The following is a 108874-nucleotide window of genomic DNA, read 5'->3' on the forward strand; positions in this document are numbered from 1 at the left end:
CGATCGAAGCTGTTGTCTCGCATCTGAATTCTCCCCGTACAGGATGAATTCGATCAGCGAATTAGTGAACATGCACAGCAATGACGGCGGGAAGGCTGCGCGAGCCGGACCCTACGGCCGCAGATAGAGATAGCCCTGCGACTGGAGCTCGGCCAAGCGGACGACGCCGCCTTTCTCCGCGCTGACGAAGCCCGGCAGGAGATCCGTGAGCGTGACGTTCTGCGCCTTCATCGTGTTGCCGCAGGCGGCAAGCTCGACGCCATCCTTGGAGAAATCGCCGACGCGCTTGCTGATGTCAGGGTTGGCTTGCGCCGAGTGAAACGCCTTCAGCGCCGGCCCGTGGATCACCAGCGCGATCGTCACATGCTCGGGGCCGCCGACGCCCTCGATGTGGTTCTGGATGTTGCCGAGCACGAAGTTGACCTTCTCGGCATCGCTCAAATGATAGACCACCTTCAGCTTGTTGCCTGTGCCGGCTTCGGTCGCGGCCTTGGCGCTGGAGGCGCCAAGCGCCGCGCCCAAGCCCGAGATGGCGCTCCACAACATGTTCCGGCGGTTCATGACGATCTCCCTCGATTGCGCCGGACACATATCATTTGTGGCGGAGCGCGGCGAGTTCCTTGCGGTCGGTCACGAGCGAGGCGCATTCCTTGTTGTCCGTTCGATCCAGGCGGAAAATCCCGTCGTCGGCACCGGCGACCAGTGACAGTTCGGCATCCTCATCCGGCTTGTTGTTCTGCCAGACCCTGACGCGTGCCAGCCGCACGATCGCCGATTTGTCGTCCTTTGAGAGCGCGACGCCGATGCCGCCGCCCTCGCAGTCGACGCCGCAACCGAGGCGGATTTCGGTGCCGTCCTTGGTGAACACGGCGTGATGACAGGAGCCGCTGGAGTCGAAATCGCCGGAGCGGTGACGATATCTGAAGCCGAGGCGGAAGGAGTTGTGGAGCTGCTTGTCCTCCGTGTCCAATTCGGCCGAGATCAGCAGCTTCATCGAAGCGACCTTCTGCTTCGGATGGCGCGCCAGATGCTCGGCGTCGTAGCGCCGCACGAAGCAGGCATAGGCCTTGCTGCCGGGTGCGCCGGCATACATGCGCGCGTTGAAGGTCTCGGCTTCGGACTTGTTGGCCTCACGGATATCGTCAGCCTCCTCAGCGTGAGCGGCGCCGCCGAGCGCGGCAAGGAGGACGGCAGCAAAAAGAGAAAGCTTCATGATGGCCTCGCATGCAGCAACTGAGCGGTACGCTGTAGACGCGGCCCAGGTGCGACGCGTTCATGGTCCGCACATCACTGACACGATCATCGGCGGAGCGAGGTGACTGGTTCCACGCCGGGCATTAGTCGTCGATGGGGTCATGAAGGTTCATTCGATGTGACGCCTTCGCCTTTCGGAACTCGACGCCCTGCGGTTCTTCCGACATTGCCCGACTTCATCGATGTGATAGCCTTCACAGACGATCGCCTCTGGCGGTTGTAGGCTGGGGGCCTGCCTTGTAAGTTTGTGGAGTCCCCCCGCGATGGGCGAAATTCGCAACTTCAGATCCGGGAATGACGAGCCGCCCACGCACGGCCCGATGCCTCGTCGTCTCGCGGCCATCATTGTCGGTGACATCGCTTCCTACAGCCGCCTGATGCAGGCCGACGAGGAGGGCACGCACGTCCGCGTCAAGCGGATCGAGCGGGATCTCATCCAGCCCAGCATCGTCGAACACCATGGAAATCTTGTGAAGACGACGGGCGATGGCTTCATCGCGATCTTCGACAGTCCGGTCGAGGCCGTGCGATGCAGCATCGTCATCCAGCAGAATCTCATCGGCCGCAACGCCTCGCTTCCGAAGGAGACGAGGATCGAGTACCGGATTGGTGTCAATCTCGGTGACGTCATCGTGGAGCCGGATGACGTCTACGGCGATGGTGTCAACATCGCGACGCGCATCGAGGGCATCGCCGAGCCAGGCCAGGTCTTTATCTCCGGCGCGATCTACGAGCAGATCAAGCACAAGGTCGTGTGCGGTTACGAGTCGCTCGGGGACCGCAAAGTCAAGAACATCACCGATCCCGTGCGCGTCTATAAAGTGCTGCCGGATGCAGACGCGGTCGGCAGGACGCGGGGACGGCGCGAGAATGCTCTGATCTTTCTCCTGGGAATCACGCTGTCGGTGATGGCCGCCGGCGTGCTGTGGTATCTGCTGGCTCAGGCGCCGGGCAGGGTGGGCGAGCAGGCCGCCGTCACACCCGTTTCTCCTGCCGCATCACCGAGCCCGCAGCCTCCGCCGCGCGAAGCGACGCCGCAGACGCCGCAGCCTTCTCCCTCGTCGGCTTCATCACCTCCATCGCCGGCTCCCGCGTCAAGTCAATCGGCAAGTCAGTCGCCAATCCCCATCCGCGAACCCGAGATGGTCGCCATTCGCGGCGGCAGCTTTGCGATGGGAAGCAACGACGACCCGACCGAGCGTCCTGTCCATCAGGTGACGGTCAAGCCGTTCTCGATCGGAAAATATCCGGTGACCGTGCAGGAATGGAACGAGTGCGCCGCTGCAAAGGCGTGCGGCTTCACGGCCATCGGCAAGGACGATGCACCGGTCAGCAATGTGAGCTGGACCGACGCGCAGCAATATGCGGCCTATCTCGCGCAGGCGACGAAGAAGACTTATCGGCTTCCGAGCGAAGCCGAATGGGAATATGCCGCGCGGGGCGGAACGCAGACCAAATATTGGTGGGGCGACAAGCTGCAGCCGGGCATGGCCGGCTGCAAGGATTGCGGTGATCTCGCGGCCGAGCAGCCGGCGAAGGTCGGCAGCTTCAGGCCGAATCCGTTCGGGCTCCACGACATGGGCGGCGGCGTCGATCAGTGGGTCGAGGACTGCTGGCACAAGACCTATCAGGGTGCGCCCGGCGACGGCTCGGCATGGAGCAGCGGGGACTGCAGCGCTCATGTCCTGCGCTCGGGCTCCTGGAAGAACGATTCGCGATATGTGCGGCCGTCCAACCGCGACGGCTACGACACCAATGTTCGCTATCCCACGCACGGATTCCGCGTGGCGCTCAGTCCCTAAGTGGTGGAGTTGGTTTGATGCAGATCTTTCGTTGCGTCGCGCTGGCGGCGGCGCTCGCATTGCTCCCGGGGGCAGCCTTTTCACAAGGCAAGGCAGCTCCCAAGGACGCCAAGCTCTATTTCATCACCCCGCATGACGGGCAGAAGGTCCGTGGCGGATTCTGGGTGCGGTTCGGCTTGCGCAACATGGGAGTGACCCATGCCGGCGACGAGTATCAGAACGCCGGTCACCATCACTTGCTGATCGACGTCAACGACCCCATCGATCCCAAGGAGCCGATCCTGCAGGACAAGTCGCATCTGCATTTCGGGGCAGGGCAGACCGAAACGCTGCTCGAGCTTCCGCCCGGGACGCACACGCTTCAACTCGTGCTGGGCGATGCCAGGCACTATCCGTTCGAGCCGCCCATCGTGTCGGAGAAGATCACCATACGCGTCAGGCAGCCCGCCACGGCACGGTAAGCGATCACCGCAGGCTGGCGTTGAACTTGTCCAGCGCCGCGGAGCCCGGGCAGAGCGTGTCGGCTTCCAGCGTGTTGAGCGGCGTCTCGACCGTGTTGAGATGCTCGTGCAGATCTTCCGCATCAGGGTCGACATAGAGCAGGCCGGTGACGATCTGTCCCTTGGCGGCGTGCTTTTGCAGGAAGGTCTGGGCGCCGAGCCGGTCATGCGGATCGTAGTCGGCGTCGATCTTGCGCAGCGCGATCCTGCTGCCGTCATGCTGCTCGACCATTTGCACCGTGCCCGGTGCGTAATCCACCGCGATGGGATCGCGGCCGACCAGCACGTCGAGCCGGTTTACCGCATCATTGTGCTCGCGGACATAGTCGAAGCTCTTGGTGGAGCCGGCGTGGTTGTTGAAGGCGATACACGGGCTGATGACGTCGATGAACGACGCGCCCTTGTGGCGGATCGCGGCGGCGATCAGCGGCACGAGCTGGGTCTTGTCGCCGGAGAACGAGCGCGCGACGAAAGTCGCCCCCAACTGCAGCGCGATGGCGACGAGGTCGATGGCGTTGTCGGTGTTGGTGACGCCCTTCTTGCTCTTCGAGCCACGGTCGGCGGTCGCCGAGAACTGGCCCTTGGTCAGACCGTAGACGCCGTTGTTCTCGACGATATAGGTCATGTTGACGCCGCGCCGGATCGAATGCGCGAACTGGCCGAAGCCGATCGAGGCGGAATCGCCGTCGCCGGAGACGCCGAGATAGATCAGGTCGCGATTGGCGAGATTGGCGCCGGTCAGGACGCTGGGCATGCGGCCGTGCACGGAGTTGAAGCCGTGCGAATTGCCGAGGAAATAGTCCGGCGTCTTCGACGAGCAGCCGATGCCCGAGATCTTCGCAACTCGGTGCGGTTCGATCGAAAGCTCATAGCAGGCCTCGATGATCGAGGCCGTGATCGAGTCGTGGCCGCAGCCGGCGCACAGCGTCGAGATCTTGCCTTCGTAATCGCGATGGGTGTAGCCGAGCTCGTTCTTCTTCAGCCCGGGATGGTGGAATTTCGGCTTTGCAATGTAGGTCATGACAGTCTCTCTCTGCTCCCTCTCCCCGCTCTTCGCGGGGAGAGGGTCGGGGTGAGGGGCTCTTTCGACGAGCTCGACTCGTGGTGAGTCCCCCTCACCCGGATTGCTGCGCAATCCGACCTCTCCCCGCACGCGGGGAGAGGTGATTGCATCCGATGCCTGCGCCTTACCATCATGACACGGCCTTGCGGAGCGGGGTCACCTTGAGGTGATCCTGGTGGTCGCCAATGGCTTTTGCGATGAAGCGGGCGGTGATCGGCGAGCCGTCGTAATGCACGATCGGCACCAGCCGCACCGGGTCGATGCCGTTCTCGTTGACGATGAGCTGGCGCAGCTGGCTGTCGCGGTTCTGCTCCACCACGTAGACGAAATCGTGCTCGGCGAGGAAGCTCGCTACGCTCGAATGGAACGGGAAGGCGCGGATGCGTAGGCGATCGAGCTGATGCCCGCGCGCTTCCAGCAAGCCGATCGCCTCGTCCATCGCCGGCGTGGTCGAGCCGAAATAGATCACGCCGTATTTGGTCGGCCGTTCCGCATTGGCCTGGAGCGGCCGCGGTACCAGATCCTGCGCGGTCTCGAACTTGCGCATCAGCCGCTGCATGTTGTCGGCGTAGACCGAGCCTTCCTCGGAGTAACGCGCATAGCGGTCACGCGACGTGCCGCGGGTAAAAAAGGAGCCCTTGGTCGGATGCGTGCCGGGATAGGTTCGGTACGGGATGCCGTCGCCGTCGACGTCGAGATAGCGGCCGAAATCGCGGCCTTCGTCCAGCATCTCCGCAGTCATCACCTTGCCGCGGTCATATTGCTTGGAATCGTCCCATTTCAGCGGACGGCAGAGCCGGTGGTTCATGCCGATGTCGAGGTCGAGCATCAGGAAGATGGTGGTCTGGAGCCGCTCGGCGAGATCGAAGGCCGCGGCCGCGAACTCGAACGCCTCGGCGGGATCCTCGGGGAATAGCAGCACATGCTTGGTATCGCCATGCGAAGCATAGGCGCAGGCGATGATGTCGCATTGCTGGGTGCGGGTCGGCATGCCCGTGGAGGGGCCGGCGCGCTGGATGTTCATGATCACGGCCGGGATTTCGGCGAAATACGACAGGCCGATGAACTCGGTCATCAACGAGATGCCGGGGCCGGAGGTCGCGGTGAAGGCGCGCGCGCCGTTCCAGGAGGCGCCGATCACGATGCCGATTGAAGCGAGCTCGTCCTCGCCCTGCACGATGGCGTATTTCGCCTTGCCGGTTTCCGGGTCGTGCCGGTACTTCTTGCAGTGCGCGGTGAAAGCCTCGGCCACCGACGAGGACGGCGTGATCGGATACCAGGCGCACACCGTGGCGCCGCCATAGACGGCGCCAAGTGCGGCGGCGCTGTTGCCTTCGATGAAGATGCGGTCGCCGACCTTGTCGGACTTCTTCACCCGAAGCCCGGTCGGGCATTTCAGATTCTGCAGCGCCCAGTCGCGGCCCAGATGCAGCGCGTGGACGTTGGAGGACAGGAGCTTCTCCTTGCCCTTGTATTGCTCGCCGATCAGCTGCTCGATCAGCTTCGGATCCATGTCGAGCAGCGCCGAGAGCGCGCCGAGATAGATGATGTTCTTGAAGAGCTGGCGCTGGCGCGGATCGGTGTAAGTCGAGTTGGTGATCGCGGTCAGGGGGACGCCGATCACGGTGATGTCGTCGCGGAATTTGGTCGACGGCATCGGCTTGGTGGAATCATAGAACAGATAGCCGCCGGGCTCGATCCCGGCGACGTCCTTGTCCCAGGTCTGCGGGTTCATGGCGACCATCATGTCGACGCCGCCGCGGGCGCCGAGATGGCCGTCTTCGGTCACCCGCACCTCGTACCAGGTCGGCAGGCCCTGGATGTTGGAGGGGAAGATGTTACGGGGGCTCACCGGAACGCCATGGCGCAGGATGGCGCGCGCAAACATCTCGTTGGCGCTGGCCGAGCCCGATCCGTTGACGTTGGCGAAGCGGACGACGAAGTCGTTTACGCTGCTGATCGGCTTTTTGTCGGACATGTCGAACCCGCTTGAGTCATCTCGATCAAATATTTCTGCATGTCCCAGGCGCCGGTGGGACAGCGCTCGGCGCAGAGCCCGCAATGCAGGCAGACATCCTCGTCCTTGACCATCACGCGCCCGGTCTTGAGGTCGCTGGACACATAGAGATCCTGGTCCGGATGCAACGAGGGCGCTTTCAGGCGCTGACGGAGATCGCCTTCCTCGCCATTGTCAGTGAAGGTGATGCAGTCCATCGGACAGATGTCGACGCAGGCGTCGCACTCGATGCAGAGCGAGGTCGAGAACACGGTCTGGACGTCGCAGTTCAGGCAGCGATGGGCTTCGCCCAGCGCAAGCTTGACGTCGTAACCGAGCTCGACCTCGGTGCGGATGTCCTTCAGCGCGATCACCTTGTCGCGATGCGGCACCTTGTAGCGCTTGTCATTGGAGATGTCGTTGTCATAGCTCCATTCGTGGATGCCCATCTTCTGTGACGAGATGTGCACCTCCGGCAATGGTCGCTCGGTGACATCCTCGCCCGAGAGCATCTTGTGGATCGACAGCGCGGCGTCATGGCCCTGCGCCACCGCCCAGATGATGTTCTTCGGCCCGAACGCAGCGTCGCCGCCGAAGAACACTTTTGGATTGGTGGATACGAACGTCTTCGGATCGACCTTGGGCATGTGCCATTTGTCGAACTCGATGCCGCAATCCTGCTCGATCCAGGGGAAGGCGTTCTCCTGGCCGACCGCGACCAGCACGTCATCGCATTCGATGGTCTGGTCCGGCTCGCCCGAGGGCACGAGGTTGCGGCGGCCCTTGGCATCGTATTCGGCCTTCACCTTCTGGAAGGTGATGCCGGTGAGCTTGCCGTTGTCATGGACGAAAGCTGTGGGAACGAGGAAGTTGAGGATCGGGATGTCCTCGTGGAGTGCGTCTTCCTTCTCCCAGGGCGAGGCCTTCATCTCCTCGAAGCCGGAGCGCACGACGACCTTCACCTCTTCGCCGCCGAGGCGGCGCGCGGTGCGGCAGCAATCCATCGCGGTGTTGCCGCCGCCGAGCACGATGACGCGCTTGCCGATCTTGTCGGTATGGCCGAACGAGACCGAGGACAGCCAATCGATGCCGATATGGACGTTGGCGGCGGCTTCCTTGCGTCCGGGAATGTCGAGCTCGCGGCCGCGCGGTGCGCCGGAGCCGACGAAGATAGCGTCATACTTCTCCGCGAGCAGCGCCTTCATGCTCTCGATGCGGTGGCCGCCCTTGAAATCGACGCCGAGACCCAAGATGTAGCCGGTCTCCTCGTCGATGACTGAATCCGGCAGGCGGAATTTCGGGATCTGCGAGCGCATCATGCCGCCGGCTTTGGGATCGGCGTCGAACACCGTGCAGTGATAGCCGAGCGGCGCGAGATCGCGGGCCACCGTCAGCGAAGCGGGACCGCCGCCGACGAATGCAACGCGCTTGCCGTTCTTGGCTGAGGGCCGCGGCAGGCGTTGCGTGATGTCATCCTTGAAGTCAGCGGCGACGCGCTTGAGGCGGCAGATCGCGACCGGGGTCTCCTCGACGCGTCCGCGGCGGCACGCCGGCTCGCATGGACGATCGCAGGTACGTCCCAGAATTCCGGGAAACACGTTCGATTTCCAATTGATCATATAGGCGTCGCTGTAGCGGCCTTGGGCGATCAGTCGGATGTATTCGGGAACGGGAGTGTGCGCAGGACAGGCCCATTGGCAATCGACTACTTTGTGAAAGTAGTCGGGGGCCGCAATATCGGTCGGTTTCATTCCTACCCTGTCCGCGCAGGCTCAAAGACCCGGCGGCCTTTTCTTGAGCTTGGCGAACGCTAACGCGCGGCGATCTGGTTTCTGAATGACGTCATTGGGTTAGCTTATTAGAACCGGTCCGAAGTACAACGGCAAATTTGGGGGGTCACCGGCTTTCATGGGAGCCCAGCGCGCACATCATTAATGGCCGCGCGAGATGCGTGCGATGCAACATGTATACTTTGCCCTATCCTCGTCATTGCGAGGAGCCCTTGCGACGAAGCAATCCAGACTGCGACCGCGGAAAGACTCTGGATTGCTTCGCTGCGCTCGCAATGACGGCGTTGGCGGCAGCGCAGCAATGTCCCCACGTCAGCCCCGCGCGATGTCGCTCTTCGCGAGGTCCCACATCAGGCTGTAGGTGCCGACCGACACGGGAGGCGGGAATGGCGAGGCGGCAGGGCCGGTGAAGCGCGCGGCAATCACGGCCGAGACCGCGCCGACATGCGTGCCGTCGATCAGCACGAACCAGTCGCGCGCGCCTTCGTTGCGCACCGCCGGAATGTCCGCCGTCGCGCCCGACAATTCCGGTTCGCTCTCGAGCAGATGCATCGAGATGATGCCGTCGTGCTTGTCCGGCGCCAGCCGTTCTTGCAGTGCGTCACGCCACCCGGCTGCATTGTCCGGCGTCGGCCGCAGCCGGACCACGCCGAGCGCCGCGCCGCGGCCGGTACCGTTGCTGATCGTTATGCGTGCGACCACGCGCAGCATGTCCTTGAAATGCGCCATGCTCCGCCGCGACCATTCGGTTTGATTGGCGAGCCGCGCCCGGTAGGCGGGACTGTCGAGCACGTCGAGTGTCGTGGTTGAATACAGCGAGAGATATTTGGGATTGGCCGCGTGCGCGACATAGCGCCGCGCCTCCAGAAAGCCGTCGATCGCAACGCGCTCTTCGAAATGCTCGCGATCGTACCAGCGATTGAAATCGGCTTCATCTGAAACATCGATGTTCATCGACGTCAGCGGCATGCCTTGACCTGCGAGTGGCATGTCCTTGTCCCGCTATCGCGAAATCCTCGAAGCGATATCCGCGATCGACTTCATGACCGCGTCTCGCACGCCGGTATCATAGAGCGAATGGCCGGCTTCTTCCACGACGCGAATCTCGGAACCCGGCCACGCTTTCGCGAGCGCCTGCGATGTCTCGGGAGGGCACAACAGATCGTAGCGGCCCTGGACGATGATGCCGGGAATGCCGTCGAGCTTGCCGGCATTCCGCAATAACTGGTTCTCCGTCATGAAGCTGTCCTGGACGAAATAATGCGCCTCCATGAACGGCGTCGCCGGCAATGTGCGCCACACGTTCAGCGACGCCAGGTCGATCCGCGTCTTTGCCGCCTTGTGCTCCGACAGGGCGCGCTCGGTGTCGTGCCAGGCGCGCGATGCGGGGCCATGCACGGCCGGATCGGTATCGAGGATGCGGCGATAGTAGGCTTCCACCGGCCGCGCGCGTTCCTCCACCGGCAGCACGCTGAGAAAATCCTCGTAGAGCGCGGGGTAGAATTGCGACAGGCGCGAGGTGAAGGCGGTCTCGACTTCAGCACGCGTGCCGAGAAACGTCGCGCGGAGCGCAATCCCGGAGACGCGCTCGGGATGGGCCTGCGCATAAGCCAGCGCCAGCGTCGCGCCCCAGGATCCGCCGACCACCATCCAGCGCGCGATGCCGAATTTCTCGCGGATCTTTTCCATGTCCGCGATCAGATGCTGCGTGGTGTTGTGCTGGCGCGATCCCTTCGGCCGGCTGCGGCCGCAGCCACGCTGGTCGAACAGCACGGCATGGAAACGGTCGGGATCGAACAGCCGGCGGTGGTCGGGCTGGCAGCCGCTGCCGGGGCCGCCATGCAGATAGACCGCGGGGATTCCGTCGGTGCGGCCGACGCTCTCGACATAGAGCTCGTGGCCGTCGCCGACGTCGAGCATTTCGGAGGTCAGCGGTGCAAAGGGATCGGCGCGCTTGCCTGAGCTGGCCGCGTCGGCGTCAGGCACCATTCTCGGATTCCAGGGTGCCGCCGGCGAAATTGCGGTAGAGGAAGCGGTTGGTGTCGCCCTCGGCCTCGCGCTCGGCCTGCTTGAAGATGGTCTCGTGCAGCGGCGACAGCGCACAGGCCGGATCGGTGTTGGCGGCGTCACCGGTCAGCGCAAAGGCCTGGCAGCGGCAGCCGCCGAAATCGATCTCGCGGAATTCGCAACTCTTGCACGGCTCCTTCATCCAGCCGGTGCCGCGATAGCGGTTGAAGGCGTCCGAGTTCTGCCAGATCCAGGCGATCGAATGGTTGGAGCGCACCGATTCGAAGTCGAGCCCGGTGATGCTCTCGGCGGCGTGGCAGGGCAGCACCTTGCCGGCCGGCGAGATGTTGAAGAACTGCCGGCCCCAGCCGCCCATGCACTTCTTCGGCCGCAGCGCGTAATAATCGGGCACGACATAGTCGATCGTCAGCCGGCCCTTCAGCCGCTCGCGCGCCTCCTCGACGATGCGGGTGCACTCGTCGAGCTGCGCCACCGTCGGCATCAGCGCGGCGCGGTTCTTCAGCGCCCAGCCGTAATATTGCACATTGGCAACCTCGAGCCGGTCGGCGTCGAGATCGACCGACATCTGGATGATATCGGGCAGCTGATGCAGGTTCTGCCGGTGCATCACCGCATTCACGGTGAGCGGCAAATCGAGCTCGCGCGTCCATTTTGCCACTTCGAGCTTTTTGCGGTGCCCGTTTTTGTAGCCGCCGACGCGATCGGCGAGGGCTTCTTCAACGCCCTGGAAACTGATCTGAACGTGGCAGAGCCCGGCATCGGCCAACTCGCTCAGCCGCTCGCGCGTCAGCAGCACAGCCGAGGTGATGAGGTTGGTGTAGAGGCCGACGTCGCTCGCATGCTTGACCAGTTCGACGAGGTCCTTGCGCGCCGTCGGCTCGCCGCCGGAGAAATGCACCTGGAGCACGCCGATCTCGGCGAGCTCGCTCAATACCTTCTTCCATTCCTCGGTGGTCAGTTCCTTGCCCGAGCGGTCGAGCTCGACCGGGTTGGAGCAATAGGGGCATTGCAGCGGGCAGCGATGGGTGATCTCGAGCAGCACGGCGAGCGGAATGCCGAACGTCTCCGCCGTCGAGCGGCTCTTCTCCAGCACCGCGAGGCTGTCGCTGCCGTCGGGCGGAATGGTGGGATTGCCGAGCACATCGCTCATGACGTCTTCTCCCGGGCCTCCGTGAGAAAGCCCTTGTCGGCGAGGTCCTGCAGCATGACGATGACGTCGGCCAGGATCGCCTCGCGCGGCGCGGCGTATTTTGCCGCGAGCTGGTCGGACATTTCGCCAACATTGCGCTCGCCGTCGCAGAGCTGCAAGACCTCGACCGCGATCTCGTCCGGCGCCAGTACGCGTTCGGGCGCCAGGATCACCCAGACCTTTCGCGTCTCGTCATATTTCAGCTTGGCGTGCCGCGGCAGCACAGGCCGGCTGGTCTCACTGACGCTGATGTTGCGCGGCCCGGCCATTGTTCCTCAGCTCGCCTTTTGCTGTTCTTGGGGCACGAACGCGCCCGGCGGAATGTGACCCTCGACATAGGCGTGTTGGAGCGCGTCGAGCTGCACCCAGAGCACGTTGGTCTTGAAGATCAGCGCGTTGCAGACGGACGCGCGTTGTTCGGGCGTGGTGGCATGCGCCTTGACATAGTCGAGCGCAAACCCGGCGTCGCGCGGCGCCTGCGCCAGCCGGCGCTTGAAGTAGCTCATGATGTCAGGATTGACGAAGTCATAGTGCTCCAGCATGCCGGCAATGCGCTCTTCGTGCAGGTTCGGCGCGAACAATTCGGTGAGCGAGGAGGCGATCGCCTCCAGCGGCGACTTCTCGCGGCAATAGTGCACGTAGGCTTCCACCGCAAAGCGCGTCGCCGGCAGGATGCCTTCGGTCGATTCCACGTAAGCCGTGTCCAGCCCGAGGCCGTCAGTCAGCTTCAGCCAGCGCTCGATACCGCCTTCGGAGCCGATATCGCCGTCATGATCCTCGATGCGGTGGCGCCATTCCACGCGCGTGGCGCGGTCGCGGAAGCGCGAGATCACCACCGCGTCCTTGATCGGGATGGTGCTCTGGTAATAATAGCGGTTCAGCGCCCAGGCCTGGACCTGGCCCTTGTTCAGCTTGCCGCCGTGCAGCATCTTATGGAACGGATGCAGGCTGTGATAGCGCGTCGCCCCGATATGGCGCAGCGCCGCCTCCAGCTCCTCGGCGCTAGTCAGCCTGATGTCCTTGCCGACCGAGAGCGCGGTCATTCCACTCAGTGACGCGGCATTCACAGCACGATCTCCGTTCCGTCAGCGGGTATCTGCCAGCCCGCCGCTTCAGCGGCCTTGCGCTCGGGGGAAGCGGGCAGCAGCGCCGGGTTCGAGTTATTGATATGCAGAAATATCTTCCTGTCGAGTGTGAGGTCGGCGAGCCGCGCGATGGCGCCGTGGTCGCCGGACATCGCGACATGGCCCATGCTCTTGCCGGTCTTGTGGCTAAGTCCAGCCTTGATCATCTCGTCGTCCTGCCACACCGTGCCGTCGAAGAACACCAGCGCGGCGCCATCGATCTCGGTCTTGAGTGCGTCGGTGATTTCGGCGCAGGCGGGGATGAAGTAGAAGCATTTGCCGGTCGATTTGTCGGTGATCTTCAGCCCCAGCGTGTCGCCCTCGCCGTTGTCGCCGCCCGGATGCGCCTTGCCTTCCAGGTACCAGGCCGATTTGCCCGAGACCGCGAAGGGCAGCACCTCAAGCCCTGAGCGCGCCCCGTCCGGCAGCCGCGGCTCGAACGGCTCATTGATGCCGACCGGCTGGCGCTGCACGTTCTTCTCGTTCAGCACGTTGAAGATGCTGTTGGCCTTCAGGATCGCCAGCACCTTCTCATGCGCATAGACCGTGAAGGGCGAGCCCTCGCGCATCGACAGCAGGCCTGCCACCGCGTCCACTTCGCTGTTGGTCAGGATCACGCCTGCGATCGGCGTGTGGCGCAGCGCGCCTGCCTTCGGATGCAGCTGCGGCGTGGCATTCAATTGCTGGCGGAGGTCGGGGGAGGCGTTGATCAAGAACCAATGCTCGCCGTCGCCACTGAAGGCGACCGAGGCTTGGGTCCGCTGCAGCTCTTGGCCGTTTTCACGGGCCGCCCGGCAGCCCTCGCAGCCGCAATTCCATTGCGGCACTCCGCCGCCGGCTGCGGCGCCCAGGACGACGACGCGAAGCATGATCCGTCTCCTGGAAGCAATGTCGCGAGGTGGACCTCACGCAAACACAAATCCTGTCTTCCGGACATGCATCGTGACCGAAAGATCCACCTGCGCAGAATGCAAACTCACCAACCGCTTACTTGCGGGTGGCGCTCACATACATGTTGATTTCCATGCCACAGGGCACTTCGACGATCTTCGGGGCTTTCCAGGCCATTTCGGCTCTCCATTTTCGAGATTTCGGACGTATCCGCCCGAGGCTAAGTTACTGCGAGCACAAAAGTTCGCCAGTGAAATTTTCCCGAACAAGGGCATATTGCGCCGCGAGAAAAACGCGGGGAACAGTACTTTCTGGTGATGCGGCCCTGCGCTCGGCGCATTCGGTCGCGAACCCTGTCCTGATAAAGCAGTTGTGAGTGCAGTGCAGCTTTCAATCCGGTACCGGCGACCCAACTGGAACTTCGTGATGCCCAGATATTTCTTCAACACCCGTATCGGCAACGAACTGATCGTGGATCCCGAGGGAGAGGATTTGCGCAATCCCGACCGTGCCTGGGAGGTCGCCCGCCAGATGATTCTGGAGGTGCTGAGATCGGAAGGCACCCAGCCGGCCCTGCTCGAGGCCGTCATCGAGGTCACCGACCGCGAAGGCGAGATCGTGCTCGAATTCCCCTTCACCGAGGCATTGCTGGACATCCCGGACCAATCCGCCACGCGGCATTAGCTCCCGACTCTCTCCCCGTCATTGCGAGGAGCCCTTGCGACGAAGCAATCCAGACTGCTTCCGCGGAGGCAGTCTGGATTGCTTCGCTGCGCTCGCAATGACGGAGAACGAGGCCTCACCCGGCATCCCCCGCCCTTCGCCCCTGCGAAATCCGCATGGCTTTGCCGCGTTCCCGGGGCTAAAAGACGCCGGTTAAACGGAGCAAGTCATGCAAGATCTCTGGCGCCTGTCGGCGGCCGACCTCGCCAACCTCGTCAAAAGCAAAAAGGTCTCCGCCAGGGAGGCCGCGCAGGCGGGCCTGGCCCGGCTCGACGCCGTCAATCCCAGCCTCAACGCCGTGATCGACCACCGGCCGGAGGACGTGCTCAAGCAGGCCGACGCCGTCGATGCCGCCATTGCGCGGGGCGAGGACCCCGGCGTGCTCGCCGGCGTGCCCGTCACCATCAAGGCCAATGTCGACCAGGAGGGCTTTGCCACCACCAACGGCCTCAAGCTCCAGCGCGACCTGATCGCGCGCGAGGACAATCCGGTGGTCGCCAATTTCCGCAAAGCCGGCGCCGTTCTGCTGGGGCGCACCAATTGTCCGGCCTTCTCCTATCGCTGGTTCACCACCAATCTGGTCCACGGCGACACCAAGAACCCCCGCGACGCCTCGCTGACGCCGGGCGGCTCGTCCGGCGGCGCTGGCTCGGCGGTCGCGGCCGGCATCGGCCATATCGCCCATGGCACCGACATTGCGGGCTCGATCCGCTATCCCGCCTATGCCTGCGGCGTGCATGGCCTGCGCCCGACGCTCGGCCGCATCCCGGCCTTCAATCCGGCCCTGCCGGAGCGTCCGATCGGCCCGCAGATCATGGCGGTGTCGGGGCCGCTGGCGCGCACCGTCAACGACATCAGGATTTCGCTCGCGGCGATGTCGGCCCGCGATGTCCGCGATCCCTGGTTCGTGCCGGCACCGCTGGAAGGCCCCTCGCGTCCCAAGCGCGCCGCGCTGTGTCTCAATCCGGACGGCCTTGCGACGGCGCCCGAGGTGAAGGCCGCCGTCATCGACGCCGGCAAGCGGCTCGAGCGTGCCGGCTGGACCGTCGAGACAATCGAGAACACCCCGCCGATGCGCGAAGCGGTCGAGTGGCAGATCAAGCTGTGGCTGGGCGACGGCTACGAGGCGCAACTCGAAATGGCCGAGCGTGAGGGCGATCCCGGCGCGCTGGCGTGCCTCAACGGCAACCGCGGCAGGGTCACGCCGATGGACCAGGCCAATTACGCCAAGGCATTGACCCGCCGCGCCACGCTGACCCGCGACTGGATGCTGTTCTTCGAAACCTATGCCGTGCTGCTGACGCCGGTCTCCGGCGAGCTGCCGTTCCCGGATCATCTCGACCGCAAGGACGACGAGTCCTTCAAACGCGTCTGGGAAGCACAGCTGCCGCAGATCGCCATTCCATTCATGGGCCTGCCGGGCCTCGTGGTCTCCACCGGCCTCGTCGGCAAGGCCCCGGTCGGCGTACACATCGTGTCCGGCCGCTATCGCGAGGATCTCTGCCTGCTCGCAGGCGAGGCGATCGAGGCGGGCGGCGTGCCCCCGTCGCCGATCGACCCCGTGGGTTAGCGATGTCCGTGATCTACGACTTCAAGGCCAACTCGCTTCTCGGCGAAGAAGTGCCGATGCGCAGCTTCGAGGGACAGGTGCTGCTGATCGTTAACACCGCGAGCAAATGCGGCTTCACGCCGCAATATCGCGGGCTGGAGGATCTGCATCGCGACCTGTCCCCGCGCGGCTTCTCGGTGCTCGGCTTTCCCTGCAACCAGTTCGGTGCGCAGGAGCCTGGACCGGCGAGCGAGATCCAGGCGTTCTGCTCGACCAATTACGACGTCACCTTTCCCCTGTTCGAGAAGATCGAGGTCAACGGCAGCAATGCGCATCCGTTGTATGAGTACCTGAAACGCCAGCAATCCGGCCTGCTGGGCGCCTCCATCAAATGGAATTTCACCAAATTCCTGGTGGATCGCGCCGGCAAGGTGGTTTCGCGCTATGCGCCGACCGCGCGGCCCGAAGGATTGCGGCAGCAAATCGAGACCCTGTTATGAGCGAGACAATCATGAGCGACGAATTTCCGGACCGCCTCTCGGTCGATCCGAACAGCCCCTTTTACAATGCGGACATCCTGGCGCGGGACGTCGGCATCCGCTTCAAGGGTGTCGAGAAGACCAATGTCGAGGAATACTGCATCAGCGAAGGCTGGGTTCGCGTCACCGCAGGCAACGCCAAGGACCGTCACGGCAATCCGCTGACCATCAAGGTGCACGGCCCGGTCGAGCCGTATTTCAGGGATAAGAAGTAAGTACTGGCACTGCGAGGAGCGAGCTCAACTCTTAGTCCCTCATCCTGAGGAGCGCGGAACGCGCGTCTCGAAGGATGAAGGCCCGGCCAGTGGCCTCGCCCTTCGAGACGCCTGCTTCGCAGGCTCCTCAGGGTGAGGGTCTGCCGGATCGCTACGCTCGCAATGACGAAAGTGAAAGGCCAAAACCCCATGTCCGTCCGCATCGTCGACGTCCGCGAGATCACGAAACCGATCTCTTCGCCGATCCGCAACGCCTATATCGATTTCACCAAGATGACGACGAGCCTGGTTGCGGTCGTCACCGATGTCGTGCGCGACGGCAAGCGCGTCGTCGGCTACGGCTTCAACTCCAACGGCCGCTACGGCCAGGGCGGCCTGATCCGCGAGCGCTTTGCTGCGCGCATCCTGGAGGCCGATCCGAAATCGCTGCTGAACGCGGTCGGCGACAATCTCGACCCCGACAAGGTCTGGGGCGCGATGATGATCAACGAGAAGCCGGGCGGTCACGGCGAGCGCTCCGTCGCGGTCGGCACCATCGATATGGCGGTGTGGGATGCCGTGGCGAAGATCGCAGGGAAACCGCTGTTCCGCTTGCTGGCCGAGCGTCATGGCGTCAAAGCCAATCCGCGCGTGTTCGTCTACGCCGCCGGCGGCTATTATTATCCGGGCAAGGACCTCTCGATGCTGCGCGGCGAGATGCGCGGTTATCTCGATCGCGGCTACAACGTCGTGAAGATGAAGATCGGCGGCGCCGATATCGGGGACGATCGCACCCGCATCGAGGCGGTGCTGAAGGAGATCGGCAAGGACGCGCAGCTCGCCGTCGACGCCAACGGCCGCTTCAATCTCGAAACCGGCATCGCCTATGCCAAGATGCTGCGGGATTATCCGCTGTTCTGGTACGAGGAGGTCGGCGATCCCCTCGACTACGCGCTGCAGGCCGCGCTCGCGGAATTCTATCCGGGACCGATGGCAACGGGCGAAAACCTGTTCAGCCACCAGGACGCCCGCAATCTGATCCGCTACGGCGGCATGCGCCCCGACCGCGACTGGCTGCAATTCGATTGCGCGCTGTCCTACGGCCTGTGCGAATATCAACGCACGCTCGAGGTGCTGAAAACTCATGGCTGGTCGCCGAGCCGCTGCATCCCGCACGGCGGCCACCAGATGTCGCTCAACATCGCAGCCGGCTTAGGCCTTGGCGGCAACGAGAGCTACCCCGACCTGTTCCAGCCCTATGGCGGCTTCCCCGATGGTGTCCGTGTCGAGAACGGCCACATTACCATGCCCGATCTCCCGGGCATCGGCTTCGAGGGCAAATCGGATCTCTACAAGGAGATGAAGGCGCTGGCGGAGTAGGGTTGGAGTGCGAAGGCCGCGCTAATCATTCAGTGTCGTCCCGGCGAAGGCCGGGACCCATAACCCCAAAGAGAGGTTATGGCGCGAGCTGGCAACTCCGAGTCTTCGCCAAACGACTTCCTGTGGTTATGGGTCCCGGCCTTCGCCGGGACGACAGCATAGCTACGACAACCGCATATCCAGCAGCCGTCGCCCTTCGCCCTTCAAGAGCTTCTTCACCGCGCTCGAGGCCACGACCTCGCCGTCATTGGCGTAGGCTTCGTGGTTCTTCTCGATGTCGTCGAGGCGGTAGAGGTAGTTCACCATCACGCCGGCGGACTCGCGCACGCCCTTCGGCGAGAGATCACCTAGCCAGTTGATGCGCTCGAGGCGGGCGCCGTTGCCGAGATGGAAGCGCGCGACGGAGTCGATCAGCTTGCCTTTCGGCGTACGCGCCTTGAGGAAATAGTGCGCCGCGAGCGGTTCGATCACGCCACGTAGCAGTGTCGTGGTCTCGGGGTTCTCGAACCATTTGGGATCGTCGAGGCGCTTCAGCACTTCGCGGTCCTCGTCCGACAGCGGCAAATCCTTGTCCTGCTTCACCCATTGCATGAAGCCCGGCACCGGCGACAGCGTCACGAAATTGTCGAGCTTGGGCAATTCGCGGCGCAGCTCCTCCACCACCTGCTTGATCAGGAAGCTGCCGAAGGAGATGCCGCCGAGACCGCGCTGGGTGTTGGAGATCGAGTAGAACACGGCGGTGCGGGCGCGATCGATCGGGACGGAGGGGCGATCGACGGCGAGCAGCGGCGCGATCGCGCCGGGGATCGTCTCGGTCAGCGCCACCTCGACGAAGATCAGGGGCTCGTCCACCATCGCGGGATGGAAGAAGGCGTAGCAGCGGCGGTCGACCGGATCGATGCGGCGGCGCAGATCGTCCCAGTCGCTGATCTCGTGCACGGCCTCGTAACGGATGATCTTTTCGAGGATGTTGGCCGGGGTCGACCAGTCGATCCTGCGCAGCACGAGAAACCCCCTGTTGAACCATGACGAGAGAAGATGCGAAACGTCGCGATCGAGTGCGGCGAGATCGGTGTGCCCGTTCCTCATGTCGAGCAGGTCGGCGCGCATCTTGACGAGATCCCCGGTGCCGCCGGGCGCGCGGTTGAGGCGGCGGATCAGCTCCTGCCGGCGCGGCTCGGAGGCGAAATGAAGCGCGCTGGCATCCTCGTCGGCCGGCTTGGCGCGCCATGTCTCGATCGCCTTGGACAGGCGTTCCCGATCCGGGCCGAAATCGCGGACCAGGGCTTCGAAGAAGGCGCGACGTCCCGCCGCATCCAAATCCTGGTAGATGTCGAGCACCTCACGCGCCATGGCGGTGCCCGACGCTTCGCCCCGGCCCGACAGCAGCGCGCCACAGAGCTCGATCAGCCCATCGGCGTCCGGCTTGGTGTCGGCAGAATCCCCGCGGCGAAGCAGCGTGCGGCCGCGCTCGGAGATGGTGGTGAGCAGGTCGGAGAAGAAAGCGTTGGCCATCGGGGCTTTCGTGTCAGTTTGTGCGGTGCGGGAATCTTACACGGAATTTGGGCGGAAGCCGATCACAATCAAGCGGGGGATTTTGGCAGGTTTAGTGGGGGCGTGCGTTTCGAAACCCAAAGAAAGCTGTCATGCCCCGGCTTGACCGGGGCATCCAGTACGCCGCAGCTTTTCGGTTCTAGTCGCGCCGTCCCAGAGTACTGGATCGCCCGGTCAAGCTGGGCGATGACACGGAGTGTGTGGCAAACTCCGTCGGCGTCCGCCCCGTCACCTGACGGAACGCGGCCGAAAACGCCGGCACGCTGGCATAGCCGAGCTGGGTCGCGAGCTGCTTCACCGACACATTGGCATCGGTCGACAGCCGCTGGATCGCCGCCGCAATTCTTGCGCGTTGGCACCAGCTCTTGAAGCTCAGCTGCGTCTCGGTCGAAAACAGCCGCGACAGCGTGCGCGCGGAGGTTCCGACCTCGCGCGCCAGCGCGTCGATGTCGTGCAGGCCGGTGGGATCGTCGAGCACGATCATGGCCGCGCGCCGGCAGCGCGGCTCGTGCGGCAGCGGCACGAAGGTCGCGGAATCCTCGGCCTGGACCAGTTCCAGCATCACCAGGCGAACCAGCAGATCGGTCCGCTCCTCGGTATTGCGCGCGTCGAACAGCGCGAGGATCGCCTGGTTCAGCAGCGGCGACACCCGCACCACGAATTCCCTGGTCAGTCCCTCATGGCGCTGCTCGCGCTTCAGCCAGGCCAGGTCGAAGTAGAGCGTGCGCATCTCGATGTCGGCGAGCAGATCGATGGCGTGCTGGAGCCCGGCGGGGACCCACACTGCGCGGTCCGGCGGCACCAGCCAGCGCCCTCCGGGCGTCGTCACCTGCATAGTCCCCTTCGCGGCATAGATCAGCTGCGCCTCGCGATGCAAGTGCGGATCGATCCGCATGCCCTTGGGGTAGTCGCGCGCGACCAGATGCACGCCCGCGGGCGAGCGGTGGTTGCTCCGGACCTCCCGGAGGATTGGCGTTTCCAAGACAGTCATTGGCGGCATCCCGTCATGCCCAAGACATATAACTCATTTCGGAGCAGGAGAGGATTCGGAATGAACAGCCCCAGCCGGGTAATCAGTTTCGTCAACGCGGGCCATTTCATCGATCATTACGCGATGCTGATCTTCGCCGCCGCGGTGATCATCATGGGACCGGCGCTCGGCATGGCCTATTCGGAACTCTTGCCTTATGCGACGCCGGGCTTCGTCGCCTTCGGCGCGGGCTCGCTGCTCACCGGCTGGCTCGGCGATCGCTGGAGCCGCCGCCACATGATGCTGATCTTCTTCGTCGGCATCGGCGCCTCCATGATCTCGGTCGGGTTCGTGCAGACGCAGGCTGAGCTTGGCGCGGCGCTGTTCGCGATCGGCATTTTTGCCTCGATCTATCATCCCGTCGGCACCGCCATGATCGTCTCCTACGCCGACAGGCTCGGCCGCGAGATGGGCATCAACGGCGTCTGGGGCAATCTCGGCGTCGCATCGTCAGCGCTGGTCACTGGCGTGATCGGCCAGTATCTCGGCTGGCGCTTCGCCTTCATCGTCCCTGGCATCGTCACCATCCTGATCGGCATCGCGTTTGCGATGATGGTCGTGCACGAGGACCGCAAGGGCTCGAAGCAGGCGGCAGCGCAGGCGCGGGTCGCCAAGCAGGACATGTGGCGCGTGATCCTGTCGCTGCTGATCGTGGTGATCGCGATCTCGACGACCTTCAATGCCGTCACCGTGGCGCTGCCAAAGCTGTTCGCCGAGCGGCTTGCCGATCTCACCAAAAGCCCGGCGCTGCTCGGCGTCATCGCCGCCTGCGTCTACGTGTTCGGCGCGATGACGCAGTACACGATCGGCCGGCTGCTCGACCGCTATTCGCTGAAGACGGTGGCGCTGCCGCTGTCCTTCATGCTGGCGCCGTTCCTGTATCTGGCCGCGAGCCTGTCCAATTTGCCGCTGATCCTGGTCTCGATCGGCATCGTCATGGGCGCCTTCGGGCAGGTCACGGTCAACGACGCCATGGTTGGCAAATACACCAGCGAGGAATGGCGCTCGCGCGCCTATGCCGTGCGCTACTTCATCGGCTTCACCGCCGCCGGCGCCTCGGTCGGCCTGGTCGCCTGGCTCTACGAGCAGGGCGGCTTCGTCACCATGCTGCATGCCTTCGCCGCCCTCTGCCTGCTCGCGATTGCAGCGGCGATCATTCTCCCGCGCGAGATCAGGACACCGGCGGCGGTCTAGTCTCTCTCCCCGTCATTGCGAGGAGCGCAGCGACGAAGCAATCCAGACCGCCTCCGCGGAGGGACTCTGGATTGCTTCGCTTCGCTCGCAATGACGGAGAAACTCGCAATGACGGGGAGGTGGCGGCGGCTCGCTTAGTCTGCCGATGATGCCATCATGCCAGTGTTTTGCCCGACGGAGCAAGCAGTTTCGGCAAAGACGAAATTTGATTTCGGCAAAGACAAAATTTTTCTCCAGCCTTTTCAACCTCATCCCTACTGTGCATGGGGTTGTTTTTCGCGTTTTTTGATGTTGCCTCCCGAACCCGCTGCAAGCGACAGGAACCCGCAGCGCCCACCGCGGGTTCTATCCCCGTCATCCCGGCACCTCGCCGGGGCAGATGAAGGGGGAAAATTCCTGCATGCAGTGGAGCCTGCTCCGACCGGTCGGCCTTGTCGCCGCGGCTCTCGTCCTCACCACCGTTGCGGCCAGTGCCGAGGGCGGCAAATCGGCCGGTCCCTCGGAATTCCTGCTGGTGGCCCAGATCGTGCTGTTGATCGCGGTCGGCCGTGGTCTCGGCGAGATCATGCAGCGCCTCGGCCAGCCCTCGGTGATCGGCGAATTGCTCGCCGGCATCCTGCTCGGTCCCTCGCTGTTCGGTTGGGTCTGGCCTGACGCGCAGCACGCGATCTTCCCCAGGACGCCCGAGCAGAAGGCGATGATCGACGGCATCGCGCAGTTCGGCATCCTGCTGCTGCTGCTGCTGACCGGCATGGAGACCGACCTCAAGCTGGTCAGGAAAGTCGGCAAGGCCGCGATCGCGATCTCGATTGCCGGCATCCTCGTGCCCTTCGCCTGCGGCTTTGCGCTGGGTGAGTTCCTGCCCGACTCACTCTTGCCGAATCCGCAAGCCCGCCTGGTTGCGTCGCTGTTCATGGGCACGGCGCTGTCGATCTCCTCGGTGAAGATCGTCGCGGTGGTCGTGCGCGAGATGAATTTCATGCGCCGCAATGTCGGCCAGATCATCGTCGCCACCGCCGTCATCGACGACACCATCGGCTGGATCATCATCGCCGTCATCTTCAGCCTGGCCTCGCACGGCACGCTCGATATCGCCTCGGTGGCGAAAGCCGTGCTGGGCACACTGGCCTTCCTCGCCATCAGCTTCACCATCGGCCGCCGCCTCGCGTTCCAGCTGATTCGATGGGCCAACGACACTCTCGTCAGCACCGCGCCGGTCATCACGGTGATCCTGCTGATGATGTGTGCCATGGCGCTGATCACCCATCTGATCGGGGTTCACACCGTGCTCGGCGCCTTTGTCGCCGGCATCCTGGTCGGCGAGTCCCCGATCCTGACCCGGCAGATCGACGAGCGCCTGCGCGGGTTGATCTCCAGTTTCTTCATGCCCGTGTTCTTCGGTCTGGCCGGCTTGAGCGCCGACCTCACGGTGCTCCGCGATCCCCATCTGCTGATGCTGACCGGGCTGCTGGTCGTGATCGCCAGCGTCGGAAAGTTCGGCGGCGCTTTCGTCGGCGGAACCGTGGGCGGGCTGAACACACGGGAGTCGCTGGCCCTCGCGAGCGGCATGAATGCGCGTGGCTCGACCGAGGTGATCATCGCCACCATCGGTCTTTCGATCGGCGTGCTCAGCCAGAACCTGTTCACGATGATCGTGACCATGGCGATCGTGACCACGATGGCCATGCCGCCGATGCTGCGCGCGGCGCTGGCGAAGCTGCCGATGAACGAGGAGGAGAGGGAGCGCCTGGAGCGGGAAGAGTTCGAGAAGCGCGGATTCGTCGCCAATCTCGAACGTCCCTTGCTCGCGGTGGACGAAAGCGTCAACGCCACCTTCGCCGCCCACATCGCCGGCCTGATCGTCGGCATGCGCGGCCTGCCGATCACGGTGCTGCACGTAGGCAAGCGCGCCAAGGAACAGGAGAAGGGCCGCGACGAAGAGGAAAGCCCCGAAACCGTGGTGAAGAAGGCCGCTGAGGCGGTATCTGCCCATGGCGATGGCGATGTCGGCAGCGTCGATGTCGTCACCCGGGCAAGGCGTGCGGAGCTCGGCGAGTCCATTGCCGACGAAGCGCGCAAGGGCTTCGATCTCCTGGTCATCGGCGTCGACAAGGTTGCTGCCGCCAAGGATCGCTTCGATCGGCGGATCGAAGACATCGCAGCGAAGTTCGAAGGACCGCTCGCTATCGTGGCGGCCAAGGGCAAGCACCTGAAGCAGCCGATGCCCGAGGCGCTCAACATCCTCGTTCCGGTCTCCGGCAGCGGCGTCTCCAAGCGCGGCGCCGAGGTCGCGGTCGCGCTGGCGCAGGCGGGATCAGGCTCGCTCCGGGTGATCTATGTCGCGACGACGCGCGACAAGGGCGCGCAGCGCGGCGCCTCTCGGGGTCTGAGCCACGAGGCCGGCATCCTGAAGGACGCCAGCGATCTCGCGGCCCGCTACGAGGTCGACATCACCACCACGTTGCGCGCGAACCGGGCGCCCGAAGCGGCGATCCTGCGCGAGATCGAGACCACCGACGTCGATCTTGTGGTGATGGGCGTCGATCGCATCCAGGCCGATCACCTCTCCTTCGGCGGCGTCGCCGACGCCGTGCTCAGGCAGGCAAAGGTCTCGGTGCTCCTGGTCTCGAGCGGCGAGGCGCGGCCGACGTCCACGGAGAAAGCCTAGGACTTCACCTCGGCCACCGCCACCGCCTTCGGCGTCTTCTTCGACGCCCGCCAGTTCTCGAAGCGTTGCACCACCACGAAGAACGCCGGCACGAACAGCACTGCGAGGCAGGTCGAGGCCAGCATGCCCGAGAACACCGTGATGCCGATCGACTTGCGCGCGCTGGCGCCGGCGCCGGTCGCGATCACCAGCGGCACCACGCCGAGGATGAAGGCGAACGACGTCATCAGGATCGGGCGGAAGCGGGCGCGCGCAGCTTCGATCGCGGATTCCAGCACCGGCTTGCCGTCGCGGCCGTGCAGCTCGAGTCCGACCTCGACGATGAGGATGGCGTTCTTGGCCGAGAGCGCGATCAGCAGGATCAGACCGATCTGGCAATAGAGGTTGTTGTCGATCTTCAGGCCGTTGAGGATCAGCATCGGTCCGAGCAACGACAGCGGCACCGCCAGGATCACCGAGATCGGCGCGTACCAGCTCTCGTATTGGCCGGCGAGCACGAGATAGACCAGCAGCATGGCGAGACCGAACACCCAGTAGATCTGGTTGGAGACGGCCTTCTCCTGATAGGACATCGCGGTCCATTCGAAGCCGGTGCCCGGCGGCAGCGTCTTGTCCGCGATCTCCTCCATCAGCTTCAGCGACTGGCCGGAGGAATAGCCCTGCGCCGGCAGGCCGATCACGGTCGAGGACGGATAGAGATTGTAGAGACTGATCAGCGAGGGACCGGTGGCCGGCGTGATGGTGGCAACCGTGCCGATCGGGATCATGTCGCCGTTCGAGTTGCGCACCATCATGTTGGCGATGTCGCGCTCGGTGACGCGGAAGGCGGGATCGGCTTGGGTGTAGACCTGGAACACGCGGCCGAACTTGTTGAACTGGTTGACATAGGACGAGCCGAGATAGGTCGAGAGCGCCGCGAACACCTGGTCGGTCGTGACATGCAGCGTCTGGGTCTTGATGCGGTCGATCTCGACGTTGAACTGCGGCACCGAGGAGCGGAACGAGGACTGGACGCGCTGCAGCGCGCTCTGGCTCTGGCCATTGCTGACCATCGCGCCGGTGATTGCCTGGAGCTTGGCGAAATCGCTGTTGCCATCGCGCAGCTCGACCTGCATCGAGAAGCCGGCCGCGTTGCCGATGCCCTGGATCGGCGGCGGCGGCAGCACCAGCGTACGTGCCTCCATGATCACCGCGAGCTTGTCGTTCAGCCCGTAGACCAGTGAACGCAGATCCTCGCCCGGTCCTTTGCGCGCGTCCCAGTCCTTCAGGATGATGTAGGCGACACCTGCATTGGCAAGGCTGGCGCTGTTGTCGAGCGCGGAGATGCCGGCGATGGTGATGACCTGCTGGACTCCCGGCGTGTCCTTGATCAGCTCGCTGGCTCTGTCGAGCACCTTCTGGGTCCGCTCCAATGCGGCGCCGTCGGGCAGCTGCACGGCGGCGATGAGATAGCCCTGGTCCTCGATCGGAAGGAAGCCGGTCGGCACCCGGGACAGCCCGTAGCCGCCGATCCCGATCAGTACCAGCGCGAATGCGACCGAGATCGTGGCATGCCTGCACAGGAAGCTGATCAGCCTTGTGTAGCCGCGCTCGACACGGTTATAAACCGCGTTGAAGCCGCGATAGAAGAAGTTGCGCTGCTCCGGCGGCACCGTCGGCCGCAGCCAGAGCGCGCATTGCGTCGGCTTCAGCGTCGCCGCGTTGATGGCGGACAGAAGCGCGGTCGCGGCGATCACCAGCGCGAATTGCGAATAGATCCGGCCGGTGAGCCCGGCGAGGAACGATGCCGGCAGGAATACCGAGATCAGCACCAGCGTGATGCCGACGATCGGCGCGAACAGCTGGTCCATCGCCTTGATCGCGGCGTCATGGCCGTTCATACCCTGCTCGATGTTGTGGGCCGCGCCCTCGACCACGACGATGGCATCGTCGACGACGATGCCGATCGCCAGCACGATCGCGAACAGCGTCGACATGTTGATCGTGAAACCGAGCGCCGCCATCGCGGCGAACGCGCCGATGATGGTGACGGGAACGGTCGTCGCCGGCACCAGCATCGCGCGCCAGTCCTGCAAGAACACCAGGATCACGACCAGCACCAGCAGGCCTGCCTCGATCAGCGTCATGTAGACTTCGTGCACCGAGGCCTGCACGAATTTGGTGGTGTCGAACGGCGTGTCGTACTTCATCCCCTGCGGGAAGGCCTTTGCAAGCTCCGTCATCTTCTTCTCGACGGCCTGCTCGACCTGGAGTGCATTGGCGCCGGGCGACTGGAATACGCCGATGCCGGTGGCCGGCTGCTTGTTCAGGGAGAAGATCTGGCTGTAGGTCTGCGCGCCCAATTCGACCCAGCCGACGTCGCGCACCCGCGTGACGTCGCCGCCGGTGCCCGATTTGACGATGATGTTCTCGAACTCGGCGGTGTCGTCTAGCCTGCCGTTGACGTTGAGGGTGTACTGAAACGCCTGTCCCGACGGCGTCGGCGGCGCGCCGACCTGGCCGGCGGAGACCTGTTGGCTCTGCTGCTGGATCGCCTGGATGACGTCCTGCGGCACCAGACCACGGACCTGCAGCTTGTTCGGATCGAGCCACACCCGCATCGAATACTGACCGGCGCCGAACACGGTGACGTTGCCGACGCCGGGCAGGCGCGAGAGTTCGTCGCGGAGGTTGATGGTGGCGTAGTTGCTCAAATAAAGGCTGTCGAACGTCTTGTCCGGCGAGGTCAGCGTCACGAACAGCAGGATGGACGTCGACCGCTTCTGCACGGTGACGCCCTGGTTCTGCACCGACTGGGGCAGTTGCGACAGCGCGCTGGAGACGCGGTTTTGCACCAGCACCTGCGCGAAGTTGAGGTCGGTGCCGATCTTGAAGGTCACGGTCAACGTATAGGTGCCGTCGGAGCCGCTGTAGGACTGCATGTAGAGCATGTCCTCGACGCCGTTGACCTGTTGTTCGATCGGCAAGGCAACCGTGTCGATCACGGTCTTGGCGCTGGCGCCGGGGTAGCGTGTGGTGACCTGCACCGTCGGCGGCACCACGTCGGGATATTGCGCGATCGCGAGGTTGAACAGCGCGACGCCGCCGATCAGGATCATCAGCAGCGCGATGACGTTCGAGAGGACTGGCCGCTCGATGAAGAACTTTGAGATCATGGCAGGCGCTCCTACTTACTTGGCAGACGCCTGCGGCTGCTCGATCTTCGTCACCTGCGGGTCAATCTTCTGGCCCGGGATTACTCGCAGCAGCCCTGCGGTCACCACGCGGTCATCAGGCTTCAAGCCGCTTTCGATCACGCGCAGGCCGTTGTCGACGGGACCGATCTGCACCTTGCGCTGCTCGACAACATTGTCGCCGTTGACGACGAGCAGATAGCGGCCGCCCTGGTCGCTGCCGAGCGCGGTGTCGGGCACGAGCAGGGCGTCCTTCTCCTGGGTGAAGGGCACGCGAACGCGGACGAAATAGCCGGGCAGCAGCACCCGCTTGTCGTTGGGCACGAGACCGCGCACCGCGAGCGTGCCGGTCGACTGGGTGAGAGTCGGAGCGACATAGTCGAGCTTGCCCTCATGCGGATAGCCGGCCTCGGTCTGCAGGCCGACTTGAATCGGGAATTGCTTCATGTCGGCGGCGGTGAGCCCGCGGCGGGCGGCCTCGGCACGGATGCGCAGCACGTCCTGCTCGTTGACGGTGAAGTTCACATAGATCGGATCCATCGCGACGATGGAGGCGAGTTGAGTGGGCGAGGAGACCCCGACGAGTTCGCCGATCGAGGCCATATGCGCACTGACGACGCCGTCGAATGGTGCGCTCACCTTGGTGTAGCCGTAGTTGACTTCGGCGAGGCGGGTGTTGGCCTGGGCCTGCTGGAGGTTGGCCTGTGCGTTGTCGCGGTTCGAGGTCGAGCTGTCCAAAGTCGCTTGCGAGACCGCTTGCCGCTGCACGAGATCGCTCTGCCGCTTGTAGTCGGCTTCCGCCTGCCGGAGCGAGGCCTGCGCGCCGGCCTCGGCCGCCTGCGCCTGATCGAGCTTGAGCTTGTAGGTCTCGGGCTCGATCGTGAACAGCTGGGTGCCTTGCTTGACGAAGGCGCCGTCCTGGTAATCGATCGATTGAAGGAATCCTTGCACGCGCGCTACGAGATCGACATTCTTGACCGGCGCGGTGTTGCCGGTGGCCTCGACATACCGCGTCACCGGACGCTGCACCGGCGCGGCGACGTCCACCTTGGGCGGCGGCGGGGCGACGAACGTATTCTTGTCCTCACAGCCGGCGAGCGCGGCCACGGCCATGGCGGCGGCCAGTGCCCGCCCGACACGTCTCCACGCTGCGTTGCGTCGTGCGGGAGATGCGGGATTCGCGCAGGTCATTCGGTGGCCCCCGGTTACTGTCTGTCGGGGCGGGAGGCTACCAACAAATGCCCGGACGTGGAACACCATAGCCATGGCAGTCGTCGGCCTTGCACTGCAGACTGCGCTGTGGCCTTTGGCAGTTTTGCCATCACAAACCGCTTTCCATCGTGCGCACGATCGACCAGAATTATGTCAAGGGTCCTGCGGCAGCACGCGAAGCAGTCGGGACGAACAAGAGAAGAATAAAAGAAGAAAAGGTCGGGAGATCATGACATGCCTACGTCTCTCCAGTCGGTTCTTAAGTCGGTCCTTGCCGGCCTCGTTCTCGCCGCGGCCGTTGCCATGCCCGCGCTAGCCGATGGTCTGAAGGATGAGATCGCACCGACCGGCAAGCTGCGGGTCGCGATCGCAATCAGCCCGGCTGGCGGCGCGTTCTGGTCCACCAAGACCGAAGCCGGTTATGCCGGCGTGCCGGTCGATCTCGGCAGGGAGATGGCCGCCCAGCTCGGCGTCCCCGTCGAATATGTCGTGCACCAGAATTCCGGCCAGATCACCGATGCGGCATCGAAAGGCACTCTTGAAAAAGGTGCTTGGGACGTCACCTGGCTCCCGAAGGATCCCGAGCGCGAGACCAGGATGATGTTCGGCCCGATCTACGAGGTCGCGGACGCCACCTACATCGTGAAGGCCGGTTCGAGCGTCAGTAACTTTGCCACGCTCGACCAGGTGGGCATCAAGGTCGCGGCCGTCAACGCCACGACCACGATGCGCGGCGCGGTCGCGCATCTGAAGAATGCGAAGGTCACGGGCTATCAGACCTATGACGAGATCTTCGGGCTCCTCAGCAGCGGCGAGATCGATGCCTTCGCGCTGTCGCGCGATCAGCTCAACAAGATGGCGCAGAAGATCCCGGGCACGCGCGTGCTCGACGAGACCTTCAAGAAGACCGTCACCGCCGTCGCCGTCCCGCTCGGCCATAGCCATGCATTGGCGTTCGTGAGCAAATTCATGAACGACGCGGTGACGAACGGCACCTTGCGCAAGGCCTATGACAACAATGGCCTGAAGGACACGCCGATCCGCACCGAATAGGATATGAACAGCTGGGAGGCTGCCGAACGTGCTCGGCCTGCATGCTTCGAGACGCCCGCTTTGGCGGGCTCCTCACCATGAGGGTTTGATGTCCCGCCGCAAACCGCGACCTCAGCGCCCCTTGATCTCCGCATACTTCGCCATCGCCTTCTCGAACTTCCGCTTGAACAGCCACATTGCGCCAAGGATTTCCCGGAAGCTTGCCGAGCTGCGCGCCCGGTCGGCCTGTCCGAATGCGAAGATGCTGTTGTTGCGCAGGTGCTTCATGATCGTCGGACTGGACACCCTGTAGTTCAGGAGATCGCCGGACTTGAGCGCCGACCGCGTCCGCGTCGGAACGATCTGGATCAGCTCGAACAGCTTCATCTGGTCGATCGGGTCGGGCAGCGTCTTCACGATTCCGGGGATCTCCCGGAAAACATCCGCATGCGCATTCATCAGGCCGTCGCGCACGTTGGTCCAGTGATTGAAACGATGATCGGTGCCGCGGGCTCGCGCCTCCTCCTTGTCGTCGCGCGCGCTCAACCCGGGATCGGCGGCCGCGATCTCGGCCTTGATGGTCTCCCATTTCTTGCGGCCGTTGCGGTCCTCGGACGGGCCGGTCTGGAAGCTGCCCATATAGGTGTTCGAGCGCCCGTTGCGGACGTTCTGCTTGCCGTTGGTCTCGGCGAAGAACAGCCCGAGGCTGATCCGGCCCGCGGCTTCGGCGTGGTCAGGCGCAAGCCCCTTGGCGCGCGCGATCGCAACCGCGAGATCGACCACGTCCTTGAACGGCGTCGCCGAGTTCTGCGCGCCGGCCGGCGGCGCCTCCATGATCTCGAACAGCTTTGAGTATTCGTCGACCAGCGGCTCGATGTCGGCATCGAAATAGGCCGGAGGTATCTCGAACTTGTTGGGCCTGCCGATCCGCGAGGGCATGACGTCGGTGAGATCCTTGTAAGCACTGATCACGGCGACGCGTGCCAGATACAGCGCCTGGCCCGGCAGGTTCGGCAGCGGCTGCCTGGCGTCGATCTGGCGACGCCGCTCGGCCAGAATCGCCTTGAAATCGCCGAGCGCACGCTCGTAGGTCGCAACCGCCTCCGATTGCCTGGCGGTGAGCGTTTGCGCCCGGCTCGGGACCAACGTCGTAAGGAGCAGCCCAAGCGCCGCGATGATTGCGAGGAGTTGACGTCGTGCAGGCATGGCCGGTTCCCCCAACGATTCGTCGGTCGGGGGATCGTAGCCTAGTCGTTGGCCTCGGGCGGCAGGAAGTCGACCTCGTGCAGCGCCGAGATGCGCACGACCTCGGCCGGGTCGGTCAGGTCATGGAGCTGATTGAACAGCGCCTCCAGTTTCTGCATCGGCGAGACCCAGAACAACGCACGGGCCGGTTTGTCGGATTTGTTGAAATAGCCGTGCGGGATCCCACGCGGCAGGCGCACGAGGTCGCCGGCGTGGGCCTTGACCCATTTGCCGTCGAGCTTGAGGTCGAGCGTGCCTTCCTGCACCAGGATGAATTCGTCCTGGGTCGGATGGATATGCACCGGCACGAACTGGCCGGCATCGCTGTTGGTCTCGAACGCGAAAGTGGACTCGGTGACGGCCTTGGGGAAGTAGACCTGGCCCAGGATGTTCCAGGTCTTGCCGCCATAGCCCGTACCGTTCGCGGTGATGCCCTTTTCGAGTGCAGTCATGGCTCGCCTCCAATGGGATTGTAACTGAGACGGAGTGTTGCGCAGCAGCCATGCGCTGTCCATGCGCAAGACTCGCACTAACGGCTGTCGCGTTCAGCCGCCTGCCTGCGCAGAAAGCCTTCGAGATCGGCCTGCACGGAATAGGGCGTCGGGATCGGATCGCCCGCGTCGTCGACGGCGGTGTCGAGAGAGCGGCGCAGCATGCGAGCGAGCTCGGCCTTGCGGTAGGGCTTTGTTAAAAGCGGCGCGCCCTTGGTGGCGCGTCCCTGCGCATGCGGGGCGTCGTAGGCATAGCCCGACGTGAACAGCACCCGCAGCGAGGGGCGCGCTGCCACCATCTCGTCGGCGAGCTCGCGTCCATTCAAGCTGCCGGCCATCACGATGTCGGTGAAGAGCAGGTCGAAGGGCGTGCCTTCGGCCGCGATGGCGAGCGCCTCGGCCGCATTGGCGGCCGGGATGACCTTGTAGCCGAGGCTTTCGAGCTGGACCGTGACGTACTGGCGGACGTCGCGGTCGTCCTCGACACAGAGGATGGTTTCCGTCCCGCCCACGACCTTGCGCTCGTCATAGCCGGTGGGGCGAAGCGTGCTCGCCTCCGCCTTCGGCAGGTAGATCGTGAAAATCGTGCCGCGTCCTTCTTCGGAAGCGACCTTGATGCCGCCGCCGGACTGCTTGATGAATCCGAACACCATGCTGAGCCCAAGCCCCGTGCCCTTGCCGACGTCCTTGGTCGAGAAAAAGGGATCGAAGATCCGTTCCAGAATGGCCGGCGCAATGCCGGTGCCGGTGTCGGCTATCTCGATCTCGACATAGTCGCCGGCATAGCCGGCCCCGACCGCCACGGCCTCGCGGACGCCGAACACGACCTTGCGCGTCGTCAACGTCAGTCTGCCGCCGTCCAGCATCGCGTCGCGGGCGTTGATCGCGAGGTTGAGAAGCGCCGAGCTCAATTGGCCGCGATCGACGAGGGCGAGCCAGATGTTGCCGTCGAGCCGGGTCACGATCTCGATCTTCTTGTCGAAGGTTGCCCGAAGCAGCTTTGCGAGCTCTTCGAGCAGTTCGTTGACGTCGCTCTCGGCCGGCTTGAGCGCCTGCTTGCGGGCAAAGGACAACAGGCTCGACGTCAGCGCGGCGCCGCGGTCGGCGGCGTCGCTGATCAGCTTGGTGATGGTCGCAAGCGGCGGATTGTCCTTCACGGCGTCGGCGAGGATCTCGATCGTGCCCGTGATCACGGTGAGCATGTTGTTGAATTCGTGCGCGATGCCGCCGGTGAGCTGGCCGATCGCCTCCATCTTCTGGGCCTGGATCAGCTGCTCCGCGGCGGCGCGTTTCTGGGTGACGTCCTTGACGAAATTGTTGATGAGGGTGCGCCCCCCGATGTGGAGCGCCGTGCTGGACGCCTCGATCAGGATCTCGTCGCCGTCCCGGTGCAGCAGGGTCGCTTCGAACCGGATGCCGATCGGCGTATCCGACAGTTCCGGCAGCAGCCGCATCATGCGTTGCCTGAAGCCGTCGCGCAGCGGCTCGGCGATGAGGAGGTTGACGACGTCGGTGCCGAGCGCCTCTTTGCGCGTCCATCCGGTCAGGGCCTCGGCCTGAAGGCTCCATTCCAGCACGATGCCGCTCTGGTCGGTCTGAATGAAGGCGTCGAGCGCGGTCTTGATGACGGCTTGCGTCAGCTGTGCGCTGGCCCGCGCCTGCTCGGTCAGTCGCGCGGCGGCACGTTTTTCCTGCGCGGTTTCGATCGCGCGCGTGCACAGACGAGCGAGCAGGAACGCAATGGCGCCGCTTGCGAGCAGAGCGACGATCTGGGCAATGCCGAATGCGGGTCCGGTTGCGGCATAGGAGACGAGGAGAGCCGCCGCGGTCACGATGACCTGCGCGGTCATTGCGAGTGTCAGAAGCCCCCTGAGTTTCATGGTCTCACACCAACGCGTCAGTCGCGGCCCCCCGTGTCCGCCCTGTCAATGTCCGGCTCCACGTCAGCGACAGATGTGAGCTACAGATTCCGCGCGGCGGCGTCGAGGGGCAATTTGCGGTGGTGCCGGGTTGGCGGCGCTTCAACCTGCCGGCGAATCGGTCTGGCGCAGCGTCGTCACCCAGATCACGCGGGCCGTCTGCTGGGTCGGGTTGTCGAACATATGCGGCACGATGCTCGGAAAGCGAAAGCTATCGCCGGCCTCGAGCAGATGGGCCTGGTTGTCGAGCCACAGCCGCAGGCTGCCCGAGAGGATATAGCCCGCCTTCTCGCCGGTGTGCTGCAGGAAGTCGGTGCCGGACGAGGCGCCGGGATTGAGTGTGAGCTCGTAGAGTTCGAGCTGGCCTTTGTCTGCCGGCGTCAGCGCTTCCTTGACGACGCCGCTGGCGGTGAGCCGCAGCAAGCGCCGGCTGTTCTTACGCACGATATAGCGCTGCACGTCGGCGGGATCGGTGGTCTCGAAGAAATAGGAGATGGGAACGTCGAGCGCGATGCTGAGCAGGCGCAGCGTGCGTATCGACGGCATGGCGCGCGCGCGTTCGAGCTGGCTGATCATGCCGTTGGAGAGGCCGGTCTTGTTGGCGACGTCCTGGATCGACAGGCCCGCACGTTGCCGCAGCAGCCGCACGGTCTCGCCGAGGCGCTGATCGACGGCATCGTCGGCCTCGATCGTCGGGGCATCCTTCGGATCGTTGATCTCGCCGCGACCATCCATGTCGCTCTCCCGTGCATCATCTCAGCCCCGGACAACGATGGTCCGAAGCTTCAGTCGGAGTGAAAAGGTCGCGCATCCTAGCAATACGATTGACAGCTGTATTTAGTCGTGATGAACTTTTGATAGAAAAATTTAGAAGCACTAAAGCCCACTCCTGTCCCTTTGCCGGGGATCTCGGGGCGCGGGAGACGGTGCCGCGTGCGAAAACGGAGAGTGGTCATGGCGGACGACACCGGGAAGTTCGGCGTTGGGGCACTGCATCTCGGCAATCCGAATCGCCGTCAGATCTTTCAGCTCGGCGCGGGCGCCGCGGCGGGATGGACGCTTTCAGGCAGCGCATTCGCGCAGACCGAACGGCCGACCAATCCGCCGGACAAGCCGCGCGGCCAGGTGATCGCGGCGCTGTCGCAGGAGCCGACGGTCTTTCATCCCCTGATGCCGGGCATTGAAGTCGACCAGGGCATCTGGTGGCAGGTGTTCTCGCCGCTCTGGTTCATCGATCCCGACGGCAAGTTCGTTCCCGACCTCGCCCGCGAAGTCCCGACCCTCGAGAACGGCGGCCTCTCGGCCGACGGCCTGACCTGGAAGATCAAGCTCCGCAGCGACGTGAAATGGCACGACGGCACGCCGTTCACGGCCGAGGACGTGAAGTTCTCGCTCGAGCTGATCAACAATCCCGATTTCCGCGCGCGCAGCCGGGTCGGCCACAGCCTCGTGAAGGACATCAAGGTCGTCGCGCCCGACGAGATTCACTGGCGCATGGAAGCTCCCTATTCGCCCTATATGTCGATCCTGGGATCGCTGACCTTCATCGTGCCCAAGCACATCCTGGAGAAGGTGACCGATCCGAACGCCTCGCCGTTCCACAATGCACCCGTCGGCACCGGACCGTTCCGCTGGGGCGAGCGCGTGCCGGGCGACCACATTCAGTTGAATGCCCATACCGGCTATCACGGCAAGGGGCCGTACGTCGAACGCGTGGTGTTCAAGTACATTCCGGACCTGACCGTGCTCTACACCCAGTTCCGCACCGGACAGGTCGACTACACCGGCCTGCAAGGCATTCTGCCGAACTTCGTCCAGGAGGCGAAGACGCTGAAGGGGCGCAAGATCTTCGTCTCCTCGACGTCGTCGGTGGAGCACATTGCGCCCAATCTGGAGTTCGGCGCGTTGGCGGACCGCACCGTGCGCGAGGCGCTGTATCTCGCGATCAACAAGCAGGCGATCATCGATGCCTTGAACTACGGCCTGCCGACGCAGACCGAAAGCTTCGTGCCGCAGCAGGCCTGGTCGTTCCAGCAGGGACTGCCGCAGCACAAATACGATCCGGCCAAGGCGAACACGCTGCTCGATGCGGCCGGTTGGGTCCGCGGCGCCGGCGGGGTGCGCGAGAAGGGCGGCGTCAAGCTCGAATTCGCCAATTCCACGACGTCGGGCAACGCGGTGCGCGAGCAGACCCAGCAGTTGCTGATCCAGGACTGGCGCGCGATCGGTGCTGCGATGCGCGTCAACAACATGCCGGCCGCCGTGATCTGGGGTGACTTCTGGCAGCAATCGAAATTCAACTCGGTGATCGTGGGGGTGAATTTCATGCTCGGCAGCGACCCCGACGTGACGCCCCGCTTCGGCTCCGGCGCCATTCCTGCCAAGGGTGGCCGCGGCTACAACACCTATCAGTATCGCAACCCGGAGGCGGATCGGCTTCTCGCAGAAGGTGCCAAGCAGTTCGATCTGGCGCAGCGCAAGACGACCTATGGCAATCTGCAGAAGCTCATCCGCGACGACCTCGCGATCCTGCCGCTGTTCCAGGGCTTCATCGCCGAAGGCGTGAAGGAAGGGCTGCAGGGTTTCCGCCCCAACATCAACATGTCGATCAACTGCTGGAACATCCGCGAATGGTATTGGGCCTGATGGTTCAGGTGCGCGAGATCGCCTGAGATGGCCCGTTACGTCGCCAATCGCCTGGCGCAGGCGATCATGCTGCTGGTGATCGTGTCCGCGATCGGCTTCGCCATCCTGCATCTGGCGCCGGGCGGCCCGCTCTCGCAATTCGCCGCGTCCGCGCAGATGACCCAGGAGGATCTCGATCGCGTCACCCGGCAGCTTGGCCTCGATCGTTCGCTGCCGATCCAGTATCTCGACTGGTTCGGCCGGATGCTGAGGGGCGATTGGGGCCGCTCGTATCGCGACGGCGAGCCGGTGCTGGCGGTGATCTCCTCGCATCTTGGCGCCACGCTGGAACTGATGGCGACTGCGACCATCATCGCGGTCCTGCTCGGCTGCTGGATTGGCGTGCTCGGTGCGCTGCGCCGCTATTCGCTGTTCGATTCGCTGGCGACCGTCGGCGCCATGATCGCATTGTCGATCCCGACCTTCTGGTTCGGCCTCGTCACCATCTATGTGTTCTCGGTGAAGCTCGGCTGGCTGCCGGCGGGCAACCGGCAGACCGTCGGCGACGGCTCGCCGCTCGATCTGCTCCATCATCTCATCGCGCCGGCGCTGGTGCTGGCGCTGGTCGAAACCGCGATGTGGGGCCGCTTCATGCGCTCCTCGATGCTCGAAGTCATCAACCAGGACTACATTCGCACCGCGCGCGCCAAGGGCATGCCGGAATGGCGGATCCTTACGGTTCACGCCTTGCGCAACGCGCTGCTGCCGATGATCACGGTGGGCGGCCTTCAGTTTCCGACGCTGCTCGGTGGTGCACTGGTCGCTGAGACCGTGTTCACCTGGCCCGGCATGGGCCGGCTGTTCCTCGATTCCATCGGCTATCGCGACTATCCCGTTGTGATGGGCATCCTGATGTTCTCGGCGATCATGGTGCTGATCGGCTCCCTCCTCGCCGACATCCTTTATGCCGTCGTCGATCCGCGCATCCGGGTGGGCTAGGGATGACGACTGCCGCTCTCTCCACCGATCAAGTTGCGCCGGGCCAGGCGGCGTGGCGGCGCTTCCGCCGGCATCGGCTTGCGCTCGCGGGCGCGTTGATCATTCTGGTTCTCATCCTCGGTTCGGCATTCGGCCCGTACCTCCTGCCGTTCGACGACACCTATATCGACATCATGAAGCGGTTCGCACCGCCGCTGTCGGGCGCGCATGTCCTCGGCACTGACGAGCTCGGCCGCGACGTGCTGGCGCGGCTGATGATGGGCGCGCGCGTCTCGCTGTCGATCGGCTTCATCGCGATGGTGATGGCGATGGCGGTGGGCATCGTCGTCGGGGCGTTCGCCGGCTTCTATGGCGGCGTGGTCGGCGCGGTGCTGATGCGGCTCGTCGATGCCATGCTGTGTTTTCCGACCATCTTCCTGCTGCTTGCGCTCGCGGCGCTCATCGAGCCCGGCTTCGTCACCACCACCGTTCTGATCGCGGCAACCGCCTGGATGTGGGTGGCCCGCGTCGTCGAGGCTCAGGTGCGCTCGCTGCGGGAACGCGAGTTTGCGGTTGCTGCACTCGCGTTCGGCTCTTCGAACCTGCGGATCATGTTCCGCGAGCTCGTGCCCAACGCGGTTGCGCCGATCGTGGTGGCGGCGACGTTGAACGTCGCCAAGGCAATTCTGCTGGAATCCTATCTCAGCTATCTCGGTTACGGCATCCAGCCGCCGGCCGCGAGCCTCGGCAACATGCTCAACAATGCGCAGATCTATCTCACCAGCGCGCCCTGGCTGGCGATTGCGCCCGGCCTCGCCATCACCCTGGCGGTGACGAGCTTCAACTTCCTTGGCGACGGCCTGCGCGACGCGCTCGATCCGCGAATGAACATCCCATGATCTGCAAACCAGCGACGAGCCGAGCTGTCTCGATCGAACTGAATCTCTGGAGTGTCCCATGTCCCCGCCGCTTACCCGTATAAACAGCGACGAGCACCTGCCGGCGCAGGTGGACGTCGTCGTCATCGGCGGCGGCGTCATCGGCGTCTCCGCGGCCTATCATCTCGCGAAGAAGGGCCTCTCCGTTGCCTTGGTCGAGAAGGGCCATGTCGGCGGCGAGCAGTCGAGCCGCAATTGGGGCTGGTGCCGCCAGCAGGGCCGCGCGCGCGAGGAGATCCCGCTGGCCCGCGAGGCGCTGCGGCTGTGGGAAGACATGCAGAACGATGCCGGTGTCGATGCCGGCTTCCGCCGTACCGGCGTGCTGTTCCTGACCAAGAGCAAGGACGAACTCGCCAGCTGGGAGCGATGGGCCGCAACGGCGCGCGAGATGCAGGTGCACTCCACGGTCCTGACGCCAGCGGAGGTCGCCGAGCGCCTGCCCGGCAACGCCGAAAAATGGGTCGGCGGCCTGCACACGCCGAGCGACGGGCGCGCCGAGCCCTCGATGGCGGTGCCTGCGCTTGCGACCGCCGCGCGAAAACACGGCGTCACCATTCTTCAGGGCTGCGCCGCGCGTGGGCTGGAGACTCAAGGCGGACGAGTGAGCGCCGTCGTCACCGAGAAGGGCACCATTCGCACGCAATCGGTGCTGCTGTCCGGCGGAGCGTGGTCGTCGCTGTTCTGCCGACGCCACGGCGTCGAGCTGCCGATCGGTCTCGTCAACGCCACCGCGTGCCGGACCACGCCGGGGCCGGAGATCACCTCCGGCGCGCTCGGCACCGACTTCTATTGCATCCGCCGCCGCCTCGACGGCGGCTTTACGCTGGCGCTGCGCAATCGCGGCACGGTCGAACTGTCGCCCGATCTGTTCCGCTACGCGCGGACCTTCTGGCCGACCTATCGTCATCGCAAGAACGGGTTGAAACTGTCGTTCGGCAAATCCTTCTTCGACCAGCTCATGCGCGGCACGAGCTGGAGCTTGGACAAGCCGTCGCCGTTCGAGACCGAGCGCGTGCGCGATCCCGCGCCTGACATGTCGCTGGTCAATGCCGCGCTGGCTTCGCTGATCAAGTCGAACCCCGAATTGAAGGACATCGAGATCGCGGAAGCCTGGGGCGGGACGATCGACTGCACGCCGGATACCATTCCGGTCATCTCGCCGGTCGACGCCATGCCCGGCTTCTTCCTGGCCACCGGCTTCTCCGGCCACGGCTTTGGCATCGGTCCTGCAGCCGGCAAGCTCGCCGCCGACATCGTGACGGGCGCGACGCCGCTGGTCGATCCCGCGGCCTACAGCCACAAGCGCCTGATCGACGGCCGCCGGCTCGCGCCGGTCAGCCCGTTCTGAGGGTTTGGCGGCATGACGGTTCTCTACAAGGCCAACATGGTTCGCGGCGCGGAGTGGGCGGGCTTCTTCGCCGAGCGCGCGCCCGATGTGCCATTCCGGCTCTGGCCCGACATCGGCGATCCCGCTGACGTCCGCTATCTCGTGGCGTGGGTGCCGCCGGACGACATCGCGACGACTTTCCCCAATCTCGAGCTCGTCTTCTCGGTCGGTGCGGGTGTCGACCAGTTCGACGCGTCAAAAGTTCCGCCGCACATTCCGCTGGTGCGCATGCTGGAGCCCGGCATCGCCGAGACCATGGTCGAATACGTCACCATGGCTGTGCTCGCGCTGCATCGCGATCTCCTGCACTTCATTGCCCAGCAGAAGGCGCAGGTCTGGCGCGAGATCCGGATCACACCGGCCAAACGTCGTCGCGTCGGTGTAATGGGTCTCGGCCAACTCGGCCAGGCCGTGGTCGAACGGCTCAGAGCCTTCGAGTTTCCACTTCTCGGCTGGAATCGCTCGCCGCGCGAGCTCGAGGGCGTCGCCTGTTACGCAGGCATGGAGACGTTGCCGGATTTCCTTGCGCAGACCGATATTCTCGTCTGCCTATTGCCTCTGACCGACGAGACCCGCGGCATCCTGAATGCGGATCTGTTCGCGCGCCTGCCGCGCGGCGCGTCGCTCGTGAACGTCGGGCGTGGCCCGCATCTGGTCGAAGCCGACTTCCTCGCGGCGCTCGACAGCGGCGCGTTGTCGGGTGCTGTCCTCGATGTCGCCGAGCCGGAGCCGCTGCCTGCGGGTCACCCTTTCTGGAGCCATCCGCGCATCCTGGTCACGCCGCACAATGCCAGTATGACGACGCCGGATACGGCGGTCGATTTCGTGCTCGACGTGATCGCGCGCCACCGCCGCGGCGAGGAGCTGCCGGGGCGTGTCGATCGTGACCGTGGCTATTAGGACATCGGCATGAGCATGGGCGCAAGCGGAGCTGATCAACTCGCGGACCACGCGCCGTCGCCGGTGCTGTCGGTTTCCGGCCTGACGACGTCCTTCATGCGCGAACGGCAATGGAGTCCCGTCGTCCGCGACGTGTCGTTCGATATTGCCTCGGGGGAAACCGTGGCGATCGTCGGCGAGTCCGGTTCGGGCAAGAGCGTCACCGCGCTCTCGATCATGCGGCTCATTCCGAAGGAGAACGGCCGCGTCGAAGGCAGCGTCCGGCTTGCCGGTCGCGACCTGCTGACGCTGCCCGAAGCGAGCATGAAGGATGTTCGTGGCAACGACATCGCCATGATCTTCCAGGAGCCGATGACGAGCCTCAATCCGGTGCTGACCATCGGCTTCCAGATCGCGGAAGCACTGATCCAACACCGCGGCCTGTCGCGCGCGGCGGCGGAGGTCGAGACCATCCGCCTGCTCGACCGCGTGCGGATACCTGCGGCGAAATCGCGCTTCCACGAGCATCCGCATCGTTTCTCCGGCGGCATGCGCCAGCGCGTGATGATCGCGATGGCGCTGGCCTGCAAGCCGAGGCTGCTGATCGCGGACGAGCCGACCACGGCGCTCGACGTCACGATCCAGGCCCAGATCCTGGAGCTTCTGAAGGAGCTTCAGCAGGAAGAGGAGATGTCGATCCTCTTCATCACCCACGACATGGGCGTGGTGGCCGAGATCGCGGACCGCACCGTGGTGATGTATGGCGGCCAGGCGGTGGAGACCGACCATACCTCGCGCATCTTCGCAGCCCCTTCGCATCCCTACACAAGGGCACTGCTCGCCGCCGTGCCACGCCTCGGCTCGATGGACGGGCGGACGCGGCCGATGCGTTTTCCGATCGTCGACAAGCTAACGGGAACCTCGGACGAGCCGGCGGAGACGCCCGATACGGTCTCGATTGCCGAGCGACCGCTGCTCGAAGTCTCCAACCTCACGACGCGCTTTCCAATCCGCTCGGGCCTGTTCGGCAAGGTCTCGGGCCGCGTCCATGCGGTCGAGAACGTCTCCTTCACCTTGCGCGCCGGGGAGACGCTGGCGCTGGTCGGCGAATCCGGCTGCGGCAAGTCGACGACGGGCCGCTCCATTCTCAAGCTGACGGAGCCGGACAGCGGCACCGTTCTGGTCGACGGGCAGGATGTGCTGGCCATGAGTGCCCGCACCTTGCGTGATTTTCGCAAGCAGATGCAGATCGTGTTTCAGGATCCGTTCGCGAGCCTCAACCCGCGCATGTCGGTGGGAACGGCGATTGCGGCCCCGTTACTCGCCAACGGGCTCGCCACGACGTCGCAGGCGCGGGAGAAGGTCGCCGACCTGCTCGTTCGCGTTGGTCTCACCGCCGACATGGCCGCGCGCTTTCCGCACGAATTCTCCGGTGGCCAGCGCCAGCGCATCTGTATTGCCCGCGCGCTCGCGCTCGGACCGAAGCTGATCGTCGCGGACGAAGCGGTCTCGGCGCTCGACGTTTCGGTCAAGGCGCAGGTCGTCAATCTGATGCTGGACCTTCAGGCCAGCATGGGGCTTGCCTATCTCTTCATTTCCCATGATATCGCGGTGGTCGAGCGGATGAGCCATCGCGTCGCGGTGATGTATCTCGGCGAGATCGTCGAGACTGGTCCGCGCGCGGCCCTGTTCGGCAATCCGCAGCATCCTTATACGAAGAAGCTGATGGCGGCCGTGCCGGTGCCCGATCCAGCGCGCCGCGGCACCAGGCGCGAGGTAGCGAACGACGAGATCAGAAGCCCGGTGCGCGCGCCCGATTACCAACCGCCCGTTCGGCAATATCGCGAGGTATCGCCGGGCCATGTCGTCCAGGCCTGGGGCGAGGAATGGTCCGCCTGACGCGACGAAGGCCGCAATTCATTTCCAAAATGCACGATGGAATCGCGCAGCAATCTGTCGGGCAGGTCAACAGTGGTGTCCTTCGCGATGCCCGGTCTATGACATCACGCTGAAATCACAATGAAATCATCGCGGCGCGGCCCGGTGCGACGGCCGGCCGCGCCAGCTTCGTGTTATGCGCTGCAGCTGGACCGTCGGCCGGCGATCTCCGATAATGCGCGGATCTCGGGAAGGCCGGCGAAGACGTGCCTTTACGGATGGATTTACTAAAATGACACAAGCAGGCGTCTACGGGCAGAGGCTCGGGCAGGGCCTTCGCTCGAAGCAAGCACCGGTCCTGATCACGCGTTCGCTGCACAGTGCCGAGCTCGCGGTCACCGAAGTCCGCAACGACGATCCGACACCGGATATTTCCGGCTCGCTGGCTGCGGAAGATGCCTATCTCCTCAGCCTGAAACTCCGCGACTATCCGGATTGCGAATGCTGGGAGGAGGGCCGCTGTGTCAACAAGGCGGATGTTCGCGCAGGTGCGACCTATCTGTACGACCTCAAGCGCGACCCGCGCTATGTGATCGACAAGCCGTTTCACTCGCTCTTCTTCTATTTGCCGCGCTCGGCGCTCAACGGTGTTGCCAGGCAGCCGGGCGGGCCGCGGGTTGGCGAGCTCAGCTACGAGCCCGGTGTCGGTCATGACGACGCGGTCGTTCGACATGTCGGCGCCTCGTTGCAGCACGGACTGCGTCGGCCCGACGAGACCAACCAGCTTTTCGTCGACCACATGATGCTCGCGCTCACCGCCCATGTCGCCCAGACCTATGGTGGGCTGAAGCCAGCCGCAGAACCGAGCCGCGGCGGTCTCGCGCCATGGCAGGTGAAGCGTGCGTGTGACCGGCTCGATTCCGATCTCTCGGGCAAGATCGCGCTGCAGCTGATCGCGACCGAGCTTGGCCTGTCAGTCAGCCACTTCTCACGCGCATTCCGGATCTCCACCGGCCTGCCGCCGCATCAATGGCTGCTCCAGCAGCGCGTCAAGGCGGCCAAGCAACTGATGTCGGTCCGCGACCTGCCGTTGTCCGAGATTGCCATCTCGGCCGGATTTGCCAATCAGAGCCATTTCACGCGAGTGTTCTCGTCCATCGTCGGCGTCAGTCCGGGCGCGTGGCGCCGCGAAACGGATGGCGGACGGGACAAGGCTTAGATTTACCGGCGCTTCGCCAGCGAGATCGTGTAGGCCGTGCGGCGCGCCGCAAAGATCTCGTCCGGCGGATGGCCGATGCCGTCGGCAAGATTGACCGGATTGAAGATGGAGCCGTCGCAGGCCTCATCGGCCTCGAGGCTGGTGATGACGATGGTCCCGAGCCGCACCTGTTCACGGTTGTCCTCGTCCGGCCATCGCAGGGTCACGTCCATGGTGGGATCGCCGGGACAGTCGAGCAAGGCCATCACGTTGAAGCGGACATCGCCGGCTGCGATCCTCCGCGCGAGATCGTCATGGAGGAAATCGGCCGACTTCGCCCTCGCTTCGTCCTCGCTCAAGGTGACGTCGCCGCCGACAGGCGCGACCTTGAACTTGATAAAGCGAGTCTCGCCCTTCGCGTTCGTCGCGGGAAAGGCGTGCACGCCCCAATAGGTCGTGCCGGCAAAACTGCCGGGCAGCCGGCGCGCCGCGATGTACTTCGCCTGGTTTAGCGTTTCAGGATTGGCCGCGGAAAAAACCCGGACCTTCTCGATGTCAGGCTCGCCGTCCGCGCCCGGATTGCGCGCCTCGAGGAAGGCGAGCATCTGGTCGAGCGTTCGTGCAAAATGCACCGGAGCGCTTTCCAACAGGATGTCCGAGCGATGCGCGTCGTCGCCAAGCCTGAAGCTGAAGCCGCGCAGCACGAGGTCGTTGGTGTCGGTCACCCCGGGATTGCCGCCGCCAACGGAGAAGCGCGCCAGCACGCGCGACGGTTTTGTGAAGCTCAGCGATCGCGTGATCTCTGCCGCGCGGTCGGACGGGGCATAGGTCCCGCGCACGCATCGCCCCTTGGCGAAGCTCGCGCGCACCTTTGGCGGATTGCCTGCGACCGTTTTGAGCGCGTCGACGATCGCGGCCGGGGTGGCGGCAGGGGGTGGCAATTCGGACATGGCTTGGCCTCCGGCGGGAGCGGCATGTCCGTGTTTTAGGTTTGGTGCCGCGCCGGCGTCTTTCCCAAAGCCGCGCTGCCTTGTCCGATCCTGCTGAAGAAATGTGGCGCGGCTTCAGGAGTTCACGTGCACGAAATCCCGCAGCAGCGGGTAGATCTCGTTGTTCCAACGCTTGCCCGAGAACACGCCGTAATGGCCGACGCCGGCCTGCATGTGATGGACCCGGCGGTAGGCGCGCACGCCGGTGCAAAGGTCTTGCGCGGCCAGCGTCTGGCCGATCGAGCAGATGTCGTCCTTCTCGCCCTCGACCGTCATCAGCCCCATGCGGCTGACGGCCTTGGTGTCCACCGGACGACCCCGATGCATCAGCTTGCCCTGGGGCAGAAGATGCTCCTGAAACACGTCGCGCACGGTCTCGATATAGAATTCCGCGGGCAGGTCCATCACGGCGAAATATTCGTCGTAGAAGGTCTTGATGCTGGCCGCCTTCTCCTTCTCGCCCTTGGCGATGTGATCGGCGAGATCGATGTGCTGCTTGATGTGGCGCTCGAGATTCATCGAGACGAAGGCGGTGAGCTGCACGAAGCCGGGATAGACTTTCCGCAAGGCACCGCGGCACTGCATCGGCACGTAGTTGATCAGGTTCTGCTCGAACCAGTCGATCGGCCTGCTCTTGGCGAATTCGTTCACCCTGGTCGGCAGGATGCGCGTGTCGATCGGCCCGGCCATCAGCGTCAGCGTCGCCGGCCGCGAAGGGTGGTTGCCCTCGCACATGATCGCGGCGGCCGCGAGCGCGGAGACCGAGGGCTGGCAGATCGCGACCATATGCGGGCGCGGGCCCAATTGGCCGAGGAAGTCGATGAGATGCTCGGTGTAGTCGTCGAGCCCGAAACGGCCCTCGCTGCGGGGAATGTCGCGCGGATTGTGCCAATCGGTGATGTAGACGTCGTGATCCTGCAGCAGCGTCTTCACGGTGCCGCGCAGCAGTGTCGCGAAATGGCCGGACATCGGCGCCACCAGCAGCATGCGCGGCTGCTCGCCCACGCCCTCCTTCTTGAAACGCAACAGCGAGCCGAACGGGGTCGCGTAAGCGATCTCCTCGGTCACGGCGACCTCGCGATTGCCGACCATGACGCTGTCGATGCCGTAGGCGGGGCGGTGGTAGGTGAGGGTGGAGCGGGAGATCAGCTCCAGCGCGGCCGACAGCCGGCCGACGACCTGATCCGATAAGCCCTGCGGCACCAGATTGAGGAATTTGAGCGCGGAGGAGGCCCCCGACCGCCACGGCGCCGTCAGGTCCATATGGTTCTGAAAGGCCTGATAATACATCGACATCATACTGAAACGCCCACCTGTCCCCCTGCTGTTATGCAATATCGAAGCCAAACCCGGGATGGGCCGCTCTCAAGATTGGCACGTCGCTTGCTGCTCTTTTCGCGGGAAGCACAGGCGGTGCGCACTCCCGCAGAGTCCGGGCGGGGTGCAAGTCTTAGGTGTGAGGGAAGGCCAAATGGCGAAGGCGACACTGACCATCAGCAGCAAGAACTATTCGTCCTGGTCGCTGCGTGGCTGGCTGCTCACGAAATTTTCCGGGCTCGATTTCGAGGAGATCGTCACCGCGCCCGACGACGCGTCGGCGCGCGCTGAAATCCTGCTGTTGTCGTCGTCGATCCTGGTGCCGTGCCTGCGGCACGACGGCGCGATCGTCTGGGATACGCTGGCGATCGCCGAATATCTCAACGAGGCGATGCCGGATGCCGGGCTGTTGCCCCCGGATCGCATCCAGCGCGCGCATTGCCGCTCGATCTGCGGTGAAATCCATTCCGGCTTCACCACCTTGCGCGCCTCGCTGCCCGTCAACCTGAAGGGGCACTTCCCCGGCTTCAAGATCTGGTCGCGCGCGCAGGCCGACATCGATCGCGTCTGGGCGATCTGGCGCGACTGCCTGGACAAATCGGGCGGGCCCTTCCTGTTCGGCGAGACCCGCACCATGGCTGACGCGATGTACGCCCCGGTGGTGACGCGCTTCGTGACCTATAACGTCAAGCTCGAGCCGCAGCTGCAGGCCTATGCCGATACCATCATGGCCATGCCGGAGATGAAGGAATGGATCGCGGCGGCGAGGGATGAGCCGGCCGAGATCGAGGAGCTCGAGGTCGAATATTAGGCAGGCCGGGTGCCATCTGCCTGTTTTGGGAGCGAGCATCCAACGGCCGCACTCCCGCGATCATGTCATTGAAGCCGTTAACGTTTGATGCCCGTGCTGGGCTGGGCCCGCTCACGCGCTGTGCAGATATTGTATGCGCGCGCTGGCCGGTTGCGACATCTAGCCGTGAACAGGCGCGTACGGGGCCATACGGCTGATTCGGACGTGATTCGTTCGGGCCGCGTTCCGAAGGTTAAACCGGGCCGCGGCCCCGTTGCATTTTGAGACAGAAATCAGTGCTCAGGCCACGCCCGAATGCTTCATGCGCGGGACGCGCCAGCCGATGACGGTTGCCTCGACTGCGACGCCGGCCGCGTGGTTCTGCCAGCGTCCCTCGACATAGCGGCAGGCGAACGGCAGCTGATACGTCCCGCTGTGGTCCTCGCACAGCACCTCGACTGCAAGGCCAGGCGGCGGTTCTCCGGCGCCGTCGAATTCCGCCAGTCGTCTGTCGCGCGTTGCCATTCCAAAAATCTCCCCTAAACAAAGCCGCGGAAGGAGCGCCCATTTCCTCCGCGTGCAGATCATCGCTCCCCGTCCGAGGGAACAGCCGCAAGCTCAACGCGAGAATGCGGTGCGAGTGTGGTAGCCTCGACAGGCTGCGTGCAAAAAGCGCACATTGCCGTGATTGATTTGACGAGGAACCTGCATGCTGCTTCGAAGCGCCGGTATCTGTTTCGCGATGCCACTGCTCGCCACGCTGGCGTTTGTGCCGGTCCGCGCGCAGGACGTGCCCGGCATCGAGATCTGCACCGTCGAGAAGACCATGGAGCGCCGCACCAGCTGCCTCCAGAGCAATGTCGACTTCCTCCAGAAGACGATCACCAAGCTGAACCTCGATCACCAGCAAAAGCTGGACGCCGCGGCTCGCCAGATCGATGCGTTGAAGACGACCGTGGCCGGCTTGCAGAAGATGCTCGGCGATCTCCAGGCCGCGCAGGCGAAGACCGCGGAGGATGTGAAGAAGAAACAGGATGCGCCGCCGCCGAAGGATGCGGCGAAATAGGCGCCGCGCTCAGGCGACCCGATATCGCTCCATCACGCTGCGGTCGGGCTCATAGCCGAGCCCAGGTCCGGTCGGCACCGCGACATGGCCGGTGGCATCGACATCGGCGCGGCCGCCCCAGAGGCAGGCCTCGCGCTTCAGGTAAAACATTTCGACCAACCCGTCGTCGCGCCCCGCCAGCAGATGCAAGGTCGCCAGCAGGCCAGGGCCGAAATACGGGGAGTGCGGAACGATCTTGACGCCGAGCCGATCTGCGAGCGCCGCAACCTTCAGAAATTCCGTGATGCCGCCGACCTTGGTCACCGACGGCTGGGCGTGGCTGACCGCGCCCGCATCCATCATCTGGCGGAATTGATATTCCGTGCAGGCGTTCTCGCCGGCGGCGACGCCGAGCCCGCCCTTGCTGCGGATCTCGGCGAGCGCCGCAAAATCCTCCGGCGGCCAGACCGGCTCCTCCAGGAACATCGGCTGCGCGTCCCGGCATGTCCTGGCGAACGCGATCGCCTCTTCGCCCGATAGCGGGCAGTTCATGTCCACCATCAGCGGAATGCCGGGCCCGATCGCCGCGCGCGCGGCAAATACCGCCGGCGCCGTGGTCTCGTGCAGCTTGATGGCGCCGTAGCCGAGCGCGAGCGCCTTCTTGCACTCGGCGGCGATGTTGTCGGGCGAGCCGATCCGCAACAGGCTCGCATAGGCCGGAATGGCCGGGCGCCGGGTGCCGCCGAGCAGGCGGTGCAGCGGCACGCTCTTGATCTTGGCGGCGAGGTCCCACAGCGCGATGTCCAGCCCGGAGATCGCGAACATGGTAATGCCGTAACGCCCGAACAGATGCAGGTTACGCTGGATCTGCTCCATCACCGCGGGAATGCCGGCGGCATCGGGAACCTCCAGCCCGCGGGCCTGGGGTGCGATCATTTCCTCGACGGCACTGCGCGTGGTGCGGGGGCAGACATAGGCGAAGGCATCGCCCCAGCCGGTCAGCCCGGCGTCGGTGGTGACTTCGACCATCACCATGTCGAGGGCGGTGATGGCAGAGGCGCCCTGACGGAAGCTCGCGACACCGGCGTCATAGGGGATGCGGATATGGTGCGCGCGCACATCGGTGATCTTCATGACGCGGTTCCTCCTGCTTTCTCGTGAGCGGTTTCAAGGACGTCCCGAGTGTAGCCATGAACGCCCGGACGTTGCCAGTGGCTGGTCCGGCGCTATCATCTTGCAGGACCGCAACGCCGATCAAGCGAAGCCTGCGGACTTCCGTGCAACATGGTCGCGCTTCGAACGAGAAACGCCATGAACCCAGCCCAACGCGCGCTCTGGTATGTCGAGAGCCATCTGGCCGAGCCGATGACGCTCGACGAGATCGCTGCGATATCGGGCGTGTCGCGGTTCCACATCGTGCGCGCGTTTGCCGCAGCCACCGGCCTGCCGGTGATGCGGTACGTGCGCGCGCGGAGGCTGAGCGAAGCGGCGCGCAGTCTTGCGAACGGCGCGCCGGACATCCTCTCGCTGGCGCTGGAGGCGGATTACGGCTCGCCCGAAGCATTCACTCGCGCGTTCCGCGACCAGTTCGGCACCACGCCCGAAGCGGTGCGCGCCGCGCAATGCACCGGCCATCTCAAACTTCAGGAGCCGATCCTCATGGACTCGACCATCGCAGACAAACTCGCCACCCCGCGCTTCGATACCACAAAGGCCTTCCTCGTCGCAGGCATCAACGAGCGCATCTCCTGCGACAACGGCGCGGCCATTCCTGGGCTGTGGCAGCGCTTCCACCAGGAGGTCGCCGACATTCCCGCGCGCGTTGGACCGGTCGCCTATGGCGTCTGCTGCAACGGCGACGATGCTGGGAATTTCGACTACATTGCCGGCGTCGAGGTCGGCGATTTCTCCGAGCTGCCCCGCCGCTTCGGCCGTATCCGTATCCCCGAGCAGCGCTATGCGGTGTTCACCCACGCCGACCACGTCGCCTCGATCAGACGCACCGTCAACGCGATCTGGAATCAGTGGCTGCCGGCCTCCGGCCAGAAGGCTGCCGATGCGCCGAACTTCGAACGCTACGACGAGAAATTCGATCCCGCCACCGGCAATGGCGGCCTGGAGATTTGGATACCCGTGCGCGATTAGCGCGCAACGCTGGCATACCATCCCGCTTGCTTGGCAAGCCCCGGCGACTTTGGCATAACCGCAGGCAATCTTGCGTGTGGGGCCGTGACGGACATCCCGTGCAAGTCATAACAAGCAGCCGGGAGGGTCCCCCATGTCCAACGTCCGCGTTCTCGCCACCGACCTCGAATTTCCCGAAGGGCCGGTCGTGATGCCGGACGGCTCGGTGGTGCTGGTGGAAATCCGCGGCCAGCGCCTGACCCGAATCCATCCCGACGGGCGCAAGGAGATCGTCGCGAAGATTCCGGGCGGCCCGAACGGCGCAGCCCTCGGCCCCGACGGCAAGATCTACATTTGCAACAATGGCGGCTTCTCCTGGATCCCGACCCGCAACATGATCATGCCGGGTCCGCAGCCCGACGATTATCTCGGCGGCTCGATCCAGCGCATCGATCTCCAATCGGGAAAGATCGAGTCCGTCGTGACCAAATGTGGCGAGCACGATCTGCGCGGGCCGAACGATCTGGTGTTCGACAAGCAGGGCGGCCTCTGGTTCTCCGATCTCGGCAAACGCCGCGCGCGCGAGATGGACGTCGGCGGCATGTATTATCTCAAGCCCGGCATGAAAGAGATCGTCGAGGTCGTGCACGGCATACTGCCGGCGAACGGCATCGGCCTGTCGCCGGACGAGGCCACCGTCTACATCGCGGAGACGCCCACCGGCCGGCTCTGGGCCTACGAGCTCTCCGCGCCCGGCACGCTGAAGCCGCGCGACGTGATCTATCGCGGCGAGCGGGGAAAGCCGATCTGCGGCCTCGGCGGCTACCAGATGTTCGACTCGCTGGCGGTCGAAGCCAACGGCAATGTCTGCGTCGCCACCCTCGTCTCCGGTTGCATCTCGGTGATAGCGCCCGATGGCACCTTGGTCGAGCAGGTCCCGACCGGCGACCGCGTCACCACCAACATCGCCTTCGGCGGCCCCGAGCTGAAGACCGCCTACATCACGCTCTCAGGCAAGGGCGAACTGATCGCCATGGACTGGCCGCGTGGCGGTTTGCCGCTCAATTTCCTAAACAAGTAAACGGTGCTAGTGACCGTCATTGCGAGCGAAGCGAAGCAATCCAGGAATGCGTCCGCGGTGACAGTCTGGATTGCTTCGTCGCTTCGCTCCTCGCAATGACGCGACGCAAGGAGAGATATTCGATGCCCTGGCCTGATCCCATCACCTTGCGCGGACAGCATGCCGGTCTGGAGCCGCTGTCGCATCAGCACCGCGAGGGGCTGATCGAGGCCGTGAAGGACGGCGAGCTTTCCACCATCTGGTACACCGCGATCCCGACGCCGGACAACATGGGCAAGGAAATCGACCGCCGGCTCGGTCTTCAGGCCGCGGGCTCGATGCTTCCCTTCACCGTGTTCGATGGCAACGGCAAGATCGTGGGCATGACGACCTACATGAACATCGATGCCGCCAACCGCCGCGTCGAGATCGGCTCGACCTGGTACGGCAAGAGCGCGCAGCGCGGCCCGCTCAACACGCAATGCAAGCTGCTGCTGCTCACCCACGCCTTCGAAGCCCTGGACTGCATCGCAGTGGAATTCCGCACCCACTTCTTCAATCACCAGAGCCGTCGCGCCATCGAGCGCCTGGGCGCCAAGCAGGACGGCATCCTGCGCAGCCACCAGGTCGCGCCTAACGGCACGCTCCGCGACACCGTGGTCTACAGCATCACCGCGGCCGAATGGCCGACCGTGCGAACGCATTTGAATTATCAACTCAACGACAAGCCGCGCTAGAGGCGGCCGAGGCACCATGGACAGATTTGATTATGTGATCGTCGGCGCGGGCTCCGCCGGTTGCGTGCTCACCAGCCGGCTGAGCGAAGACCCTGCGACCAGCGTCTGCGTGCTCGAGGCGGGCCCGAGCGATTGGCATCCCTACATCCATCTGCCGGCCGGCTTCATCAAGACCTTCCACATGAAGAGCATCAACTGGGCCTACCAGCAGGAGGTCGGGCCCTGGACCGGCGGGCGCAGCATCTACGCGCCGCGCGGCAAGACGCTGGGCGGCTCGTCCTCGATCAATGGCCATATCTACAATCGCGGCCAGCGCATGGATTTCGACACTTGGGCTCAGATGGGCAATCGCGGCTGGGGCTATGCCGACGTGCTGCCCTACTTCCGGCGGCTGGAGAAGCGCGTCGGCGAGGGCGAGGACGTCTACCGCGGCCGCGACGGCAATCTCACCGTTACCACCATGAACTGGCGCGATCCGCTCTGCGAAGCCTTCATGGAAGGCGCGGTCTCGCTCGGCATCCCCCGCAACACCGATTACAACGGCGCGATGCAGGAAGGCGTCTCCTACTGCCAGCGCACCATCGACAAGGGTCTGCGCGTCTCGGCTTCCACAGCCTTCCTCAAGCCCGCGATGAAGCGTCCGAACGTGCATGTCCACACCCACGCGCACGCGACCGAGATCATCTTCGAGGGCAAGCGCGCCGTCGGCGTGCGCTACATGAAGGGCGGCTCTGGCGGAACGCCGGTGGAAGTGCGCGCCAACAAGGAAGTGATCCTCTCCGGCGGCACCTATAATTCGCCGCAGCTCTTGCAGCTCTCCGGCATCGGCTCGCCAGATTTGTTGAGCGCCCACGGCATCGCCGTGCGTCACGCACTTCCGGTCGGCGAAGGCCTGCAGGACCATTACGCCCCGCGCACGGTCGCGCGCGTCAAGGACATCAGGACCATCAACGAGCTTCGCCGCGGCTGGCGTCTCTGGGTCGAAGCAATGAAATGGGCGACCGCGCGCAAAGGCCTGCTGTCGCTGTCGCCGACCATGGTCTATTGCTTCTGGCACTCCGGCGAGAGCGCCGATAGCTCCGACTTGCAGCTCACCTTCACGCCGGCGAGCTACAAGGAAGGCGTACAGGGCCAGCTCGAGGACGAACCCGGTATGACGGTGGCCTCCTGGCAGCAGCGCCCCGAGAGCCGCGGCTATGTCCGGATCCGCTCGTCTGATCCGTTCGCGCCGCCGATCATCCAGACCAACTATCTCGACGCCGAGCTCGACCGCCGCGTCATCGTCGGCGGCATGAAGCTCGCGCGCCGGCTTTTGAAGAGTGCGCCGCTGTCGCCTTACTACGCCTACGAGGATTTCCCGGGGCCGAACATCAACACCGACGACGAGTTTTTGGCCGCCGCCACCGAGCGCGGCACCACCACCTTCCATCCCGGCTGCACCTGCCGCATGGGCCCGGCGGATTCCACCTGGGCGGTGGTCGACGACCAGCTCCGCGTTCACGGGCTGCAAGGTCTCCGCGTCATCGATGCCTCCGTGATGCCGCGCATGATCTCGGCGAACCTCAACGCCTCCACCATGATGATCGCCGACCGCGCCTCGGACCTGATCCGCGGCAAGCAGCCGATGGAAGCCGCGCGCGTGCCGGATGCGGCGGTGGCGTGAGACTCCGCTTCTTTCGATGCGGAGACAAAACAGTGTCGGATCACGCCTTCGGCTAGTCCGCCTATCGGCCACCAACTCCACTCAATGGAACAAATGCCCCAAACCGGCTCCGAGCGACAATCCGTTGGCCAGATTGCCGTGTGTGGGCTCGTCTTTATCTGCACCGCCATTCCGGTTGGTCTGCTGTTTCGGGTGGGGTGGCAAGATTGGCCTCTGTTTGCCGCCGTCTGGGCGGCACTGTACGTCATGGGCGGAATGCGATGGTTTCCTTGGGGCACACCAGTTCGAAAGGCCTTCTCATCTGGCGTGTTTGTCGGCACGGTGCTGCCGGCTCTTGAGTGGGCGGCGGCGTTTAAGGGCTCGTAGCCCGTCGGGCAAAATACCAGCCACTTCGTCAACCCCTTATTGCAAAAATATTCCACTTTACCGAAATTCGGAATTGCGGCATAAGTCGAAACAGCCCGGCCCGACGAAGAGGGGCGGTTCGCGAGTCGTTCGAAGTGCGGGCCGGGTTGCGGTGGACGCGGCAGCGTCGTGCGCGAGAGGCGCGGGCAGGGCGGGTAGTCCCTGTGAGCCCGAGGCTTCGTGCGGACGAGCGGCGCCGAAGTCCGGCGAAGCCTCTTGGCGAAGCCGGATGAGCTGCGTACGGCAAAACCGTGTGGTCCTGGCCGTCGTTGCTACGGTCAAGCCTTTGCGGAGATGTGCGCGAGCCCAACCGGGTAGACGGCATCGTCAATTCGCGGGGCGAGGGAGGCCAGAAGGAAAGTTCGGCTCCCGGGAGAGCACGGCATAAGCCGTCCGACCATTGCGCAGGGAAGGCCGTGTGTTGGGCTTCACCTGTATGCCGCTGTGCAGTCCTTTTGCGCTACATGCGCACAGCGGACCGTGGGTGCCAGCCGGCACCCGGCCTTCCCTGCACCCTCTTCATCTATAGGAGGGTGACGGAGAGAGCAAAGCTCGGGCGAAATGCGCCGCGAGGACGCGAAGGTGTGTCTGCGACTTGAAGTGTGCTGTTTCCCCAACGTCGTCCTGGCGAAGGCCAGGACCCATTACCCCAAGAGTTGGTTTGGTGGGCGGTACTGGCGCCGGAGTTTTATCGATAGATCACGCGGTATGGGTCCTGGCCTTCGCCAGGACGACACCGGTTGATTTGGCCGATTGCCTCGCCCGCAATGCGGATTGCGCTCGAACCTACACTTCCCTCCGGCTCAGAAACGCCAGTCGCTCGAACAGATGCACGTCCTGCTCGTTCTTGAGCAGCGCGCCGTGCAGCGGCGGGATCAGCTTGCGCGGGTCGCGTTCGCGCAGCTGCTCGACGCTCATGTCTTCGTTGAGCAGCAGCTTGAGCCAGTCCAGGAGCTCCGAGGTGGAGGGCTTCTTCTTCAACCCGGGCACTTCGCGGACCTCGAAGAAAATGCGCAAGGCTTCCTCGACCAGCCGCTTCTTGATGCCGGGGAAATGGACGTCGACGATCCGGGTCATGGTGTCGGCGTCGGGGAACTTGATGTAGTGGAAGAAGCAACGGCGCAGGAACGCGTCCGGCAGCTCCTTCTCGTTGTTGGAGGTGATCATCATGATCGGACGCTGCTTGGCCTTGATCGTCTCGCCGGTCTCGTAGACGTGGAATTCCATGCGGTCGAGCTCGAGCAGCAAATCGTTCGGGAATTCGATGTCGGCCTTGTCGATCTCGTCGATCAGCAGCACCGGGCGCTGCTCGGCGGTGAAGGCATCCCACAGCTTGCCGCGCTTGATGTAGTTCTTGATGTCGGACACGCGGGCATCGCCGAGTTGGCTGTCGCGCAGGCGCGAGACCGCATCGTATTCGTAGAGGCCCTGCTGCGCCTTGGTGGTGGACTTGATGTGCCAGGTCAAAAGCGGGGCGTTCAGCGCCTTCGCCACTTCCTCCGCCAGCACCGTCTTGCCGGTGCCGGGCTCGCCCTTGATGAGCAGCGGGCGCTCCAGCACGATCGACGCATTGACCGCGACCTTGAGATCGTCGGTCGCAACATAGTCCTTGGTGCCGGTAAATTTCATCGCGCGTCCTTGTTGGTCGTCGTCCCGGCGGTGCCCCGGTCGCGACATGGGAACGGCCGCGCGTGGCGGCCGTTCCTGGTTCGGTCAGGCTTTCAGACCCGTTTTATCAGCGAAAGGATGACGAGCACAATCACCGCGCCGATCGTGGCATCCACGATGGCCCCAACCGTGCCCGTTGCGAGCTGGATGTGCAGCTGAGGCAGAATCCAGCTGGCCACGAGTGCACCGATGATGCCGACGACGATGTTGCCGATCAGCCCAAATCCCGCCCCATGGACAATCTTGCCGGCAAGCCAGCCTGCGATCGCGCCAATGATGAGCGCCGCGAGAATTCCCATTGCAAACGTCCCCAAAACAACCCCGTGAGACCGCCAATTCTAGAGCAAAAAGCCTCCCGGTCCAGCGCAGAGCAGTGGCCTCCGCCCCTTGACGTTCGCCCCCCGACGGGCAATCTGTCACCCATGTTCCTGCAATTCTTCACTTCTCTGCGCGATGCGCAGGTCCCCGTGACGCTGCGCGAATACCTCACGCTGATGGAGGCTCTCGACGCCGACCTCGCGGACTACTCGGTCGAGAATTTCTACTATCTCTCGCGCACCTCGCTGGTGAAGGACGAGCGCAACCTCGACAAGTTCGACCGCGTCTTCGGCACCGTCTTCAAGGGGCTGGAAAGCCTGCTCGACGCCATGGAGGGGGCCGAGATCCCCGAGGAGTGGCTGAAGAAGCTCGCTGAGAAATACCTGACCGAAGAAGAGAAGAAGCAGATCGAGGCCATGGGCTGGGACAAGCTCATGGAGACCCTGAAGAAGCGCCTCGAGGAGCAGAAGGGCCGGCACCAGGGCGGATCGAAGTGGATCGGCACCGCCGGCACCTCGCCGTTCGGCGCCCATGGCTACAATCCCGAAGGCATTCGTATTGGCCAGGACAAGAACCGCAACAACCGCGCCGTGAAGGTGTGGGACAAGCGCGAGTTCAAGGATCTCGACGGCAATGTCGAGCTCGGCATCCGCAACATCAAGGTGGCATTGCGCCGCCTGCGCAAATTCGCGCGCACCGGCGCGCCTGACGAGCTCGATCTCGACACCACCATCCGCGAGACCGCCAATCACGGCTATCTCGACGTGCACATGCGGCCCGAGCGCCGCAACGCGGTGAAGCTGCTGGTGTTCTTCGACATCGGCGGCTCGATGGACGCGCATATCGAGCAGGTCGAGGAGTTGTTCTCGGCGGCGAAGAGCGAGTTCAAGCATATGGAGTATTTCTACTTCCACAATTGCCTCTATGAAGGCGTGTGGAAGCAGAACAAGCGCCGCTTCACCGACCGCACCCCGACTTGGGACGTGCTGCACAAATACCCGCACGACTACAAGATCGTGTTCGTCGGCGACGCCTCGATGAGCCCTTACGAGATCATGGTGCCCGGCGGCTCGGTCGAGCACGTCAACGAGGAGCCCGGCTCGGTCTGGCTCGACCGCATCATCCGCACCTATCCGCATTCGGTGTGGCTCAATCCCGTGCAGCAGAAGCACTGGGACTATTCGGAATCCACCACCATCATCAAACGCATCTTCGCCAACCGCATGTACCCGATCACGATCGAGGGGCTCGAGGGTGCGATGAAGGAATTGACGCACTAGCTCGCGCTCCGCGCGCCCCGGAATGACAACAAGAGGGAGAACCACGTGCCCCAGACCATCACCCGCGGCATCAAGGCGCTGATCGACGAGGCCAATGCCGAGATCGAGACGCTCACCGCCAAGGACGCCATCGAGATCTCGAAGAACGGCGACGTCGTCATCGTCGACATCCGCGATCCCCGCGAGATCGAGCGCGACGGCCGCATCCCCGGCGCGTTCGCCTGCACCCGCGGCATGCTCGAATTCTGGATCGATCCGCTGAGCCCTTATGCGAAGCCGGTGTTTCAGGAGGACAAGAAGTTCGTGTTCCATTGCGCCGGCGGCTTGCGCTCTGCGCTCGCCGCCAAGACCGCGCAGGACATGGGCCTCAAGCCCGTCGCCCACATCGCCGGCGGCTACGCCGCCTGGCGCGACGCCGGCGGCCCCGTCGAGCAGTGGGAGCCGAAGAAGAAGGGGTGAGGTGAGTACCTCTCTCACCACACACTCCGTCATGCCCGGGCTTGCCCCGGGCATCCACGTCTTCGCCGCAAGAAGAACGTGGATGGCCGGGACAAGCCCGGCCATGACGACTGGGACAATTGCCGGAGCACCCTAATGACCACCCCCACCGATCCCCTCGTCTCCACCGAATGGCTCGCCGCCCACATCAACGATGCCAACGTCAAGGTGCTCGACGCCAGCTTTAAGCTGCCCGGCGTGCTGCCATTGCCGAAGGATGATTATCTTGCCGCGCATCTGCCGGGCGCGGTGTTCTTCGACGTCGACGCGGTCTCGGACCATTCCAACCCGCTGCCGCACATGTATCCGAGCGCCGAGCAGTTCGGCCGCGACGTCGGTCATCTCGGCATCTCCAATGCCGACACCGTCGTGATTTACGATGCCGGCGGCTGGGTCGCCGCTCCCCGCGCGTGGTGGATGTTCCTGGCTTTCGGCCACGGCAATGTGCGCATCCTCAATGGTGGCCTGAAGAAGTGGCGCGCCGAGGGGCGTCCGGTCGAGAGCGGCGAGGCGAAGCCGAAGCCCGCGACGTTCAAGGCGAGCTACGATTCCAAGCGCGTGCGCAGCATGCAGCAATTGATCGCCAACGTCGAAAGCCAGGCCGAGCAGGTGATCGACGCCCGCGCCGCCGACCGGTTCGAGGGACGGGCGCCGGAGCCGCGCGCGGGCATCCGCTCCGGCCATATCCCGGGCGCGCGCAACGTACCCTACAATCTCCTGTTCGACGCCGCGACCGGCACGATGAAGCCGCTCGATGATCTCCGCGCTGCCTTCACCAACGCCGGCGTCAGGCTCGATGCGCCGATCGTGACGAGCTGCGGCTCCGGGGTCTCTGCCGGCGTGCTGACGCTGGCGCTCTATCGCCTCGGCATCACCGACACCGCGCTTTACGACGGCTCATGGTCGGAATGGGGGCAGGAAAAGGGACCGCCGGTCGCGACGGGGCCGGCGTAAAGCCGCGAGGACGGTGCGCTCCCTCGCCCCGCTCTTGCGGGGAGAGGGTTGGGGTGAGGGGCTTCTCTCCACACCATGACATTCTCGAGGGACCTGTAACCCCCTCACCCGGAATCCGCGCTGCGCGCGAATTCCGACCTCTCCCCGCAAGCGGGGAGAGGTGAAGAGGGGTCAGCGCGCTCGGGGCGTCGTTGCGGCGAGCGTGGGTTGCGGCTGCCCGAACGGATCGAGTTGCTGAACCGGCGGCGGCGGACGCCGGACAATGCGGCGGCGCTTCTTCACGCGATGCGCCCGCGGCTTGGTCGCCTTCTCCTGCGAACTGCTGTCGGCCTTAGAGTCGGCCTTGGCCTTCGCCGGCGGATCCTTCCAGGCCGTGGTCGCCGGGTCGTTCAATGCGGCGAACTTCGCGCTCGCCATGTCGAACGTGGACGAAGCCGAGGCTCCGCTGGGGGCGGCAGGTGCTGGTTTGTTCGTGAGAGCAATCGAAACCGGCTTGGTCTCGGCGATGGATGCGCTGGCGTCGGCCGGAGTAAGCGTGTTGCTTGAGGCCGGCGCCGCGGCGTCCGTCGTCCTCTCGGCCCTGGTCTCGGCCTCGACATTGGCCGGTTCGGCCGGGACATCGGCCGGAGGTGCAGCGGCCTGCGGCTGACCGTCGGTCTCAGTCGTCAGCGCGACCACTTGTTCGGGCTCGCTCATCGGCAGCGCGATGGTCGGGACTTGATCGCGCAGCGATGGTGTCGGATCGGTGGCTGCTTCCGGCTCGGCGCGCAGGACCGCGAGCACCGGCTGGGCCGGCTCGGGAGCTTGTGCAAACACCTGCTCCTGCGGACCATTCCGCCAGGAGGGGTTGCTGACATACTGCTCGTGGCTCGCCCGCAGCAGCGCGGCGGCGCCCAGGCCGAATACCAGGATGGAGGCTGACAGCAGGATCGCGGCAAACAGAAAGCGAAAGCCGGGAAGCATCGAGGGATTGCGAATTTCCGCCCCGGCGGCGAAGTGGCCAGGGCCCATGAGCCATCTGAACGCGGTGACGGTACTGCTTGCCGCGTTCGCCACGCGGGGATCGAAGCTCAAAGCGGAGGCGAATCAGGCTGATTCGAACATACCGCAACGATTCCGTGCCGTTCCGTAAAAAACGGAGCCGACTAGTCCAGCGATCTCGGGCGTGGGCTGATTTTCGTCCCCTGATGCAAGCAGGCAACGGTAGTCTTGCGGATCACAAATCGGCAAATCAGGCACAAATCCGCCTGTCATGTCTTGAATGTGCCGCTATCTTCCGTCATCTGGCCATTAACGGTCCGGACGGGGCCCGGGGACTATACAAGAGCGATGATGATCAAACATTTTCTGACGATATGCGCTGCCGCAACAGTCGCTGCGGCGGGAACCTCGCTCGCGCAGGCCCAGAGCTATCCGGTCCAGCAGGCGCCGAGCTATGGCGCGCCGGCCGAATATAGGCCCGGCGACCGCGCGCCGAATTTCGACGCTATGGACGATGAAGACGATTCGATGCCGCAGGCAGCGCTGCCGCCGCCCGGCCCGGATCCGCGCTATGGCCGTCCGCCTGGCGCTCCGCCGGTGTATTCCGCCGCGCCGCCGCAGGGGCCGGTGATGTCGCCCGATGATCCCCGTTATGGCCGTCCCGCCGGCGCTCCCGTCTACTCGGCCGCGCCGCCGCAGGGTCCCGTGACATCACCCGACGATCCGCGCTACGGCCGCCCTGCCGGCCCGCCTGCGGTGATCTACGCCGATCGTCCGGCTCAGGCACCCGGCAGTGACGGCCTGCGTCCGCCCGAGGCGGTCGGTGGTCCCGGCGCGACGGGAACGGTCCAAGCCGGGCAGCCGCCCGTGGGTGCCGACGGCCGGCCGATGGCGATCGCCTCGCTCCCGCCCGAGGAGCAGCCCGACGCTGCTCCGGCGCAGCTGCCGCAGAACCTGCGCCGCCAGGAGGTCTCGCTGGCGACCAAGGAGCCGGCCGGAACACTCATCGTCGATACCCCGAATACCTACCTCTATTACGTGCTCGGCAACGGCCGTGCGATCCGCTACGGCGTCCGCGTCGGCCGCGATGGCTTCACCTGGACCGGCGTGCAGAAGATCACTCGCAAGGCCGAGTGGCCGGATTGGCATCCGCCGACCGAGATGATCGAGCGCCAACCCTATCTGCCGCGCTTCATGGCCGGCGGTCCCGGCAATCCGCTCGGCGCCCGTGCGATGTATCTCGGCTCGACCGTCTACCGCATCCACGGCACCAATCAGCCCTCGACCATCGGCAAGTTCGTGTCTTCCGGCTGCATCGGCATGCTGAACGAGGACGTCTCCGACCTGTTCGATCGCGTCAAGGTCGGCACCCGCGTGGTCGTGATGCCGGGTGGTCCGCCGCCGGGAACTGCGACCGCATCCGCCGCGCCCGTGCCCGGCGCTGCTGGCCCCGCTCCGATGGCCGCACAGGCCGGCCCGGTCGGAGGTACCCAGCCGACAGTGGTGCCGCCGCTGCCCGCGCCCGTCACCGTGCGCTGAACCGGCCTCGCAAGAATTGATCTAGCAAGAATTGATCTGATGACGGCGCGTGAACTTCGGTCACGCGCCGTCGTCGTTTGACGCATGCGCGCATGTCTCGCTTGCGCATGCGCATGCCTTGCTTGAACCGCTCCGCACCTCGACTACGTCCGGGAGGATTGCAACGAATTGAGGAGCACAGGATGCGCATCTTTGTTGCGGGCGCGACCGGCGCGGTCGGTCAATATCTTGTTCCGGGGCTGGTCGCCGTGGGTCATTCGGTGATCGGCACGACACGGAGTGCGGCAAAAACAGACCTTGTGCGGCGATTGGGTGCGGAGCCGGTCGTGACTAACGGCCTCGATGCCGACAGCATGCGCGCTGCGGTGATTGCGGCAAAGCCCGACGCGGTCATCCACCAGATGACAGATCTCGCGGCCGCCACGGACCTCCGCCATTTCGATCGGGCTTTCAAACGAACCAACGAGCTCCGCACCCGCGGAACCGACATTCTGCTGAATGCCGCACGCGAGGCCGGCGCCAAGCGCTTCATCGCGCAAAGCTTCTGCGGCTGGACCTTCAGTCGCGCCGGGGGAACGGTGAAGACCGAGACCGATGAGCTCGACCCGCATCCGCCGCGAGAGTTGCGACGTACGCTTGAGGCAATCCGTTATCTGGAGCGAAGCGTCGCCGCTTCAACGACACCGCAGGGCATCGTGCTGCGCTATGGATTCTTCTATGGACCCGGTACGGGCACGCTCTCGCCGGCGATGCTCGACCAGCTGCGCCACCGGCGTGTGCCGGTGATCGGCGATGGCGGCGGCACGTGGTCGTTCATTCACACCGAAGATGCCGCCTCTGCCACGCTCGCCGCGCTTGAACGCGGGCGCGCGGGCAGCATCTACAATATCGTCGATGATCATCCGGCGCCGGTGAAGGACTGGTTGCCCGCGCTGGCCGAACTCCTTGGTGCCAAGCCGCCGCGACACATCCCCGCCTGGCTCGGGCGCCTGCTTGCGGGCGAGCACATGGTTGCGATGATGACGGAGGTGCGCGGAGCATCCAACGCCAAGGCAAAGCGCGAGCTCGGCTGGCTGCCGGCGCATGCCTCCTGGCGCCAGGGCTTTGCCGACGCGGCGCGGCAGCCCGCCAGCCAGCGCACGGCGGCCTGAGGCTTCAGGTCAGCTTCCGCGGCAGCTCGCTGCCCTTGGTGAAGGCGTCGATCGCCTCGACCATCTGGCCGTAATGGATGCGCAAACCGTCCTCGGTGGCGTAGCCGAGATGCGGCGTCAGCACGAGATTGTCGAGCTTGCGGAAGGGATGGTCCGTCGGCAGTGGCTCGACCGAGAACACGTCGATGCCGGCGCCTGCAATCCTCTTCTGCTGCAACGCCTCGAGCAGCGCCTGCTCGTCCACGATCGGCCCGCGCGCGGTGTTGACGAGGAAGGCCGTCGGTTTCATCCGCGCGAGATCGGCAGCCCCGACCAGCCCGCGCGAGCGCTCGCTCAACACCACATGGATGCTGACGATATCGGCCTTGGCGAACAGCTCCTCCTTGGTGGCGTAGCCGACGCCGGCGTCCTTGCACTTCTCCGGGGTCAGGTTCGGGCTCCAGGCGATCACGTTCATGCCGAACGCCTTCGCGATACCCGACATCTTGCTGCCGAGCTTGCCGAGCCCGACGACGCCGAGCGTCAATCCCTCGATCTCGACGCCGGCAAAGGTCTGCCAGGGCTCGCCCGCATGCATACGCGCGTTCTCGCGGCCGATCCCGCGGGTCAGTTCCAGGATCAGGCCCATGGTGAGGGGCGCAGTCGGATCGCGTGAATATTGCGTGCCCCCGATCGTGACGCCCCGCGCCTTGGCGGCCTCAATGTCGATCGAGGCGTTGCGCATGCCTGAGGTCAGCAGCAGCTTCAGCTTCGGCAGGCTCTCGAACAGGCTCTTGGGGAACGCGGTGCGCTCGCGCATCGCGCAGACGATCTCGAAGTCGGCCAGCGCGCTCGCCGCGGCCTGCTCGGAGGCGAAGGGATGGCTGAACACGGTGACGTCGATCCGGTCGGACAGGCTTTGCCAATCGGCGACGTCGAGGGCGAGGTTGAAATAGTCGTCGAGAATTGCACAGCGCAGCCGCGTCATCAGCGTTCTTCCATGGCAAGAGGTGGAACCAGGCCATGGTTGCGCGCAATCAGGACCGTGCGCAAGCCGTTCGCGTCTTCAAAAATCCGACAGCTGATAAAGGCTCAGAGGTCGCGGGGCTTGAGCCGGAACGGCGCATTCATGCCGTGCTTGGCGCGCCAAGCGGGGCCGGGGCCGCGCATGTAATGCAGTTCGGGCCGGTAGGGGTTGAAAGCGGTGGCGAAGAAGCGCTTCCAGAAGCCCTTGATCTCCGAGGCAAACGCGGAGGCGCTGCCGGCTTCCGCCGGAACGGGAAGGGAATTGGTCTCGATCATGGCCATGACGCTGTCTCGCTATGCTCCCCGTTCATTCTGAGCGGGTGGCGCTGTTTCCGCGCAAAACCGAGCTTTGGCCTGATTTATTAAAAGATGGTTTCAATTGTCCGGATCGGCGGCGGGATGGTGTCCGTCCCGTATTCATCCGTGGTGAACGGAGGGAAAACATTGCCCTTTGGGGGCGGGATCGCTACATCGGCGGCAAGCAAATTTCCTCAAATCGAAGGTTTTCGGGACCGATGGCGCGCCAGTTCATCTATTTCATGCAGGGCCTGACCAAGAGCTACCCGACCCGGAAGGTGCTCGATAACATCCATCTGAGCTTCTACCCGGACGCCAAAATCGGCGTGCTCGGTGTCAACGGCTCGGGCAAGTCGACGCTGCTCAAGATCATGGCCGGCCTCGACAAGGAGTACAACGGCGAGGCCTGGGTCGCCCAGGGCGCCCGCGTCGGCTATCTCGAGCAGGAGCCGCATCTCGATCCGGCACTCAGCGTGCGCGAGAACGTCATGCTGGGTGTCGCCAAGCAGAAGGCCATCCTCGATCGCTATAACGAGCTGGCGATGAACTACTCCGAGGAGACCGCCGACGAGATGACCAAGCTGCAGGACGAGATCGAGGCCCAGGGCCTCTGGGATCTCGACAGCAAGGTTGACCAGGCCATGGACGCGCTGCGCTGTCCGCCCGACGATGCCGACGTGTCGAAACTCTCCGGCGGTGAGCGCCGCCGCGTCGCGCTGTGCAAGCTGTTGCTCGACCAGCCTGAGTTGTTGCTGCTGGACGAACCGACCAACCATCTCGACGCGGAATCGGTGTCGTGGCTGGAAGGCCATCTGCGCAACTATCCCGGCGCGATCCTGATCGTCACCCATGACCGCTACTTCCTCGACAACGTCACGAGCTGGATTCTCGAGCTCGATCGCGGCAAGGGCATTCCCTACGAGGGCAATTACTCGTCCTGGCTGCAGCAGAAGCAGAAGCGGCTCGAGCAGGAGGGCCGCGAGGACGCTGCGCATCAGAAGACGCTGGCCCGCGAGCAGGAATGGATCGCGTCCTCGCCGAAAGCCCGCCAGGCCAAATCCAAGGCGCGCTATCAGCGCTATGACGAACTGCTGAAACAGGCGAGCGAAAAGCAGACACAGACCGCGCAGATCACGATTCCAGTGGCCGAGCGACTGGGTCAGAACGTGGTCGACTTCGAAGGGCTCAGCAAAGGCTTCGGCGATCGCATGCTGATCGACGATCTCACTTTCAAGCTGCCGCCCGGCGGTATCGTCGGCGTGATCGGCGCCAACGGCGCCGGCAAGACCACGCTGTTCAGGATGATCACCAAGCAGGAACAGCCGGACAAGGGCACCATCACGGTCGGCGAGAGCGTTCATCTCGGTTACGTCGACCAGTCGCGCGACGCGCTCGATGGCAGCAAGAACGTGTGGGAGGAGATCTCCGGCGGCAACGAGCTGATCCTGCTCGGCAAGAGGGAAGTCAATTCACGCGGCTATTGTTCGTCGTTCAACTTCAAGGGCGCCGACCAGCAGAAGAAAGTCGGCGCGCTCTCCGGCGGTGAACGCAACCGCGTGCACCTTGCGAAAATGCTGAAATCCGGCGCCAACGTTCTGCTGCTCGACGAGCCGACCAACGACCTCGACGTTGACACCCTGCGCGCGCTCGAAGAGGCGCTGGAAGATTTTGCCGGTTGCGCCGTCATCATCAGCCATGATCGCTGGTTCCTCGACCGTATCGCGACCCACATCCTGGCCTTCGAAGGCGACAGCCATGTCGAATGGTTCGAGGGCAACTTCCAGGACTACGAGAAGGACAAGATGCGCCGGCTCGGCCAGGACAGCATCATCCCGCACCGCGTGAAGTACAAGAAGCTGACGCGGTGATCTCAGCATGATGTGGCGGGTGCTCATAGCTGCGGTGATCGCTATCACCTGCGGCCTGTCGCCCGCCCGCGCTGCCGACGCCGCCTTCACGCAGTTCATCGCCTCGCTGTGGCCGGAGGCGGAGGCCGCCGGCGTGTCGCGCGCGACGTTCGAGCGAGAGACGCGCGGCCTCGAGCCGGATTACAAGCTGCCGGATCTGATCCTGCCGGGTCGCCCAGCGACCGGTGCGCCGTCACAGGCCGAGTTCGTGCAGGTGCCGGCCGACTATGTCAGGGAAGCCTCGATCGCGCGGCTTGCGGGCGAGGGGCAGCGGCTGCTGCAGAAATATCGTCAGGCCCTGACCGAGATCGAGAAAAGCTCGGGCGTGCCCGCCACCGTCATGCTGGCGATCTGGGGCCGCGAGACCGACTATGGCCGCTACACACTGCCCTACGATCTCGTCCGTGTGCTGGCGACGCAGGCCTATGTCGGCCGCCGCAAGGACACCTATCGCAACGAGTTCATCCTCTCGCTGAAAATTCTCGGTGACGGCGTGGTGACACGCAAGGACATGCGCTCGTCCTGGGCCGGCGCGACCGGGCTCACGCAATTCCTGCCGTCCGAATATTACAAGCACGGCGTCGATTTCGACCGCGACGGCCGCATCGACATCTGGCATTCGGTGCCCGATGCGCTGGCTTCCGCCGCGCAGCAGCTCGTCAACAAGGGCTGGCAGAGCGGCGTGCGCTGGGCTTACGAGGTGCAGGCACCGGCCAAGGTCGATTGCACCGCTGGCGTGCCCGAGGTGACGAAGCCGATCGGACAGTGGCTGCGCGAAGGCTTTGTGCCGGTGCGCGGACAAAAGCTCACTGCCGCCGAGCAGGCGCAGCCGGCCTCGCTGCTGCAACCCGAAGGCATCTACGGCCCGTCCTTCCTGACCACGAAGAACTACTTCGTCATCAAGGAGTACAATTTCTCCGATCTCTACGTGCTGTTCGTCGGCCATCTCGCCGACCGCATGACGAGCCCGCAACCGTTCGCGACGCCGTGGTCTGCTTCGAAGCAATTGCGAACCAAGGACGTCGAGGCCATGCAGCGCGGGCTCACGCGCGTCGGGCTCTACAAGGACAAGATCGACGGCAAGGCCGGCATGCAGACGCGCGCTGCGCTCGGCGCCTACCAGAAGTCGGCAGGGCTCAAGATCGATTGCTGGCCGAGCGAAGAGGTGCTGCGTTCGATCCAGGCGGCGCGATAGGCGCGCAGGGCTGGCTAAAAGAAAAAAGCCCGGCCGAGGTGCTCGGCCGGGCTTCGATCGCGGCGCTCATGAGCGCCATGCGATCAGATCAGTAGCAAACGCGAACCGGGCGGACGGTCCAGCCGTAGCCATCCCAGTAGCGCTGGCGCTGCCAGTAGCAGGGCGGGGGCGGCGGGCCGGGCTCGGCCACATAAACCGGTCCACCATAGGCGGGACGGCTCGATGCGATGGCGCCGCCGACGATCGCGCCGCCGATCAGGCCGGCTGCGATGCCGGCACCGACGCCGTCATGGGCTTGGGCGGACGGCGTGGCGGTCACCAGCGAACCGGCGATCGTCGCAACCGTAAGGGCGGCAACTAAAGTCTTCTTCATACTCTTGGCTCTCCTGAGAGATGGATGCTCCTTGTTAGGAGCGTCCGGGGTTCAAAGGTTCACGCAGACTCTGATGGAATTGGCCTTGCAGCTAGGAAGCGCGCAAATGGTCAATCCGCGGTAAACGCACACGGAGCTGTGACGAGAAAAAGCGGTCTTTTTCAGGCCCCTGGATGAACGGCGCAGCTGGAATCAACCGGCTTGCGGCGACTTCAGCCACAGACTCGCGCGCGGCGGACGCGCCAGGCGTAACCGTCCCAGAAACGCTGCTTCTGCCAAACGCAGCCGTTGCCGTAATAGTCGTCGGCGACGTAGCCCGGGCCCGGCGCGTAGTAGCGCGGCGGATAGTAGCCGGGGCCATATCCCGGACCATATGCGTAGCCGGGGCCGGGGCCCGGTCCGTAATAGTACGGAGAGGCCAGCGCCCCACCGACGATGGCGCCCCCGATGATCCCGGCGGCCACGCCCGCGGCGACGCCGCGTTGCGCCTGGGCTGGTGTAACGGCGCTAAGGGCCACAGCGGCGACGGCAGCGATTGCCAGGAGCGACTTCTTCATGGACTGACCTTTCAAGTAAAACACGCGGGAACTCTTTGGGGGTAAAGTTCCATATTTCGATTGAATGATCAATGAACGGCACCTTTGCCGGGGACGACCAATTAACATGGACCGCAGCTCAGCCAGGGGAGGGCGATGATGGGCAACGCGATGATAAATGCACTGATCGCTGCCGGGATCGTCTCCGCGATCGGCTACGGCTGGATCACCCATCTCCAGAACCGCGGCCAGCGGCGCTCCCGCGCCGGGGGGATGGCGGCGGCGACACCTCCACGGGGACGAGCAACGGCTTCTCGTTCGGGAGCTGGTTTTCCAGCGACAGTTCCGGCAGCGCGACCGACGGCGGCAGCTGTTCCAGCAGCGATAGCGGCAGTGGTGGCGGGGATTGCGGCGGCGGCGATGGTGGCGGAGGAGGCGGGGGCGATTAGGTCCGCCGCAATCTTGATCCAGCGCAATGACCTATTTTAGAGCCGTTCTAGGCTGTTTCCGGGCTAGTTTGGAATAGCTTCAAATTCCGCTTTTTCCTTTTGCATCCGGCGGGCCCCTTAAATATCGATGATGACGCATCACCAAAGGGCCTGCCGCTTCCATGATCGTTTGTTCCTGTAACGTGCTGAGCGATGACGACATCCGCGCCGCCGTCGCCGAGTCCGACGACGCCGTGCGCCATGCCAAGCAGGTCTATGGATGTCTCGGCTGTAGCGCCGAATGCGGCCGCTGCGCCCGGACGATCAAGACCATAATCGATGAAGCGCTCGGCCCCTGTGCCTCGTCCTGCTGCTCCGGCTGCCCGCACAACCACAATGTGGCTGCCAATGACGAGACGGCCCAGCCGGCCGAGTTCGCCCTCGCGGCCTGCTGAAATCTTCCGCAACCCTGACTGAGCTTTTCCCCGGCTGCGTCCCCGTAGCCGGTTGCTCCAGTCTTCAAACTCATTTAGAAGCGTTCTAAATTCGGTTTACGGCCGATTTGGACTGCAAGAGCTGGAGTGAATCATGCAGGGCGACGCAAAAGTTATCGACTATCTCAACAAGGCACTGCGTCACGAGCTGACTGCGATCAACCAGTACTGGCTGCACTACCGCTTCCTCGACAATTGGGGCCTGCGGGATATGTCCAAGCTCTGGCGCAAGGAGTCCATCGAGGAGATGGAGCACGCCGACAAGCTCACCGAGCGGATCCTGTTCTTCGACGGCTTCCCGAACATGCAGGTGCTCGATCCCTTGCGTATCGGCCAGAACGTCAAGGAGATCATCGAGTGCGATCTCGCCGCCGAGATGAGCGCGCGGGCGCTCTACCAGGAAGCGGCGACCTACTGCCACAGCGTCAAGGACTACGTGACACGCGACCTGTTCGAGAAACTGATGAGCGACGAGGAGCACCACATCGACTTCCTCGAGACCCAGCTCGACCTGATCGGCCGCATCGGCCTCGAGCTCTATACCCAGAAGCACGTTGGCGGGCTCGAGGGCGAGGGGCACTAGTTCGGCGCGTTAGCGCCGCCACAAACTCCGTGCCGGTCTGATGCGCAATTGCGCGCCAGGCCGGGACGACAGTCCAGGACGCCAGCTACAACTGCGTCTTGTAGAGCGCTTCCACGATCTCCTGGCTCTGCGGCTCACCAAGGCCGGTCTGCTCGTGGACCACCTCGACGATGCTCGGCATCACCGAGCGCGGCACCTTCTCGGACGACCACAGCTTCGAGCGCATCAGGGCCTTGCCGCAGTGGAAATAGACTTCGCTGACGGCGATGTTCAGCACCGCGCGCGGCGACTTGCCAAACTCCACCATCGAGGCGAGCAGGTCCGGATCGGCCGACAGCGTGCCGCGGCCGCCAACGCGCAACGTCTCGTCGATGCCGGGGACGAAGAACAACAGATGCACGAAGCCCGAGCCCTCGACGACATTCCGAAAACTGTCGATCCGGTTGTTGCCGGAGCGATCAGGCATCAGCAGCTGGTTGGGGCCGGCGACGTGGACGAAGCCAACGCCGCCGCCGCGTGGTGAGGCATCGACGCTGCCATCGGCTCCCGACGTCGCGAGCACGCAAAACGACGACATTTCGATGAATTTCTTCGCGTGCGCATCGATCGCCGGGCGCGCTTTCGCAATCACGCGCGGGCTCGGCTGGGCGTAGATGGTGGCGAGGTCTTCGGCGCAAAGATCAGTCACGAAGGTCTCCCTGGTGGAATGTCTGAGAATATCATCTCCCCGCGCGATCGCTATCCCCCTTGTCGCGCCGCCACGGCCAGTCGATCACGCCGGCGCAGTACAGAGCCCACCAGATCAAGACTGGCTGAAACGCCAGCCGCGGCCCGTGATAGAGCCAGCTGTCGGGGATGGGTGGAAGGACGATGCCCTCCAGGGCGTGCTTGATGTTGGCCGGCCATACGCAAAGCGCATAGAGCGCGAGCGCAACGCCCGCCCACCAGCGCAGCGGTTTCGTCACCAGCGCAATTGCGCCTGCGATCTCGCAGACGCCAGTGATGAGGATCAGCTGTGTTGCAAACGGAACCCAGGCCGGCGTGATCGCAAGCAGCTTGTCGGGGGCCAGGAGATGCGCGATGCCGGCCGCGATGTAAAACGCTGCCAGCACAAAGCGCATCACAGCGTGCGTTCTGTCGTTCGCAGGAGCCATCGGCCCAACTAGCACGCGCGGCGCCGAGGCGCTATCGCGCGCTACACCGCATCGGCCGGCACGAAGCAACTGATGATGACGGCGCCGCGGTGACGGACGTACCACACCACGGCCTCGCCAACCGGATTGCCGCGGTCGCGGATGATGGCGCGCTCGGGCACCTCCATCCATTGTCCCTCGATCGGCACCCAATAGGCGCCGCTGCGCACGTCGTACTCCGTGCGATGGCCGTCGGAGACGTCGCAGCAGGGCACACCGTTCGGTGCGATCACGCTCTTGAACCAGGCGCGGATGTCGGGCGGGACGTGATCATATTGCCCGTTGTCGAACGCAAGCGCGGCGCCCGTCAGCGTGGCCAGCCAAACGCACAGTGCGAGCCTGTGCATGCGATCCTCCTCATCGCGTGTCGTGCCATTGGCGCGCGATTTTCCCGCGCGTCGATTCGTGCATCGATGCGATTAAGCCCGAGCCGCCAGCCTAATGCATGCTCAAATAATATGCGGGGTAGATGGCCGTTGATGCGATGCAAAATCAGCGGCGCGCAGATTCGATCGTTTGCTGCGGCGCGGCTTGCAGAAATTGCTGGACCTGCTCGCTGTAGAATTTGGCGTTTCCGGTGGTGCCGTGGCCGCGCGTCTCGGTGCTTGCCGGGATGAGATACAGTTTGCTGTTCTTCACCCGCGTCATCGCAGCGTCCGTGATGCCGGTCTCGGGCGGGTTGCGTTCGTCGTCGGCGGAATTGATCAGCAGCAGCGGCGCTTCGATGGCCTCCAGCTTCTCGCCGGCATTGTAGTCATGCGAAGACTCCCACTGGTAGACGAAGTCGTTGGCATCTGCCGTGATCGGCATGGCCAGCCGCTCGTCGACGATCTTGTCGGCCTTCGCCGCCGTCGGCGCCTGCGATTGATAGGCCAGCGTTCCGCCGATGCTCGCGATGCCGTAGGCGGTGATCGCGTATTTCATCATGCGCGGCTGGCCGGTGTAATTGCCGCCGTTGTAGTCGGGGTCGCTGCGGATGGTGTCGAGCATGATCCGCCGCAGCATCCAGTTGCGCGACGCCATCTCGGTCGGCTGCGAGGCCATCGGGATCAGCGCGTCCATCGCCTTCGGATATTTCTCGCCCCACAGCCAGGTGTGCATGCCGCCCATCGAATTGCCGATGACTAGCCGCAGATGCTTGACCCCGAGCCCTTCCGTCACCAGGCGATACTGAGCTTCGACCATGTCTTCGTAATCGTATTTCGGGAAGCTCGTCTTCATCCCGTCGGACGGTTTTGACGATTTGCCATGGCCGATATTGTCGGGGATGATGATGTAATATTTGGAGGCATCGAGTGGCTGCCCCGCGCCGAACAGCTCGCCGCCGAAGGCGGGCGACAGCATGCTCGCGCCCGAGCCGCCGGTGCCGTGCAGCACCAGGACGGGCTGGCCGCTCGGCTCACCCACGGTGGTGTAGTGCAGCTTCAGCTCCGGCATGGTCTCGCCGGTGTGGAACTTGAAATCCCTGGCGACCCAGTCGCCCTGTTTCGGGGCCGGATAATCGGCCGCCCATGCGGATGTCGAGATGGCCGCCAACGAGACGGAGAACAGGATGGCTGACAGCGCCGCGCAAGAAGCTTTCATGTCTATTTCCCCCGTGCGGCTCTGGTCGGCGGCCGCGTTGCGGCGGAACTTAGCAGAACTGTCCGGAACGATGTAGGATTTCGTTTTCGCCGGTCGTCCTTGAGGGAAAGGTCAGGAGAGGTTGCATGTGCCGCAACATCAAGACGCTGTTCAACTTCGAGCCGGAGGCGACGGAGGATGAGATCCACGCCAGCGCGCTCCAGTTCGTTCGAAAACTGTCCGGCTTCAACAAGCCGTCGCAGGCCAACGAGGCGGCCTTCGATCGTGCGGTGGCGGAGGTCTCGGAGGCTGCGCGAAAACTCCTGACGTCGCTGCACACCCATGCCCCGGCGCGCGACCGTGAGGTCGAGGCGGAAAAGGCCAAGGAACGTTCACGGCTGCGGTTCGGCTAGGCAGCTCGAAGGTCCGTTCCGTGATCTGGCTCACGGTGAAAACGGTCGTAACGCGCGATGATGTTCGCCGGGCTTTTGACACCCGGGAGCACGACCATGAGCCGCCCTCTTCTTCCGCTGAAAGCAGGTGCCATCGTTTTCACGCTGCTGTGGACCGCGTGGATGACGTGGTGGAGCGGCTCGTTCTCGAGCGCGAACGTCGTGATCCTGGCCTTGTGCGGCGCAGCGGTCGGCTATCTCTGGTACCGCGCCATGCGCTGGCAGTTCGAGCGCATGGGCATGCTGCCGCGACGCGAGAATGGGACGAAATAGATCCGTCTGTCAGTCCTTGTGGCCGTGTTTCTTCTTTTTCTTCTTCTTCCTGTGATCGCCTTCGCTGTCCTCGTCCTCGTCACCGAGGGGCGCGTCGTCGGTCTCCTGCACGGCGGCTTCCAGCGCCTCGCGCTCGGCAGCTTCATGCTCGCGCTGGCGGCGCCGCTCGTCCCAGGCGTCGAACAGCTGATCGAGCCAGGGCAGCACCTGCTCGATCGACGGCAATGGGCCGGGCGGACCGGCCTCGCCGCGCGGGCCTTGTGGCCCCGCCGGCCCTTGCGGCCCGACAGGTCCCTGTGCACCGGCCGCCCCGCGCGGGCCGGCTTCGCCCTGCTTGCCTTGCGGACCGGGCTTGCCCAGTGGTCCGGCCTTTCCAATCGGACCCGGCTTGCCCTGCGGCCCCGGCTTGCCACGCGCGCCATCGGGGCCCCGCTTGCCCGGATGACCCTGTGGTCCCGGCCGCCCCGGTTCGCCCTGCCGTCCGCGCGGTCCCTGAGGTCCTTGCCGTTTTTGTTCGTCTGCCACGCCGCTGCTCCCTTGACCGGAAGCAAGCTAATTAGCGGCGTTTGACGACAGCGGCAATTCCGCCGGGCTCGCGCCTGGGCATGATCAACACCAATCGGCCGCACGTCACGCGCTAGTCGTGATAGGCGGGGACCTCGATGCCGGAGGCGGCGTAGAGCCTGATCTTGTTGCGCAGTGTGCGCACCGAGAGGCCGAGCACGCGCGAGGCGCGCGTGCGATTGCCGTCGCAGCGGGCGAGCGTCTGCAGCACGAGCTCACGCTCGACCTCGTCGACGGTGGCGCCGATCAGCAGCGGAACGATCTGGTTCGGTGAAAGGACATATGCGCCCGGCTCGGACGCAGCGACATGAACAGTGGTCATCGACACACTCCCCGATCAACGCCCGCTTCCGTCTTTGGAAGCGGATCGAGAACAAACGACCCCCAAGCCGTAAATCTACGGTGGGCGGGTTTGGTTAACGAAAGGTTAACGGCGGGGCGATCGCACCAATTGACCTTGGGAATGCCGCCGCACCGCCGCGATTGGCACGGATTGCATGTTCCTGCGAGCATACCCCGCGTTACGGAGCGGGCATCATCCCGCTCACACCGTCCGGTATCCGCCGTCCACCATCACGATCGTCCCCGTGACGTAGGCCGACATGTCCGACGCAAGGAAGATCGCGGGACCCACGATGTCCTCGGGCTTGCCGGTGCGCGCCAGCGGCGTGTGATCGACGAAGGCCTGCACCAGCGCCGGATTGGTCGCGCGCACATTGGCATTGATGTTGGTCTCGATGAAGCCCGGCCCGATCGCATTGACGCGCACGCCCTCCTTGCCGAGCTCGACCGCGAGCGCCTTGGTGAAGCCGAGCACGCCGTGCTTCGAGGTGGTGTAGGCCGCCGAGCTCGGCGTGCGCAGATGCACGAAGGACTGGATCGAGCCGATATTGACGATGCGGCCCTCGGCTGCGCGCAAGGGGCTGAGGAACGCCTGCGTCATGTTGAAGACGCCGTTGAGGTTGAGCGAGATGATGTCGTTCCAGTCCTTCGCCACCGTCTCGGTATCCGCGGTGAAGGCATTGCGGCGAGTGATGCCGGCATTGTTGACGAGGATCGAGACCTGCCCGACCTTGTCGGCGACTTGCCTGGCGAGCGCAAAGCAGTCGTCGCGCTTGGTGACGTCGAGCGCAAAGCTCTCGGCCTTGCCGCCGGACTTGCGGATCTCCTCGGCGGCTTTCGCGACCGTGTCGGCATTGACGTCGAGCAGCACCACTTGCGCGCCCTCGCGGGCGTATCCGGTCGCGATGGCCCGGCCGATGCCGGATCCGGCGCCCGTGATGACGGCGAGATGGTTTTGGAGGAGAGGCATGGGCGTTCCCTTCTTGGTTTTCAACGTTGGCGCAAGACTAGTGGAAAACGGAGGCGGCAGAAACGCCAAGCCGCGCTGACGCCTTATGCAATCGGGGAGCGCGGTGACTTCCGATGGACGTGGCAAAGATGCCACGGCACGGCACGAACATCGCCAGTTCGTTCTTGTCTGATCCGCCGTCGCTTGGGTCCAAGAAATCTGGCGCCGTCAGCGTCACATCTGTCTCGAATATTTGGGGCAGCGGCGATTCCGCGCGGACGGGGGTATTGGGCATGAAGACACTGGGGGGCGCAAGCGCGGCTCTGATCGCGTTCGTAGCGACGGTGCCTGCCTTGGCGGCGGATATCGGGGGCGCGCCGACGTACAAGGTCCCATCGGCGGTCACGTCGCTCTGGGGTGGATTTTATGCGGGTCTTGGGCTTGGTTTCCGTGGTTCGCGCACGGACGCCACGGCGACATCGGAGACGGTCGCCGGCGCCCCGCAAAATCTGGCGGACGGCCGGCCGACAAGCGCGTCCTTCGACGGGCTGGGCTTCCGCACCACTGCCTTTAGCGGCTTCAACTGGCAATTGGCGCCGCAATGGATTGGGGGCCTCGAAGGCGATGTCGGCTTCGCCGACCAGTCCACCACGCGCCAGTCGCTGGCCTTCTCCCCCGGCTTCGTCCGCTTCGCCTTGCCGCCCGACAGCCTGACCGTAAAGACCGAGTGGGACGCCAGCCTGCGTGCCCGTCTCGGCTTCCTGCTCACACCTGCCACGCTGGCCTATGCGACCGGTGGCATCGCCTGGCAGCGTAGCTACATCAATTCGAACTGCGCCAACTGTCCCGGCCTTACGTTTTCGCCCGCCGTGATTTCCGCATCGTCTATCCAGGTTGGTTGGACCGTCGGTGGCGGCATCGAGACCGCGCTGGGCCGCAATTGGTTTGCGCGCGCCGAATATCGCTACGCCGACTTTGGCGCTGCACCGTTCACCATTGCTCGGAGCGCCGTGCCCGCTTCGGGCTTCAATTCGACCACGGACAAATTCGATCTCAAGATCCAGACTCACGCCGCCTCGTTCGGCCTGGCCTACAGGTTCGGCGACCCGATCGCGGCAGGAGCGCAGGCAGCGATGATCACCAAGGCAGCGCCGATCGCGATGTCATGGACCGGCCCCTATCTCGGTCTTGGAGTCGGCGTCCGCGCGCAGCAGGTGGATACGGCGGCAACGTCGGAACTGTTTGGCGTTGCGCTGATCCCGCTCGAGAAGAACACCGTGCCGTTCAACGACACCGCCTTCCGCGCCAGTCCCTATGCCGGCGTCAACTGGCAATTCGCGCCCAAATGGGTCGCCGGCATCGAGGGCGACGCCGGCTTTGCCGACCGGACCGTCACGCTGAGCGGATATCCGGTGTCGCCTGCGTTCGGCACCTTCCACGAAGCCGCCGATTCTCTTGTGGTGAAGTCAACATGGGACGCGAGCCTGCGCGCGCGTCTCGGCTTCCTGGTGACGCCGGCGACGCTGCTATTCGCGAGCGGCGGTGCGGCGTGGCAGCATGACGAGGTGATCTCGACCTGCGGGAGCGCGCCCTGCCGGGCCTTGTTTAATTTATCGCCGTCGGTGATAACGAACTCCACGACGAAACTGGGCTGGACCCTCGGCGGTGGCTTGGAGACGGCGCTGGGCCATCACTGGCTGGCGCGCGCCGAATACCGCTTCGCCGATTTCGGCACGTCGACTTACGCAATCGGTCGAACGTCGCACTTCGCGCCCAGCAACACCGTCGATACTTTCGATGTCACACTGCGCACCCACGTTGCGACTTTCGGTCTCGCCTATCAGTTCAACTGATCCGTGCCGGGTCTGGCGGTCCATCCGGCGGGGACGTAACGACCGCGATGCGGTCTGCGCGCAGCTGTGACAATTTCCTTCAGGATTCCTTTCGAAATTTCATGAAAGGCTAACTCGAAATTAAGGGGTCGGAAACGGCGGTCTTGGCATACTGATCTTGATTGCTAAACGTTGCGCGCATGATGGAACGGCTTGAATCCTGGAAACTCGCACTCGAACGCCTGCGGTCGGCGGACGGCGCCGATTGGGCCGAGGCCGGCCGTCTCGTGACCGAGATCGCGCGGATGAGCACCGATACCATGCTGGGTCAGGCTGCCGAGCAGGCGCTTCCTGTGCTGCGCCAGGCCGTGGACAATGACGATCACAGCGTCACGCTGGCGGCCCGGCGCCGTCTCGGCGTGGTGCTCGATGTCGTTCATGACCTGACCGCGCCGCGCTTCGGCCGCCGCAATGCTGCGCCGAAAAAATTGTCCAGCGAGGATCGCGCTCGCAAGGTGCTCGGCCTGCCGCTCGCGGTGCAGCTCACCTGCGAGGACATCAACCAGGCCTATCGCCGCGCCGCCAAGGGCATGCACCCCGACCGGGGCGGCAGCGCGGAAGCGTTCATCGATCTCGCCGCCGCGCGCGATCTCCTGATCCATCCCCGCGCCTACAAGGACGCGTGAGGGCACATGTGCTATCCTGTAGCCCGGATGAGCGAAGCGACATCCGGGACGGGTCTAGCCCATGGTTCTGTATCGCAGAAACTTTCTTCCCGGCGGTACCTATTTTTTCACTGTAGCGCTCTTCGACCGCCGATCGACCATTTTGACTGAAAACGTTGACGCCCTGCGCGATGCCTTCCGGGCCGCTCGCAGGGAGCGCCCGTTTGAGGTCGATGCGATCGTGATCCTTCCGGACCATTTGCACGTCGTCATGAGCCTCCCGCCGCATGACGCCGATTTCGCGGGCCGTTGGCGAAGGATCAAGGGGCATTTCAGCAGCACACTACTGCATGCGGGTATCGACGTAGCCCGCCACGCCAATGGAGAATTGGCTCTGTGGCAACGACGCTACTGGGAGCACACGGTTCGCGACGAAGATGATTTCGCCCGCCACGTGGATTACATTCACTTCAACCCCGTCAAGCATCGCTACGTCCAGCGCGTTTGTGATTGGCCGCATTCGTCCTTTCACCGATATGTGCGGGCGGGATTGCTGTCGGAAGACTGGGCGGGTGATGCCGGCGAAAGTGGGATTGCTTTCGGTGAGCGGGCCGAGGGAGGCTGACCGGGCGGAGGTTGAATTCCCGGATATCGCTTCGCTCATCCGGGCTACGGACGTCGGACTTGGAGTCGAGAGGCCTCAACTCTTGTTCACGCAACTCGGATAGGGCGCGGCTTCGCCGGCCAAAATCGGGCAGAGCTCGATCGGGCTGAGCGCGCGCAAACGCGCCTGCCAGCGGTCGTCGTTCACCGGCGGCTCGTCGGTTTCGGGGCCGCGCTCGGCCCACTGGATTGTGTAGTAGTCGGTCGTGCCCTTCAGCGTGACCAGGAGCGCGGTCTCGCTGTGCCGGGTCGGGCCGCTGTCGACGCGGCCGCAGCCGATCACGGCGACGAAACCTTCGAAGCGGCCGAACGCGGTGGCGCCGAGCGACCTTGCCGCGAAGCTGTCGGGGCAGGCGGATTTGAAACCGCCTGCGATCGCGCCCGCGAACTTCTCCGGCGATGAACCGGGAGTGGTCGTCATGCCCTTCTCGCCCGTCACGGTGATCATCTCGGTCCAGCGGTCGGGCGTCTCACCCTTCAGCACGGCCTCGCGGATGTAGTGGCCGCCCTTGGTGTTCTCGAACACCGCGGAAAAATTCGACGGCATCGCGAAGCTGACCAACTGGCCGAACACCGGCGAGATCACGCGGAAGGATTGCGGGGCCTGTGCGTTCGCCGTTGCGGCGATCAGCAGCGATGCGGCCAGAACCGTCGCTGTCGTCGGTGCGCGCATCGATTGGCTCCAAAGCCGCGAGGTGGAAAAACGAGTGAGCAAAACAAGCGGGCAAGGATGGGGGCGCCCCGGACAAAATGTGAGTAGGTCCGCCAACGGGCCAGGTTCAAAGCGCGTGCGCGGAAAATGCGCGATGTCGGCCGAAAAACCAATGGCGCGTCCAAAAGAAAAGGGCGGACCGCTTGCGCGATCCGCCCCTTGAAATCCGGTCTGTCGCCTCAGGCCTAGAGCGTGCAGCGGCGCTCCGCGCGCAGCTTGATCTGGAGCTCCGAGGCGGCCGTGAAGGTCGGGAGCGGCTTGCTGACGACCTTGTAGGTCGACACGCCCCACTGGAACGGCTTGTACTTCAGGTCCTCGTTCCAGACCTGGCAGATGCCGGTGTTGTCCCAGCGGATCACGTAATAGCCGACCGCCGCGGAGGCCGGCACGGCGAACACGGAGGTGGCGATGCCGGCAACGGCACAGAGGGCGAGAACGCGACGCATGAATATCTCCTGATGGGAACGTGACACGGGAACTGGTGCGGCAAAATGGTGCGGCTGGCAAGCGGGGCGGCGACCGTTCACGGATATGTCAGCCGTTGGTCGGCTGTTCGAACGATCCTTATTCCTTGACTATCGCCGGACGAGCACACGTCTACCCCTTCGCCAGCGACGCCACCGCCTCGATCTCGATCAGCATCTTCGGATCGGGCAGTGCGTGGACCACGCAGGTGGTGCGGGCAGGGTAGGGCGGCGGGCCGAAGGCGCCGGCATAGAGCGCGTTCATGGCGGCGACGTCGGAGGCGCGGGTCAGCAGCACGTTGACCTTGACGAGATCGCGGATCTCGGCGCCGGCCTCCGCCAGCACGCGCTTGATGTTGACGGCGACGTTGGCGAACTGCGCATCGAAGCCATCGGGCAGCGCGCCGGTCGCGTCGAAGCCGGGAATGCCGGAGACGAACAGGAGATCGCCGGCGCGCGTGGCAAAGGACAGCGGCGGCGCCTTGACGTGCGGCGGGGGTGCGAAATGCTGGATCGGCATGGGATCACCTCGGATGGACGGCTGGACGCGCAAGCGTAACGGCAGGTCGGGGCGCCTCCAACAAAAAACGCGAAAACAACCCCATGCACAGTAGGCATCCGGCGGAAATCATTGATGTTTCTTTTTGACTTCGGGAAAAGCAAAATAATCGTTGCTTCGTCGGGCAAAACAGGGGCAGAATGGCATGATGGCGGGTGAGCGTCTCGTCGCGCCAAACTCCGCCGTCATGCCCGGCTCGACCGGGTCATCCAGTACGCCGCGGCGTCTCGGTTCACCATCGCCCTCTCTGGAATACCGGATCGCCCGGTTAAACCGGGCGATGACAGTTGAGTGTGTTGCTACAGACCGCGACACACGCCCAGCCCATCATGTTGCCGCCGCGATGCATCGGATAGATTCCGCTCGTCTGATTCGCTTTCCCCTTGAAAGATAGCCCCCGGAGATTCTTCATGAAGTTCGCATCCACCCTTCGCGCCGCGCTGGTCGGCATTGCCGCGCTGGCCGGCCTCTCGACCTCGGCGCTGGCCGACGGCGGCACCGTGGTGCTGACGATCTACAAGGCGGGCTGGATCATCGGCGGCTCCGGCGGCTCGGGCGTGCTGAACTTCCGCGGCCGCGCCTATTCGCTCTCGACCGGCGGCCTCGACTACGGCCTCGTCTTCGGCGGCTCCAAGACCGTGCTGCGCGGCCGCGTCTCCAACATCAACCGGCCCTCCGACATCGCCGGCGTCTACGGCGCCGCCGGTGCCGGCATCGCAGTGGGCCGCGGCGCCCGTGCGATCGTGCTGACCAACCAGAAGGGCGCCGTGCTCGAGCTGTCCGGCACGCAGGTCGGCCTTATGGCGAATGCAGATCTCAGCGGGCTTGCGATCACGATGCGATAGGGCGATCAGCTCATTTCGTAGCCCGCATGAGCGAGAGCGACATGCGGGTCAACCCTCAGCCCCGGATGTCGCTGTCGCTCATCCGGGCTACGTTCCCGTCACCATCGCATGCACCCGTTCGCAATGCGCGACGAGGTTTTCATGCGCATCGACGAAGGCCTTCAGCGGTGTCGGGATGGGAAAGTAATAAATGTTGGCGATGAAGCCGTAGATGCCGGCATCGATACTAGCGGGCGCCGCGCCGTGCACGAATCCGTTCGCCGGCACGATCTCCGCCAGCACCTGCAGATCGGCGAGCCCCCGCGCGTAGGCCTGCTCGGGCGTGTAGCGGCCGATGCCCTGGAAATGGTAGCGCTGCGCATTATACGCCTTCGCCTTCTCGAATCCTGCCGCATCGATCTGCTTGTGCTGCGCGATGAAGGCGTCGCGGAACGCGGGATAATAGCGCTCGTCCTTCCAGCGCGAATACGACATCACCCAATAGAGGTCGTCGAGCATGCGCGTGACGAAGTGATTGGTGCGGCGCTGCTCCGGTGAAAGCCCCGCGTCGATGGTGAGGCGGTATTTCGCGGTCGCGTGCGCGATGATGGTCTCGCTGTCGCCGATCGTCTCGCCCTCATCCACGATATAGGGCAGCTGCCCGCGCGGCGCGGCGGAGGCATCGAACACATGCTCATGCACGAACGGTACGCCCGCGATCTTCAGGAAGGCATAGACCTTGAGGCCGTAGCCGTTGTTGTCGGCGACGCCGAACAGTTTTGGATAGGAGTAGAGGGTCAGCATGGGCGGCTCCCCATCGATCTGCGGAGATAGCAATGCCCGATCAGTACACGAATTTGCTCGGCCTCACATTCGAGATGCGCTGTAGGGCGGCGTTCCCCAACTATCGGGATATCACCGTGTGACGCGATGAACTGCTCAAAGCTGTTCGAGGCGCGGCGCCCATTGTATACAATCAAAGATTGAATTAGACTGTGAGGCCATGACAGCCCATGGTCATCGATTTCAGCAGGAGCTTTCCATGAAAGAGAGTGATCTCAAGGAGCTGGAAGCGCTACCTCATTCAAGCACTTGCAGGCTCATATCATTTACGGATGCAGAGGTGGTTCCCGGTATCGTGCCCAACACGTTCATCCTGATCGTCAGCGGCGTGAAGCCATGGGTGACGATGAAGGTCGAATTGGTGCCGCTGATCTACATCCGACAACCGGAATACTGGGGCATCGAGGTCGTCGGATGTCAAAGCGGCATCGGATTGCCCAGGCAAGCCCCCTATCACGTCAGCCTGGATATCTCCCATCTGCGCGGCACCATTGGCATCGAGGTGATCGGTGCGACGTCGCGCAAGCAGTTCAAGGTGCCCTGCGAGACGTGACAGTGCGACGGTGGGTTAGCCGATGTCGACGCAGCCGCGGGGCTAACCCACCCTACGAACGCGATGCGGCGGTGAACACCGCAAATTGCGCCTCGAATGCCCGCCTGAACGCGGGCCGTGCTTCGCCGCGGGCGACGTAGGCGGCGATTTCTGGATATTCGTCCAGCAGGCCTGACGCGTTCAACCGGCGCAACACCGTCACCATCATGAGATCGCCGGCGCTGAACGCACCGTCGAGCCAGTCGGCATCGCCGAGGCGGCGGGACAATTCGCCGAGCCTGATACGGACGCGGTCTTGCAGCATGGGCAGCCGCTCCGCGTACCAGCTCTTGTCGCCCTCGAACAGCATGGCCATCCCGAGCTCGACGATCGGCGGCTCCAGCGTGCTGAGCGCGGCAAACATCCACGCGATCGCGCGGGCCCGGGCGTTCGGCTCCGTCGGCAGCAACCCGGCATGGCGCTCCGCGATATGGAGCACGATGGCGCCGGACTCGAACAGGGTGAGGTCGCCGTCCTCATAGGTCGGAATCTGCCCGAACGGATGTAGCGCGAGATGGGCGGGCGCCTTCATGTCGTCGAACGAAACCAGACGCACATCGTAAGGTGCGCCGACCTCTTCGAGCGCCCAACGAACCCGCATGTCGCGCGCCTGTCCCTTGCCGCGGTCGGGTGAGTTGGCGAAGGCGGTGATGGTGGGCATTTAGGGGCTCCGGGGTTGATCGCGTTTTGCGTTCGGAGGACGAATGGAATGAGTGGATTCCGACAGGTTAATGCGTTTTCGTGGACCCTGTAGCCCGCATGAGCGATAGCGATATGCGGGGCAGCTGCCGGCCGCGGATGTCGCTGTCGCTCATCCGGGCTACACGAAAATCCCGCCGCCACTGTCGGATCGTTGCCTCCTGCCACGTCCTTGGAACATCGGCGCGCCGCCGCGCGCCCGCCCGAGGCAAAAGGATATCCGTTCATGACCTCCATCACGCCGTTTCTCTGGTTCGACAACAACGTGCCGGAGGCTGTCGCCTTCTACAAATCGGTGTTCCCCAATGCCAAGGTTGAGACCGTCAGCGACTTCATGGCGGTGTTCGAGCTCGAAGGCCAGCGCTTCAACGCGCTCAACGGCGGGCCGCAATACAAGTTCAACGAAGCGGTGTCGTTCTTCATCAGCGTGGAGACGCAGGCGGAAGTCGATTATTTCTGGGACAGGCTCACCGCCGACGGCGGCGAGGAATCCCGCTGCGGCTGGCTCAAGGACAAGTTCGGGCTGTCCTGGCAGGTGATCCCATCATCGCTCGGCCGCTACCTCGGCGACTCTGATCGGACCAAGGCCAACCGCGTCATGCAGGCGATGTTGCAGATGAGAAAGATCGTGATTGTGGATCTGGATAAGGCGTATGCGGGGTGAGTTTGTCGCGGGATGCGTTGCCAAATCGGCAGTGTCGTCCCGGCGAAGGCCGGGACCCATACCGCGGAATCCATCGATGACGAATGGTCGCTGTACCGGACCTCGAGTCTCCGCCAAACCACTCCCTGGGGTTATGGGTCCCGGCCTTCGCCGGGACGACGCCTGAGGGTGGAGCGCTATCGCAAATTTACGCTACGCCGCTATCCACGCCGCAAGCTCCCGCCACGGCTCCAGCGTCCAATGCCCTGACGCAGCGCCCGACGGCGACGGCACCACGAATATCTCCGGCAAGCTTTCGTCGCGCGGTTGCCGACCCAGCGCAATCCCGCTCGACGGCTTGCCGTAAAACAAGCTCGCCGCCTTCTTGCTCGTGAACGCAATGGTCCGCGGCCGATACTTCTCGATCTTGGCCTTGAACCCCGCCACGTCGATCGTCTCAGCCGCGATCTGGTGATCCATTCCGGCGCCAGACTTGGACAGATCGGTGAAACCGATCCCGAGTTCGAGCAGCGCCGCGAACTCGCCCGGCTGATAACGCCGCGGCGTAATGCCGGCCTCATGGATCGCGCGCCAGAAGCGATTGCCGGGATGGGCGTAATAGTGCCCGAGCTCGGCTGAGAGCGTGCTGGCGGCAGTACCGACGAAGATCAGGCGGAGGTTGGGACGGAGTTGGTCGGGGAGGCGGTGGGGGAATGTATCGGGCACGTCAATTATCCGCGGCCGTAGCCCGCATGAGCGGAGCGATATGCGGGACGGCAAAGACCCGGATGTCGCTGCGCTTATCCGGGCTACACTTGCTCATAAGCATTATTAAGTCTAGCGCCTTAGATCGGCGGTTGTAGGATGTGCAAAAGGCGCGCGAGCGCCGTACCCACCAACTTGGTCGAGGTAAAGGATGCAAGACAAGTTCGAGTGGCCCGAGCCCGAGCACGAAGCCGACAAAGTCATTTTTCGCAACGTCTGCGATCATGGTTGCCATATTGTCGGAATTCCCGATGGGGCTCCGCCTTTTGCATTCTCAATTGGACTGTTTCTGAACTATGGCCAGCCCGAGCTTGTCATCTTCGGCCAGCGCTTGGAGAATCCTCGGGCCATCATCAACCTTGTTCGCGATCGGGTAGCGGAGGGGCATAAATTTGTCGACGGCGATATCTCCGGCGATCTTCTGGAAAACGGTTATAGGCTCGGTTTCTGGCAAGTGCCGTTCAAGGCTTACCCGGAATATCTCGGCACGGCGATCTGGTTCTACTCCAAGTCCCGCCTCGCATTCCCCTGTCTGCAGGTCATCTGGCAGGACGTCAATCGCCGCTTTCCCTGGGAGGGGGAATGCATATCCGATGTGAAGGCCGACCAGCCGTTGTTAAAGAGGAAGGTTTCTTGATGAAAAAGCCGGGCTGTTTTGCCCGGCTTTTGTTTTCGATGGATGCCGGGTCAAGCCCGGGGCACGACGAGGAGAAGTCTCTCACAACACCCGATTGCTCTCCTTCACCTTCTCCGCATCCAGATACAAGTTCTCGCCCATCTCCTTGAACTTTGCGCTCATCTTCGCCATGCCGTCCTCGGCTGTGCCGCTCATCGACATGCCGACGCCGTTCGGATCGTTCAGCGTCGCCGCGTAATCCCGCACGTCCTGCGTGATCTTCATCGAGCAGAATTTTGGGCCGCACATCGAGCAGAAATGCGCGACCTTGTGGGCTTCCTTCGGCAGGGTCTCGTCGTGGAAGTTCTTGGCGGTGTCGGGGTCGAGGCCGAGGTTGAATTGGTCGCTCCAGCGGAAGTCGAAACGGGCGCGGGACAGCGCGTCGTCGCGCAGCTGGGCGGCCGGATGGCCCTTGGCGAGATCGGAGGCGTGGGCGGCGATCTTGTAGGTGATGACGCCGACCTTGACGTCGTTGCGGTCGGGCAGGCCGAGATGCTCCTTCGGCGTGACGTAGCAGAGCATGGCGCAGCCGAACCAGCCGATCATGGCGGCACCGATGCCCGAGGTGATGTGGTCGTAGCCCGGCGCGATGTCGGTGGTCAGGGGCCCGAGGGTGTAGAACGGCGCTTCGCCGCATTCCTTGAGCTGCTTGTCCATGTTGATCTTGATCTTGTGCATCGGCACGTGGCCGGGGCCTTCGATCATGACCTGGCAGCCCTTGTCCCACGCGATCTTCGTGAGTTCTCCGAGCGTCTCGAGCTCGGCAAACTGCGCGCGGTCGTTGGCGTCGGCGATCGAGCCCGGACGCAGGCCGTCGCCGAGCGAGAACGAGACGTCATATTTGCGCATGAGGTCGCAGATCTCGTCGAAATGGGTGTAGAGGAAGCTCTCCTTGTGATGCGCCAGGCACCACTTCGCCATGATCGAGCCGCCGCGGCTGACGATGCCGGTGACGCGGCTGGCGGTGAGGTGGATGTATTGCAGGCGCACGCCGGCGTGGATGGTGAAATAGTCGACACCCTGCTCGCACTGCTCGATCAGCGTGTCCTTGTAGAGCTCCCAGGTCAGCTTGACCGGATCGCCGTCGCACTTCTCCAGCGCCTGATAGATCGGAACGGTGCCGATCGGCACCGGCGCGTTGCGCAAAATCCATTCGCGGGTGGTGTGGATGTTGCGGCCCGTCGAGAGATCCATCACGGTGTCGGCGCCCCAGCGGATCGCCCACACCATCTTCTCGACCTCTTCCTCGACCGACGACGTCACCGCCGAGTTGCCGATATTGGCGTTGATCTTGGTGAGGAAGTTGCGGCCGATGATCATCGGCTCGAGTTCGCTGTGGTTGATGTTGCAGGGGATGATGGCGCGGCCGCGCGCGATCTCGGAGCGGACGAACTCCGGGGTGATGAAGGCGGGGACTTCCGCGCCAAAGCTTTCGCCGTCGGCAAGCGCCGCTTCCGCGCGCTCGAGCTGCTGCTTGCGGCCGAGATTTTCGCGCGCGGCGACGTAGATCATCTCCTTGGTGATGATGCCGGCGCGGGCGAATTCGAGCTGCGTGATCTTGTGGCCGTCGAGGCCGCGCAACGGCTGGTGATAGGCCGAGAAGGCGCGCGCGGCCTTGTCGGTGGAGACGCTGCCATTGTCCTCCGGCTTGATCTGCCGGCCCTGATATTCCTCGACGCCGCCGCGCTCCAGCACCCAGGCCTTGCGGCCGCGCGCGAGACCGGCGTTGACGTCGATGGTCACGCTGGGGTCGGTGTAGGGGCCGGAAGTGTCGTACACCGGCAGGTTCGGCTCGCCGGCGCCTTCGGACAGGATGATCTCGCGCAGGGGCACGCGCAGGTCAGGCGCGGCATCGGGCGAGGCGAAGATTTTTCGCGACGAGGGCAGCGGGCCGGTGGTGACGGCGGGGACGGTCTTGTCGGGGTTGGAGCGGATGTTCATGGGATCCTCCGGTTTAATTCGTATGTGTGTGCGTCTGGGCGAGGGCGGTGAATTCTTGCTCCGTCATTGCGAGCGCAGCGAAGCAATCCAGAATCTCTCTGCAGAGACAGTCTGGATTGCTTCGTCGCAAGTGCTCCTCGCAATGACGGTGGAGAGAGTGTGCATCACGCGGCCTCCGCGGATAGGCCGAGCCATTGCCGGACCCGCGCATCGGGGTCGGCGTTCTGCGTGACGTCGGAAACGACGGCGATGGAATCCGCGCCGGCGGCAAAGATCTCCGCGGCGTGCTCGAACTTGATGCCGCCGATCGCGACCAGCGGGATAGTGCCGACGCGCTTCTTCCATTCCGTGATCTTTGGAATGCCCTGCGGCTCGAAGCGCATCGATTTGAGCGTGGTGAAGAAGATCGGACCCAGCGCGACATAATCGGGCTCGGCGGCGAGCGCGGTGTCCAGCTCGTCCTCGTCATGGGTCGAGACGCCGAGCGACAAGCCGGCCTCGCGGATGGCCGCGAGATCCGCGTCGGCCAAGTCCTCCTGGCCGAGATGCAGATACTTTGCGCCGGCGACGATCGCGGCACGCCAATAGTCGTTGACGACGAGCTTGGCTTGCGTTCCTTGCGTGATCGCCAGCGCATCGGTGACCATCTGCAGCGATTGCGAATCGTCGAGATCTTTCGCGCGCAGCTGGATTGTGCCGACGCCGAGCCTGGTCAGGCGCTCGACCCAGGCGAGGCTGTCGACGACGGGATAAAAGCGATCAGGATACGGCATGCCAAAAGGGTGTCCCAACGACAGGGGTGGAAGGGGAGGCGAAATCGCGGGCGTTCATCAGCCCGGCCTCAAAAGCCGTGCGGCCGCCCTCGATGCCGAGGCGGAAGGCGTTGGCCATCGCGACGGGATCGGCGGCTTTGGCGATGGCCGTGTTGAGCAGCACGGCGTCGTAGCCGAGTTCCAGCGCCTGCGCCGCGTGCGACGGCGCGCCGATGCCGGCGTCGACCACCAGCGTGATGTCGGGCAGCCGCTCGCGCATCAGCTTGAGCGCGTCGCGGTTGGTGATGCCTTTTGCGCTGCCGATCGGCGCGGCCCACGGCATCACCACCTTGCAGCCGGCATCGACCAGGCGGTTCGCAACCGAGAGATCCTCGGTGCAATAGGGGAACACTTCGAAGCCGTCCTTGATCAGGATGCTTGCTGCTTCCACAAGTCCGACCACGTCGGGCTGCAGCGTGTCGTTGTCGGCGATGACTTCGAGCTTGATCCAGCTCGTGCCAAACAATTCGCGCGCGAGCTTGGCCGTGGTCACCGCCTCGCGCACGCTGCGGCAGCCGGCGGTGTTCGGCAGCACGGTGACATCGAGCTCGCGGATCAGATTCCAGAACGCGTCCCCGGTCTTGCCGCCGGCGGATTCGCGCCGCAGCGACACCGTGACGATGTTCGAGCCCGAGGCGCGAATCGCCGCCTGCATGATCGCAGGCGAGGGATAGAGCGCGCTGCCGATCAGGAGGCGGGAGGGGAAGGTTTTGCCGTAGAAATTGACCATCAGTGTCTCCGCGCTTCGCGGTTTGCTCCCTCGCCCCGCTTGCGGGGAGAGGGTTGGGGTGAGGGGCTGTATCCGCAAAGGAGGTGAGAGACGGACTCGCGGAGAGTCCCCCTCACCCGAAATTCGCGCTCGCGCGAATTTCGACCTCTCCCCGCAAGCGGGGCGAGGTGAAGAAAGGCGATTGCATCGTTCACATCACCCTCCCTGCCGCGGCGTGATGATCTCGATCTCGTCGCCGGGCTTCAGCGCGGTCTCGGCCCAGCGGCTCTTCGGCACGACGTCGTAGTTGAGCGCGATCGCGAAATGGGTGCCCTCGTAGTCGAGCTCGCTGAGCAGCGCGTCCACGCTGACGGAATTGATCTCGCGCTGCTCGCCGTTCACGATCACGCGCATTGCATTACCTCATTGTCGATCTGGCCGCGCTGGACATAGCCAAGCGTCAGCTCGGCGAGTGCGGGCGCGATCAGGAAGCCGTGGCGGTAGAGGCCGTTCACGTTGATCGTGTTGCCGCGGATGCCGATGCGCGGCAAATTGTCGGGAAAAGCGGGGCGCAGGCCGGAGCCGAATTCGACGATGCGGGCCTCGCCGAAGGCGGGATGCACGGCATAGGCCGCGCCCAACAGCTCCAGCGCGGAACGCACGCTGACGCCGGTGTCCTCGGCCTCGATCGAGGTCGCGCCCAGCATGAACAGATTGTCCTCGCGCGGGATCACATAGAGCGGCCAGCGCGGATGGATCAGTCGCACCGGGCGCGCGAGCTGCACCTCGGCGGTCTCGATCAGGATCATCTCGCCCTTGACGCCGCGAAGCTCCGGCTGCTCGTCGCGCGCAGAAAGACCGCGGCAGTCGATCACGATGCCTTTAGGATCAAGTTTTGCGAGTTCGGCCGCGGCGACGTCGCTTTCGAATTTGATGGTGCCGCCGGCGGCGCGGATGCGCTCGTGCAGTTTCGGCAGCACGCGGCGCGGCTCGACATGGCCCTCGGTCGGGAAGAACAGCGCGTCGCGGAAGCGGCCTTCGAGCGACGGCTCGAGCTCGGCAAGGCCGGCGGCATCGAGCCGGCGATGGCCTTCGGTCATCCGGGCAAAACGCTCGAAATCGTTGCGCTCGCGCGGGTGAGCGACGACCAGCGAGCCGTTGAAAGGCGTGTCGGGCAATTCGCGCCGCCAGATGTCGAGCGAGCGCAGGCCGAGGCGGCTGATGATGGGTTCGGAAACCTCCGCCTCGCAATAGGGCGCGAGCATGCCGCCGGCCCAATGACTGGTCGCATCGGTCATGTCGGCGTCACCGCGCTCGTGCAGGGTGACGGCGTGGCCGGCCTGCGCGAACAGCAAGGCCTGCCAGGCGCCCGCAATGCCTGCGCCGATGATGGATACCGGGGAATCCGGTCGCTTGGTCGTCTGCAACATCCCTGTCCCTTCGCCGGCATGACCCGGATCAGGTTCAAAGGGTCACCGCGGTCCTGGGCGGATTTGCCCATTTAGCGGTATCTCAGCTCCTCCTCGGAGCACCCCTCGGAACGGCTCTAATGTATGCCAGCAGGGCTGGGTGGTCAACGCGCTTGGTGGGAACCGCGCTTACCTGGGCGTTTACTTGGGCGTTTACTTGGGCGCCTGCGCCCGGGCGTTGCGGACGCGCTGGGCGAGCTTGCGGTGCGGGACCGTGCCGAATATCGGCTGCGGATTGCCGTTTGGCTCGAGCCAAGCGCCGCCCATATTGGCCTCGCCCATGTTGGCGACCTGCACGGCCCCCTGCCGCTGCCGCTTCGCGGCGTAGTAATAGCCGCCGGCGAAATAGCGCACGGCGCGGGAGTGGTCGCCATTGGCGGCGTGATAGGCGCCGGCGAGATATTTCACGGCATAGGTGAGGTTGGTGTTGGGATCGCGCAGGCCGGCGGCGTCGCCGGTGTAGCCGACCCCGCGGGCGGTCGCGAGCTTGATCTGCATCAGTCCGATGGTGCCGCCATGGCCGACCAGGCCGGGCTGGTAGCGGCTTTCGCGCATGATGACGCGATGCACCAGCGCCTCCGGCACGCCGTTGGCGCGCGCATGGGCCGCGACCATCTCGGCGTACTCCGCCTGGCCCGCGAATGCGGCCTGTGGCAACGTCAGTCCGGCCGCGAGCAGCGCGGCAACACGTAAAATTTTCATCAGATATCCCGGAGGTCCCTGAGACTGATTGAAGGCCTGCGCCCGGCTGCCGTTTAGGCCTCGCGAACGCGGCGATGATGTGACCAAACGCCGCCTTTAACGTTTTCGCGGCGCCGAGCCGCTGTGACGGCTCAATCCTGGCGCCAGAGTTTCCTCAGGCGGACAACTCGCGACAGCAAGCCTGTCTATTCGCATGGGCGCACGAAAGCGAGTATGTCACGGCCAGCGAATCGGGAGAGGTGCCATGACAAAATCAACCATGGTCAAAGCCCACAGCGGCGACATGTCAGAACACGATTTGCCCAGAAACAACCCCTGTGCCCAATGCGGCACGCTGATCCCGACGCCCGACTGGATCGAGCCGGGCGAAGGGCGCGTCTCCTATCTCTGGACGTGCCACGCCTGCAATTATCGCTTCGAGGCGGTGGCGATCTTCGACGATATGCCCATCGCGCATCCGCCCCTCGCGGCCTGAAGTTAAGCCGCAAGCCGCGGCTGCTGCCAGATCGGCAATTGCATCCGCACGATCAGCCCATGCGGCTCCCGGTCGTGCAGCGACAGCTCGCCGCCATGGGCGATCGCGATCGCGCGCGCGATCGACAGACCGAGGCCGAAGCCGGTGGACTCGTCCATGGTGCGCGCGTCGTCGCCGCGCACGAACGGCTCCAGCATCTCCTGCTTGCGGCCATCCGAAATGCCGGGTCCGTCGTCCTCGACGTCGATGACGAGCTTGCTGCCCGAGATGTCCAGCCGGATCGTCACCTCGGCGCCGAAGCGCACCGCGTTTTCGACGAGATTGGTGACGCCGCGATGCAGATCGTCGGGCCGCGCCACGGCGGTCGCGGATTGCGGGCCGGCATAGCGCACGGCATGACCCATGTCGCCGAACTGGTCGGCGATGAGCTGCAGCGTGCTCGCGATGTCGACCAGCGTCACCGCCTCGATCTGGCGGTCGTTGCGCAACAGCGACAGCACGCTTTCCAGCATCGAGCGCATCTGGTCGAGGTCGATCAGCATGCGCTTGCGGTTGCCTTCGTCCTCGACGAACTCGGCGCGCAGGCGCAGCCGCGTGATCGGTGTGCGCAGATCGTGGCTGATCGCGGCGAGCATCCGCGTGCGGTCCGACATCAGCCGCGCGATCCGCTCATGCATGCGGTTGAGCGCGCGCGCCACCGAGCGGATCTCTTCCGGGCCGCGTTCGGGCAGCGGATCGGCTGTCCCATCCAGGCTGAAATTCTCGGCCGCCTTTGCAAACGACGACAGCGGCGCGGCGAGCGCATGTGCGGCCCATACGCCGAGCAGCGTCACGCTGATCACGGCAGACAGCAGCGTCGTTATCCAGGGATTGCCCCAGAACCAGCCCGGCCGTCCCCGTTCAACATGGCCAGCGACCGTCGTGCCGTCGGGCAGCTGGATGCCGATCCGGGGCGAACCGCCGTTCGGCGGCAGCGTGACGACCTTGTAGCCCTCACCGAGATGGCGGCGCATCCCGTGCATATGGGGGCCGTCGCCGATGGCCGTCACGGAGCCGGGCGCGATCGCTTCCAGCCGCAGATCCGGAAAGGCGCGCGCGATGTCGGCAAGAAGGCGCGGCCGCTCGCTCGCGTCGGCCGCGGACAGCAGCAGCGCGGCATTGGCCAGCTCATGCTCGCTGTCGGGCGGCGCCGCCGCGCGGTCCGGCCGCGTGATCAGAAAACCCGCCGTGATGACCAGATGAAGCGCGACGATCGACACCACGACGAGCGCAGCGATCTGGCCGCTGATGCTCCTGAGATGGAAAAATCCCAAAAGCCGCATGTCAGATGCTCAAGACTGCCGCGACCGCTTCCGTGCTTGTAGTGTCGGTGCTTGCCGCTTCCGTTCTCACCACTTCGGTTCTTGGCGTGAACAGATAGCCGCCCGAGCGCACCGTCTTTATCATGGTCGGATCAGCCGGATTGGGCTCGATCTTGCGGCGGATGCGGCTGACCAGCACGTCGATCGAGCGCTCGAACGAGCCGGTGCTGCGCCCCTGCGTGAGGTCGAGCAGGCTGTCGCGCGACAGCACGCGGCCGGGTCGCTCGCAGAACGTCCGCAGCAGGTCGAACTCGGCGCTGGTCACCGCGACGCGCGCGCCCTCGGGATTGCGCAGCTCGCGCAGCCGCAGATCGATGCGCCAGCCTTCGAAGGCGAGCGTGCTTGCGCCTTCGATCGAGCTTGCCGCCTGCGCGGCCGCCTGGCGGCGCAGCACCGCGTTGATGCGGGCGAGCAGCTCGCGCGGGTTGAACGGTTTCGGCAGATAGTCGTCCGCGCCCATCTCGAGGCCGACGATGCGGTCGACGTCCTCGCCGCGTGCGGTCAGCATGATGATCGGCGTCTGTCCGTCGGCGCGCACCCTGCGGCACAGGCTGAGGCCGTCCTCGCCGGGCAGCATGACGTCGAGGATGATGAGGTCGACGCGATGATCGGCCATCGCGCGCGACATCTCGCGGCCGTCGCTCACAGCGGTGACGTTGCAGGCGTTGTTGCGCAGGTATTTCGCAATCAACGTCCGGGTTTCACGGTCGTCTTCGACGACAAGGATGTTGGGATTGGGAATCGCCATACGCTTTGTTTGTCCAAGATTCGGGCCAAAAGGCGAGGATTTTTGTTTCAGATTGTTTCCACGGTCCACGCCGCAACAGCAGGACATCACCGGGCAGGGAAGCGACAAGGTCTCGTTAAGCGCGCTAACCATACCGTGGCGTGGTCGGCTACGAAACCCCCGCAGAACTCACGGAGCCATCATGACCTCGATCTCGGCGGCCTCCGCCGGTTACCAACAGTCGCCGCTGCAGCGGCTGCAGCAGGAATTGCAATCGGACGTGTCCGCCGGCACGGTCTCGTCGTCGGACCAGTCGGCGCTTTCGACGGCGCTGACCGACATCGACACGGCGCTTCAGCAGAGCCGGTCGAGCGATCAGTCGAGCGGCACGCGTCCCTCCAAGGGCGACATCAAGTCGAAGATCGACGACCTCATCTCCAACGAGGTGTCGAACGGGACGCTGACGTCGGACCAGGCCGACCAGCTGAAGAACGTATTCCAGTCCGCCTTCGCCAATGGCGGCGGCGGCCCCGGTGGTGCGGGCGGTCCGGGGGGTGCGGGCGGCCCCCAGCCCGGTCCGCCGCTGGACGACAGCTCATCGGATTCGTCGTCAACGGACGCGACCGGCAGCACGTCGACCGGCTCCACCACGGCCGAGATCCTCCAGCAGTTTCTGCAGGCGCTGCAGCAGTCGCAATCGTCTTCGTCGTCGTACGGTGCAAACGGCAGCTCATCCGCCGGCTCGAACTTCGCCGCGCTTCTGATCGATTACAAGAGCTGACCTGCGCGACGCAGATCGGCGCGTTCCTCGCTGCGGTCGTGCTTCACCCAGGGTGCCCGATCGTCGGCGAGGAACAGTGCGCTGCAAAATGTTCCTGAGTGACTTAGGAACAATCGCACGCGGCTGCGATGCTCGCGCAGCACGCGACGAAATTGCAGCACGCGCGGAACTGGGACTGATCCGAGCTGTTTTCTCCGCACGAGTTTTCTGCTGAAGGAGAGGACAATATGTTGATGAAATCGATCGCGGCCGGTCTCGCCGGTACCGCACTGCTCGCAACCGTTGCGTTCGCGCAAAATCCGACCGCCACCACCGACAAGGCGCCGGCTGCCGCCGCCTCGACGACCACCACAACCGCGTCGGGACAGTGGCGTACGTCCAAGATGGACGGCATCAAGGTCTATAACGACGCCAACGAGAACATCGGCTCGATCAACGATCTGCTGATGGACAAGAGCGGCAACATCAAGATCGCCGTGATCGGCGTCGGCGGCTTCCTCGGCCTGGGCGAGCATCTGGTTGCCGTGCCCTATGAGAAGCTGAAGTTCGTCAATGAGGCCGTTGCCTACACCGGCACCGCCGGAAATACCGCAACCGGCACTGGAAACACTGCAGCCAACCGGCCCGCGGCGACCACCACGACGGGTGCCGCGACCGGCACCGACAACAAGCCCGCGACGACGGCCACGTCCTCGTCGAAATGGTATCCGGACCACGCCGTGTTCAATGCGAGCAAGGACGAGCTGAAGAACATGCCCGAGTTCAAGTACTCGGAGTAAGGCGGCTCTAAACGGCTAAACGAAGCGCGCCCGGTTTTGCCGGGCGCGCTGTCGTGCATTTTTTTGTCTCCCGTCATTGCGAGGAGCTCTGGCGACGAAGCAATCCAGGCTGCCACCGCGGAAGCATTCTGGATTGCTTCGCTTCGCTCGCAATGACGGAGAATGCCGCTAGTTCCCCTTCACCAGAGGGCAGCCGCCCTTGTCGAGCGGGCGGAAGGCCTCGTCGCCGGGCACGGTGGCGATCAGCTTGTAGAGGTCCCACTCGCCCTTGGAGTCCTCGGGCTTCTTGACCTCGAACAGATACATGTCGTGGACCATGCGGCCGTCGATGCGGATCTTGCCGTTCTTGGCGAAGAAGTCGTTGACCGGCGTTTTGCGCATCTGCTCCATCACCTTCGGTGCCTCGTCGGACTTGATGGCGTCGATTGCCTTCAGATAATGCATGGTCGCCGAATAGAGCCCCGCCTGGATCATGGTCGGCATGTGGCCGACCTTCTCGTTGAAGCGCTTGGAGAAGGCGCGCGTCTCCTCGTTGGTGTCCCAGTAGAACGCGTCGGTGATGATCAGGCCCTGGGTCGACTTGATGCCGAGCGAATGAACGTCGGTGATCTCCATGAGCAAGGCGATCATCTTCTGGCCGCCCTCCGTCAGGCCGAACTCGGCCGCCTGTTTCAGCGCGTTGGTGGTGTCGCCGCCGGCATTGGCCAGCGCGACCACCTTCGCCTTTGAGGCCTGGGCCTGGAGCAGGAACGAGGAGAAGTCCGACGAGTTGAGCGGATGGCGGACCTCGCCGAGCACCTTGCCGCCGCTCTCCTTGACGACGTTGGCTGCGTCGCGTTGCAGCGCCATGCCGAAGGCGTAGTCGGCGGTGACGAAGAACCAGGTGTCCTCGCCGCGCTTGACCATCGCCTTGCCGGCGACGTTCGATAACGCATAGGTGTCGTAGGTCCAGTGCACCGTATTGGGCGAGCAGGCGACGCCCGTGATATCGGATGAGCCGCCGCCGGAATTGATGTGGATCTTGTTCTTCTCGCGCGTCAGCGCCGAGATCGGCAGCGCCACCGACGAGGTCGGAACGTCGAAGATCGCGTCGACCTTGTCGTTGTCGTACCAGTTGCGGGCGATGTTGACGCCGACGTCGGGCTTGTTCTGGTGATCGGCGGAGACCACTGCGACAGGCTTGCCCGCGACCTTGGCGCCGTAATCGGCGACCGCCATCTCGACGGCAGCGAGCGAGCCTTTGCCGGTCGCGTCCGCATAGAGGCTCGACATGTCCGTGAGCACGCCGATCTTGACGACATCGTCGGAAATCTGCGCCTGGGCGGCGCCTGACGTGGCGGCGAGAGCGAGTCCGGCCGCGACCGCGGCGATGAGTTTTTGCATTTTGTTTTTCTCCCTCAGCGTTGTTGTTTGGGCTTTGTTGCGGGAGTCGTTCTAACGACTATCGGTCGCGGGAGCAAAGCCCGGAATGCGCGAGGAGGGTTGAGAAATAAGCAGGGCGCGCGGTGTTTTTGCCCTCTCCCCTTGTGGGAGAGGGTGGCTCGCCGCGATAGCGGCGGGACGGGTGAGGGGTTCTCTCCGCGAGTCCTACTGTCATTGAATGGGCGGAGAAAGACCCCTCATCCGGCGCTTCGCGCCACCTTCTCCCACAAGGGGAGAAGGAGAAGACACCGCGCGCTCACGCGCCGCCCTTCAGCCGTTCATTGCGCCGGCGCAGGCCTTCCAGTGTGGCGAGCAGGATGACGGAGACCGTCGTCAGGATCACCGCCGCTGCCGTGATGGTCGGGCTGATGTTCTCGCGGATGCCGCTGAACATCTCGCGCGGCAGGGTGCGCTGTTCCGGACCTGCCATGAACAGCACGATCACCACCTCATCGAAGCTGGTCGCGAAGGCGAACAGCGCCCCCGACGCCACGCCGGGCAGGATCAGCGGCAGGATCACGCGGCGGAACGCCTCGAGCGGCGAGGCGCCGAGCGAGGCGGCGGCGCGGGCCAGATTGGTGTCGAAGCTTTGCAGCGTCGCACCGACCGTGATCACCACGAAGGGCGTCGCCAGCGCGGTGTGGGCCAGGATCAAGCCGAGATAGCTGCCGGTCAGCCCGATCGGCGCGAAGAAAAAATACAGGCCAACCGCGGTGATGACGCCGGGCACGACGACCGGGGACAGCACGAAAGCCAGCACGAGCGGCTTGAACCGGCTCTTCCACTGCGCCAGCCCCAGCGCCGCCAGCGTGCCGAGCACCATCGACAGCAGGGTCGAGGCCACACCGATGATCATGCTGTTCTTCAGCGAATTCATCCAGCGCGGCGAATTGATGAAGTCGTCATACCAGCGCAGGGAGAGGCCCGGCAGCGGATAAGTGAGGTACGAGCCCGAGCTGAAGGACAGCGGCATGATCGCAAGGATCGGCGCGATCAGGAAGATGAACACCAGCGTGGAGATCACGATGGTCGCGGTCCACGCGATGCGCTGGCTCGGCGTGCGGATGGAGGAATTGTCGCTCAATTCTTCATCCCTCCCGTCACCTGCTGTCCCTGCACCAGCTTTCCATAGACGAGCGCGAGCAGAATAGTGGCGAGCAGCAGCACCGCACCCAGTGCCGAAGCAAGGCCCCAATTGGCGGTCTCGGTCGTGTAGAGCGCGATGAAGTAGCTGATCATCTGGTCGGCGGCGCCGCCGACGAGTGCCGGCGTGATGTAATAGCCGAGCGCCAGGATGAAGACGAGCAGGCTTCCCGCCCCGATGCCGGGCAGGGTTTGCGGCAGGTAGATCCGCAGGAAGGCAGTGAGGGGTGGCGCACCGAGCGAGGCCGCGGCACGCATGTAAGCAGGCGAGATCGCCTTCATGCTGCTGTACAGCGGCAGGATCATGAACGGCAGGAGGACGTGGGTCATGGCGACGCAGACACCGAAGCGGTTGTAGATCAGGCGCAACGGCGCGTCGATGATGCCAAGCCAGAGCAGGCTGTCGTTCACGACGCCTTTGCTCTGCAACAGAACGATCCAGGCGCAGGTGCGGACCAGAAGCGATGTCCAGAACGGCAGCAGGACGAAGATCATCAGCAGGTTCGACCGGCCGGGCGGCAGCGCGGCCAGCAAGTAAGCGACCGGGAAGCCGAGGATCAGGCAAAGTGCCGTGACGCTGAGGCTGATGAGGAAGGTGCGGGCGAAAACGTCGCGGTAGATGGCCTGATCCGGCGGGGCTGCGATAATCGCGCCGTCCGCGTTCCGCGTCAGATCGAGCGCCGACAAAAGGTAGAAGCCGGTCACGGGGCCACTGGCTTCCTTGATCGTGGTCCAGGTGGCGCGTTCGCGCCAGGCCGGATTGATCTTGCCCAGCGTCTCCCTGGCCGTGCCGGGCTCGGGCGCAGTCTTCAGATTGCGTGCGGTGGTGGTCAGGATCGTGCGGAAGCCGTTCAGTGCGTAATTGAGCCGCTTGGCCGCAATCGCAATGGTGCCGGAAGCGCGCGCCGCCATGATGTCGCCCGCCAGCGCCGCGTAGACCTTTTCGTCCGGCAGATCCCTGCCGTCCCAACTGGCGAGAGCCGCGATGGTCTGAGGCAGAACCAGACGCACCTCCCGGTCATCGACGGCACGCCACAGCATGCCGGCGATGGGCCCAGCGAAGGTGAAGAGCAGGAAGACGAGAAGCGGCAGAACCAGCGCCAATGCCTTGACCTGGCGTGCTCGCTCCGCCCGCCGTAATCGGCGCTTGAGCGGCACCTCGGTCGACGCATCGGCGCTGGTCAAGAGCGCATCCGTCATTGGTGTTACCTTCGGTCGAGCCCTGCGGAGCGCGCTATTTCGCGGCCCATTTGTTGAAGCGCTCGGTCAGGCGGTCGATGTTTTCGAGCCAGAAGGCAACGTTGATCTCGACCGCGTTCTTGATGTTGTCGGGCGCTGTCGGCAGGTCCTTTAGAACGGCAGGCGCGAGCAGGGCGGCTGCGTCCTTGTTCGAGGTGCCATAGGCAATGTTCTCCGACAGCTTCGACTGATTATCCGCCTTGCCGACGAAATCCAGGAACTTGTAGGCCGCGTCCTTGTTCGGGCTGCCTTTCAGGATCACCCAAGTGTCGATGGTGAAGAGGGCTCCGTCCCACACCATGCCGAAATTCTTCTTCTCGTTCTTGTTCGCGGTGTCGATGCGGCCATTGTAGACCGAGGTCATCGCCACCTCGCCGGAGGCGAGCAATTGCGGCGGCTGGGCGCCGGCCTTCCACCAGACGATGTCGCCCTTGATGGTATCCAGCTTCTTGAACGCGCGTTCGACGCCCTCGTCGGTCGCCAGCACCTTGTAGACGTCCTTTGGCGCGACGCCGTCGGCCATGAGGGCGATCTCCAGCGTGGTCTTCGGGCCCTGACGCAAGGCACGCTTGCCCGGAATCTTTTTGGTGTCGAAGAAGTCGGCCCAGCCCTTCGGGGCCTCCTTGAGCTTGTCCTTGTCGTAGCCGAGAACGAAATCGTAGAGGATGGCGCCGACGCCGCAAGCGTTGACTGACGGCGGGATATAGGCGGCCTCGCCGCCGATCTTCGAATAGTCGAGCTTTTCGAACAGGCCTTCCTCGCAGCCGACTGCGAGCTCGTCGCTTTCGACCTGGACGACGTCCCAGGTGGCGGCGCCACCCTGCACCTTGGCGCGCAGCACGCCGACGCCGCCGTCCCAGGACTCGTCGTTCATGGGCACACCGGCCGCTTTCTTGAACGGCTCGAAATAGACCTTCTTCTGGGCATCCTGATACGCGCCGCCCCACGACACGACGGTGAGGTCACGCGCCTGCGCGACCGTGGCCAGCGCCGCGCTGGCGGTGAGTGCCGCGGCGAAACCCAGGATAATCTTGCGCTTCAGCATGGTCTTGTTCCTTCTTCTTCACGTGACTTGCGTTGAGCTTGGTTGGTGCAGGTCCGCCCGCGTGCGAGCGATGCTGCATGGTTGGATCAGACGGGATCGAGGGCCAGGCAGTCCTCCGGGCGGAAGGTGATGAACACGTCATCGCCAGGTGTAAGGCTGCCAGCTCTTACGTTGCCAGCTCTCAGGCTGTCATGTGTCCCCGGCTGAAGCTTGACCATGAACTCCCTGTTGTCGGCGACGTCGAGCACGGCCAGCGCGTGGTCGCCGAGATAGATGGTATTCTGCACCTTGGCCGGCAGTCGGTTCGGTTCGTCGCTGGAGGTGCCATCCGGGATAATAGCGATCCGCTCCGGCCGCACCGACAGCGAGGTCGATGCGCCCGCGCCCGATACGTTGACCGCGCGTGCGGTCACGGCTCCGCCGCCCGCCAGCGCAACGCGGCAATATTGTTTCTCGACCGTCTCGACGGTGCCGGACAGCACGTTGTTCTCGCCGATGAAATGGGCGACGAAGCTGTTCACCGGATGCTCATACAGCGCGTCGGGCCTGTCGATCTGCTGCACGATACCATCGTTGAACACGGCGATGCGGTCCGACATGGTGAGCGCTTCACTTTGATCGTGGGTGACGTAGACGACGGTGATGCCCATCGTCTCGTGCAGTTGCTTGATCTCCAGTTGCATCTGCTCCCGCAGGCGCTTGTCCAGGGCGCCCAGCGGCTCGTCCATCAGCACGAGTTGCGGATTGAAAACCAGCGCGCGGGCCAGCGCCACGCGCTGCTGTTGACCACCGGACAGCTGCCCAGGCCGGCGCTGCGCCAGGGTTTCCATCTTGATCATGCGCAATGCCGCCTTGACGCGCTCCTGCGCTTCCGCCTTGTTGGTGTTGCGGACGGATAGCGGGAAGGCGATATTCTCGGCGATCGTCAGGTGCGGAAACAAGGCATAGTTCTGGAACACCATGCCGATGTCGCGCTTGTGCGGCGGCACGTTCTTGATCGGCCGGTCCGCGAGGTAGATCTCGCCATGAGTCGGAACCTCGAAGCCGGCCAGCATCATCAGCGTGGTCGTCTTACCCGAGCCCGACGGACCAAGCAGGGTGACGAACTCGCCCTTCCTGATGTCGAGATCGAGGTTCTTCACCACGAGGTGCTCGCCATCGTAGGTTTTCTGAATGCCGGAAAAGCGCACCAGCGCCGGCGCAGGCGTGACCATGCCGGCTTTCATGTCGTCCTCGCGTTATCAGCCACGATGCTGTCAGCACCTCGTCCCCGGGGTGCGAGGAATAGCTTAGCATCCTCCGTCCAGATTGCCAGCGGCGCAAGCGGCGACGCGCGGACCGTCGAGGGAAGGCGGCGCGCTACATTCCCGACAATTTCGTCACGGACACATTCAGCGAGCCGCCGGCTTCCGCGATTACACGCAGCGTCTTGGAGTCGAAGGCGATGTCGGCCAGCGTCAGGCTGTCGATCTTTGCCTCGACCCTGACGCCGTCCTCGCTCTTCTGGAAGTCCGCGATCGCGGCGGCGATCTTCTCGCGTGCATTGGCGGCAATCGGCTTCAGGTCGACCGTCGCTTTCTGCACCAGCGCCTGCTGCATCTGCGGCACCACCGCGCGTGCCGCGGCACCCAGCAGGCCGAAGGCCGCCTCGGACTCCACCGCGAGTTGGATGTCGGCGAGCCGCAGCGTCTGCTGCGCCTGGTCGAGCATGGGCCGGCCCCAGATGTGCACGGTCGCTTCGGCGCCGAGACCAAGCCAGCTCTTCTTCTCCTTGGCGCGCACCAGCAGCGAGATCAGGAGGCGTTCGCCGGACGGGATCACGTTGACGCTCTTGACGGTGACGTCCACGGGACCGGAGCCGTCCTCGGGATAGGTGTGGCCGACCATCTGCGCCGCGATCAGCTTGTTGATCTCGGTGAAGGGCACGTCGATCGGTACGCCGATGTTCACACCGGTGCCGGTCGGCGGCACGATCGAGATCTTGTCGGGGAACGGGCAGTCGGGCTTCGTCGGCGTGGAGGTGACGCGCGTCTCGGCTTCCAGGCCCATCAGCAGGGTCACGGCCTGCGCGTCGACGCGCGGCTGCGCCGCGATGGCGCGGATCGGCTTCATCTCCAGCCAGAGCGGCGGCAGCGCGGCCGAGGAGCCCGAGCCTTGCAGCGGGATCGAGCGGCAGGCCTTGGCCCATTGCAGCTTCGCGTTCTCCCGCAAGGTCGGATCGTTGCGCATGCGTTCGGAGACGGCGTTGATCTGTTCGCCGACGGTCTTGTCGATCAGCGGCTTCACTTGCGCGGGCACGTTGACCTTGGCGCCCGAGATGTTGAGGTTGGTGTCGCCAAGGTTGACCTGGGCGCCGAGATTGGGCTCGAGATGCCAGTTGGCCGCAATCTTCGGTCGCGAGGTGACGACGACGTTGCCCTTGATCTCGGCGCTGGCGTTCAAATTCTTGATGTTGACCGCGCCGATCTGTTTCGCGGCATTGCCGCCGAGCACGCTGCCGAGCGCCTCGCCGAGCGCGCCGGTGGCTTTCGACGAGAGCGAGCCCGTCACGTTCAGCTTGCCCGTGAGCGGCGTCGAGATTGTCAGCACGTCCCTGTCGCCGGCAGTTGCCATCGGCCCGCGTACGGCGGACCAGCCGATGTCGGCGTTCTCCAGGATTTGCGAGATCGGGTTCTCGGCCTTGCCGGCGAAATTGCGCGGAGCGGCCTTCTCGGCCTGTTCGCGGATCGCCGACAGCGCGATGGCGACCGGCGCCACCACGATCGAGCTCTTCGCGACCGGCGGCAGCGGCGGTAGTTGCGCGACTGGCGGCGCGGAATTCGTCGCTCGCGGCGACAGCCAGTCCATCGCCTTGAGGCTGATGAAAAACGACGCCGCGAGCACCGCGACGGCGATCAGGACAGTTTTCAAGTTCAGCGTCAGTCGCATCGATCCCCCAGGCCGCCCGGGCAGAAGTCTACAGGGCAGGCGAGGAGGGCGCTAGAGCCCACCGATGGGGTGGAATTGGGGCAAACAAATTAACGGCTGCGAACGCGCAATTGCCGCGCATTCGTCATGGTGCATCTAGCCGCGCTTCGGACGGCGCACCGCCCTCACATTGCCGCGATCTCCGCCCCCGCAGAAGAAACGGTCGCCGCCATCGGACTCCAATCCTGACACCATGGTCCCGGCGGGCAGGTCGAGCTGCTCCAGCACCTTGCCCGTCTCGGGGTCGATCCGCCTGATGTCGCTGTCCTCGCCTTCCCAGGTGCCGTGCCAGAGCTCGCCGTCGACCCAGGTCACGCCGGTGACGAAGCGCTTGCTTTCGATGGTGCGGAGAATTTTTCCCGTCTGGGGATCGACCTGATGGATCTTGCGTTCCCGATACTGTCCGACCCAGAGCGAGCCCTCGGCCCAGGCCAATCCAGAGTCGCCGCCGCCGCCGGGCGCGGGGATGGTGGCGAGCACCTTGCCGGTCGCAGCGTCGATCTTCTGGATGCGGTCCTCGGCGATCTGGAACAGGTGACGGCCGTCGAACGCCGTTCCCGCATGCGCGGCGACATCGATGGAGCGGGCGATCTTGCCATCGGCCGGGTCGACCGCGTTCAATCTGTCGCCGGATGCGAACCACATATGGCTGCCGTCATAGGTGACGCCGTGCACGGCTTCGACGCCCGCAAAGGGCCCGTATTCCCTGACGATCTCGGCGGCTGAACGTTTCATCTGCTCGGTCCCTGTGGTGTGTATCCCACCTTACGTCTTCATGAGCGGTCCCGGGAGTAACAAGCCTGTCGGGAAACCCGGGACGGGCGGCGTCATCCAGCGCCGCGCCCGTCCGTGTCCGAAGGACTGCACCTTGTTCGATCGCGCCAGCTCTTCGAGGGCGCGTTGCACGGTGCGCGCGCTCGTTCCCAGCGCCAGCGCGAGCGCCGAGCTCGACCAGGGCTCGCCATCGGAGAGGAAGGCGAGCACATTGGCGTGCTTTTCCTCGATGGGTCGTGCGAGGACGAGAACCTGCCGCGTGTTGCGCGGCGTCAGCGCAAAACCTTGGCTGGTCGCGCGGACATCGGCGAGGGGCTTGAGCTTGGTGCGGAGCCGTCCGATTTCGACGCGCAGCCGGGCGCGATGCGATTCGTCGACATGCCTTGCCTGAAACGCTCCCGTGATCAACGCTTCGCGCGAGACATCGGCGGGCCAGGCCTGCGCCAGCATGCGGGCGAGCGCGAACAGCACCGGCCGCGTTCCGAGCGACACGAGGATGCCTCGCCTGCGAACCGCGTGATGGAACGTGTCCACCACGAGCGCCTCCGATGTCGCGAGGTCCTCGATTTGGCTGAGCAGCAACGGCCGCTCGTGCCCGCGCGTGATCAGGCGCGCTGCGGGTGTGTCGAGCACGCGGCTCGTGCCTTCGACCTCGGCCGCAAGTGCGGCAATGCCGGCCTGCCGTGCTGCGCTCGCCGCGCGCCCGAGCGCCGCGCGCGCGTCTTTCGTTCTGAGCCGCCTGATGGCAATGCCGGCGATCACGAGCTCGCGGGCGACCTGCGACGCCGGGGGCAATGGCGTGGTCTTGGTCTCGGCCAGCGTGCGTTCGGCCTCATCGAGGCGCCCGAGAAGGAGAAGTCGGCGCGCCTCGATGTGGTCCGCATGGGCGGCATTGGCGAGGTCACCGTGGCTTGCAAGCGTCGCCCGCGCGGCCGCGAGCGTGTTGGCCGGCCAGTTCAGGTCGCGCGCGACGAGCGCGATCTCGGCCTCCGCCACCACGCATCTGGCGCGCGCGACCGCCTCTTTCGGGCCGAAGGCACGTGCGGCGCTGCGCAGCAATGTCTTTGCCTTTGCGAGATCGCCGAGCTGCGCCATCGCGATGCCGCGCAGCGCCAGCGAAGGCGCATCGTTGCGCAGTGCGACGCGGTTCAGCGCGCCCAGCGGATCGCCGGCTTGGAGCGCGCGGGCCGCGGCCGTGATCAGCGACTCCATTCAAATCCCGCCACACTTGTTACTCCCACCACGCAACCGTCCGGTGCGAGAGATCGTTGACCGCCGACAATGTGCGGCCAGGGGCGAGCGGTTCCGCATCTTCCATCGCGAGATCCGGAACGGCCGCCCGGGAAAAGTTGGAGAGCCATGATGACATCAGCTGACAACGCAGGAAATAACGGACAGGCCGCCATGCAAACACCGCCGGTGGTGTCGCCGCAGGACTGGGAGGCCGCCCGTCAGCAACTGCTCGTGAAGGAAAAGGCGCATACCCGTGCCCGCGACGCCCTGGCCGCCGAGCGCCGGCGCATGCCGTGGATGGAAGTGACCAAAACCTATGCGTTCGAGGGGCCCGGCGGCAAGGTCAGTCTGCACGACCTGTTTCAGGGCCGGCGGCAGCTGATCGTCTACCGCGCCTTCTTTGAGCCGGGCGTGTTCGGCTGGCCGGATCATGCCTGCCGCGGGTGCTCCATGGTGGCCGACCAGGTTGCCCATGTCGCGCACCTGAATGCCCGCGATACCACGCTGGTGTTCGCTTCGCGCGCGCCCCAGGCCGATATCAGCAGGCTGAAGCAGCGGATGGGCTGGACCATGCCATGGGTCACCGTCACCGACAGTTTCGATGCGGATTTCGGCGTTGACGAATGGCACGGGACCAACGTGTTCTTCCGCGATGGCAACCGGATCTTCCGCACCTACTTCGTCAAGAGCCGCGGCGATGAGCAGATGGGCGGCACCTGGAATTATCTCGACATCACGCCGCTGGGACGGCAGGAGGTCTGGGAGGATTCGCCGAAAGGCTATCCGCAGACGCCGACCTACAAATGGTGGAACTGGCACGACAGCTACACCGAAGGTGCCGCACCCGACAAGAAATGGGTCGAGATCTCGACCGCCGGCGAGAAGGCTTTTCGCGAGGAGGCGGCTGAAGGACGTGACTAGTCCCGTCAGCGCAACTGCCGGCGCGAGCCGCAACGGCGTGGTGGCCGCGCGCCACCTCGCCAGATGGCTGGGGCTGGCGGCCACGCCGACCTTTGCGATCATGGCCGTGCTGACGGCCGTGCTCGACGGCCCGGCCGACATGCTGTGTGGCTCCGGACATGGGGCGATGCTCGGCGGGATGGTGCCGATGTATCTCTTGATGAGCGCGTTTCATTCGGCGGCGTGGCTGAGGCTGATTGCGGAGCGGTGCAGCCGGTGGCTCTACTGCGAAGCCGCCTGCAAATAGGCAACGATCTTGCCGGCTTCCTCCGCCGAGACGCCGCCATAGGGCTGCATCTTGTTACCGGATACGATTTCGTCCGGCTTGACCATGAAGCGGGTGAGTTTGTCCTGGTCCCAGACGAAGCCGGCTTCTTTCATCGACGAGGAATAATTGTAGTTCGGCAGCGAGCCGGCCTTGCGTCCGACGATTTTATTGAGATTGGGGCCCAGACGATTGTCGCCCTCTTTCACCGAGTGGCAGGTGCGGCAGGAATTGTTGAAGGCTTGCTGGGCTGCGTCGTTGCTCGCCGGCTGCTGTGCGCGCGAGGCGGGCGCGGACAGCAGCAGCGTCAATGCGCCGGCGAGCATGCGCAGCCATGTGCCTGGCGTTTGCGGACGTGATCGCACTCGCGCCTCCATCGGGGATCGCGCCGCAGCACGCGCGCGCTTGGGGATGCCGAGGGCCAACGAAAACGGCCCCGGTGGGTTCCGGGGCCGTTTGCGTCACAATGTCCTGTTGCTTACCGCGTCGCGGCGCCGAGATCCGCGCGGCGCTCGGTCATCGGCAGCACGATGACCTTGGTGCCGACATTGACGCGGGAGTAGAGGTCCGCGACATCGTCATTGGTCAGGCGGATGCAGCCGGAGGAGACGTGCTTGCCGATGGTGTCGGGCGCGTTGGTACCGTGGATGCGGTAGATGGTGCCGCCGAGATACATGGCGCGGGCGCCGAGCGGATTGCCGGGGCCGCCGGCCATGTGGCGCGGCAGATAGGGCTGGCGGGCGATCATTTCCGGCGGCGGGGTCCAATCCGGCCACTCGGCCTTCTTGGTCACCGACTGGGTGCCGGACCAGGTGAAGCCGTCGCGGCCGACGCCGATGCCATAGCGCATCGCCTGGCCATTGCCGAGCACGAGATAGAGGTAGGTGTTGGGTGTATCGATGATGATGGTGCCGGGCGCCTCACGCGTCGCATAGGAGACGGTCTGGCGGCGGAAGCGGGCCGGCGTTTCGACGGCGTCCTGATCTTCGGACGGCGCGGCCTGATAGGGCGTGGCTTGATAAGGCTGATACGGCTGCGGCGCTGCGATCGGCGGCAGCGGCTGGAAGAAGGGGAAGAGCTGCACGGGCGCGGCCTTGGCCGGGCCAGCGAACGCGATCGCGGTCACAGCCACTGCGCCAAACGCAACGGCGCGCGAATAGGTCTTCAACGTCTCCAGATTGATCATTGGTCGCCCCTGTTGCGCGGTGTTTCTTGGTCACCCCGGCACCGTTTCGGTGCTCTGTTGCCTAGATCACTAACGGAAAGAAGTTTCGGGACGTTTGCGCGGAAAACCGAAAACGGCTTCATGGCCGCAAGGATTGTTTCATGACGGTTTCGTGGCTGCGCGGACCCGTTAACGAACAAAACAGCGGGCCGACACTTCCATGACGTCACACGCCTGAAATATCCGTGGTTGATGGTCGTAAGCCGAGAATCATAAAAATCTCGGGAATTTCCCATGCGGGTAATAATCGCGACTGACGCCTGGCATCCGCAGGTCAACGGTGTGGTGCGGACGCTGACCTCGCTGGCTGGCGCGGCCAAGGCATTGGACGTCGAGATCGACTTCCTGACGCCGGACGGCTTTCGGTCGTGGCCGTTGCCGACCTATCCGGGGCTGCGCATTGCGCTGCCGAGCGGCAAGGAGATTGCGCGGCGGATCGAGAAGGCGGCGCCCGAGGCGCTGCACATCGCGACCGAAGGGCCGATCGGCTGGGCGGCGCGGGCCTATTGCCGTCGCAACCGGCTCGCCTTCACCACCTCCTACACCACGCGCTTTCCCGAATACGTCTCGGTGCGGACCGGCATCCCCGCGAGCGTCGGCTATGCCGTGCTGCGCCACTTCCACGACGCGGCCGCAATGACGATGGTCGCAACGCCCTCGCTGCGGCAGGAGCTCTCCGAGCGCGGCTTCAAGCGGCTCGGCTTCTGGACGCGCGGCGTCAACACCGAGCTGTTTCATCCAGACGCTCCGGCCAAGCTCGATCTGCCCGGGCCGATCTTCATGACGATGGGCCGCGTGGCGGTGGAGAAGAATCTCGAGGCGTTCCTCTCGCTCGACCTGCCCGGCACCAAGGTCGTCGTCGGCGACGGTCCGCAGAAGGCTGCGCTCGAAAAGAAATATCCCGACGCGGTCTTCCTCGGCGAGAAGAAGGGCGCGGATCTGACCGCGCATCTCGCCGCCGCCGACGTGTTCGTATTTCCGAGCCTGACCGACACGTTCGGCGTGGTGCAGCTCGAAGCGCTCGCTTGCGGCACGCCGGTTGCGGCGTTTCCGGTGACCGGTCCGAAGGACGTCATCGCCGATCATCCGATCGGCGCTATCGATCACGATCTGCGCGCCGCGTGCCTGCGCGCGCTCACCATGTCGCGCCAGACCTGCCGCAACTTCGCGCTGGAGCGCTCCTGGGAAAACAGCGCGCGCCAGTTCGTCGGCAACCTCACTTCACTCCAGCCCAGCCGTGCCTTGCGCGCCTCGCCGATCATGGCGCGGCGGCCGGTGCGCGGCTGATCCCGTTCGACCACAGCGAGAACCTCATCGATGGCTAAGATCATGAACCTTGACGGCACCCAGCAGCTCGACCTCACCCGTGGCACGGTCGAGCAGGCCTATGATCGTTGGGCACCGGTCTACGATTTCGTGTTCGGCGGCGTGTTCGCCAAGGGCCGGCAGGCCGCGATCGCGGCCACCAACAAGATCGGCGGCCGGGTGCTCGAGGTCGGCGTCGGTACCGGCATCTCGCTGCCGCTCTACGCGCCGCATCTGCGCATCTTCGGCACCGACATCTCGGAGGCGATGCTCGACAAGGCGCGCCAGCGCGTCACCGAGGGCAAGCTGAACAACGTCGAAGGCCTCGCGGTGATGGATGCCGAGAAGCTCGAATTCCCCGACAACTCCTTCGACGTCGTGATGGCGCAATACGTCGTCACGGCCGTGCCGAACCCGGAAGTCGCGCTGGACGAATTCGCCCGCGTGCTGCGCCCGGGGGGCGAGCTCATCATCCTCACCCGCGTCAGCGCCGACACCGGAATGCGCCGCTTCATCGAGCAGAAGCTGCAGCCGGTGGTGCGTCCGCTCGGCTTCCGCACCGCCGAGTTCGCCTGGTCGCGTTACGCCAAATGGCTGGCCGGTGCCAACGGCATCGAGCTTGCCGAGCGCCGCCTGATCCCGCCGCTCGGTCATTTCTCGCTGGTACGCTTCCGCAAGCTCGACGTCGCCAAGGCGGCGTGAGCCGCCGTTCGCGTGCGTCACCGCGTCGCTGCACATCGTCACATGACAAAATGATGATGTCACACGGCCTACATCGAATCTCTGTAAATCCTGAACCCGAAAGCATTTGGGGAAGAGCATGATCAAGAACTATCTCGAGCAGCTGCGGATCCAGCGCTGGGACGACCATCGCTACTATCACCACAGCCGCATCAATCAGAGCCTGCACTTCGTCAGCGCGCTGAGCTTCCTGTTCGCCTATGTCTGGCTGTTCGTCGATCCCATGGTCTCGGCGCTGGTCGGCTGGCTGGTCTCGATGACCTCGCGCCAGGCGGGTCACTTCTTCTTCGAGCCGCACGGCTACGACCAGATCAACCAGGCGACGCACGAGCACAAGGAAGAGATCAAGGTCGGCTACAACCTTCAGCGCAAGGTGGTGCTGATGTCGATCTGGGCGCTGTCCCCGGTGGTCCTGTTGGTCGATCCCACGCTGTTCGGACTGTTCACGCCCTGGGTGGGCGCGACCGACTTCATGCGGCAGGTCGCCAAGATCTGGCTCGTGGTCGGCGGCGGCGGTCTCATGTTCCGCACGGTGCACCTGTTCTTCATCCGCGACGTCGAGACCGGCCTCGTCTGGATGACGAAGATCCTGACCGACCCCTTCCACGATTTGATGCTCTACCGCAACGCGCCGCTGGCGCTGATGCGCGGCGAGCTGATGGACCCCGGCCTGCACCTCAAGCCCGAGCATACGTTGGGCCTCATCGGCGAGCCCACGCTCGAAGAGCAGCACGCCTGAGCGCGCTTTTCTCACAAGCTACTCCGA

111 protein-coding genes, 1 pseudogene and 1 riboswitch are annotated in these 108874 nt (G+C 64.4%); of the genes and pseudogenes, 50 read left to right on the forward strand and 62 right to left on the reverse strand.

Annotated features, from left to right (window positions below):
- Positions 1–111: 111 nt before the first annotated feature.
- Both AC0L3U_RS02235 and AC0L3U_RS02240 read right to left on the reverse strand, forming a co-directional pair.
- The gene (locus AC0L3U_RS02235) at positions 112–561 is read right to left on the reverse strand and encodes a DsrE family protein (protein ID WP_473360515.1); all 450 of its coding nucleotides are present in this window, start codon (positions 559–561) and stop codon (positions 112–114) included.
- A 31-nt stretch (positions 562–592) separates the two neighbouring features.
- Positions 593–1213, reverse strand: a complete 621-nt coding sequence (locus AC0L3U_RS02240; RefSeq protein ID WP_473360516.1) for a hypothetical protein — start codon at positions 1211–1213, stop codon at positions 593–595.
- Between the two features lie 304 nt (positions 1214–1517).
- Here AC0L3U_RS02240 and AC0L3U_RS02245 point away from each other — a divergent pair, with 304 nt between their 5' ends.
- Entirely contained in the window at positions 1518–3056 is a 1539-nt protein-coding gene (locus AC0L3U_RS02245; protein WP_473360517.1) for an SUMF1/EgtB/PvdO family nonheme iron enzyme, read from the forward strand.
- A 17-nt stretch (positions 3057–3073) separates the two neighbouring features.
- Entirely contained in the window at positions 3074–3517 is a 444-nt protein-coding gene (locus AC0L3U_RS02250) for a DUF4399 domain-containing protein (RefSeq protein ID WP_027519761.1), read from the forward strand.
- Positions 3518–3521: 4 nt separating this feature from the next.
- On the opposite strand, the gene AC0L3U_RS02255 is transcribed toward AC0L3U_RS02250, so the two are convergent.
- From AC0L3U_RS02255 to pqqA, 10 genes are all read right to left on the reverse strand, one after another.
- A complete protein-coding gene (locus tag AC0L3U_RS02255; protein ID WP_018454076.1) occupies positions 3522–4577 on the reverse strand; it encodes a 2-oxoacid:ferredoxin oxidoreductase subunit beta in 1056 nt (351 codons plus the stop codon).
- Between the two features lie 172 nt (positions 4578–4749).
- Entirely contained in the window at positions 4750–6597 is a 1848-nt protein-coding gene (locus AC0L3U_RS02260) for a 2-oxoacid:acceptor oxidoreductase subunit alpha (protein ID WP_473348020.1), read from the reverse strand.
- The gene (locus AC0L3U_RS02265) at positions 6567–8366 is read right to left on the reverse strand and encodes an FAD-dependent oxidoreductase (RefSeq protein ID WP_473360518.1); all 1800 of its coding nucleotides are present in this window, start codon (positions 8364–8366) and stop codon (positions 6567–6569) included. The genes AC0L3U_RS02260 and AC0L3U_RS02265 overlap by 31 nt, the downstream gene beginning before the upstream one ends.
- A 351-nt stretch (positions 8367–8717) precedes the next feature.
- Positions 8718–9395, reverse strand: coding sequence for a hypothetical protein (locus AC0L3U_RS02270; RefSeq protein ID WP_473360519.1), 678 nt, complete (start codon positions 9393–9395; stop codon positions 8718–8720).
- Between the two features lie 12 nt (positions 9396–9407).
- Complete coding sequence (gene pip / locus AC0L3U_RS02275; RefSeq protein ID WP_473360520.1) at positions 9408–10394, reverse strand: prolyl aminopeptidase; 987 nt, start codon at positions 10392–10394, stop codon at positions 9408–9410.
- Positions 10384–11583, reverse strand: coding sequence for a pyrroloquinoline quinone biosynthesis protein PqqE (gene pqqE, locus AC0L3U_RS02280; RefSeq protein ID WP_473360521.1), 1200 nt, complete (start codon positions 11581–11583; stop codon positions 10384–10386). Before pqqE ends, pip begins: the two co-directional genes overlap by 11 nt.
- Positions 11580–11891, reverse strand: coding sequence for a pyrroloquinoline quinone biosynthesis peptide chaperone PqqD (gene pqqD / locus AC0L3U_RS02285; protein ID WP_247287867.1), 312 nt, complete (start codon positions 11889–11891; stop codon positions 11580–11582). The genes pqqE and pqqD overlap by 4 nt, the downstream gene beginning before the upstream one ends.
- A 6-nt stretch (positions 11892–11897) precedes the next feature.
- Positions 11898–12689, reverse strand: a complete 792-nt coding sequence (pqqC, locus tag AC0L3U_RS02290) for a pyrroloquinoline-quinone synthase PqqC (RefSeq protein ID WP_473360522.1) — start codon at positions 12687–12689, stop codon at positions 11898–11900.
- Positions 12686–13615 carry a pyrroloquinoline quinone biosynthesis protein PqqB gene (gene pqqB, locus AC0L3U_RS02295; RefSeq protein ID WP_473360523.1) on the reverse strand — a complete coding sequence of 310 codons (930 nt, stop codon included), beginning with the start codon at positions 13613–13615 and terminating at the stop codon, positions 12686–12688. The genes pqqC and pqqB overlap by 4 nt, the downstream gene beginning before the upstream one ends.
- A gap of 118 nt (positions 13616–13733) precedes the next feature.
- Positions 13734–13814, reverse strand: a complete 81-nt coding sequence (gene pqqA / locus AC0L3U_RS02300; RefSeq protein ID WP_007595659.1) for a pyrroloquinoline quinone precursor peptide PqqA — start codon at positions 13812–13814, stop codon at positions 13734–13736.
- 249 nt (positions 13815–14063) lie between these two features.
- Between pqqA and AC0L3U_RS02305 the strand changes: the two genes are divergently transcribed.
- From AC0L3U_RS02305 to tarD, 5 genes are all read left to right on the forward strand, one after another.
- Positions 14064–14321 (forward strand): DUF6894 family protein, encoded by a 258-nt coding sequence (locus tag AC0L3U_RS02305; protein WP_007595657.1) that lies wholly within the window; start codon positions 14064–14066, stop codon positions 14319–14321.
- Between the two features lie 208 nt (positions 14322–14529).
- Entirely contained in the window at positions 14530–15930 is a 1401-nt protein-coding gene (locus tag AC0L3U_RS02310; protein WP_473360524.1) for an amidase family protein, read from the forward strand.
- Positions 15931–15932: 2 nt separating this feature from the next.
- Positions 15933–16409 carry a glutathione peroxidase gene (locus tag AC0L3U_RS02315; RefSeq protein ID WP_473294010.1) on the forward strand — a complete coding sequence of 159 codons (477 nt, stop codon included), beginning with the start codon at positions 15933–15935 and terminating at the stop codon, positions 16407–16409.
- Positions 16406–16663, forward strand: a complete 258-nt coding sequence (locus AC0L3U_RS02320) for a DUF3297 family protein (protein ID WP_007613756.1) — start codon at positions 16406–16408, stop codon at positions 16661–16663. The genes AC0L3U_RS02315 and AC0L3U_RS02320 overlap by 4 nt, the downstream gene beginning before the upstream one ends.
- Before the next feature lie 189 nt (positions 16664–16852).
- On the forward strand, positions 16853–18022 hold the full coding sequence (gene tarD / locus AC0L3U_RS02325) for a D(-)-tartrate dehydratase (RefSeq protein ID WP_473360525.1): 1170 nt from the start codon (positions 16853–16855) through the stop codon (positions 18020–18022).
- A 162-nt stretch (positions 18023–18184) separates the two neighbouring features.
- Here the strand turns inward: tarD and AC0L3U_RS02330 are convergent, their stop codons facing one another.
- Positions 18185–19537, reverse strand: a complete 1353-nt coding sequence (locus tag AC0L3U_RS02330) for a malonyl-CoA decarboxylase (protein ID WP_473360526.1) — start codon at positions 19535–19537, stop codon at positions 18185–18187.
- A gap of 178 nt (positions 19538–19715) precedes the next feature.
- Positions 19716–20567 carry an AraC family transcriptional regulator gene (locus AC0L3U_RS02335; RefSeq protein ID WP_473360527.1) on the reverse strand — a complete coding sequence of 284 codons (852 nt, stop codon included), beginning with the start codon at positions 20565–20567 and terminating at the stop codon, positions 19716–19718.
- Between the two features lie 60 nt (positions 20568–20627).
- Between AC0L3U_RS02335 and AC0L3U_RS02340 the strand changes: the two genes are divergently transcribed.
- Together AC0L3U_RS02340 and AC0L3U_RS02345 are read left to right on the forward strand one after the other, a co-directional pair.
- Positions 20628–21800: an MFS transporter gene (locus AC0L3U_RS02340; protein WP_473360528.1), complete on the forward strand. Its 1173-nt coding sequence runs from the start codon at positions 20628–20630 to the stop codon at positions 21798–21800.
- A 400-nt stretch (positions 21801–22200) separates the two neighbouring features.
- Positions 22201–24468 (forward strand): cation:proton antiporter domain-containing protein, encoded by a 2268-nt coding sequence (locus AC0L3U_RS02345; protein WP_473360529.1) that lies wholly within the window; start codon positions 22201–22203, stop codon positions 24466–24468.
- Here the strand turns inward: AC0L3U_RS02345 and AC0L3U_RS02350 are convergent.
- Entirely contained in the window at positions 24465–27623 is a 3159-nt protein-coding gene (locus AC0L3U_RS02350) for an efflux RND transporter permease subunit (RefSeq protein ID WP_473360530.1), read from the reverse strand. The genes AC0L3U_RS02345 and AC0L3U_RS02350 overlap by 4 nt on opposite strands.
- Positions 27624–27638: 15 nt before the next feature.
- A complete protein-coding gene (locus AC0L3U_RS02355; RefSeq protein WP_473360531.1) occupies positions 27639–28832 on the reverse strand; it encodes an efflux RND transporter periplasmic adaptor subunit in 1194 nt (397 codons plus the stop codon).
- A gap of 255 nt (positions 28833–29087) precedes the next feature.
- On the opposite strand from AC0L3U_RS02355, the gene AC0L3U_RS02360 reads away from it, so the two are divergent.
- Positions 29088–29906, forward strand: coding sequence for a transporter substrate-binding domain-containing protein (locus AC0L3U_RS02360; protein WP_473360532.1), 819 nt, complete (start codon positions 29088–29090; stop codon positions 29904–29906).
- Between the two features lie 111 nt (positions 29907–30017).
- Here AC0L3U_RS02360 and AC0L3U_RS02365 read toward each other — a convergent pair whose 3' ends face one another.
- From AC0L3U_RS02365 to AC0L3U_RS02380, 4 genes are all read right to left on the reverse strand, one after another.
- Positions 30018–31091 carry a hypothetical protein gene (locus AC0L3U_RS02365; RefSeq protein WP_473360533.1) on the reverse strand — a complete coding sequence of 358 codons (1074 nt, stop codon included), beginning with the start codon at positions 31089–31091 and terminating at the stop codon, positions 30018–30020.
- 41 nt (positions 31092–31132) lie between these two features.
- Positions 31133–31582 carry a cupin domain-containing protein gene (locus tag AC0L3U_RS02370; RefSeq protein WP_473360534.1) on the reverse strand — a complete coding sequence of 150 codons (450 nt, stop codon included), beginning with the start codon at positions 31580–31582 and terminating at the stop codon, positions 31133–31135.
- A gap of 77 nt (positions 31583–31659) precedes the next feature.
- Complete coding sequence (locus tag AC0L3U_RS02375) at positions 31660–33501, reverse strand: ATP-binding protein (RefSeq protein WP_473360535.1); 1842 nt, start codon at positions 33499–33501, stop codon at positions 31660–31662.
- Between the two features lie 141 nt (positions 33502–33642).
- A complete protein-coding gene (locus AC0L3U_RS02380; RefSeq protein WP_473360536.1) occupies positions 33643–34275 on the reverse strand; it encodes a cupin domain-containing protein in 633 nt (210 codons plus the stop codon).
- Between the two features lie 219 nt (positions 34276–34494).
- Here AC0L3U_RS02380 and AC0L3U_RS02385 point away from each other — a divergent pair, with 219 nt between their 5' ends.
- The 7 genes from AC0L3U_RS02385 (at position 34495) to AC0L3U_RS02415 (ending at position 43444) form a co-directional block, all read left to right on the forward strand.
- A complete protein-coding gene (locus tag AC0L3U_RS02385; protein WP_473360537.1) occupies positions 34495–36186 on the forward strand; it encodes a peptide ABC transporter substrate-binding protein in 1692 nt (563 codons plus the stop codon).
- A gap of 27 nt (positions 36187–36213) precedes the next feature.
- On the forward strand, positions 36214–37164 hold the full coding sequence (locus AC0L3U_RS02390; protein ID WP_247430993.1) for an ABC transporter permease: 951 nt from the start codon (positions 36214–36216) through the stop codon (positions 37162–37164).
- A gap of 2 nt (positions 37165–37166) precedes the next feature.
- A complete protein-coding gene (locus tag AC0L3U_RS02395) occupies positions 37167–38042 on the forward strand; it encodes an ABC transporter permease (RefSeq protein ID WP_473360538.1) in 876 nt (291 codons plus the stop codon).
- A gap of 58 nt (positions 38043–38100) precedes the next feature.
- Complete coding sequence (locus AC0L3U_RS02400; protein WP_473360539.1) at positions 38101–39429, forward strand: NAD(P)/FAD-dependent oxidoreductase; 1329 nt, start codon at positions 38101–38103, stop codon at positions 39427–39429.
- 12 nt (positions 39430–39441) lie between these two features.
- Positions 39442–40368 carry a 2-hydroxyacid dehydrogenase gene (locus AC0L3U_RS02405; protein WP_473360540.1) on the forward strand — a complete coding sequence of 309 codons (927 nt, stop codon included), beginning with the start codon at positions 39442–39444 and terminating at the stop codon, positions 40366–40368.
- Positions 40369–40377: 9 nt separating this feature from the next.
- Positions 40378–42246 (forward strand): ABC transporter ATP-binding protein, encoded by a 1869-nt coding sequence (locus tag AC0L3U_RS02410; RefSeq protein ID WP_473360541.1) that lies wholly within the window; start codon positions 40378–40380, stop codon positions 42244–42246.
- Between the two features lie 271 nt (positions 42247–42517).
- Positions 42518–43444 (forward strand): helix-turn-helix domain-containing protein, encoded by a 927-nt coding sequence (locus tag AC0L3U_RS02415; protein WP_473360542.1) that lies wholly within the window; start codon positions 42518–42520, stop codon positions 43442–43444.
- Between the two features lie 2 nt (positions 43445–43446).
- Here AC0L3U_RS02415 and AC0L3U_RS02420 read toward each other — a convergent pair whose 3' ends face one another.
- Together AC0L3U_RS02420 and AC0L3U_RS02425 are read right to left on the reverse strand one after the other, a co-directional pair.
- Positions 43447–44373 carry a catalase family peroxidase gene (locus tag AC0L3U_RS02420; RefSeq protein WP_473360543.1) on the reverse strand — a complete coding sequence of 309 codons (927 nt, stop codon included), beginning with the start codon at positions 44371–44373 and terminating at the stop codon, positions 43447–43449.
- A gap of 114 nt (positions 44374–44487) precedes the next feature.
- Complete coding sequence (locus AC0L3U_RS02425; protein ID WP_027519727.1) at positions 44488–45711, reverse strand: polyhydroxyalkanoate depolymerase; 1224 nt, start codon at positions 45709–45711, stop codon at positions 44488–44490.
- Positions 45712–45883: 172 nt separating this feature from the next.
- Between AC0L3U_RS02425 and AC0L3U_RS02430 the strand changes: the two genes are divergently transcribed.
- Complete coding sequence (locus tag AC0L3U_RS02430; protein ID WP_473360544.1) at positions 45884–46540, forward strand: glutathione S-transferase family protein; 657 nt, start codon at positions 45884–45886, stop codon at positions 46538–46540.
- 279 nt (positions 46541–46819) lie between these two features.
- Here AC0L3U_RS02430 and AC0L3U_RS02435 read toward each other — a convergent pair whose 3' ends face one another.
- Positions 46820–47044 (reverse strand): hypothetical protein, encoded by a 225-nt coding sequence (locus AC0L3U_RS02435; protein ID WP_027570609.1) that lies wholly within the window; start codon positions 47042–47044, stop codon positions 46820–46822.
- Between the two features lie 184 nt (positions 47045–47228).
- On the opposite strand from AC0L3U_RS02435, the gene AC0L3U_RS02440 reads away from it, so the two are divergent.
- Complete coding sequence (locus AC0L3U_RS02440; protein ID WP_473360545.1) at positions 47229–47585, forward strand: hypothetical protein; 357 nt, start codon at positions 47229–47231, stop codon at positions 47583–47585.
- Positions 47586–47594: 9 nt separating this feature from the next.
- Here the strand turns inward: AC0L3U_RS02440 and AC0L3U_RS02445 are convergent, their stop codons facing one another.
- On the reverse strand, positions 47595–48698 hold the full coding sequence (locus AC0L3U_RS02445; protein ID WP_473360546.1) for a mandelate racemase/muconate lactonizing enzyme family protein: 1104 nt from the start codon (positions 48696–48698) through the stop codon (positions 47595–47597).
- A gap of 177 nt (positions 48699–48875) precedes the next feature.
- On the opposite strand from AC0L3U_RS02445, the gene AC0L3U_RS02450 reads away from it, so the two are divergent.
- The 4 genes from AC0L3U_RS02450 to AC0L3U_RS02465 all read left to right on the forward strand — a co-directional run bounded on the left by AC0L3U_RS02450 (position 48876) and on the right by AC0L3U_RS02465 (position 53148).
- Positions 48876–49709, forward strand: coding sequence for a GyrI-like domain-containing protein (locus tag AC0L3U_RS02450; RefSeq protein ID WP_473360547.1), 834 nt, complete (start codon positions 48876–48878; stop codon positions 49707–49709).
- 133 nt (positions 49710–49842) lie between these two features.
- A complete protein-coding gene (locus tag AC0L3U_RS02455; RefSeq protein ID WP_473360548.1) occupies positions 49843–50769 on the forward strand; it encodes an SMP-30/gluconolactonase/LRE family protein in 927 nt (308 codons plus the stop codon).
- Between the two features lie 122 nt (positions 50770–50891).
- On the forward strand, positions 50892–51485 hold the full coding sequence (locus AC0L3U_RS02460) for a GNAT family N-acetyltransferase (RefSeq protein ID WP_473360549.1): 594 nt from the start codon (positions 50892–50894) through the stop codon (positions 51483–51485).
- Between the two features lie 16 nt (positions 51486–51501).
- A complete protein-coding gene (locus AC0L3U_RS02465; protein ID WP_473360550.1) occupies positions 51502–53148 on the forward strand; it encodes a GMC family oxidoreductase in 1647 nt (548 codons plus the stop codon).
- Between the two features lie 1191 nt (positions 53149–54339).
- Here AC0L3U_RS02465 and AC0L3U_RS02470 read toward each other — a convergent pair.
- Together AC0L3U_RS02470 and AC0L3U_RS02475 are read right to left on the reverse strand one after the other, a co-directional pair.
- Positions 54340–55182 (reverse strand): AAA family ATPase, encoded by an 843-nt coding sequence (locus AC0L3U_RS02470; RefSeq protein ID WP_007600695.1) that lies wholly within the window; start codon positions 55180–55182, stop codon positions 54340–54342.
- 92 nt (positions 55183–55274) lie between these two features.
- Entirely contained in the window at positions 55275–55520 is a 246-nt protein-coding gene (locus tag AC0L3U_RS02475) for a GlsB/YeaQ/YmgE family stress response membrane protein (protein ID WP_007613712.1), read from the reverse strand.
- Positions 55521–55643: 123 nt separating this feature from the next.
- Here AC0L3U_RS02475 and AC0L3U_RS02480 point away from each other — a divergent pair, with 123 nt between their 5' ends.
- The 3 genes from AC0L3U_RS02480 (at position 55644) to sseA (ending at position 58271) form a co-directional block, all read left to right on the forward strand.
- A complete protein-coding gene (locus AC0L3U_RS02480; RefSeq protein WP_473360551.1) occupies positions 55644–56819 on the forward strand; it encodes a vWA domain-containing protein in 1176 nt (391 codons plus the stop codon).
- A gap of 45 nt (positions 56820–56864) precedes the next feature.
- Entirely contained in the window at positions 56865–57278 is a 414-nt protein-coding gene (locus AC0L3U_RS02485; protein ID WP_473360552.1) for a rhodanese-like domain-containing protein, read from the forward strand.
- 135 nt (positions 57279–57413) lie between these two features.
- Entirely contained in the window at positions 57414–58271 is an 858-nt protein-coding gene (gene sseA / locus AC0L3U_RS02490; RefSeq protein ID WP_473360553.1) for a 3-mercaptopyruvate sulfurtransferase, read from the forward strand.
- Positions 58272–58442: 171 nt separating this feature from the next.
- On the opposite strand, the gene AC0L3U_RS02495 is transcribed toward sseA, so the two are convergent.
- Positions 58443–59282, reverse strand: coding sequence for a hypothetical protein (locus AC0L3U_RS02495; RefSeq protein WP_473360554.1), 840 nt, complete (start codon positions 59280–59282; stop codon positions 58443–58445).
- Between the two features lie 321 nt (positions 59283–59603).
- Here AC0L3U_RS02495 and AC0L3U_RS02500 point away from each other — a divergent pair, with 321 nt between their 5' ends.
- Both AC0L3U_RS02500 and AC0L3U_RS02505 read left to right on the forward strand, forming a co-directional pair.
- A complete protein-coding gene (locus tag AC0L3U_RS02500) occupies positions 59604–60791 on the forward strand; it encodes a L,D-transpeptidase family protein (RefSeq protein ID WP_354201073.1) in 1188 nt (395 codons plus the stop codon).
- Between the two features lie 182 nt (positions 60792–60973).
- Positions 60974–61942: an NAD-dependent epimerase/dehydratase family protein gene (locus tag AC0L3U_RS02505; RefSeq protein WP_473360555.1), complete on the forward strand. Its 969-nt coding sequence runs from the start codon at positions 60974–60976 to the stop codon at positions 61940–61942.
- 4 nt (positions 61943–61946) lie between these two features.
- On the opposite strand, the gene AC0L3U_RS02510 is transcribed toward AC0L3U_RS02505, so the two are convergent.
- Entirely contained in the window at positions 61947–62909 is a 963-nt protein-coding gene (locus tag AC0L3U_RS02510) for a D-2-hydroxyacid dehydrogenase family protein (RefSeq protein ID WP_473360556.1), read from the reverse strand.
- 104 nt (positions 62910–63013) lie between these two features.
- Positions 63014–63229 carry a hypothetical protein gene (locus AC0L3U_RS02515; protein WP_018454129.1) on the reverse strand — a complete coding sequence of 72 codons (216 nt, stop codon included), beginning with the start codon at positions 63227–63229 and terminating at the stop codon, positions 63014–63016.
- A gap of 233 nt (positions 63230–63462) precedes the next feature.
- On the opposite strand from AC0L3U_RS02515, the gene ettA reads away from it, so the two are divergent.
- Positions 63463–65112, forward strand: a complete 1650-nt coding sequence (ettA, locus tag AC0L3U_RS02520) for an energy-dependent translational throttle protein EttA (protein ID WP_027519709.1) — start codon at positions 63463–63465, stop codon at positions 65110–65112.
- Between the two features lie 7 nt (positions 65113–65119).
- Positions 65120–66346, forward strand: a complete 1227-nt coding sequence (locus AC0L3U_RS02525; protein WP_473360557.1) for a lytic murein transglycosylase — start codon at positions 65120–65122, stop codon at positions 66344–66346.
- An 88-nt stretch (positions 66347–66434) separates the two neighbouring features.
- On the opposite strand, the gene AC0L3U_RS02530 is transcribed toward AC0L3U_RS02525, so the two are convergent.
- Both AC0L3U_RS02530 and AC0L3U_RS02535 read right to left on the reverse strand, forming a co-directional pair.
- Positions 66435–66719, reverse strand: a complete 285-nt coding sequence (locus AC0L3U_RS02530) for a hypothetical protein (RefSeq protein WP_007600714.1) — start codon at positions 66717–66719, stop codon at positions 66435–66437.
- Between the two features lie 212 nt (positions 66720–66931).
- On the reverse strand, positions 66932–67276 hold the full coding sequence (locus AC0L3U_RS02535) for a hypothetical protein (protein WP_473288527.1): 345 nt from the start codon (positions 67274–67276) through the stop codon (positions 66932–66934).
- Positions 67277–67411: 135 nt separating this feature from the next.
- Between AC0L3U_RS02535 and AC0L3U_RS02540 the strand changes: the two are divergent.
- The 3 genes and pseudogenes from AC0L3U_RS02540 (at position 67412) to bfr (ending at position 68760) form a co-directional block, all read left to right on the forward strand.
- Positions 67412–67704: pseudogene (locus AC0L3U_RS02540) on the forward strand (hypothetical protein).
- Between the two features lie 161 nt (positions 67705–67865).
- Entirely contained in the window at positions 67866–68138 is a 273-nt protein-coding gene (locus AC0L3U_RS02545; RefSeq protein ID WP_473360558.1) for a (2Fe-2S)-binding protein, read from the forward strand.
- 133 nt (positions 68139–68271) lie between these two features.
- Positions 68272–68760: a bacterioferritin gene (bfr, locus tag AC0L3U_RS02550; protein ID WP_473360559.1), complete on the forward strand. Its 489-nt coding sequence runs from the start codon at positions 68272–68274 to the stop codon at positions 68758–68760.
- Between the two features lie 85 nt (positions 68761–68845).
- Here bfr and AC0L3U_RS02555 read toward each other — a convergent pair whose 3' ends face one another.
- The 4 genes from AC0L3U_RS02555 to AC0L3U_RS02570 form a co-directional block, all read right to left on the reverse strand.
- On the reverse strand, positions 68846–69448 hold the full coding sequence (locus AC0L3U_RS02555; protein ID WP_473360560.1) for an MSMEG_1061 family FMN-dependent PPOX-type flavoprotein: 603 nt from the start codon (positions 69446–69448) through the stop codon (positions 68846–68848).
- A gap of 31 nt (positions 69449–69479) precedes the next feature.
- Positions 69480–69914 carry a DoxX family protein gene (locus tag AC0L3U_RS02560; protein ID WP_473360561.1) on the reverse strand — a complete coding sequence of 145 codons (435 nt, stop codon included), beginning with the start codon at positions 69912–69914 and terminating at the stop codon, positions 69480–69482.
- Between the two features lie 41 nt (positions 69915–69955).
- A complete protein-coding gene (locus tag AC0L3U_RS02565; protein WP_473360562.1) occupies positions 69956–70300 on the reverse strand; it encodes a hypothetical protein in 345 nt (114 codons plus the stop codon).
- Positions 70301–70445: 145 nt separating this feature from the next.
- A complete protein-coding gene (locus tag AC0L3U_RS02570; protein ID WP_473360563.1) occupies positions 70446–71537 on the reverse strand; it encodes an alpha/beta fold hydrolase in 1092 nt (363 codons plus the stop codon).
- A gap of 125 nt (positions 71538–71662) precedes the next feature.
- On the opposite strand from AC0L3U_RS02570, the gene AC0L3U_RS02575 reads away from it, so the two are divergent.
- Positions 71663–71929, forward strand: a complete 267-nt coding sequence (locus tag AC0L3U_RS02575; RefSeq protein ID WP_018454139.1) for a DUF2277 domain-containing protein — start codon at positions 71663–71665, stop codon at positions 71927–71929.
- A 96-nt stretch (positions 71930–72025) separates the two neighbouring features.
- The gene (locus AC0L3U_RS02580; RefSeq protein WP_018454140.1) at positions 72026–72241 is read left to right on the forward strand and encodes a hypothetical protein; all 216 of its coding nucleotides are present in this window, start codon (positions 72026–72028) and stop codon (positions 72239–72241) included.
- Positions 72242–72250: 9 nt separating this feature from the next.
- Here the strand turns inward: AC0L3U_RS02580 and AC0L3U_RS02585 are convergent, their stop codons facing one another.
- The 3 genes from AC0L3U_RS02585 to AC0L3U_RS02595 form a co-directional block, all read right to left on the reverse strand.
- The gene (locus AC0L3U_RS02585) at positions 72251–72766 is read right to left on the reverse strand and encodes a collagen-like protein (RefSeq protein ID WP_473360564.1); all 516 of its coding nucleotides are present in this window, start codon (positions 72764–72766) and stop codon (positions 72251–72253) included.
- A 112-nt stretch (positions 72767–72878) separates the two neighbouring features.
- Positions 72879–73127: a helix-turn-helix domain-containing protein gene (locus AC0L3U_RS02590; protein WP_018454141.1), complete on the reverse strand. Its 249-nt coding sequence runs from the start codon at positions 73125–73127 to the stop codon at positions 72879–72881.
- Positions 73128–73349: 222 nt separating this feature from the next.
- On the reverse strand, positions 73350–74117 hold the full coding sequence (locus AC0L3U_RS02595; protein ID WP_473360565.1) for an SDR family NAD(P)-dependent oxidoreductase: 768 nt from the start codon (positions 74115–74117) through the stop codon (positions 73350–73352).
- Between the two features lie 272 nt (positions 74118–74389).
- Here AC0L3U_RS02595 and AC0L3U_RS02600 point away from each other — a divergent pair, with 272 nt between their 5' ends.
- From AC0L3U_RS02600 to AC0L3U_RS02610, 3 genes are all read left to right on the forward strand, one after another.
- Positions 74390–75949 carry an outer membrane protein gene (locus tag AC0L3U_RS02600; protein ID WP_473360566.1) on the forward strand — a complete coding sequence of 520 codons (1560 nt, stop codon included), beginning with the start codon at positions 74390–74392 and terminating at the stop codon, positions 75947–75949.
- A 179-nt stretch (positions 75950–76128) separates the two neighbouring features.
- Positions 76129–76614 (forward strand): J domain-containing protein, encoded by a 486-nt coding sequence (locus tag AC0L3U_RS02605; protein WP_473360567.1) that lies wholly within the window; start codon positions 76129–76131, stop codon positions 76612–76614.
- 61 nt (positions 76615–76675) lie between these two features.
- Positions 76676–77218, forward strand: a complete 543-nt coding sequence (locus tag AC0L3U_RS02610; protein WP_473360568.1) for an REP-associated tyrosine transposase — start codon at positions 76676–76678, stop codon at positions 77216–77218.
- A gap of 75 nt (positions 77219–77293) precedes the next feature.
- On the opposite strand, the gene AC0L3U_RS02615 is transcribed toward AC0L3U_RS02610, so the two are convergent.
- The 3 genes from AC0L3U_RS02615 to AC0L3U_RS02625 all read right to left on the reverse strand — a co-directional run bounded on the left by AC0L3U_RS02615 (position 77294) and on the right by AC0L3U_RS02625 (position 78952).
- Entirely contained in the window at positions 77294–77929 is a 636-nt protein-coding gene (locus AC0L3U_RS02615; RefSeq protein ID WP_473360569.1) for a hypothetical protein, read from the reverse strand.
- 224 nt (positions 77930–78153) lie between these two features.
- Positions 78154–78414: a hypothetical protein gene (locus AC0L3U_RS02620; RefSeq protein ID WP_007613673.1), complete on the reverse strand. Its 261-nt coding sequence runs from the start codon at positions 78412–78414 to the stop codon at positions 78154–78156.
- A 151-nt stretch (positions 78415–78565) separates the two neighbouring features.
- Positions 78566–78952 (reverse strand): RidA family protein, encoded by a 387-nt coding sequence (locus tag AC0L3U_RS02625; protein WP_473288539.1) that lies wholly within the window; start codon positions 78950–78952, stop codon positions 78566–78568.
- A gap of 449 nt (positions 78953–79401) precedes the next feature.
- Here AC0L3U_RS02625 and AC0L3U_RS02630 point away from each other — a divergent pair, with 449 nt between their 5' ends.
- On the forward strand, positions 79402–79836 hold the full coding sequence (locus AC0L3U_RS02630; RefSeq protein WP_027519692.1) for a hypothetical protein: 435 nt from the start codon (positions 79402–79404) through the stop codon (positions 79834–79836).
- A gap of 87 nt (positions 79837–79923) precedes the next feature.
- Here AC0L3U_RS02630 and AC0L3U_RS02635 read toward each other — a convergent pair whose 3' ends face one another.
- Complete coding sequence (locus AC0L3U_RS02635; RefSeq protein WP_473360570.1) at positions 79924–80619, reverse strand: glutathione S-transferase family protein; 696 nt, start codon at positions 80617–80619, stop codon at positions 79924–79926.
- Positions 80620–80938: 319 nt separating this feature from the next.
- Between AC0L3U_RS02635 and AC0L3U_RS02640 the strand changes: the two genes are divergently transcribed.
- A complete protein-coding gene (locus AC0L3U_RS02640; RefSeq protein WP_473360571.1) occupies positions 80939–81211 on the forward strand; it encodes a hypothetical protein in 273 nt (90 codons plus the stop codon).
- A 52-nt stretch (positions 81212–81263) separates the two neighbouring features.
- Here AC0L3U_RS02640 and AC0L3U_RS02645 read toward each other — a convergent pair whose 3' ends face one another.
- On the reverse strand, positions 81264–81911 hold the full coding sequence (locus AC0L3U_RS02645) for a glutathione S-transferase family protein (protein ID WP_473360572.1): 648 nt from the start codon (positions 81909–81911) through the stop codon (positions 81264–81266).
- Positions 81912–82175: 264 nt separating this feature from the next.
- On the opposite strand from AC0L3U_RS02645, the gene AC0L3U_RS02650 reads away from it, so the two are divergent.
- Positions 82176–82613, forward strand: coding sequence for a VOC family protein (locus tag AC0L3U_RS02650; RefSeq protein ID WP_473360573.1), 438 nt, complete (start codon positions 82176–82178; stop codon positions 82611–82613).
- Between the two features lie 192 nt (positions 82614–82805).
- Here the strand turns inward: AC0L3U_RS02650 and AC0L3U_RS02655 are convergent, their stop codons facing one another.
- Positions 82806–83318, reverse strand: coding sequence for a mismatch-specific DNA-glycosylase (locus tag AC0L3U_RS02655; RefSeq protein ID WP_473288544.1), 513 nt, complete (start codon positions 83316–83318; stop codon positions 82806–82808).
- Between the two features lie 190 nt (positions 83319–83508).
- On the opposite strand from AC0L3U_RS02655, the gene AC0L3U_RS02660 reads away from it, so the two are divergent.
- Positions 83509–83994 (forward strand): DUF4262 domain-containing protein, encoded by a 486-nt coding sequence (locus tag AC0L3U_RS02660; protein ID WP_473360574.1) that lies wholly within the window; start codon positions 83509–83511, stop codon positions 83992–83994.
- An 81-nt stretch (positions 83995–84075) separates the two neighbouring features.
- Here the strand turns inward: AC0L3U_RS02660 and thiC are convergent, their stop codons facing one another.
- The 6 genes from thiC to AC0L3U_RS02690 all read right to left on the reverse strand — a co-directional run bounded on the left by thiC (position 84076) and on the right by AC0L3U_RS02690 (position 89666).
- A complete protein-coding gene (gene thiC, locus AC0L3U_RS02665; protein WP_473360575.1) occupies positions 84076–85974 on the reverse strand; it encodes a phosphomethylpyrimidine synthase ThiC in 1899 nt (632 codons plus the stop codon).
- Positions 85975–86138: 164 nt separating this feature from the next.
- Complete coding sequence (locus AC0L3U_RS02670) at positions 86139–86747, reverse strand: thiamine phosphate synthase (RefSeq protein WP_473360576.1); 609 nt, start codon at positions 86745–86747, stop codon at positions 86139–86141.
- Positions 86734–87516, reverse strand: coding sequence for a thiazole synthase (locus AC0L3U_RS02675; protein WP_473360577.1), 783 nt, complete (start codon positions 87514–87516; stop codon positions 86734–86736). Before AC0L3U_RS02675 ends, AC0L3U_RS02670 begins: the two co-directional genes overlap by 14 nt.
- Before the next feature lie 195 nt (positions 87517–87711).
- Positions 87712–87909 (reverse strand): sulfur carrier protein ThiS, encoded by a 198-nt coding sequence (thiS, locus tag AC0L3U_RS02680; protein WP_473360578.1) that lies wholly within the window; start codon positions 87907–87909, stop codon positions 87712–87714.
- Positions 87900–88925 carry an FAD-dependent oxidoreductase gene (locus tag AC0L3U_RS02685; RefSeq protein WP_473360579.1) on the reverse strand — a complete coding sequence of 342 codons (1026 nt, stop codon included), beginning with the start codon at positions 88923–88925 and terminating at the stop codon, positions 87900–87902. Before AC0L3U_RS02685 ends, thiS begins: the two co-directional genes overlap by 10 nt.
- Positions 88913–89041, reverse strand: a riboswitch (TPP riboswitch). Its footprint overlaps the gene before it by 13 nt.
- Before the next feature lie 76 nt (positions 89042–89117).
- Entirely contained in the window at positions 89118–89666 is a 549-nt protein-coding gene (locus tag AC0L3U_RS02690) for a transglycosylase SLT domain-containing protein (RefSeq protein ID WP_473360580.1), read from the reverse strand.
- Positions 89667–89910: 244 nt separating this feature from the next.
- Between AC0L3U_RS02690 and AC0L3U_RS02695 the strand changes: the two genes are divergently transcribed.
- Positions 89911–90141: a hypothetical protein gene (locus AC0L3U_RS02695; protein WP_473262978.1), complete on the forward strand. Its 231-nt coding sequence runs from the start codon at positions 89911–89913 to the stop codon at positions 90139–90141.
- 2 nt (positions 90142–90143) lie between these two features.
- Here AC0L3U_RS02695 and AC0L3U_RS02700 read toward each other — a convergent pair whose 3' ends face one another.
- Together AC0L3U_RS02700 and AC0L3U_RS02705 are read right to left on the reverse strand one after the other, a co-directional pair.
- On the reverse strand, positions 90144–91463 hold the full coding sequence (locus AC0L3U_RS02700; protein ID WP_473360581.1) for an ATP-binding protein: 1320 nt from the start codon (positions 91461–91463) through the stop codon (positions 90144–90146).
- A gap of 1 nt (position 91464) precedes the next feature.
- A complete protein-coding gene (locus AC0L3U_RS02705) occupies positions 91465–92250 on the reverse strand; it encodes a response regulator (protein ID WP_473347954.1) in 786 nt (261 codons plus the stop codon).
- Positions 92251–92431: 181 nt separating this feature from the next.
- Here AC0L3U_RS02705 and AC0L3U_RS02710 point away from each other — a divergent pair, with 181 nt between their 5' ends.
- On the forward strand, positions 92432–93010 hold the full coding sequence (locus AC0L3U_RS02710; protein WP_473360582.1) for a hypothetical protein: 579 nt from the start codon (positions 92432–92434) through the stop codon (positions 93008–93010).
- A gap of 227 nt (positions 93011–93237) precedes the next feature.
- Entirely contained in the window at positions 93238–93789 is a 552-nt protein-coding gene (locus AC0L3U_RS02715) for a PRC-barrel domain-containing protein (RefSeq protein WP_473360583.1), read from the forward strand.
- A gap of 168 nt (positions 93790–93957) precedes the next feature.
- Here AC0L3U_RS02715 and AC0L3U_RS02720 read toward each other — a convergent pair whose 3' ends face one another.
- The 8 genes from AC0L3U_RS02720 to AC0L3U_RS02755 form a co-directional block, all read right to left on the reverse strand.
- Positions 93958–95172: an ABC transporter substrate-binding protein gene (locus AC0L3U_RS02720; RefSeq protein ID WP_473360584.1), complete on the reverse strand. Its 1215-nt coding sequence runs from the start codon at positions 95170–95172 to the stop codon at positions 93958–93960.
- A gap of 295 nt (positions 95173–95467) precedes the next feature.
- Positions 95468–96295 (reverse strand): ABC transporter permease, encoded by an 828-nt coding sequence (locus AC0L3U_RS02725; protein ID WP_473360585.1) that lies wholly within the window; start codon positions 96293–96295, stop codon positions 95468–95470.
- Positions 96292–97554, reverse strand: coding sequence for an ABC transporter permease (locus tag AC0L3U_RS02730; protein WP_473360586.1), 1263 nt, complete (start codon positions 97552–97554; stop codon positions 96292–96294). Before AC0L3U_RS02730 ends, AC0L3U_RS02725 begins: the two co-directional genes overlap by 4 nt.
- A gap of 34 nt (positions 97555–97588) precedes the next feature.
- Positions 97589–98638 carry an ABC transporter substrate-binding protein gene (locus tag AC0L3U_RS02735; protein ID WP_473360587.1) on the reverse strand — a complete coding sequence of 350 codons (1050 nt, stop codon included), beginning with the start codon at positions 98636–98638 and terminating at the stop codon, positions 97589–97591.
- A gap of 86 nt (positions 98639–98724) precedes the next feature.
- Complete coding sequence (locus tag AC0L3U_RS02740; protein WP_473360588.1) at positions 98725–99864, reverse strand: ABC transporter ATP-binding protein; 1140 nt, start codon at positions 99862–99864, stop codon at positions 98725–98727.
- A gap of 133 nt (positions 99865–99997) precedes the next feature.
- A complete protein-coding gene (locus AC0L3U_RS02745; protein ID WP_473360589.1) occupies positions 99998–101566 on the reverse strand; it encodes a DUF4403 family protein in 1569 nt (522 codons plus the stop codon).
- Between the two features lie 135 nt (positions 101567–101701).
- A complete protein-coding gene (locus AC0L3U_RS02750) occupies positions 101702–102340 on the reverse strand; it encodes a Vgb family protein (protein WP_473360590.1) in 639 nt (212 codons plus the stop codon).
- 30 nt (positions 102341–102370) lie between these two features.
- A complete protein-coding gene (locus AC0L3U_RS02755) occupies positions 102371–103591 on the reverse strand; it encodes a helix-turn-helix domain-containing protein (RefSeq protein WP_473360591.1) in 1221 nt (406 codons plus the stop codon).
- A 147-nt stretch (positions 103592–103738) separates the two neighbouring features.
- Between AC0L3U_RS02755 and AC0L3U_RS02760 the strand changes: the two genes are divergently transcribed.
- The gene (locus AC0L3U_RS02760) at positions 103739–104533 is read left to right on the forward strand and encodes a DUF899 domain-containing protein (RefSeq protein WP_473360592.1); all 795 of its coding nucleotides are present in this window, start codon (positions 103739–103741) and stop codon (positions 104531–104533) included.
- Positions 104526–104819: a hypothetical protein gene (locus tag AC0L3U_RS02765; protein WP_473360593.1), complete on the forward strand. Its 294-nt coding sequence runs from the start codon at positions 104526–104528 to the stop codon at positions 104817–104819. Before AC0L3U_RS02760 ends, AC0L3U_RS02765 begins: the two co-directional genes overlap by 8 nt.
- Here AC0L3U_RS02765 and AC0L3U_RS02770 read toward each other — a convergent pair.
- Together AC0L3U_RS02770 and AC0L3U_RS02775 are read right to left on the reverse strand one after the other, a co-directional pair.
- Complete coding sequence (locus AC0L3U_RS02770; RefSeq protein ID WP_473360594.1) at positions 104795–105214, reverse strand: c-type cytochrome; 420 nt, start codon at positions 105212–105214, stop codon at positions 104795–104797. The two genes, AC0L3U_RS02765 and AC0L3U_RS02770, sit on opposite strands and share 25 nt — an antisense overlap.
- A gap of 101 nt (positions 105215–105315) precedes the next feature.
- Positions 105316–106023, reverse strand: coding sequence for a L,D-transpeptidase (locus tag AC0L3U_RS02775; protein WP_027570664.1), 708 nt, complete (start codon positions 106021–106023; stop codon positions 105316–105318).
- A gap of 273 nt (positions 106024–106296) precedes the next feature.
- Between AC0L3U_RS02775 and AC0L3U_RS02780 the strand changes: the two genes are divergently transcribed.
- The 3 genes from AC0L3U_RS02780 (at position 106297) to AC0L3U_RS02790 (ending at position 108847) form a co-directional block, all read left to right on the forward strand.
- Positions 106297–107349, forward strand: coding sequence for a glycosyltransferase family 4 protein (locus AC0L3U_RS02780; RefSeq protein WP_473360595.1), 1053 nt, complete (start codon positions 106297–106299; stop codon positions 107347–107349).
- A gap of 30 nt (positions 107350–107379) precedes the next feature.
- The gene (locus tag AC0L3U_RS02785; RefSeq protein ID WP_473360596.1) at positions 107380–108069 is read left to right on the forward strand and encodes a class I SAM-dependent methyltransferase; all 690 of its coding nucleotides are present in this window, start codon (positions 107380–107382) and stop codon (positions 108067–108069) included.
- Positions 108070–108187: 118 nt separating this feature from the next.
- A complete protein-coding gene (locus AC0L3U_RS02790; protein WP_456768385.1) occupies positions 108188–108847 on the forward strand; it encodes a hypothetical protein in 660 nt (219 codons plus the stop codon).
- The last annotated feature ends 27 nt before the right edge of the window (positions 108848–108874 follow it).

This window comes from Bradyrhizobium sp. Kon69 (assembly GCF_055807515.1).

Excerpts from the sequence above, each read along its gene's own strand:
- AC0L3U_RS02235 (WP_473360515.1), bottom strand. The coding sequence starts at position 561 with ATGAACCGCCGGAACATGTTGTGGAGCGCCATCTCGGGCTTGGGCGCG.
- AC0L3U_RS02240 (WP_473360516.1), bottom strand. The coding sequence starts at position 1,213 with ATGAAGCTTTCTCTTTTTGCTGCCGTCCTCCTTGCCGCGCTCGGCGGC.
- AC0L3U_RS02245 (WP_473360517.1), top strand. The coding sequence starts at position 1,518 with ATGGGCGAAATTCGCAACTTCAGATCCGGGAATGACGAGCCGCCCACG.
- AC0L3U_RS02250 (WP_027519761.1), top strand. The coding sequence starts at position 3,074 with ATGCAGATCTTTCGTTGCGTCGCGCTGGCGGCGGCGCTCGCATTGCTC.
- AC0L3U_RS02255 (WP_018454076.1), bottom strand. The coding sequence starts at position 4,577 with ATGACCTACATTGCAAAGCCGAAATTCCACCATCCCGGGCTGAAGAAG.
- AC0L3U_RS02260 (WP_473348020.1), bottom strand. The coding sequence starts at position 6,597 with ATGTCCGACAAAAAGCCGATCAGCAGCGTAAACGACTTCGTCGTCCGC.
- AC0L3U_RS02265 (WP_473360518.1), bottom strand. The coding sequence starts at position 8,366 with ATGAAACCGACCGATATTGCGGCCCCCGACTACTTTCACAAAGTAGTC.
- AC0L3U_RS02270 (WP_473360519.1), bottom strand. The coding sequence starts at position 9,395 with ATGCCACTCGCAGGTCAAGGCATGCCGCTGACGTCGATGAACATCGAT.
- pip (WP_473360520.1), bottom strand. The coding sequence starts at position 10,394 with ATGGTGCCTGACGCCGACGCGGCCAGCTCAGGCAAGCGCGCCGATCCC.
- pqqE (WP_473360521.1), bottom strand. The coding sequence starts at position 11,583 with ATGAGCGATGTGCTCGGCAATCCCACCATTCCGCCCGACGGCAGCGAC.
- pqqD (WP_247287867.1), bottom strand. The coding sequence starts at position 11,891 with ATGGCCGGGCCGCGCAACATCAGCGTCAGTGAGACCAGCCGGCCTGTG.
- pqqB (WP_473360523.1), bottom strand. The coding sequence starts at position 13,615 with ATGCTTCGCGTCGTCGTCCTGGGCGCCGCAGCCGGCGGCGGAGTGCCG.
- pqqA (WP_007595659.1), bottom strand. The coding sequence starts at position 13,814 with ATGGCCTGGAAAGCCCCGAAGATCGTCGAAGTGCCCTGTGGCATGGAA.
- AC0L3U_RS02305 (WP_007595657.1), top strand. The coding sequence starts at position 14,064 with ATGCCCAGATATTTCTTCAACACCCGTATCGGCAACGAACTGATCGTG.
- AC0L3U_RS02310 (WP_473360524.1), top strand. The coding sequence starts at position 14,530 with ATGCAAGATCTCTGGCGCCTGTCGGCGGCCGACCTCGCCAACCTCGTC.
- AC0L3U_RS02315 (WP_473294010.1), top strand. The coding sequence starts at position 15,933 with ATGTCCGTGATCTACGACTTCAAGGCCAACTCGCTTCTCGGCGAAGAA.
- AC0L3U_RS02320 (WP_007613756.1), top strand. The coding sequence starts at position 16,406 with ATGAGCGAGACAATCATGAGCGACGAATTTCCGGACCGCCTCTCGGTC.
- tarD (WP_473360525.1), top strand. The coding sequence starts at position 16,853 with ATGTCCGTCCGCATCGTCGACGTCCGCGAGATCACGAAACCGATCTCT.
- AC0L3U_RS02330 (WP_473360526.1), bottom strand. The coding sequence starts at position 19,537 with ATGGCCAACGCTTTCTTCTCCGACCTGCTCACCACCATCTCCGAGCGC.
- AC0L3U_RS02335 (WP_473360527.1), bottom strand. The coding sequence starts at position 20,567 with ATGACTGTCTTGGAAACGCCAATCCTCCGGGAGGTCCGGAGCAACCAC.
- AC0L3U_RS02340 (WP_473360528.1), top strand. The coding sequence starts at position 20,628 with ATGAACAGCCCCAGCCGGGTAATCAGTTTCGTCAACGCGGGCCATTTC.
- AC0L3U_RS02345 (WP_473360529.1), top strand. The coding sequence starts at position 22,201 with ATGCAGTGGAGCCTGCTCCGACCGGTCGGCCTTGTCGCCGCGGCTCTC.
- AC0L3U_RS02350 (WP_473360530.1), bottom strand. The coding sequence starts at position 27,623 with ATGATCTCAAAGTTCTTCATCGAGCGGCCAGTCCTCTCGAACGTCATC.
- AC0L3U_RS02355 (WP_473360531.1), bottom strand. The coding sequence starts at position 28,832 with ATGACCTGCGCGAATCCCGCATCTCCCGCACGACGCAACGCAGCGTGG.
- AC0L3U_RS02360 (WP_473360532.1), top strand. The coding sequence starts at position 29,088 with ATGCCTACGTCTCTCCAGTCGGTTCTTAAGTCGGTCCTTGCCGGCCTC.
- AC0L3U_RS02365 (WP_473360533.1), bottom strand. The coding sequence starts at position 31,091 with ATGCCTGCACGACGTCAACTCCTCGCAATCATCGCGGCGCTTGGGCTG.
- AC0L3U_RS02370 (WP_473360534.1), bottom strand. The coding sequence starts at position 31,582 with ATGACTGCACTCGAAAAGGGCATCACCGCGAACGGTACGGGCTATGGC.
- AC0L3U_RS02375 (WP_473360535.1), bottom strand. The coding sequence starts at position 33,501 with ATGAAACTCAGGGGGCTTCTGACACTCGCAATGACCGCGCAGGTCATC.
- AC0L3U_RS02380 (WP_473360536.1), bottom strand. The coding sequence starts at position 34,275 with ATGGATGGTCGCGGCGAGATCAACGATCCGAAGGATGCCCCGACGATC.
- AC0L3U_RS02385 (WP_473360537.1), top strand. The coding sequence starts at position 34,495 with ATGGCGGACGACACCGGGAAGTTCGGCGTTGGGGCACTGCATCTCGGC.
- AC0L3U_RS02390 (WP_247430993.1), top strand. The coding sequence starts at position 36,214 with ATGGCCCGTTACGTCGCCAATCGCCTGGCGCAGGCGATCATGCTGCTG.
- AC0L3U_RS02395 (WP_473360538.1), top strand. The coding sequence starts at position 37,167 with ATGACGACTGCCGCTCTCTCCACCGATCAAGTTGCGCCGGGCCAGGCG.
- AC0L3U_RS02400 (WP_473360539.1), top strand. The coding sequence starts at position 38,101 with ATGTCCCCGCCGCTTACCCGTATAAACAGCGACGAGCACCTGCCGGCG.
- AC0L3U_RS02405 (WP_473360540.1), top strand. The coding sequence starts at position 39,442 with ATGACGGTTCTCTACAAGGCCAACATGGTTCGCGGCGCGGAGTGGGCG.
- AC0L3U_RS02410 (WP_473360541.1), top strand. The coding sequence starts at position 40,378 with ATGAGCATGGGCGCAAGCGGAGCTGATCAACTCGCGGACCACGCGCCG.
- AC0L3U_RS02415 (WP_473360542.1), top strand. The coding sequence starts at position 42,518 with ATGACACAAGCAGGCGTCTACGGGCAGAGGCTCGGGCAGGGCCTTCGC.
- AC0L3U_RS02420 (WP_473360543.1), bottom strand. The coding sequence starts at position 44,373 with ATGTCCGAATTGCCACCCCCTGCCGCCACCCCGGCCGCGATCGTCGAC.
- AC0L3U_RS02425 (WP_027519727.1), bottom strand. The coding sequence starts at position 45,711 with ATGATGTCGATGTATTATCAGGCCTTTCAGAACCATATGGACCTGACG.
- AC0L3U_RS02430 (WP_473360544.1), top strand. The coding sequence starts at position 45,884 with ATGGCGAAGGCGACACTGACCATCAGCAGCAAGAACTATTCGTCCTGG.
- AC0L3U_RS02435 (WP_027570609.1), bottom strand. The coding sequence starts at position 47,044 with ATGGCAACGCGCGACAGACGACTGGCGGAATTCGACGGCGCCGGAGAA.
- AC0L3U_RS02440 (WP_473360545.1), top strand. The coding sequence starts at position 47,229 with ATGCTGCTTCGAAGCGCCGGTATCTGTTTCGCGATGCCACTGCTCGCC.
- AC0L3U_RS02445 (WP_473360546.1), bottom strand. The coding sequence starts at position 48,698 with ATGAAGATCACCGATGTGCGCGCGCACCATATCCGCATCCCCTATGAC.
- AC0L3U_RS02450 (WP_473360547.1), top strand. The coding sequence starts at position 48,876 with ATGAACCCAGCCCAACGCGCGCTCTGGTATGTCGAGAGCCATCTGGCC.
- AC0L3U_RS02455 (WP_473360548.1), top strand. The coding sequence starts at position 49,843 with ATGTCCAACGTCCGCGTTCTCGCCACCGACCTCGAATTTCCCGAAGGG.
- AC0L3U_RS02460 (WP_473360549.1), top strand. The coding sequence starts at position 50,892 with ATGCCCTGGCCTGATCCCATCACCTTGCGCGGACAGCATGCCGGTCTG.
- AC0L3U_RS02465 (WP_473360550.1), top strand. The coding sequence starts at position 51,502 with ATGGACAGATTTGATTATGTGATCGTCGGCGCGGGCTCCGCCGGTTGC.
- AC0L3U_RS02470 (WP_007600695.1), bottom strand. The coding sequence starts at position 55,182 with ATGAAATTTACCGGCACCAAGGACTATGTTGCGACCGACGATCTCAAG.
- AC0L3U_RS02475 (WP_007613712.1), bottom strand. The coding sequence starts at position 55,520 with ATGGGAATTCTCGCGGCGCTCATCATTGGCGCGATCGCAGGCTGGCTT.
- AC0L3U_RS02480 (WP_473360551.1), top strand. The coding sequence starts at position 55,644 with ATGTTCCTGCAATTCTTCACTTCTCTGCGCGATGCGCAGGTCCCCGTG.
- sseA (WP_473360553.1), top strand. The coding sequence starts at position 57,414 with ATGACCACCCCCACCGATCCCCTCGTCTCCACCGAATGGCTCGCCGCC.
- AC0L3U_RS02495 (WP_473360554.1), bottom strand. The coding sequence starts at position 59,282 with ATGGGCCCTGGCCACTTCGCCGCCGGGGCGGAAATTCGCAATCCCTCG.
- AC0L3U_RS02500 (WP_354201073.1), top strand. The coding sequence starts at position 59,604 with ATGATCAAACATTTTCTGACGATATGCGCTGCCGCAACAGTCGCTGCG.
- AC0L3U_RS02505 (WP_473360555.1), top strand. The coding sequence starts at position 60,974 with ATGCGCATCTTTGTTGCGGGCGCGACCGGCGCGGTCGGTCAATATCTT.
- AC0L3U_RS02510 (WP_473360556.1), bottom strand. The coding sequence starts at position 62,909 with ATGACGCGGCTGCGCTGTGCAATTCTCGACGACTATTTCAACCTCGCC.
- AC0L3U_RS02515 (WP_018454129.1), bottom strand. The coding sequence starts at position 63,229 with ATGGCCATGATCGAGACCAATTCCCTTCCCGTTCCGGCGGAAGCCGGC.
- ettA (WP_027519709.1), top strand. The coding sequence starts at position 63,463 with ATGGCGCGCCAGTTCATCTATTTCATGCAGGGCCTGACCAAGAGCTAC.
- AC0L3U_RS02525 (WP_473360557.1), top strand. The coding sequence starts at position 65,120 with ATGATGTGGCGGGTGCTCATAGCTGCGGTGATCGCTATCACCTGCGGC.
- AC0L3U_RS02530 (WP_007600714.1), bottom strand. The coding sequence starts at position 66,719 with ATGAAGAAGACTTTAGTTGCCGCCCTTACGGTTGCGACGATCGCCGGT.
- AC0L3U_RS02535 (WP_473288527.1), bottom strand. The coding sequence starts at position 67,276 with ATGAAGAAGTCGCTCCTGGCAATCGCTGCCGTCGCCGCTGTGGCCCTT.
- AC0L3U_RS02545 (WP_473360558.1), top strand. The coding sequence starts at position 67,866 with ATGATCGTTTGTTCCTGTAACGTGCTGAGCGATGACGACATCCGCGCC.
- bfr (WP_473360559.1), top strand. The coding sequence starts at position 68,272 with ATGCAGGGCGACGCAAAAGTTATCGACTATCTCAACAAGGCACTGCGT.
- AC0L3U_RS02560 (WP_473360561.1), bottom strand. The coding sequence starts at position 69,914 with ATGGCTCCTGCGAACGACAGAACGCACGCTGTGATGCGCTTTGTGCTG.
- AC0L3U_RS02565 (WP_473360562.1), bottom strand. The coding sequence starts at position 70,300 with ATGCACAGGCTCGCACTGTGCGTTTGGCTGGCCACGCTGACGGGCGCC.
- AC0L3U_RS02570 (WP_473360563.1), bottom strand. The coding sequence starts at position 71,537 with ATGAAAGCTTCTTGCGCGGCGCTGTCAGCCATCCTGTTCTCCGTCTCG.
- AC0L3U_RS02575 (WP_018454139.1), top strand. The coding sequence starts at position 71,663 with ATGTGCCGCAACATCAAGACGCTGTTCAACTTCGAGCCGGAGGCGACG.
- AC0L3U_RS02580 (WP_018454140.1), top strand. The coding sequence starts at position 72,026 with ATGAGCCGCCCTCTTCTTCCGCTGAAAGCAGGTGCCATCGTTTTCACG.
- AC0L3U_RS02590 (WP_018454141.1), bottom strand. The coding sequence starts at position 73,127 with ATGACCACTGTTCATGTCGCTGCGTCCGAGCCGGGCGCATATGTCCTT.
- AC0L3U_RS02595 (WP_473360565.1), bottom strand. The coding sequence starts at position 74,117 with ATGCCTCTCCTCCAAAACCATCTCGCCGTCATCACGGGCGCCGGATCC.
- AC0L3U_RS02600 (WP_473360566.1), top strand. The coding sequence starts at position 74,390 with ATGAAGACACTGGGGGGCGCAAGCGCGGCTCTGATCGCGTTCGTAGCG.
- AC0L3U_RS02605 (WP_473360567.1), top strand. The coding sequence starts at position 76,129 with ATGATGGAACGGCTTGAATCCTGGAAACTCGCACTCGAACGCCTGCGG.
- AC0L3U_RS02610 (WP_473360568.1), top strand. The coding sequence starts at position 76,676 with ATGGTTCTGTATCGCAGAAACTTTCTTCCCGGCGGTACCTATTTTTTC.
- AC0L3U_RS02615 (WP_473360569.1), bottom strand. The coding sequence starts at position 77,929 with ATGCGCGCACCGACGACAGCGACGGTTCTGGCCGCATCGCTGCTGATC.
- AC0L3U_RS02620 (WP_007613673.1), bottom strand. The coding sequence starts at position 78,414 with ATGCGTCGCGTTCTCGCCCTCTGTGCCGTTGCCGGCATCGCCACCTCC.
- AC0L3U_RS02625 (WP_473288539.1), bottom strand. The coding sequence starts at position 78,952 with ATGCCGATCCAGCATTTCGCACCCCCGCCGCACGTCAAGGCGCCGCCG.
- AC0L3U_RS02630 (WP_027519692.1), top strand. The coding sequence starts at position 79,402 with ATGAAGTTCGCATCCACCCTTCGCGCCGCGCTGGTCGGCATTGCCGCG.
- AC0L3U_RS02635 (WP_473360570.1), bottom strand. The coding sequence starts at position 80,619 with ATGCTGACCCTCTACTCCTATCCAAAACTGTTCGGCGTCGCCGACAAC.
- AC0L3U_RS02645 (WP_473360572.1), bottom strand. The coding sequence starts at position 81,911 with ATGCCCACCATCACCGCCTTCGCCAACTCACCCGACCGCGGCAAGGGA.
- AC0L3U_RS02650 (WP_473360573.1), top strand. The coding sequence starts at position 82,176 with ATGACCTCCATCACGCCGTTTCTCTGGTTCGACAACAACGTGCCGGAG.
- AC0L3U_RS02660 (WP_473360574.1), top strand. The coding sequence starts at position 83,509 with ATGCAAGACAAGTTCGAGTGGCCCGAGCCCGAGCACGAAGCCGACAAA.
- thiC (WP_473360575.1), bottom strand. The coding sequence starts at position 85,974 with ATGAACATCCGCTCCAACCCCGACAAGACCGTCCCCGCCGTCACCACC.
- AC0L3U_RS02670 (WP_473360576.1), bottom strand. The coding sequence starts at position 86,747 with ATGCCGTATCCTGATCGCTTTTATCCCGTCGTCGACAGCCTCGCCTGG.
- AC0L3U_RS02675 (WP_473360577.1), bottom strand. The coding sequence starts at position 87,516 with ATGGTCAATTTCTACGGCAAAACCTTCCCCTCCCGCCTCCTGATCGGC.
- thiS (WP_473360578.1), bottom strand. The coding sequence starts at position 87,909 with ATGCGCGTGATCGTGAACGGCGAGCAGCGCGAGATCAATTCCGTCAGC.
- AC0L3U_RS02685 (WP_473360579.1), bottom strand. The coding sequence starts at position 88,925 with ATGTTGCAGACGACCAAGCGACCGGATTCCCCGGTATCCATCATCGGC.
- AC0L3U_RS02690 (WP_473360580.1), bottom strand. The coding sequence starts at position 89,666 with ATGAAAATTTTACGTGTTGCCGCGCTGCTCGCGGCCGGACTGACGTTG.
- AC0L3U_RS02695 (WP_473262978.1), top strand. The coding sequence starts at position 89,911 with ATGACAAAATCAACCATGGTCAAAGCCCACAGCGGCGACATGTCAGAA.
- AC0L3U_RS02700 (WP_473360581.1), bottom strand. The coding sequence starts at position 91,463 with ATGCGGCTTTTGGGATTTTTCCATCTCAGGAGCATCAGCGGCCAGATC.
- AC0L3U_RS02705 (WP_473347954.1), bottom strand. The coding sequence starts at position 92,250 with ATGGCGATTCCCAATCCCAACATCCTTGTCGTCGAAGACGACCGTGAA.
- AC0L3U_RS02710 (WP_473360582.1), top strand. The coding sequence starts at position 92,432 with ATGACCTCGATCTCGGCGGCCTCCGCCGGTTACCAACAGTCGCCGCTG.
- AC0L3U_RS02715 (WP_473360583.1), top strand. The coding sequence starts at position 93,238 with ATGTTGATGAAATCGATCGCGGCCGGTCTCGCCGGTACCGCACTGCTC.
- AC0L3U_RS02720 (WP_473360584.1), bottom strand. The coding sequence starts at position 95,172 with ATGCAAAAACTCATCGCCGCGGTCGCGGCCGGACTCGCTCTCGCCGCC.
- AC0L3U_RS02730 (WP_473360586.1), bottom strand. The coding sequence starts at position 97,554 with ATGACGGATGCGCTCTTGACCAGCGCCGATGCGTCGACCGAGGTGCCG.
- AC0L3U_RS02735 (WP_473360587.1), bottom strand. The coding sequence starts at position 98,638 with ATGCTGAAGCGCAAGATTATCCTGGGTTTCGCCGCGGCACTCACCGCC.
- AC0L3U_RS02740 (WP_473360588.1), bottom strand. The coding sequence starts at position 99,864 with ATGAAAGCCGGCATGGTCACGCCTGCGCCGGCGCTGGTGCGCTTTTCC.
- AC0L3U_RS02745 (WP_473360589.1), bottom strand. The coding sequence starts at position 101,566 with ATGCGACTGACGCTGAACTTGAAAACTGTCCTGATCGCCGTCGCGGTG.
- AC0L3U_RS02750 (WP_473360590.1), bottom strand. The coding sequence starts at position 102,340 with ATGAAACGTTCAGCCGCCGAGATCGTCAGGGAATACGGGCCCTTTGCG.
- AC0L3U_RS02755 (WP_473360591.1), bottom strand. The coding sequence starts at position 103,591 with ATGGAGTCGCTGATCACGGCCGCGGCCCGCGCGCTCCAAGCCGGCGAT.
- AC0L3U_RS02760 (WP_473360592.1), top strand. The coding sequence starts at position 103,739 with ATGATGACATCAGCTGACAACGCAGGAAATAACGGACAGGCCGCCATG.
- AC0L3U_RS02770 (WP_473360594.1), bottom strand. The coding sequence starts at position 105,214 with ATGGAGGCGCGAGTGCGATCACGTCCGCAAACGCCAGGCACATGGCTG.
- AC0L3U_RS02775 (WP_027570664.1), bottom strand. The coding sequence starts at position 106,023 with ATGATCAATCTGGAGACGTTGAAGACCTATTCGCGCGCCGTTGCGTTT.
- AC0L3U_RS02780 (WP_473360595.1), top strand. The coding sequence starts at position 106,297 with ATGCGGGTAATAATCGCGACTGACGCCTGGCATCCGCAGGTCAACGGT.
- AC0L3U_RS02785 (WP_473360596.1), top strand. The coding sequence starts at position 107,380 with ATGGCTAAGATCATGAACCTTGACGGCACCCAGCAGCTCGACCTCACC.
- AC0L3U_RS02790 (WP_456768385.1), top strand. The coding sequence starts at position 108,188 with ATGATCAAGAACTATCTCGAGCAGCTGCGGATCCAGCGCTGGGACGAC.